Raw genomic sequence first — 94,100 nt, forward strand, 5'->3', positions numbered from 1 at the left:
TGGGAGATTTCTAGAGGTGCCATTTCATCTAATGAGCTCTTACTTTCAAGAGCAAAGTCACTAGGCTACCAAATTAATTTGCCCTATATTTGCCTTTTAGCAAAGCCAGAACAGTTAAATGAATCCTTTAAGGCAATGACACACCTCTCCATAACATTTGACCACTGGATGCATGAATGCATCAGACATATGGAAGAAGAAGCAGAAAGCATTGCTAAATCTATGGCACTAAAATCTATGGTGACATATCAAAGGGAAGAATTAATTATATTCTTAGAAGTGAATCATCAGGACGTCGTCGAACAAGCAAAGACATATATTTCGAAATTGCTAAGTCGATTCCAATTTCTCTATCCGTCTCTCACAATTACATGGGGCATTGCCAAACAATATGGGTATTCAAGTTTTGCTACAAGTTACCAAGAAGCGAAAAGAGCACTTGAAATTGGCAGAAAACGCAATGGACCAAATACGATTTCTGTTTATGCAGATACAAAGGTAGATCGAGTAATGGAGAGTTTACTTAAAAATGAAGAATTAATCGAGATAGCCAAGACGATACTTGATTCACTTTTACGCTACGCACGTGAAAGACAAATAGATCTCCTTCATACATTTACGACTTACCATCGTAACCGAGGGAATGTGAGCCAGACAGCTCGTGAATTAAATTTACATCGACAATCACTACTCTATCGTTTACGAAAAATTGAAGCATTAACAAATTGTTCATTAGAGGATGCAGATGACTTATTCTTATTAGACTTAAGTATCCGATTGTGGCTTAACGGTATGGATATAAAAGAAACCGAGTTTAGATCCTAGATCTTTCTCGGTTTTACATTTTGTTCATCTTTTTATTATAAACCATACTCTCGCTTACATTCTTTTAACTTCTCAATACACTCTTGTGCCCATTCGGAGCCCTCTTCTTGTAATGCTACCATTTGTGCTTCTACTGCTTTTTGAAGTGATAGCTTATACTGTGGTATAGGCTCAGTGTAAGTTTTTATTGATGATAAAGGAACCCACGTTTTTTCAAATTCAGCTAATGCTTTACGTTGATGAAAATAGGCAACATTAACCATTTTAGGGTTATGAAGGTCTCCTTGCATAGGATGTTTTAAAACCGCAACTACTTTCACAAGAACACGTCCATTTTCTTCTTGCTTGTCAAGAAGCTCAGCTATATAAACCCCCGTTTTATAAAACGCACGTACATATTGAGTCTCTTCCACTATTTTTCCTCCTTACATTCCACCAATACCTAGTCCAAACATCAGTAGTAAATAGATAATAATCATGAGAAAACCAATACAAAAGCTCCAAATAGCCTGCTTTCTTTTTTGATGCAAGATACAGTATATACCAAATCCACCGAACAAACCTGTTAAGATAAAAAATATAAATACCATAATGATAATCATTATTTCCTGTTGCATCGACTCACCCTATAATCCTGGCACTAACCACGTAAAGATTTGCCACATAAATTCGGAAATAGGGACAAAGTACCGCTCTGAGATGACCCCCATTGAACTGGTTTCTGAAAATCCATCAATGACAATAAAAGTAAAGGTAATTAAAATGGCGATAATTGTTACAGCCAATATGAAAGCCAATAGCAATGCATAGCCTAGGATAACTCGTATCGTCCATTTAAGCCATTCTGGACGTCTTTTTGCTTCGATATGTGAATCCAATCAAATCCCCCCACAAACTATTAAACTTACTTTTATCCTACCAAAAAAACCGAAGAATTAAAGAGAGATTTGCGAAAAAATCATGAACTTCGTTATTTTAAATTCAATTTAATCAAAATCGCTTCAACGGGAACTCCATCAGACGTTGAAACGTCACTGAAATCAAAATCTTGCAAGTTTATTATCTGATTTTGGTTGTTTTGATGTATCATATTCTTTTGGCCAGTAACCTCATGTTCGACCTTTTCACTTTTCTCTTCTACACGTTTTTTTTCATTTTGTAACTCAAACGCTATTGTACTAGCTTCAACATATTGTAACGAAGGTATTTCTTTCTCTTTGGAAGATGGAAACTGTAAGATGACAAGACCCCAAACCGTTACAAACATAGAAATAGCCAGAAATAACACGAATAATTGTTTAATCATGTTCTAGCCCACTTTATCATTTAATACGAATATAATACCATACTCCCAACCCATTGTCTGTTAGGAAAAATGAAGAAACTCCAAACTTTAAAGCAGTTAGGTTACAAGGATACCATGCTTAATTCATCCAATAATGAGCACTTACAAAAAAAAGTAACCGTGTTTATTCTATACACGGTTACTACTATTCCATCTTGGAGGCATATCTTTCCCCCAATGAATATTTCCTATAGTGTGGTGCTTTTCATGTGAATCTAAATACGTGTGATAATGAAAATTAAATGTGTAGCCTTGTTTCGGTGGCTGATCTCGACGTACATGGAAACGAAAAATATCTTCTCCACTTTCTTCGTTATAAAGATGGAAAATTTTCTCTCCAAGTCCAGCTGAAGGTGTATTTGAGATTCTCACCTGTTCCCAATCACTATCAGATAATGTACTAGTCGTTTCACGAAGTACAGTATCTAGCCGAGGTAAGATACTAGTCTCAAAAGACGAACTTATTTTCTCCGTAATCACAGTTCCAAACTTCAACAGACTTTGTTCAGATGCTTGCTTAATAATAAAGTTATTCAGCAGATCAGCAGATGCAACATTACGATGAATATATTGTTCAGCATTAGCTGGCAATACTGTAGCATATAAATCATAGCTTTCTTCATTAACTTGATATATTAGTGGTTTCTCATTACTTTCACCTTGAGTCTTCTGTGGTTCTTCGGCTTGAACGTCTCGAACAAAGTCAATCGTAGGGACAAACAATCCAAAAGTCAGAAGTGCGGATGAAATGACGAGGCCACGCTTCATATGTCGAAGCATTTTCATACGCCCTTTCATAGTTTCAATTTTCTATTAACTCTATTCTCTCATGAAATCTATGAAAACGCCATTACAATCCTATTACAAGCTTATGAAATACTATGGTAAATTAGATGCTCCCATTAAATAACGATCGCATTCTCTTGCTGCTTCTCGTCCTTCGTGTATCGCCCAAACAACTAAGCTTTGTCCACGACGATTGTCTCCTGCAGCAAAAACACCAGGAACACTTGTCATATATTTCCCATATTCAGCATCAATCGTTGAACGAGATGTTGTTTGCAGAGACAACTCTTCGATAATACGCTTTTCTGGCCCAGTAAAACCAACAGCTAGTAAAACAAGATCTGCAGGCCATACTTTTTCTGTTCCAGGAATTGGAGTACGAATTTTTCTACCTTTTTCATCAATTGTTGTTTCGACTCCAATAGTATGAATCTCTTTTACATTTCCGCTTTCGTCACCAACAAATTTTGTTGTGCTCACTTGATAACTTCGAGGGTCTGTACCGTAGACTGCTTTTGCTTCTTTTTGACCATCTTCCACTTGATGAATTATTGGGAATAATGGCCACGGATTCTTGTCCCCACGCTCATCAGGCTTTTGACGGTTAATGTCAAATTGAGTAATTGACTTTGCACCGTGACGCACTGATGTCGTAATACAGTCAACTCCTGTATCTCCACCACCAATAACGATAACATTTTTGCCTTTTGCAGAAATGTATTTTCCATCTTCAAGGTTGGAGTTCAGTAAGCTTTTTGTATTCGCTGTTAAGAAGTCCATCGCATAATGAATTCCTTTTAAGTTACGTCCCTCTACCTCCACGTCGCGTGGTTTAGTTGCTCCAGTACATAAAAGAACTGAATCAAAATCATTATTTAATTCAGCAGCTGATACATCTTTGCCAATCTCTACATTGGTCTTAAACGTAATCCCTTCTTCTTCTAAAATACTCACACGGCGCTCAACGATATGATTAGCAAGCTTCACATCAGGAATTCCGTACGTTAGAAGTCCACCAATGCGATCTTCACGTTCAAACACAGTAACAGAATGACCAGCTTTGTTTAATTGCGCAGCTGCTGAGAGTCCAGCTGGACCTGATCCTACTATTGCTACCTTTTTGCCCGTTCGTTTTGAAGGAGGTTGAGGTACAATCCATCCTTCTTGGAATCCTCGTTCAACGATGTGATATTCAATACTTTTAATTGATACAGCATCATCACTAATCGCTACTGTACAAGAACCCTCACAAGGCGCTGGACAAACTCTTCCAGTAAATTCAGGGAAGTTATTTGTTTTATGCAGTCTTTCTAGAGCTTCTTTCCATTTGCCACGATACACTAAATCGTTCCACTCTGGAATTAAGTTATAAACAGGACATCCAATCTCACCAGATCCGTCCATTGTCGTACCTGTTTGGCAAAAGGGCACTCCACAATCCATACAGCGTGCACCCTGTTGACGTAAAGTAGGTTCCGACATTAAATTTTGAAATTCCTTCCAACTTTTCGTACGTTCAAATGGATCTCGCTTTGTTGGGTTTTCTCTCTTGTATTCAATAAATCCAGTTGGCTTCCCCATCGCAATCACTCCAATCTCTCTTCTATCTCTCTGCAATCTTAGAAGAAAGATGACCTCAAAATAACATTCTGATCTTAGGCAATATCCAAACTCAATTTGGCTTTGACCTTAAGATCAGAACTTCTTACTTGAGTCACCTTTACTTTACTTATTTTCCACTCACTCTAGACTTATCGCTTTTGTTTGCATCAAATGCAACCATAACAGCATCTATATCAGTTAGTCCTTCTTGTTTCACACGATCAATAGCCTCAAGCATTCTCTTGTAATCTTTCGGAATGATTTTTACAAATTTCGGTAAAAACTCACCCCAATTTGAAAGGATCTCTTCGGCTAGAGTGCTCTTTGTATATGAATAATGATTATTTAATAACGTACGTAGTAGTTCCATATCTGCTTTTTCAATTACAGGTTCTAAATGAACCATTTCTTTGTTGCATTTTGAGTCAAACGTTCCATCTTTATCAAGTACAAATGCAATACCGCCTGACATTCCTGCTGCAAAGTTTTTCCCAACAGACCCTAAGTTCACAACTACTCCACCAGTCATATACTCAAGACCATGGTCCCCAACACCTTCAACAACAACACTTAGACCTGAATTACGAACAGCAAAACGTTCGCCAGCAATCCCGTTGATGTATGCTTCACCGCTAGTGGCACCATAAAAAGAAGTATTTCCAATTAGTATATTCTCTTCTGCTTTAAAAGACGATACTGTCGGAGGATAAACAATGACTTTTCCACCAGATAGTCCTTTTCCTGTGTAGTCATTCGCATCACCTTCAAGGCGCAATGTCATCCCTTTTGGCACAAATGCACCAAAACTTTGACCAGCTGAACCTTTGAAATCAAATGTGATCGTATCTTCAGGTAAGCCTTCTGCACCGTAACGTTTACTTATTTCACTACCAACAATGGTTCCAACAACACGGTCAACGTTTTTAATCGGGAAACTAGCATGTACTTTCTCCCCATTTTCAATTGCTGGCTTACTAGCAGCTAGCAATTCTCTGCTATCAAGGGATAACTCAAGCTGATGATCCTGGCTCTTAGTACAGTAATTGCTTTCATGATCTTCAGGCTTAGGTTGATAAAGCAGATTTGATAAATCAATGTGCTTAGCCTTCGAGTTATCTACATTTTTATTAGCCTCTAGCAAGTCTGTACGTCCAATCAAATCATCGAGTTTACGGAAGCCAAGTTCTGCCATAAGCTCACGAATTTCCTCAGCGATAAAGCGCATGAAGTTTTCAACGTGCTCCACCTGCCCCATATACTTTTTACGAAGTTCAGGATTTTGAGTAGCAATCCCAACAGGACAAGTATCTAGATGACATACACGCATGACGATACAGCCTAGTACAACTAATGGTGCGGTTGAGAATGCAAACTCTTCTGCCCCTAGCAAAGCAGCTACAACAACATCACGACCTGTCATTAATTTTCCGTCAGTTTCAAGTGTTACACGATTACGAAGGTTGTTAAGCAATAATGTTTGATGCGTTTCAGCTAATCCAATTTCCCAAGGAAGCCCTGTATGCTTAATACTTGTTCTTGCAGCAGCTCCTGTACCACCATCATACCCACTAATGATAATTCCGTCAGCACGCCCCTTTGCAACGCCTGCAGCGATTGTTCCAACTCCTGTACCAGCAACAAGCTTTACGCTGACCTTCGCTGTAGGATTCGCATTTTTCAGATCATGAATTAATTCAGCTAAATCCTCAATTGAATAAATATCATGATGTGGAGGTGGTGAAATAAGTCCAACACCAGGTGTTGATCCTCGAACTTCTGCAACCCATGGGTACACCTTATTCCCTGGCAATTGTCCACCTTCACCTGGCTTAGCTCCTTGGGCAACTTTAATTTGGATCTCGTCTGCATTAACTAAATAATGGCTTGTTACACCAAATCTCCCCGAAGCTACTTGTTTAATAGCACTGCGACGTAAATCTCCATTTTCATCAGGAGTAAAACGATTAGGATCTTCTCCACCTTCACCTGTATTGCTTTTCCCACCAATACGGTTCATCGCAATTGCTAATGTTTCATGCGCTTCGCTAGAAATCGAACCAAATGACATTGCACCAGTTCGGAACCGTTTAAAGATTTGTTCAGCTGGTTCCACTTCGTCTATTGAAATAGACGTACGACCTTCTTTAAACGCAAGTAGACCACGTAACGTTGTTTGTTCTTTAGTCTGCTCATTTATCGCATTTGAGTACTTCTTGAACAAATCATAATTATCATTTCTACATGCATTTTGAAGCATGTGAATTGTGTGAGGATTGTATTGATGAGGCTCTCCGTTGCGACGCCATTGTAGGTCATCACCTGGATCTAACGCCTTGTCTACACCTTCTTGCTCAGAATAAGCTCTGCTATGGCGAGTGCGAACTTCTTCTTCAATAATCTCTAGATTCACTCCACCAATTCTCGTCGTTGTCCAAGTAAAATAATGCTCGACAACAGAGTCATGAATTCCAACAGCTTCAAAAATCTGTGCACCACGATAACTTTGAATTGTCGAAATACCCATTTTTGATAAAACTTTCATAATTCCTTTTGTGGCTGCTTTTACATATTTATTTACTGCTTCAACATACGAAACATCCTCAAGCAAACCATCTTGGATTTGACCATCAATGGAATCAAATACAAGGTAAGGATTTACTGCTTCAGCACCATATCCAAGCAAACATGCAAAATGATGTACTTCTCTCGGTTCACCAGACTCTACGAGTAAGCTAACCTGCGTTCTCGTCCCTTTACGTATCAGGTGATGATGCAATCCTGCAACTGCAAGTAAAGCAGGAATAGCAGCTTGCGTTTCACCCATTCCACGGTCACTTAAAATGATAAGAGTATGTCCCGTCTTAATCGCAGCATCCGCGCGAGCAAAAAGTGAATCTAACGCCTGCTCAAGTTGGCTTTCTTTCTTTGAAACATCAAATAATATTGGTAGCGTAATAGATTTAAAACCTTCCATTTTATTATGGCGCAACTTCGCTAATTCTTCATTATCCAAAATCGGATAAGGAAGGTGAATATGGCGACAACTTAAAGGTTCTGGGTTTAATAAATTGCGCTCCGCTCCAATAGTCGTACCCATTGCCGTAACAACTTCTTCACGAATCGCATCAATTGCCGGATTCGTTACTTGTGCAAACAATTGTTTAAAATAGTTATATAAAAGTTGTGGTTTTTTTGATAGCACCGCAAGAGGTGAATCATACCCCATTGAGCCAACAGGATCTACTCCATCTTTCACCATTGGTTGGATCACTTTAGACAACTCTTCATACGTATAACCAAACGCGAGTTGGCGAGTTTCTAAGTTTTTAAAATCGGTGTTTACAACATGAGCTGTTTCAAGAACATCTTCTAATTGAATTAAATGATCCTTGACCCATTCTTCGTATGGGTGTTCACTTGCAATTTCGTGCTTAATTTCTTCATCAGGGATAATACGCCCTTCTACTGTATCGACCAAAAGCATTTGACCTGGGTGAAGTCTTTCTTTGTAAAGAACATTTTCAGGTTCAATGTCAAGAACCCCTACTTCAGATGACATAATAATATAATCATCTTTAGTAACATAATAACGAGAAGGTCTTAAACCGTTACGGTCTAAGCAAGCGCCAATTTGCTTGCCATCCGTGAAGGCTATTGCAGTTGGACCATCCCATGGCTCCATTAATGTACTATGAAATTGATAAAATGCTTTTTTCTCCGCACTCATTTGCTCATCATTTTGCCAAGGCTCTGGAATCATCATCATTGCTGAGTGAGCCATCGATCTGCCAGCTAAAGACAAGAATTCAATCGTATTATCAAACATTGATGAGTCAGAACCATCCTTATCAACAACCGGATGGATCTTGTCAATATCATCACCGAATGCATTTGATTCAAACATTGCCTCACGTGCGTGCATCCAGTTGACGTTTCCTTTTACTGTATTGATTTCACCATTGTGAATCATATAGCGATTCGGATGAGCTCGCTCCCAACTAGGAAATGTGTTTGTACTAAATCTTGAGTGAACAAGTGCAATCGCCGTTTCAAAGTCATGATCTGGAATATCCAAATAGAATTGGTCCACTTGCTCAGTTGTAAGCATTCCTTTATAAACAATTGTCCGACTGGATAAACTTGCAAAATAAAAGGATTCATTCTCTGGAACCATTGAAGCAAGCTCATGCTCGGCACGTTTCCGAATAACATACAACTTACGTTCAAACGCTAGTTCCGTTTCTAGGTCAGAATTTCGTTTAATAAATAATTGACGAATATATGGCATCGCTGCTTTTGCCGCATTACCAAGCATAGAATTATCAACAGGAACATTACGCCATCCTAGAAGCTCCATATTTTCTTTTTCTATAATAGCTTCTATACCTTTTTCGCAATTCTCCCTTGCTTCTTCATCCTGTGGCAGAAACAGCATCCCTACTCCGTATTCGCCTGCTTCAGGAAGAGCTACCCCATCTGCTAAACAGACTTTTTCAAAGAAACGATGAGGAATTTGCAAAAGAATTCCTGCACCATCTCCAGTATTTACTTCGTCACCTTGCCCACCGCGATGTTCTAAATTGCGCAAAATTTGAAGCGCATCTTGAACAACTTGATGCGATTTCTTCCCTTTCATATGGGCTAAAAAGCCGATACCGCAATTATCATGCTCGAATTGTGGATCATATAGGCCTTGTTTTTTCGGTAATTGTGCGTACCGCATTTGGCATCAACCCTTTCTCCAAAAAAGTAAAAATCAATCAACTCTCCCCAAAATATAATGAGCTAATATACAGGATCATATCATTTTTCTGACATTTCGGCAAATTGAAATTTGAAGTATTATGGTATGAAAGCGCTTCCTATATGGTACTTTCACAAAAAAATTCATGAAATTAATATTGACTACAAATAAAAATATTGTATATTAACAACTATTTTCTGTATAAAAATTCAAACACTAGCTAATATAAATTACTTTTTTATAAAAGTTTATTCATTTATAAGATTCCGTTGTAAAAAATGATCATAATTTCATTTTCTATTACTATTTCTTCTCAAACACTTTTAAAAATTTTCCTTATCTCCTTCTAGAGGATGATTGTATTGCATTCGAAATTCCATCATAATATTACATAGCCTGAAACTATATGACATGAAATACGTAAAAAATTTATAATCAAATGATTTTAGTAAGAGGAGGAAATAAAATGAGCGGACTTTCCAATCAATCAAAATCCGTATTAGAACAATTTAAGCAAGATGAGGATATTTCGAAGCTTTTAAATTCATTAGATACATTAGGAGAAAATGAACAACGCGAAGCCGGGGAATCGCTTGAAGCACTTAAACGCCCTGTCAAAGAAATGATGCAAGATCAGTCAAATCAACTGCCAAGCCAGCTCCATCAACTAAAAGAAACGGTAAGTCAATTGGAACCGAGTCATCTTAAGACGAATCAAACAAAAAAATGGATCAATAAATTGTTAAGACGTAATCCTATTGAGCAGTATGCACGTAAATACCAAACGGTAGAGGCTCAAGTTGACCATATTGTCGAAGGTCTTCTCTCTGGAAAAGATAAATTGCAAGAAGACACATTAATGCTTCATCAATTAAAGGAAGTTGCTAAAGAGCGAATTGCTAATTTGAATGAACAAATTGAGCTCGGTCATCATTTAAATAAAATGCTTGAAAATGAAATGACGAAAGAAGAGTGGATTGATAACCCAAATGAACTAAAAAAAGGACAGTTAAAAGTTATTTCTAGGGTGAAAAACATGTCTCAGGCAGTCATGGTCTTACAACAATCACTAGCTTCTGTTGATCTAATCGTTGAAAATAATGATAAGTTAGAAGAAGCTATCTTCAACGCCATTACCATGACTAAAAACGTTATAACTGTTTCTGCATCTATTCAATTAGCTCTATCTAACCAACAAAAAGTAATTAAAGCAGTAAAGCATGTTAATGAAGCAACTGAATCAATGCTTTTATCTAACTCTGAGCTCCTAAAACAAAACACTGAGGAAACACTAAAAACGTTAGAAGAACCTGCTATTGCGCTGGATTCATTTCGAAAAGCTTATAATAATGTTTTTGAAGCAATTGAATTAACTGAAAAATCCAATGAACGAATCGTACAATCTGGACAGGAATTTATTACTGAGTTAGACAAATTAAATAAAGAAATGAGAACTAAGTTGCTTAAATAAGTAAACCAAATTCAAAATTAGTTAGAAAGGAGGGACATAATTATGCAATGGTTAGAGAAAATGAAAAACGCATTTACCCCAGCACATAGAAAACAAGTTGAAGAACACATAATTCGAGATACAACGACGAGAAAGTTATTAGAAGATACTGAGGAACTTCTTCTTAGAATCGCAGAAAAAGCCCCTCCCTCAAATCAAAAAAAGTCAATTCGGAGAAAACAGAAAGAATGGCTAATTAAAGTGAAGGTAACTCAAACATTTATTTCCATTGTGATGATGGATCAAAAACATTCATCTTCACCAATCAAAAAACGCATAGTCATTAAGTGCTATCGAAAATACATGAAATCTAAAAATGGTGTAGGTTTATGTAAAGAAGCTACAATTAGATATATGAAAGATGGACGAGCCCACATTCGTTCCATTCGTGAGTCCCCTATGTTTCATAATCTTTTTTATCGAATACATCATCTTGACCTTGCATTCTCAGGTGAACAGGTCACTTTTGAGAAACCTTCTAAAGAGATGCTTGTTAACCAACATCATCTCCTGCAAGAAACACATACTAATGATGTCACCTATTTACTTGAAGAAGCTAGACGATATATTCAAACGGTTAAACAATTTTCAGTGGATCCAATAATTGAAAGCCGCCTAGAACGCTTGGTACAACAAGCACATAAGTTACAAGATGATTTTATGCTATTAGATTTTGAACAACGTCATATTGTCAGACGAATGTTCAAGGAGGACGTTCCTTCCATGATACATACATACTTATCTTTATCTATAAAACATCAACTAGAACATAAAGAGAATATCTATGTCACCTTATCAAAAATGGAACTAACTCTCATCTCTTATGTTGAGCAATTAGAAAAGTTGAAAGTTGAAAGAATGGATTATTTACTTCAATTACAATCTTTACGGTATGATAATAAAACGTAAATAGGCACTCAATCTTTCAAACGACAGACTTGCTAAAAGAATTCTAACCCGACTATAATGAAACTACATAATTATTACTAAGGGTTAATTCGAAAAAGCGAGGGATAATATGGATCGCAAGCAAGCACAATCACTTATAAATAAAGTCGTGAAAGTTAAAGAAGGTATTTACGGAAGTTACTTTGCTGTCTTAAAAAAAATCATTGCAGAGCCAAGAAAACCTTGGAGAGGAATCGTTCAAATACTCTCTGTAGATAAACTCCCTGTATTTGATGATAAAAAAACGCAATTACTCCCTATAAAATACCATGATGGCCAACTCGTTGAATGTGAAGGTGTGAAGCTATCAGAAGTAAGTGAGATTTACACTCCCTCATCTTTTGAAATGAGTTTGCTAGAGGCGGTACAAGATCGCTACAAGGAACTAACAGTAAACATTCAAACCATTCAAAATAAGCAAGCAGTGTTACGTCAGTTTTTATCAGAGCGTGGCTTGAACATGCAATTTAACACACAGACAAAAAATGAAAGGTCTGCTATCACCTACACCTTTCACCATGATGGAGACCAATTTATATTAATTGACGAGAATGAAAACAGACTTAACTTAGACGATTGTCCCTTTTCAATCTCTTGGGAAAATCAGCATGAGTGGATAACTGGAAAATATGAGGGGAACGGAAACTTTGTCTCAGAAAATGGCATCCGATATGTGCCAAAAGAAGGAGCAGTCTTTGTTATCGAGGATGAACAATTTGACCCCTATGTTATTTTACGTAATGAGCTTGAACCAGCAGCATTATCTTCTCTTGAGAAAAGTTTAGAACGCTATAAAATTACTCATAACGATTTAGTTAAGTGTCATAACTCACTCCTTTTACAACTATTAGGATCAAACGAAAAAAAATCTTTTCATGGAGTAAATTTCCTTACCTATAAAGGACCAGATGGAATAGTTCTCGTACAACATCATTATGAAAGAACGCTTCAAAACTATAATAATGATAAAATTTATGATCGATTTGAATTCACAACTGATCAAGGGAAGCGCTCTATTTCAACTTATACGAACGCCTACTCCTTATAGTTTGTTTCGGTGTAATAGCTTCCCTCCTCTAATGAAAAAGGATGTCGCATAAAGGTCCTACTCTCCTTTTGCAACATCCTATTCTGTCATGATCCTTCTGTTGTTGTATCTGATCGCGCTGAATACCAATCAAGCATCTTATCTGCTTCTTTTTTTTCAATGTCTAACACTGTAAACGTTTTTCCAATAACGCTCGATAAAATGGAAAAACGAAAATTTGCTAACATTTTTCGTCTTTGTAAAATAGATGATCTTATTTCAGCTGATTGAATCTTTTTCTTTTTAGAAATAACGAGGATTTGACTTATTTTACGATAACGCAACCATAAATGTGTGTGATCAAAGCCTGACCCTGCATCACGATATTGTAAAAAGCCAAACAACAAACAAACGACTACAGCGATAAACCCGTAATAACCATATGGACTAATTATCGTTCCAATTAATAAAGTAGCAATTAGAGGTATAACTGATAAACGAATAAAGAAACGAAATACTGATCTCTTTGGTACAGGTTTAATCTCGTAACGGCGAGCATAATCAGGTATGAGGTTTTCAAAAGCATCAATCATCTCTTGTTCGTTTGCTATTGGTAGCAACACGGTTGAAAGTTGTTCATCATTTGTTCCCCCACCAGCACTTTCGACATATACAGCTCCATATCCAAAAGGCTGACGAAAAATATTTCGAACGATTCTAATAGCCGTTACTTTGTTCGAATGAATTGTCAGTTGCCTTTTTTCTAATAATCCTCTTGAGATGACCAATTCGTTATCAAATTTCTCAATGGTAAAACCGCCATACTTTATAAGGGTGCCAAAAAATGATATACACCAGGAAACAAATACAATGACTACAATGAACGTAGCTGCAAGCATGATTCCAGTACTCGCAAAAAAACGAAATACTTGGTCATAGATCGTTTCAGGCAAAAACTGCTCAATTTGGCTAAATAACGCAGCTACAGCAGATATCGTTAGGCCAAGGCCACTTGAAGTTAAGGCAGCAATCATCAAGTGATTTGTCTTTAATCTCCATGTATAATCAGCTTCATGTTTATGTAGGTTTTCTCCTACTTGTTCTGATTGATTGTGGCCATAGTTTCTATTTGTTAATTCAGAAGAAATTTCTTCAGCTTCTTCTCTGCTGATCGCAATGAGATTTACTTCTGGCTCCGCTCCTCCTCCTGCTGTCTCAATTTTAAGTTTAACAAGTCCGAATAAACGTTGAAACAGTCCAGCTGTTATATCAATACTTTGCACTCGTTGCTGTTGAATATAACGTTTCTTTTTCACAAAAATTCCTCTTTGAATGTAAAGCTCTCCTGCATTAATCCGGTACCTAAATGTTAACCAATTTGCAATCCCACTAATAAAAATAAAGAGTAAGATAGCAAGCCAAATATACTCAAATCGAAAAAAACCAATTGATTCACTTGAACTACCTAAAAAGAAACTCACGATAAAAGGAATCAAAAAACTCCTTAATGCACTTACAAACGAGACAAAAATAGCTGCGACATGTAGTCGCTTTAAATTACTCATCTTCAACTACCGCAGCAAGCTCGGCAATACGATCTCGCAATTCATCTGCTATTTCTATCGTCAATGAAGGAATCTGATGTACTGTTGCTGCTGTTGAAATAGATACTGCAGCTAATTTGTATTTTCGTAGTAGCGGCCCTTGTTCAGTATCTACGTGCTGAACACGTGACATTGGAATGAGTGTACGTTTTCTGATAAAGAAACCTCGTTGCAAATCAATTTCATCTGCTAAGACATCATAGCGCCATCGCTTCCATCGTAACGGTGGGATTATCACTACAGTTAAAACTACATAAATGATATAGCCGCTTAGTAAGATCCATAAGATCCATAACGGTACTGAAAAAAAGTAAATAATAATGCCATATGCAATTGGTACAAGTGCTACAAAAAGACTTTCTAAAAACGCTCGTAGTCGCCAAACAGGTAAGGCTTTTTCTGATAAAAACTGAGATGGTTCGAGGCGCAAAATTTTCCCCCCTCATATAAATAAAATTACTCGCTTTCTTCATCGTCTGACACGTACACAATCTCTACACCAAGATCCTTAAATACTTGAATAAGTGCATGATTTAAATCACGGTCATAAAGTAAACCAATCGATTCAACTATTTCCAATTCTTCAAGTTGACCGGCTTCTGCATCTTCAATCAATTCAATGATATCATCCATCTTACGTTTTTTTATCTCATCTAGAACTTCTTCTTTCGTCATCATGGCACCCCTATTCCTTCGTTTTACGAGATTCGGTCATTTGTTTCCAAACAGATCCTTTTGCTACTTCGCCACCTTCAATACGCTCAAGAGCCATTTTCACTTGCAAAGCAACTTCAAATTCCGGGTCGTTCTCCGCTTGTTTTAATGGATCAATTGCCCTTTCATCCCCCACTTCATATAAAAACATTGCAGCACGCCAACGAACCAATTTATTTTTATCTTTTAAAGCTTCGATCATAGCTGGAATTGCATCCTCATTTCCAAGATCGGATAAACAATCTCCTGCTGTACGCCTAACGGTGACAGAGCTATCTTTTAGCGCCTTATATAAAGAAGGTAATACTTCTTTTGTTTCAATCATTCCAAAGTAAACCGTTGCTAAGCGCCTAATGGATGCCTTCTCGTCATTTAGCGCTTTTTCTAAGACAGGGATATCTTTCTCTTTTGGATCCATTCTCTCTAACACCGCATAGCGTTCACGCCAATCTGTTCGATCGAGCATTTCTAATGTCACATCAATGAATCGTTCACGCCATTCTACCTGGATGTCTTGAGCTCCATTTGCCATCGCTACAAGCCCTTTTAAACGCTCGTCCGAATACGCAGCCAAAAGTTCATCTGTAACTTCTTTAGCTACAACATCCAACTCACCATAACGGACTCCCTTTTCTATCCATTTTCGTTCCATTACTACATTATCATCAGGCTTTTGGGCATTTGCTATCGCCTGTGCAAAACGTTCTGGTAAGCCCTCACGTTGCTCTTGTTCACCATCTGTTACTTTAAGTTGCATCGGAATTCCTTTAAATGTTTGCACAAAGACATTTACTTCACCAAAGTGTTCGTTTCCCTTGTTGTTGTCGTCTGCTTGAGTTCCTACATCTTCCCCAAAAACCGAGCGAACTTGTGGGAGTATACTTTTCCAATCAACTTTAGGATGTCGGTCTATCGCGATAAAATCAGCAACATGATAAACTCCTTTTACTCCGTCAATATCGAACAAAGCTTGTATGTAAGTCGGTGCTTCCAACTTATTTTTTTCCGTGTAATTATTTCTCGAACTTTCACCAAGACTCTCACTTAATGTCAATTTCATCGTATTTGGACTTGGTGTCGGTTCAATTGAAGTAATATGCATTTCTTGACCCTCCAGTTTCTTTCCTTTTCTCTCCTTGATCTTATCACAGCACCAAAGCTCGTGCCAACAACACCAACTTCAAAGCAATCAAGAAAGCAATTTTGTATGATAATCCGCTTTTCATCATCAGTATTATAAATGTGAATAGCCTTTTTTTGCAGCCAATTCTATCACTTTCTTGGATATTTATTAAAAAAAATCCCTTGATTGACAATTACATGTATTTGAAACATGAAAAATATAGCTTGTCTGTTATAATAGAGAAAAAGGGAGGGGTTTTTTTTAATGAGAATAGCTTTTTTATCTGATATACACGGAAATGCTACCGCGCTAGAGGCGGTACTTGGTGATCTAAGATCTCAGCAAGTTGATAAAATTTGCTTCCTCGGCGATTTATGTTTCCGTGGTCCTGAACCAAAACGCGTTCTTGATATTGTCCGTAGCCTTGAGACAGATGTCATCAAAGGAAATGCCGATGAATGGCTAGTACGTGGAATTAAAGAAGGTGAAGTTCCAGACAGTGCTCTTTCTATCATGCAACAAGAACGCGATTGGACTCTGCAGCGATTAAACGAGGACGATTTGACGTATTTAAAAAATTTACCTACTGAGCTGGTTTTGGAGGATGGACTAGATTCCATTGTACATGCATTTCATGCAACACCAACAAGTTTGTTTGATGTTGTTCTACCCGATCAGACAAAAGAAATTGAAAACAATCTTATGCAACGAGATGACGCTGACCTTTACGTTTATGGGCATATCCATCAGCCATTCATTCGATCACTTCATGGAAAAAATGTTGTAAATACTGGAAGTGTTGGAATGCCATTTGACGGGCACCCACTTGCGTCTTACGTAATAGCCGAAATTGAAGAAGGCAGACATCGCCTCCATTTAAATCGTGTACCATATAACAGAGAGCACGTAGTTGAAATTTACAAGCAAGGTGGGTATCCAAATATTGAAACAATGGGAAGAGTCATTTTTTACGGTGTTAGACCTTAATAATGAGTACTTATTAAAAAAGCAACACCTTTCATAATATCCATAATGGTTGCCTTATCATGATACATGAAGGCAACTTCTTTTTTTTCGTTCAAAAGAACTGTCGTTGGAACTCCCATACACTGATAGAGATCATATACCATTGTTCCCTCATCTCTTAACACAGGAAAAGTATATTCGTTTTCTCTCAGAAATGAAGCTACATTTACTCCAGGATCACGACCTGTTACATGTATCATAACCATCTCCATATTTTGAGTGTCCATTGACTGATACAATGTATGTTTTGCATGTAGATCTCTTTTTGAATCCGGACACCAAGATGTCCAAAAAGTTAACATTGTCACTTTCTTTGAGGCATCAGCTAGTGACCAACTATGCTCTGAGTTTAAAATGGGTAATGAGAAGTAAGGTGCTTGTTTCATTTGTATCCATCCTTTTATATAAAAATAATGGTGACTCAATAATAGATTGAGTCACCTTTGAAACAATTATTTAGAGCAATGTTCATTATAAGCAAGTGCTAAATTACGAATAATGTCCTCCGGCGCAGCACCTTCAATCTGCTCTCTCGGGATAAAATGCACAACTTCACTTCCTCTTAATAAAGCCATTGATGGTGAAGATGGCGGAATTTCCGAAAAATATGAACGCATTTGAGCTGTTGCTTCCTTATCTTGTCCGGCAAAAACAGTAACAAGATGATCAGGTGTATGATCATGCTGAAGCGACGTCACAGCTGCTGGGCGCGCTAAGCCTGCTGCACAACCACAAACAGAGTTAATGACAACTAAAGTCGTCCCCTCCGCTTGCTTCATATATTGATCTACCTCTTGCGATGTTGTTAATTCTTTAAAACCGTTTTCTGTTAACTCTGCCCTCATCGGCATAACGACTTGACGCATGTATTCTTCATAAGCCATTGACATTTCTTTCTTATCCCCTTTCTGTATTTGATTGTTTCCTCAAAATCCAGGTAGCTGCATAAGGCTTCACGATGTCGTGAACATAGGCAATTGATTGAAATGCATATATCCTTTCTACTCCTAACCCTTTTTGAAACAATAGTAAACACGGTACGCTTTTGATTTTCCATTTTTGTGCAAAGGCTGGTGAATGGTTAATATTTAATGAGAATATAGGCAATGTTTCAAACGTTTTTTCTACAACTCCTACCATTCTTTCTGCCAACTTACAGGTCCCGCATAGTGGTGTATAAACAAAGACGATCGTTAATGGATCACGGGCACCTAGCATCTCATCCAGTTTGCTACTTGAAATCTCCTCCATATTTTCCCTCATTTCATCATTTATTATTTTAACAGAAAATAATAAATGATGCATAAGATAACACTTAATGTAATTCACATTTGCAAACAAAAGCGAGCATCGCCGATGCTCGCTTTTGTATTAGCGTCTAAGAATGAAATGATTTTTCAATTGATTTACTTGAATTTGAGTGCGATACAATTGATCACGCTGTTCAGGAGTTGCTGCATGCATTAACGCATCAAGCTCCATACTTAATTCTTCTAAATGAGTTTGAGCTTGAATGTACTTCTCCGGCTCTTCAGGTTGAACTCGTTGTGAGTTGTCAAATGTCTGCTGACATTGTTCAAGTGTTGTTTCTGCTTTTTCAAGAAAGTGCTCAAGATTCGTGCGCTCTGTCATGATCATTCCTCCTGTAGTTTATGAATTCCTGATCTTACTTTGCGCAACTAATTCAAGCGTTATTCACTAACTTGTACACCATGAAATCATAAGCAATCATTGAACTTGAAAAAATCAATTGTGCCTCTTCTTCTAGCGCCTTCTCCTCTCCTGCATAACGCGAGCTAATATGAGTTAGAATCAAATTACCAACATGAGCTTTTTTGGCAAGCAAGGCAATATCTGCAATAGTAGAGTGTCCAAATTGATCAGCGTGAGTTTTTTTATCTGATAAAAATGTCCCTTCGTGTATAAGCAAATTAGCGGATTTAGCAAAATCAATCATTTTTTCTAATGGCCGAGTATCACCCCCAATGATAACAACCCTTCCTTTTTTATCTTCATTCACGAAGTCTGATCCATGAATGATGCGTCCGTCAGCTAGTGTAATTTGTTCTTTTTGTTTGATTTTCTGATAAATAGGTCCCGGTTCTATCCCCAAACCTTTTAGCTTTTCCACGTTTAACGATCCAGGCTGATTCGATTCAGTTAGTTTGAATGCAAAGCTTGGCATGACATGATCGAGTGATAAGCATTCAATCGTAATCGATTCATCACTATATACCTCTCCTTCTTGAATATCGACAAAATGAAGATCATAGGAAAGATAGGATTGTGATATTTTTAATGAGGTCTCGACATATTCTTTAACTCCAATTGGGCCATAAATAGTTAGCGTTGTTTTAGCTCCTTGAGCTGAACGGGAGCACAATAATCCTGGGAGACCAAACAAATGGTCTCCATGAAGATGGCTGATAAAAATCCGATCAATTTTAGTTAATGTAATAGGACTTTGTAAAATTTGGTGCTGTGTAGCTTCCCCGCAATCAAATAACCACTGAGTGCTCTTTTTCTGAAGGAACCGAACGACTAACCCACTAACATTTCGACTTGTAGAGGGAACTCCCGAACCTGTACCTAAAAAATGAAATTCCATGACGTCACCTATTCTTTTTATAACTCTATTTCGCTAAAGCGTCGGCAAATGCTTTTGCATATGGAGGCAAATCAGGAGGTCTACGGCTAGATATTATATGACCATCTACCACAACAGCTTGATCAATCCATATTGCACCTGCATTTTCCATGTCATCTCGAATGCCTGGTGTGCTGGTAACCTGTCTTCCTTCAAGAATTTTTGCAGAAATTAAAACCCAGCCTGCATGACAAATTTGTCCAATCGGCTTTTCGTTTTTGTCCATTTCTTTCACAATGTTCAAAACTTCTTCATAACGGCGTAATTTATCAGGCGCCCATCCACCCGGTACGAGAATTCCGTCATAATCTTCAGCTTTGACATCTTCATATGCATATTGTGATGTAGCTGGCACCCCATATTTCCCTATATAGGTTTTTCCTTTTTTATTTCCAATTAAATGAACTGTTGCCCCTTCTTCTCTTAGACGCATGACTGGATACCAAAGTTCCAAGTCTTCAAACTCCTCGTCTACAATTGCCATTACTTTTTTCGTTTGTAACCTCATCCCTAATCACTCCTTTACTTATAGTATAGCATGACTAATTGATCAGGAAAAATAAGACGAAATAAGAGAAGCAGACAAAGGTTGTCTGCTTCTCTTTAGTGTTTGAATGTAAAAGTTTGTTCAAAAAGGAAACCCCTTTTTTGAACATGCTCTTTAAGATTCGTTTGCAGAATGAGAGTGAACCTCTTCAAACTGATATTGTTTCTCAGGGACTTTAATTGGCGATTTTTTGTAACGCCCTATAATCGTACTAGCAATGAGGATGACAAAAACAGATAAGAGTGCATTTGCCCAACCAACTAAAAGGCCAGCAAAGACAATAATCAATAAATCACATACAAAAATCGACATACCTCGATTAATCTTCCACTTTTGATCAAGATAAAGAGCTAAAATATGAATCCCGCCAAGTGATGAACCGTTATTAAGTACTAGCGTCACTCCGAATCCAATACAAAGCCCTGCCAAAATCGTTGCGAGCCACAAAGGTACAGAAAAAAAAGGAATAAAATCTAAACCATCACGAACAAACGATATTCCTATAATTGACATGAAACTTGAAATCGTAAACCATTTTCCTAGCTTTTTAAATGACATCCAGAAAAACGGTAAGTTCACTAAGAAAAACAGCACACCCCACGACCACGTACTGACAAACGTTAATATAGTCGCAAGTCCTGCTGTTCCTCCAAAAGTAAGATCATGTACTGCTAGAAACTTTAGTCCAAGAGATGTTAGAAACAGCCCTACCAATACTAAAAAGACCATCTTCATCCATCCAGCCAATATAACCACCTCCCTAAATTCTATTACACTATCTACCATACGAGAAAAAAGAGATTCGGTCAATGCATTCGACTGAATTTTTATTCATCAGAATTATCAGAAAAAAGTTGTTTTATCACATATTTTCAAATAACCCCTTACACTATATGCAGTTTTCTATTCACCTAAATGCATAAAAAAACAAGGGGACAAAATAAGTCTTACACTTATTTTATCCCCTCTTACTATAGTAGTAATTGATCAATAACTTGAATATGTTTTACGATCTCCATTTTTATGATTTCAGCATCATAACAACTAACACCCTTTTTGTTAAATGATACCCATCAAACTCTGTTCATTCACTATTCCCTTCTTGACTAAGCCAATACTATATAAGCAAGTGAAATAAACTTTCATCTTTATTAATTTCTTGATAATCAAACCCTTTCTTGTTTAAACGGTTGATTAGACCAGAATAATCATCAGGGCACTTCAACTCAATTCCAAGTAACACAGGTCCATTTGATTTATTATTTTTCTTTGTATATTCGAAACGAGTAATATCATCATCAGGACCAACTACTTCTTGAATAAACTCTCTTAAAGCACCAGATCGTTGTGGAAATTGAATAATAAAATAATATTGAAGCCCTTCATAAATTAGTGAACGTTCTCTCATTTCTTGCATCCGTCCAATATCATTATTTCCTCCACTAACTACACAAACGACATTTTTTCCTTTGATTTCTTCTTTATAAAAATCTAGTGCAGAAATGCTCATTGCACCAGCAGGTTCTGCCACAATGGCATTTTGGTTGTACAGCTCGAGAATTGTTGTACAAATTTTCCCTTCAGGAACAAGGACGATATCCTCTAATAAATTTTGACAAATTCCAAATGGAATTTCCCCTACTTTCTTTACAGCAGCACCATCTACAAATTTATCAATTTTTTCAAGTTCTACTACTTTCCCTTTTTCCAAAGACTCCTTCATTGCTGGTGCGCCTGCAGGTTCACAGCCAATAATTTTCGTATGAGGACTTATGCTTTTTATATAAGTTCCGACCCCACTAATGAGACCTCCCCCACCAATGGACGCGAATAAATAATCAATATTCTCGTCAATGTCATTCATAATTTCCATACCAACTGTTCCTTGCCCTGCAATAATCTTTTCTTGATCAAATGGATGAATAAAAGCTAGCTTATTCTCCTTAGAGTTGACCATTGCTTCGTTAAAGGAATCATCAAATGTGTCACCTGATAAAACCACGTCTACATACTCCTTGCCAAAAAACTTCACTTGATCAACTTTCTGCCGTGGAGTTGTAGAAGGCATAAAAATTCTTCCTTTAATACGTAATGTACGACAAGAATACGCAACCCCTTGTGCATGATTTCCAGCACTTGCACAAACTACGCCATTATTTAATTCTTCTCTTGAAAGACTAGAAATTTGATGAAATGCACCACGTATTTTAAAAGAACGAACTACTTGCAAATCCTCACGTTTTAAGTACACATTACAATCATAACGCTCTGATAAAACTTGATTTTTTTGCAAGGGTGTGTGTGTAACAACATCCTTTAACCGCTGATTAGCAATAATAATATCTTCAATATGTACGGTACCCATAGTCATAGTCATAGTCTAATCCTTTCACTTGAAAACTGTCTCATCATTTCATTAAGCTTATCTTATCATATCCTCCTTCATTTGCGTAACCCCTTTAGTTGGCCACCATCTGAAACTCAAAATGAATACGTTCAATTAATAAGATGTTTTGATTATTGATTATTTAAAACGTCCTATCTATAATAGAAGAGATAGAACTGGATAGTTTTCAACAAATACATATGACAGTTACTTCATCTGTTTTTTTTTATCAAGGAGGGTTGAACATGGGAAGAATCATGTCTTTACTAACAGCATGTACACTAATATTCATACTAGTGCCTACACAAGTGCTTGGCGCAGGTAATGGTGCAGAAGAGGCTGCTCACGGTGAACCATCAGGTCTGCTTTTGATGGCACTAACAATTTTGTCAATTTTGACACTAATTATCATGATCGTATTTTCATTTCGTGATAACGGGTAATTCACATGAAACGTGGACAAATTGTCCGCGTTTTTTTAATGTTTAGATTGTAGCAGGGGGGGTTACAAACATGTGGGATATATTAACAATTATCGGAACAATTGCATTTGCTCTTAGTGGTGCATTAGTTGCAATGGAAGAAGATTACGATTTAATGGGGGTTTATATTTTAGGTCTTGTCACTGCATTTGGAGGTGGCGCAGTAAGAAATCTACTCATTGGTATTCCTATTTCAGCCCTATGGGAACAAGGTTCGTTATTTATAATTGCGATAGTAGTAATGAGTATTGCGTTTGTTTTTCCATCACTTTTGGTGAATCATTGGGTGAAATTCGGACTTTTATTTGACGCTATTGGCCTCGCTGCTTTTGCAATACAAGGTGCATTGTATGCAACAGAAATGGGTCATCCACTTTCAGCTGTCATTGTTGCAGCCGCTCTCACTGGTACTGGAGGAGGTATGATACGAGACGTACTGGCTGGACGAAAGCCGCTTTTCCTTCAAAAGGAAATATATATTGTCTGGGCTATGATAGCGGGTGTAATCATTGGCCTAAATCTAATTACAAGCTCTATAGGGTTAATTGTTTTATTTTTAGCTGTCATCGTCCTTAGAATGATGTCTGTTTATTACAAATGGCAATTGCCTCGACGTCATTTAATTCCTATAACTTCAAATCAAGATATGAATCGTTAACTAGAATAAAAAAGTTAAAATGGAAAATAAATTCCCATTCGCTAAATACGGTGAATGGGAATTTATGTGCGGCATTCTTTATTTTTTTTCAAGCGTCTATTGCCCCTATCAATTGGTTTAGAACGTACTCGACTGATTTAAATGTTTCCATTTGACGTTTTCGACTTGTCTCTTTATAAAAGGATTTTATTGCTACAATTTCAAGATTTTCTTCTGTTTGCTGTAACTGACTCGGATGTAAGTGCATCGGCTTTTCTTGTTGTACAAACTTTTGTGCCAAAGGAAGCCATTCCGTTCTTATTCGATCAACCTTTTTAGCAAACGGTTTAACAACTCCGAAGAAGTCGGGTTCGTACCCTTCCTCTTTTCTTGCCTCTACATAAAATCTTTCAGCCTCTTTATTTAATGAGCTTAATTCCTTCGTCAACTCCAGTAAATGAGAACGTGTTCTTTCATCCATTTTTGCACCTCCGTTCCCATCTTAGCAAATTGGCTGAGAAGTTAAAAGGAAAAGAGTTGCATCAACGAACGCCATTTTTTCGACTTGACATTCCCACCTACGACCATTGGCAAATCATTTTCTTCTGATACTGAATGTTGATGTTGAACTTTCCTTTCCATCTTTATCAGTCGCTCTTCAAGACTTTTAATCAAACTCATCATATCGTCTAATTCTGTACGATGCTTTAATAATTGATAACTCACTACGTCATCTGCTTTTTGAGAAAGTTTTCGATCAAGTTCTTGGACTCGGTTCATCACTTCTTCTAGTTTTTCCTCATATACCGCTGATTGGACCATCGTTTGTGTATTCTTTTCCTGTTGCATATTCGGTTCATACCCGGTTAGTTGAATGTCTCTCATTCTTTTCCCCTGCTGTAGTTGATCCTGAACCTCTTTCATGACATTTACATGTTCAGTGGTGAATAAATAATGTCCATGCTCATTCGTTTCACACACCAAACCAAAGTACTTTGCCCACCGTTGCACTGTTGTCGGATTCACACCTAACTGTTCAGATACTTCTTTTGTTTTCATCGTCATTTCCATTAGACGTACCTCCCATTTTAATCTTGTTACAACGAATTCGGCTTCAATAACAAAGATCCCTCCACCCTTGACAAAACTAGAATCTATTCGTCAAAGAAAGTGAAAAAAGTCTAGTTTATGTAATTCATCATTCAAATTTTGACAGAACTTGTTATCTTTTGTTTGAACGCGACGTGAATGTCGAATGCAGTGAACTCACATACTACGTAATGTATGTAAGAAGAAAGGAGGAGGCTCCCTTGACTAAAGAACAACGCAAACAAAACAGTCAGCATAACCCTGCAGACAAAACAAACGAGCAAAGAAAAGAAGGGTACACAGGTGACAAGAAGCTTGGTGGACCAAACCGTCCTGCCGAGTAAACAGCGCTAAATATTTCTACTATTGGTTAGCCCAAACTACATAATTGTAGTAGTTTGGGCATGTCCATTCATTTGAATTATTTTCTTCCAACAGACAGGTCTTTAACTTTTTGCAATACATATAATTCAGCCCACTTCCGCTGAAGCCATTTCGTTCTTTCCGTTGGCCTTAAAGTTGGAAGAGTGGAAAAAAATTGCTCAGTTTCACTCTCTTGTAACGACCAATCTTTTTTGTTGTACCAATGATGAGTAATCACTGGGTATTGCTCTCTTAAACGCGGACTCGTATTGCCTGTGGACCAACCCATATATTGTTCATAATCTCTTCTAGAACCTGTTGGAACAGTACAAATCGAAAACTTATATATCTCCTCATGAATAATAGGATGAAACAAAAGCGATGAAAGTTGCCTTCCCAACCAAATTCGAGCTTTCACATGTTTGAAATTTCGAACATAAAGTCCATACACTCTCCCCATGGTTGTAGGAAATATGACGTAACTCATATGTGCATGTTCTTCTAAAAAATAGATAATTGAAGAGAAAACATTTTCTTTGTATAGTGGCTGTTTCATAACTACTTCCTCAATCGTATATTGTTCATTTACAATTAACGCTGTACACAGCCTCTCTTCATTTCTGCTCTTCCAAAAGTACTTCCATTCTGTTTGCATAAATTTCGATACACCTAAATAATCAAGCAACTCAAATTGAGGCTCTTTCTTTGTTTTTGCATATTCATACCATAACAATTGAGGATACACATCTTGAAATATCGTCCAATTAGCTCTTTCATATGTATGAAATAGTAAATCTCGATACTTCTGTGTTAACAATTGTTGAAACCATTTGCTTTCAAGGTCCGTCATATTCCAGCCGGCATTTCTAGAAACTAACCCTGCTAGTAATGACCACCTTATTTCTGGATTTTGTTGATAAAATCGTTCATACATTATGGTACGTGAAACATTATCAATGTTTGCTTTTTCTACTTTTCTTCTTATTTGTTTCATTTTCCAATGCATATTCAAATAATTCTCCTAGTTCGTTATTTCTACAAAATTTACCTATCTGTTACTTGACTAATTATGGTAAGATTATGTGATGGAATCTATCTTTACTGTCTCTAGTTCTGACAGATTTCATGCATGCATATGATTTTGTTTGGAAAGGTTTGTGAAAAAATGGCGATACGTTACCCAAACGGACGGCGCTTTAATCAGCAAAAGTCTCAAAATAAAAAATTACCAAGTAAAGAGCTAACGTATAGCAACCGTGGAATGACATTAGAAGAAGATTTAAACGAAACAAATCAATTCTATCTCGAACAATCAATAGCTGTGATTCATAAGAAACCAACACCAGTACAAATTGTTCAAGTTGATTATCCAAAACGTAGTGCAGCAGTAATTAAAGAAGCTTATTTTAAGCAAGCATCAACAACAGATTACAATGGAGTTTACAAAGGACGTTATCTTGATTTTGAGGCGAAAGAAACGAAAAATAAAACTTCTTTCCCATTACAAAATTTTCATGATCATCAAATTGAGCATATGAAACAAGTTAGAAACCAAAATGGAATTGCTTTTGTTATTCTACGTTTTTCATTAACAGATGAAGTGTACTTGCTCGATGCAAAGCATTTAATTGAGTTTTATGACCAAAAGGAATCATCAAGAAAATCGATTCGAAAGTTGGATATTGAAAATTTCGGATTTCTGATTAAAATAGGATATCATCCACGTATTGATTATTTACGAATTATTGATTCTGTTTATTTTCAGAAAGAGTCATAATGGATGAAGAAAGGAAGAAATGCGATGTCAAATGAAATGGACAATTCAAGACAAGGGCGTCGTCAAGCCCGTAAACAATCAAGCAAAAAAACAAAATCTCCTAAAAAAGGATTATGGAAAAAAATCTTGCTCACATTAGTTGCGTTAGGAGCAATCGTAATGATAGCAGGTGGAATTACAATATTTGCAATGATTCAAGGTGCTCCGCCACTTGATGAAGACAAGCTGATGCTTACACAAGGTTCACAATTCTTTGACCAAGAAGACATTTTTGTTTCACAGTTAGACTCCGCCGAGCGTCGAGTTAATGTAAGCATACAAGATGTACCTCAAGTCGTTGAAGATGCTTTTATAGCGGTAGAGGATATTCGTTTTCGAGACCACTTTGGAATTGATGTTCGCAGATTATTTGGAGCTGTTCGCGCGAATATTACCGAGGGTTTTGGTGCAGAGGGAGCTAGTACTATTACGCAGCAGCTCGTTAAGAATTTATTTCTGAATGAACAAAAACAATTAACAAGAAAAGTTCAAGAACAATATTTGGCGATCCAGTTAGAGCAAAACTATTCTAAGGATCAAATACTTGAAATGTATTTAAACCAGATTTATCTTGGTTCTGGCGTATATGGTGTTGAACTTGCGTCTCAAACGTACTTCAACAAATCAGTTAAAGACTTATCACTTGCTGATGCTGCGCTCCTTGCCGGAATTCCGCGTCGACCGAGCTTTTATGATCCAACAAAAAACCCTGAAGCCGCTGAAAGTAGACGTAATCTCGTCTTATCACTAATGGAGCAACATGGGAAAATAACTAGTGAGGAAGCAGCCGAAGCGATGGCCATTCCTCTTGAGGATCAATTGGTATTAACCGAGCGTGAATCCTATAAATATGAAGCCTTCTACAACCAAGTTCTTGCTGAACTCGAAGAAATGGAAGGAATCACAATTAATGATATTTACAATGCTGGTTTAAAAATTTATACAACGCTAGATGTTGATGCTCAAGAACATGTCGAACAAGTTTTGCAAACAGATAACTTTGTTGAAGTCTATCCTGAGAACAAGGACTTTACAGCGGCTGTTACCCTTCTTGATACGAAAACAGGACAAATTAAAGCTCTAGGAAGCGGTCGTGAAGATACAGGACATCAACGAGGTTATAATCTTGCTACCGATGAACGCAGGCAGCCAGGCTCGACAATCAAACCGATTCTTGATTATGGACCGGCAATTGAATATTTACAGTGGTCAACAGCTAAGCAAATTGTTGATGAACCACACACTTACTCAGACGTTGCAAGAACACCGATTCAAAACTTTGATCGTCAATACCAAGGATCAATGACGATGAGAAGAGCATTAGCTCTATCACGTAATGTAACTGCCGTCAAAGCACTACAAGAGGTCGGTGTGGAACGTGCACAAACTTTTGCCGAAGGAATTGGAATCCCTTTTGAGTTGGCTGAAAATGAAACCCAAATAACTGAAGCCTATGGTCTTGGTGGATTTTATACAGGTGTAACAACAAAAGAACTTGCGGGTGCCTATGCTGCTTTCGGGAATAATGGTACATATACTGAACCGTATACTGTTCGAAAAGTAGAATTCCCAGATGGTCGTATTATTAATTTGGAGCCAGAATCAGAGGTAGCTATGAACGATTATACAGCCTACATGATTACTGACATGTTAAAAACAGCTGTAACCGATGGTACCGGTGGTGTTGCTAATATCCCTGGCCTTCCGATGGCTGGGAAAACAGGGACAACAAACTTCCCTCAAGAGATTCGCCAATCTCGTGGGTACCCAGAAGGAGCGGTTCCAGATATTTGGTTCTCAGGTTATACAACAAACTATACACTTTCTGTATGGACAGGTTTTAACCGTCAAGCTGAAGACATCAGTAATAACTACTTCCCTAGTGGATCGAATCAACGTCAGGCAGCTCAACAGATTTTTAAAGCAATTATGCAAGAAATATCCGCTGACATTGAAACGGAAGATTTCACAATGCCAAGTTCAGTCGTGCGACTAGGTGTCGAGCGTTCAACTGGCTTATTACCGAGTGATTTTACACCACAGAGTGAAATCATCTATGAGTTATTCGTACGGGGGAATGAACCAACACGAGTTTCTGAACAATTTAACAAATTAGACGCTCCTACAAATTTAATGGCAAGCTATGAAGAAGGAACAAACCAAATTATTGTTTCTTGGAATTATTCAGATGAACTTGCAGATCAAGTTACATTCGAAATTCAAATAGCAATTGATGGGGGCAGTCCACAAACACTCGATAGACAAAAAGAGATGCAATACATCTTTGCAACGCCAAAGCCTGGATCTAGTTATGTCTTTACCGTTACTGCCATCTCCGATGAAGACTCTAATTTACGAAGTGACCCCGCTTCAGTTGAAGTGAAAATTGAAGAAGAAGAAGAAGAAGAAGAAGAAGAAGAAGAAGAAGAAGAAGAGGAAGTCGAAGAAGAGATTGAAGAAGAAATTGAAGAAGAAGAAACGACAATTCCAGATCCTCTTGATGAACTTCCTCTTGATGAACTTGAGGATGAAGCTGAAAACGAAGCTGAAGAACAACCAACAGTAGAAGATGATAATGATGACCAATCGACAAACGTAGAAGAAACAGAAAATGAGTAAGACACACAGAAGACCCGCAAACCATTGTTGCGGGTCTTCTCTTCTTATTTAATTCTTTTAAATGTTTCTAATTCTTGCTTAAGCGATTGAAGATGTTTCGGGTCTGTTAATGAATCAAACCTTGCTATTTCACGGTATAATCCTTGACTGAGTACATCTTTTGAATAGACAACAAGTTGTTCAAAAATTGTTGTTAAACGTTCCTCTGTTTTTTGTTCAATCTCACGTAATAGCTTACTTACTTGTTTTGAACTGTCGTTTATAATATCTTCTTTTAACGTTTTCAACTTTCCTTGTTCAAAAAAGTTTCTTAGAGATTGAAAATAAGTCATATATTGCTCGATATCGAGCTGAATCAATCGCTCAGAAATGTCTGGCGTAACACTGACCTTCTCTATTTCATGTGAAAAAGAAAAGGCTGGAAACATTAATCGAACCTCTTGGACTGTTTCATTCATCCAATTTTCGATTGCCTTATATAAAGCCAACTCAATTCGAACAAAGGTTGCTTCTAGTTCTTGTTTAATAAAATGCTCTCCCTCACTTCTCCATTCTTTCAATGCAGTAAGAAGAGCTTGCTGTTGCATACGTTTATTTGAACCAACAATCGTCGTTACATTAATGGATTCAGAGAATTGATCACCTAATACATACCTTGCTCGTTCACGTAGATAAAGGAAAAGTTGTGAAACCTCTTGTTTACTTGTTGAATAAGCGGTTAGTGGCGTAAGATTTTGAATTTGTTTCTCCCAGTGAGCAATAGAAGTAACAAGTTGTTCTCTCTTCTCTTCTTTCCCTGATTCTTCAATTGTTGCGTACTCTAAACCCTTCTCTAATACGGATTGATAACGCATCACTTCTTCTTTAACCAAATCATAACTTAAGCGTTTCAATTCTGTAATCGTATTTTGGTAAAACGCTTTTTCAAAATGATCGAAAAGCTCGTCACCAGACCGACTATTTCGTTTTCCTTCTAGACCTTTTTTACTTGAAAGAGGATAAAGCCTTGGATTTTTCACACCATTTGTCACTAGCTGATCATGCACGTGTTTTTTAACACCATTTAATTCAAATGGACTACTCGCTAGATCAGCTGCATTTAATACAAAGTATAATTTATCACTTCGAAATCCTTCGTTAACTTTTGCCATCTGTTGTAAAAATTGTTGATCAGCCTTGGAAAATGCGTGATTGTAATACGTTAAATAAAAAATGGCATCGGAATCTCGTAACTGTTTAAAAGCGACATTTGTATGTCTTCCATGAATCGAATTCACACCTGGTGTATCGACTAGGATGATGCCTTTTTCAGTTAATGGACAGTCATAGTAAAGTGTAACAGAATCAATTAAGCAAGCATTGTGTTCATTAGCAACAAATGGTTGAAGGTCTGCCAACTCTACTTGAAAAGAAGTGCCCAATTCAAATTTCTCTTCTAACAGACTTTTTTTAAGTGTCGCAATATAAGCTTGATATGTTTTTTGCCAGCTAGTGGTGGCATCTAAACTTTCTTTCCAACTAGCAATGGTATCTAACGTCACTTCGCTATCTAATTGTTCAGCGACAGATTGAATTTCCATAGCTAATTGTTCTCTTGTCTTTACATTTACTACAGCTGTCTTTGATCGGTGGCCATCTTCAGATTTCTTAACGATATTTATTGTTGCTGTCGTTGGATGAGGAGAAACCGGTAATATTGTCTCTCCAAGCAAGGCATTAGCAAAACTCGATTTTCCTGCACTGAACGCTCCAAACAATGAAATTGTAAAAGTTTGATCTTGAAAGCGGTGTAGACGTTCTTGCAATACAGTCCGCTCGTATTCCATTCTTTCTTCAGTGCTAAATGGCCTAAGAGCAGCTAAAACGTCATTTATCCACTTATTAGATTGCTCCTCGTTGAAATCGTTGTGTTGAATATAGTCTTCTTGTTCCCACTTTGTCTCAATAACCGACTCTTCTGGCAATGTGACTGAAGACAATAACGATGTAGCTGTAAAAGCGGGAGTTTCTTTATCCATCGTTTCAATTATAACTCTCTCAAATGCACCTGTATCTTCAAATCGTTTTACTTTTTCTTGATGCCCTTCAATTACTTTATTATAGGAATCTTCAATTTTGTTTAACTGCATGACAAAAGAATCAATTTCATGCAATTGCTCTAACTCTTTTTCAATTTCATTTCGGCTTTTCTCCCAATGGGTTTCCATCCCCTTTGTCATTAGAGCGATAACAGACGCTGATTTTTGACGAAGTTCTTTCACAATCGCTATCGTCCGGTCCTTCGTAAATGTATACACATATTCACGATTTTTTGGACCTGTTTGAACAGCATTTTCAAAAAAGCTTGCATCAATGGTCGCGTGAAGATGTTCAATCGCTCGTTCTACCTCTTCACGATTGGTAAGTAATGTAAAATTATAAGTTTGAAACAAGCGGTGCAGATGAAACTCTAATTGACTTTTTACCTTGTCTTCCGTTTCCTCTAATAAGCTCTTTAATCTTACTTTTTGTTCTTCCTCCGTTTTCTTTTTCGAAAATAGAAATCCTACTTTAAAACCTGGCTGAATACTCTCAATCCAGTTTCTAACAAGCTCTGTCGTTGTATATGGAAAAATCGTAATATCTTTTACGAGTTTTTGCCACTTGTTCTCGAAATCTTCTTCAAAGTATTTTTTTGCATGGAATATTTGATCGTAACTTATTGCTAATGTTTGACGCTTATCTAGTTGCTTAAGCGTAAAACCTTCTTGCTTCATACGTTCTTTCACTTGATCCAAATCTTCCTCTTTATCTTCTTCAAGTCGAGATAAAATGCTTAAATAATATCCCTGTTGTAACCGCTGTTTCGCATAAGGTACTAACGTCTCACCATAATACAACAACGTTTTCATGTCTTTTTCAAACTGAACAAGCTGGTTTAAATGATGGTCCCTTGCTTTCATACTCGTATAGCACAGTTTGATAATGTTAATTCCCCATGTTTGAAATGTATCGCGAACTGATTGATCAAACGATTGAAAAGAAAGCTCATTTTCATCATGTTTGTCAATTTGATTAATAACTAAATAAAGAGGTTTCAACTCATCTGACAGTTGTTTTAAAAATGATAAATTCGTTTCAGATTGAACATGATTGTAATCCATTACGTAGACAATAAAATCAGTTGTATAAAGTGCTTCTAAGGTGACCGACTGATGAGTCGGATCAGTCGAATCAACCCCTGGTGTATCGTAAATGATGCTTGAGTCTCCTAAAAACGGAAGAGGTGCTTGAATCGTTAAAGAAGTTATTCCTCCTCCATCCATCCCCCATTCTCTTACTCGTTGCCAAGGAATCTCGCCTTGCCATTCTTTTTTGTCACCATTTGTTTGATTAACGGTTAATCCAAGGTTCCCATTTTTTATTCCAATTATATTTGCACTCGTTGGGATTGGGCTTGTTGGTAACATTTCTGAACCAAGCAGATGATTTAAAATGGTTGACTTCCCAGCTGAAAAATGCCCACAAAACGAAACTTGAAAAGATGGACTCGTTTCTTTTTCCTCAAGAAGCTGATAGCGTTCACGCTCTTTTTCGGTAACTTCTGTTATTTGTCCCACAGTTATCTCACTTAATGTCTTGCTCATATTTGACCACCTACTTTATAAAATCTCTATGTATTCTGAAAAAAACGACAAAAACGACGATTTTGGTATATCATTTTCTCTTTTCTATTACTTTTACTTTTGCATACAATTTTCTTAGCTCAGAAAACAAGGCTTTTAGTTGTACAAATGTATGATAACGATTTGGTTCTAATAGTAAATAATTCAGTCTCTCACTACAATTAACAGGCTTATAAGTGAGGCCACTCACTTGATGGTGAAAATTGTCAACTCCATTAACAGGCCTCTCATTTAACCAAAATAACGAATCAATAAAGACAGCAATCATCGTTCTCATCATTTCTTTGGCAGCTTGAGGGTTTCTTTGCTCATAACATTTAGCAAGCTCTCCTTCTTCCTCAGACCACCACTGAAACAACATGGGAAGAAATTCATGTTTTTGTTCCCATGGTCGAACATTCCCAGTTATATCATAATAGAAAGGAAGAGCTTGACATATGCCTTTAAATGATGTTACCGATTGTGGTAACTCAATCGTTGATTTTTCGTAAAAAGGCGTAACTTGAAACTCTTTTGGAATCTTTATGTTCATATTTTCTTTTGCACCTTCATTCGCTTCTGTCCTTCACGACATCGATCTAGTAAAGGACAGATACCACATTGAGGTGACTGAGCTTTACAATGATACCGTCCAAAGAAAATAAGTTGATGGTGAGAATCAGACCAGCGGTTTTCAGGAATTTTCTTCATTAATGTTTCTTCTACTTCACGTACATTATCTTTCCATCGACATATTGCAAGTCGTTTAGATACTCGCTCAACATGTGTATCTACAGCAATAGCCGGTACGCCAAATGCAACGGAAGTAACAACATTTGCCGTTTTACGGCCCACTCCCGCTAGCTTCACTAGTTCATCACGTTCTTTCGGCACTTCACCATTGTATTCTTCGAGTAAAGCTTGGGCCAACTTCTTAATGTTCTTTGCTTTGCTTCTAAATAGTCCAATTGAGCGAATGTCCTGCTCTAACTCCTCTAGTGGAACTCGAACATAGTCCTCTGGCCGTTTATACTTTGAAAACAATCGTGGTGTCACTTTATTTACAAGTGCATCTGTACATTGAGCTGAAAGGACAACCGCAATTAGTAATTCAAATGAATTGGAATGTGTTAGCTCACATTCTGCATCAGGATACATATTGGCAATCACATCCAGCGCTTCTATTGTTTGTTTCTTTGATAACATAAATCTTTTCTCTCCCTTAAAACTTTACGACTGATCAAGCCAACTAAAGGTTGGATATGAATCAACCTTAATGTTTTTCTGTTCTTGTCTTGGTTGTTGGTTATTATATTTGCGAAACTTTTCTCCATGTGCACGAGCCTGTTCCACTGTCCGAACACTATTCCGTTTCCATTCAAAAAGAATTCGATCAATATAGCGAAAGTTTAATTTTCCTGAAACAACAGCTTCTCTCAAAGCTGCAGTAATCAACTCAGCTGAGTGCTGATCCTGATCAATCCACATCGATAAGGTTTCTGCTTCTATCGGAGATAAAGGTCTACAGAATTCTTCTTCAAAACGCTTATATAACAATCCTTCTTGATTCTGTTTTAGTTGTTCTTGCTTCTCTATTTGTTCCCCTTTAATCAATTGCATTAAGCGAATCCACAATGGGTCAAGTGTAAAAAATTCAAATAATATCCCTTGTTCGTCCCACTTTTTATCTAATGTTAGAAATCCATTACGTATTAAACGTCCTAACAACTCTGCGCATTCATTCATTGATAACGTCATTCTTTCACTAAGTAGTTCAGGAGTAGGAAACCCATCCCCTTCATCAATGAATGATTGAACTTGTAATAACGCGATCAGTTCATTTTCCTTAAGACCTAATTCTTTATAATGTTTTAGCAGTAATGTTGGAACGGATAGTTGTCTTTGGTTAGCCCATTTTAGTAGTAGTTTCTGATCCATTTTTCAAACACCTCTATCCTAATTATAACATGAGCGCTGATTTTTTCGCTCATGTTCTTCACTGTATTGATAAAAAGAGCTAAGTCAGCTGCTATGTCTTGACCCAAAAAAATTAAGGTCTGACCCCTAGTGTTTATTTTATGATTTTTTAGCGATGCTAAAACCATAAAATAATTGCTAACTAGATGGGGTCAGACCCTTTTTAAATTCCATTTTATATAAAAACTCCCTACTACTGCTTACGGATAAAGACGGTTTAACAGTCTAGGGAATGGAATCGTTTCACGAACATGCTCAACTCCTGAAATCCATGCAACAGTTCGCTCAAGTCCTAAACCGAAGCCGGAATGAGGAACCGATCCATATTTACGCAAGTCAAGATACCAAGCATATGCATCAAGTGATAACTGATGCTCTTCTAGGTTTTTCTTCAATAAATCATAATCATGAATACGCTGTGACCCACCGATTATTTCACCATACCCTTCTGGAGCAATTAAATCTGCACAAAGCACAACATCATCACGATTATCAGCTGGTTGCATATAGAAAGGTTTAAGCGCTGTTGGATAATGTGTGATAAAAACTGGTTTCTCGAAATGCTCTGCAATTGCCGTTTCATGAGGAGCTCCAAAATCATCGCCCCAAATAATATCATCGAATCCTTTTTCTTGTAAGAACTCTATTGCTTTGTCATACGTAATTCGTGGGAAAGGTGCTTGAATTGCCTTTAGCTTCGAAATATCTCGACCAAGAGTTTTTAGCTCTAATCCACAATTTGCTAACACCGATTGAACAACGGATGATACGTATTGTTCCTGAATCTCAAGATTTTCATCAAACTCAACAAAGGCCATTTCAGGTTCAATCATCCAGAACTCAATCAAATGACGGCGAGTTTTTGATTTTTCAGCTCGAAAAGTCGGGCCAAATGAGAATACGCGCCCCATCGCCATCGCAGCTGCTTCCATATAAAGCTGACCACTTTGAGAGAGGTAGGCGTCTTCATCAAAATATTTTGTCGCAAAAAGCTCTGATGTACCTTCTGGAGCACTCCCCGTTAAGATTGGCGGATCAATCTTAACAAAATCATTATTATTAAAAAATTCGTAAGTTGAACGAATAATCTCATTTCTTATTTTCATTACAGCATGTTGACGTTTTGAACGTAGCCATAAATGGCGATTATCCATTAAAAATTCAGTTCCATGCTCTTTTGGTGTAATTGGGTAATCTGTAGCTTCATGTAACACTTTTATATTCGTAACTGTTAATTCATATCCAGAAGGAGCTCGATCATCGGCACGTACAATTCCAGTAATATATAATGAACTTTCTTGTGTAAGATTTTTCGATTGTTGAAAAACCGTTTCCTCTACTTCCGCTTTTACGACAACCCCTTGTATAAAACCTGTTCCATCACGTAATTGTAGAAAAGCAATTTTCCCACTTGAGCGCTTACTAGCAAGCCAAGCACCAATTGTGACCTCTTGTCCTACAAATTGTCCAACTTTTGCAATTGTTGTTTTCACTATTTATACCTCCATACCTACTATGTATAACATTCTACATTATACCCTTGTATAATTTTTCAAGTCAACGTTCATTGTTGAAAATGAACATTCTCTGTTATTTAGTGGCACCATTAATAAAAATCAAAACCAAAAGTGTTATTTAAATATATCTATTCAACTACGGTTATGCCAAAAACCCTATAAAAAGAGGCTACGAATGCTGATTCGTTGCCTCTTTTTGATTATTTTGTATGATTACGAACAAAACGCTCAATTCTAGTTAACGCTTCTTCTAAAGCGTCAAAAGATGTTGCATAAGATAAACGAACATTGTCAGGTGCACCAAAACCTGACCCTGGTACTAATGCCACCTTTTCTTCTTCTAAAATTGCCTCAACCCATGAATCGACATCGGCAAAGCCATTTAATTTAACCGCTTCACTCACATTTGGAAACAAGTAGAAAGCCCCTTTTGGTTTCACGCAAGATACACCTGGTATAGCCACAAGCTTTTCAAATACTCCATTTAAGCGTTCTTCAAAAGCTTGTCTCATTGTTTCAACAGATCCGTCATCCTTTGTATAAGCAGCAATGGTTCCATACTGTGCATTTGTTGTTGGGTTGGAAGTACTATGACTAGCAAGATTGGTCATCGCTTTAATGACAGCCTGATTCCCCGCTGCATAGCCTATTCTCCAACCGGTCATAGAGTGTGACTTTGACACTCCATTTACAACGATTGTTTGCTCTTTTAATTCCTTAGAAAGCTCAGCAACGGATGTGTGTGATGCCCCGTCATAAACGAGCTTCTCATAGATTTCATCTGATACAATTAACACTTCATGTTTTACGCAAACGTCTCCAAGCTCACGGAGCTCTTCGTCTGAATACATGGATCCTGTTGGATTACTTGGTGAATTAAGAATAAATGCTTTCGTTTTTGGAGTAATTGCCTGCTCCAATTGCTCAGCTGTTACTTTGAAATCATTGCTTTCTAAGCCTTCAATATAAACGGGTACTCCATCTGCAAGCTTAACTTGCTCTGGATAACTAACCCAGTAAGGTGTTGGAATAATCACTTCATCACCTTCGTCTAAAATAGCTTGAAACAAAGTGTAAAGCACATGCTTCGCCCCTGAGCCAACAAGGATTTCAGCTGGTGTATATGTAAGTTGTTGATCACGCTCGAATTTACCAATAATAGCTTCTTTTAATTTAGGCAATCCTGCAGAAGGTGTGTATTTCGTATGTCCTTCTTCCATAGAACGCACAGCAGCATCAATTATGTACTGTGGCGTATTAAAATCTGGCTCTCCAGCTCCAAGTCCAATGACATCATGCCCTTGTTCCTTCAGCTCTTTTGCTTTTGCTGTAATAGCAAGTGTAGAAGATGGTGTTAATGTGGAAACTCTTTTTGCTAATTTCATTTGTGATGTCCCTCCCATGTAATATATATACACTATAGTTCGTCTAAAGCGATCATTCAAGTATCAATTCTTTAATCTGTCCTAAGAACATACCTTTTCATAAATATTCCGTCTTCAAAAGTAACATAGTAGTATCCTTTTCTGTTTTCATTATTTACATAAACGATTTCATAAATAGGCAAGCCTCTTTCAAACCCTAACTTGACAGATTGAATTCGTTTAATCTCATCCTGTTTTTTTACAATCGCAACAGCTTCGTCCACTGAAATCCCCTCGTTAACTTTAGCCATTTGATGAGAGTCAAACTCTTCAGATACCCAAATAATTACTTCTTCATCGTCAACTGACGTTCCTTCAAATACATAATATGCATCTGTACCATGATAGTAAGAAATATCAGATACACTTTGTAATAACGATTGACCTAACACGTAACGCTCCGCCTGCTCATAATTGTGTTTTAGCGGTTCTCTTATTGTTTGATACCCATAAACACTCATCCCTGCAATTGTTACGAATAAAATGATAATGATTACTAAGATCCAGTTCTTCATGAGGGATTCCCAACTCTCATTATGTATGATAGATAGTAAAAACCATCGTATCCTGGTCTTTCTCATCTAGTGCAATGCCAAATAGTAAATCCTTTTCTTTTAACGTTCTATTCAGGGCATCAACAATTTTATATGTATCTGGTGCCTTTTTCACTTTTGTTGTTGATAAAACAACCTTTTTTTGTTCCATTATTTCTCCTCCATTGATTTAAGTTATTCCTTGATGTACAAGTTTTTCTAAACATAGTGATTTTAAATATGGTGATACTATAAATACGCCGATGAAAGGAGGCGTACAAGTGTCAATCCATGATACTACTGCAAACAGATATCAAAAAGAAAAAGAAGATGTAGCATTATTACGTCGGGACGGGCTGAAGTGGCATCAAGTTTTTCCAGTTTCAATCCGTCAGACACTGTTTCCCTCAATTTTTCAGAAAGATCGTAAGTAATAGTAAGATGCGTATATACATGATACGTCATATACGTAAAGCAATTCAACAAAAAACAAACTTCCTACTCACACCTCAATCATGTTCTGCACGATGCCCCGTGCAGAACATTTTATCATTTCCTACTAAAAATAGTATACCATCAGCAAACATTCCATCAACAACTTCCCACCTAATCTTTAAAGTGAACTGTGACAATTTCATAATCAAATTTGTTCACTTTAACGATCACTGAGCCATTCTGTTTTGTCTGGTAAGTATCTATCCACGTTTCTTGTAATCGCTCGAGTAGCTGAGCGCTCACGTCCCCGTTTTTCTTGGAGAAAAGAATGGCAACTTGCGGGTCAATTTCATTTAAAAAGCGTTGTGTAGTGCCTTCATCAGTTCCAAATTCAGCTACCTTTAAAATAGAAACAGGCGATAATCCTTTTTTTATCCACTGATACTCAAGTTTCTCACTTGCATCTGAGGCGAAAAAGAATTGGTGACTATCATGTATTGTAATAATAAAGGTCAGCATTGGCATGATCGCTGATTCATCAGGCAATATCTTTACAGACACATGGCTTGCTAACTCTTTTATTTCTGACTCTTCCCATCCAATAATATCCACATTATATTTTTGGTATTGGGAGATCGCTTGATCAAGGCCTTGTTCGGGGACAACAATGGTTTTCGTTTGTAATTGCGAGAGAACTTCTTCTACGTTTCCACTATATTCTTTTTCGAACCGCGGTAAAATAATTGTATCAACAGTTGAAACGTTCAATTTTTTTAAGCGCAAAAACAAAGCATCTGCTGAATCTTTGGACCCTGTACCAATTAACATGGATCCCTCATTCGGCAATTCGAGGTAGGTTGCTTCACCATTGGGAAGATCTAAGAAAACAAATCCAACATCATCTTCTTCAAGTTGTAAATCTAATTCAACCTCTGCTTCTGTGTCACTCGAGTTCACCACCAATCGGATATCCATTCCTAATGTAACACTCATTACAATTAAGCATACAAGTCCAATAAGAACTTTACGCATATCGTCTGTTCCCTCCAGAAAATATAATCGGTTTGTTACACTAACAACAATTTCAATATCGTATTATCCGTCATAAGGGATCGTATAGAGATTCTTACATATACTCTTTAAATTGTTCCAGTAACTCTTCCAACTTCCCTTCATGAACAGGTACGTCAGGTAAAGACCTTATAAATTGTTTGCCGTACCGAGTAGTTGAGATTCGTCTATCTAAAATAAACACGCTTCCGCGATCATTTGTCGTTCTGATAAGTCTTCCAAAACCTTGCTTAAATCGAATAATGGCTTGTGGTAAAGAAATTTCCATAAACGGATTTCGTTTGTCTTCCTTAGCTTTCTCATACTGAGCTTGAAGCAAAGGCTGATCAGGAGGGGAAAATGGAAGTCTTACAATGATTAGCATGCGCAACTCATCTCCAGGTAGGTCAATCCCTTCCCAAAAGCTACTCGTACCAAATAAAATGGCTTGGCTGCTTTGTTTAAACATTTTCATCAGCTTTGCCCTACTGCCACTTGTAACACCTTGAGCAATTAATTGAAACGAACTAAATTCATTAAAATCCTTCACATGATAATAAACTTGCTTTAACATTTCATAAGAGGTAAAGAGAACTAGCATTTTCCCACTTGAAACTTCCATCATTCTCCATAATTTTATAGATACTTCCTCTGCGAATTCTTTATCAGATACTTCATTTATCGCCGGTATATCCGTTGGTAGGAGTAGTTTAACTTGGTCCATATAAGTAAAGGGGGATGGAATCATGCACGACTCCACTCCAAAATCAGTTAACCCTAATCGCTTTTCTTGATAACGAAACGTCCCATTCACTGACAAAGTTGCAGACGTCATCACTACACTTTTTTTCTTTGCAAAAAATTGATCTGCAAGTAAATCAGATACATCAATCGGCTTACTAAATAAATAGGTTGCATTTCTTGCCCCTCTTGGTTCTATTTCAATCCAATAGACGACATTTGGATCAAACTCAAGCAACATCTCATATAATATTTGTTCTTCCTCATATAACGATTCAACAACACTTTCAACATCTGCGATAAATCCACGATCTTTATAGGTCATATCTTCCTTTTTATCAGAGAATGGCTCAAGCCACCCGCGAAGTAACCCAATTGAATCCTTTGATTGCATATGAACACGCATGGCACATTCAAGAATTGCTTGCCATATTGAACCTTCCTCAGTATAACTCTCATAGCGATAACGAACCCGGCCAACGTCAGTTGAACTTGTTTGCTTATGCAAAACATATCCATGAAGCATACGGAACAGCTCATCTAACTCTTCTTTAAGCGTTAATAAACGCTCAAGCACTGCACTGACGCCTTTAGGCACAGTTAGTTGATAATTAGTAACAAGTTGATGAAGTCGCCCAAGCATTCCGTCTTCCTGACTAACACCTAATCGTTGAAATAAATAAGAAAAAGTGACAAAATCTGTTTTAGCACCTAAATGATCACTTGCGGTCTCTTCTAAGTGATGCGCTTCATCAATGACTGCATGTGTATAAGCTGGCAAAAGTCGCTGTTCATGAACGAGATCCGTACAAAGGAGAGAATGGTTGGTAATAATTAAATCGGCATGTTGAGCTCTTTTCCTAGCTCTGTGATAAAAGCAACGTGAGAACCAAGGACTATAACGACCTAAATCCGAAGCTGAATCACTCTGTACTTCATACCAAAAACCTTTACCTCCTGAAGGAAGATTCAACTCTTCTACATCGCCATGTTCTGTCTCGGTAACCCAAATGAGTAACAAAGCTTTTGTTAATAGAACATCATAAGAATCATCTTGAATGTTCACTAATGACTGTTCAAATTTACGTAAACAAAGATAATGACTTCTTCCTTTTAAAAGGGCTGCCTTTACTTTAAATGGTAGCATTTGATCAAGTAATGGCAAATCCCTTGATAACAGCTGGTCTTGAAGTGGAATTGTCTGTGTACTAATAACTACTGGCTTTTGTTGTGAATGTGCATAAAAAGCAGCTGGAAGTAAATAAGCAAGTGATTTACCTGTTCCAGTTCCCGCTTCAATGAACTTATGAACATTCTGATGGAACGCTTTATCCACTTCTCTCATCATTTGTTGCTGACCTTGCCTTAGTTCATATTCAGAGAATGCATTCTCCATCTTTCCTTCTTTTGCAAATAGCTTTTCTGCATATTCAGTAAACGTAACAGCTTTAGATGGAGTTTCTATTTCATCTGTTACTTTTTTTATGGCGATCTGGCGAAAACAATCATAATGCTCGGCGTCCCGATTACCAAAAGCAAGTTTATCTTGTATAAACTCTTCTAGTATTGGCTCTAAATCACTTTTAAATTTCCTTGATAAAGGAACCAATTGTTGAAGAGTCAGGATTGGTAAAGTTTTAAGTTTATGTAATAAAGTCATAAAAAGTGTTGCAGTTACTTCCGCATCACTGTCAGCTTGATGTGGACGATCATGTGAATACCCCAATTGCTCTGCTAATTGCCCAAGCTTATAACTCTCCTGTTGTGGTAACAATATTCTTGAAAGTTCTACTGTATCAAATACTGGAAGAGAAGGTAATGTGTAACCTTCTTCCTCAATTTGTTTTCTTAAAAAATTCAAATCAAAATCAACATTATGTGCAACAAAAGTGCTTCCTTTAAACAATGGCAATAGTTCTGGGATAACCTCATGAAAAGACGGAGCATTTGCTACAATTTCATCTGAAATGCCTGTTAACTCCTCTATAAATGGAGGAATTGATTGACTAGGATTGACAAAAGTAGCAAATGTTTCTACTATTTCTTCTTTCTCAATTACAACTGCTCCGATCTGAATAATCCGATCACCCCTCATAACCGAATGCCCCGTTGTCTCAACATCAACCACTATATAACGCTCTTTCATACTTCCACCTCAATCACTCAAAAAACCCTAATTCAACTCGTTGTCCATTCACTTACCTCTGGCCAACTTTGACGAAGCCAATTGAGTGAAAAACAGACATTAGCATTGTTTGGGTCTAGGAATAATGCTTCACGAAACGCTCTATATGCATTTTCTTTGTCACCTAAAAGTGCATAGTTCCAGGCAATTCCATGCAATACGTTTACAGATTCTAGAAATTTTTCTTGTACTCGTTTATAACAATGAACGGCTACCTGATGGAATCCATGCCATTCACAAACGTAGGCTAATGACATTAGTGCTTCTTTTGAATCTAATAAATGAATACTTGTTGTCCATGAAGACCAAGCTGCATCACGATCCCCTGTCTCCCACTGACAACAACCAAAATAAAACAATGCCTCGCCGTCTTCAGGAGTTTGCTCAATGCATTTCCCAAAATACTCCTTTGCTAAATGGAATGCCTCATTAGAAAAATAGCATATACCTAAATTATACACGACATCACTTGTAGACGTAAGTTGATTTGCATTTTGAAACGAAACAATGGCATCTTCAATCCTCTGTTCCCTTGTTTGAACACAACCAAGTCCAACAAACGCGAAATGTTTTAAATAAGGCAAATAACTCACTTGAATAAGGTACAGAAATGTCTCTTTGGCTTTTTCAAGCTGTTCTGAAAAAAGCAATGCATAACCAAGATAAAGCCTTCGTAATTCATCTTGTTCACCAGTTGTCTCTTCGATTATTAATGCACGTGCCGCTTCTTCGAACATGTCTAATTGATAATAAGTTGTTCCTTTAGAGTCGTATGATATAAACTTATCCGAACTGTTAGCAAAAAGCTTAAGATCGTTAATTTTCTCGTCTAGTTCTGTCCATTTATCTAACAGCATACCAGCGGTTTCTTCTAAGTATGCTAATTGGTTAGCTTGTTCTGATTCTGATAACAATGCCCATTTTTTTTCTATTTTTTCATAAATGGTATTCCAAGATGATAACCAATCCTTCAAAAAAACCCCTCCTCTCGATGACTATACTTAAAGTGTTTATCGAAGAGGAAGGGAATATGCGAATTATAAGACGGTAGAAGCTGGCTCTTTGTCTAACATTTCAACAATTTGGTTATCTTCGTTCATAATTGCTACTTTCGGATAATGATTTTTCACTTTTTCTTCTGCTACAAGTCCATAGGAAATAACGATAATCACATCTCCTTCATGAACAAGTCTCGCTGCTGCCCCATTTAAACAAAAAACATTGCTTCCTCTAGGCCCTTTAATGACATAAGTTTCAAATCTTGCTCCATTGTTATTATTAACAATCTGAACTTTTTCATTTTCTACTATGTCAACCGCATCCATAATATCTTCATCAATTGTTATACTTCCAACATAATTCAAATTTGATTCTGTCACACGAGCACGGTGAATTTTAGCTTTCATCATCGTACGATACATATTTTTTCTCCCCCTTACACTTCAACAATGTAATTATCAATTAAACGTGCATTTTTATAGTAATAGGCTACGGCTAGGATGGCTTTCCCTTGAATTTCCTCTGTAGTTTCTAGACTTGGATAACGTAAAACATCAATATAATCCAGTTTCCCAGAGCCCTCTTGTAGTCGTTCGGTTAATATTTTTAAAATTTTCGTTCTCGCACGCTCTCCGGATTGGATAAGGTCAGCCCCATATGTTAACGTTTCATATAACAATGGCGCTTCTAACCTTTCTTCCTCAGTTAAATATACATTCCGCGAACTTTTGGCTAAGCCATCCTCTTCTCGGATCGTCGGACAAGCGGTAATGATCACAGGTATATTAAAAGCCTCAACCATATTAATAATAACTGCTAATTGTTGAGCATCCTTTTGACCGAAAAAAGCTTCGTCAGGTTGGATGATTTGAAGCAGCTTCATTACAACGGTCGCAACTCCATCAAAATGTCCAGGTCGACTAGCCCCACAAAGTACATCCACTCCTTTGGTCACATGAATGGTCATTGGCATCTTTTCTGGATACATTTCTGTTACACTAGGGTAAAAAATCAAGTCCGTTCCTTCTTCTTTCGCCAGTTGTTCATCTCTCTTCAAGTCTCTTGGATAACGGTCTAAGTCTTCATTTGGACCAAATTGTAATGGGTTTACAAATATACTTACGATAACTATATCATGTTTTTTTCGAGCGGATTTGATCAAGCTTACATGTCCTTCATGTAGATATCCCATAGTGGGAACAAAGCCTACCGATTGCCCCGCTGTTCTCGCTTTAGTAATTTCTTGTCGAACTTCCTCTATGGTCTCGATTATTTTCACGACTTGACGCCTCCATATAATTGCATTAGCGCCTCATCACTCATTGTAAAAGAGTGTTCTTTTGCTGGAAATTGCCCCTGTTTCACTTCATGTACATATGTCTTTAGAGCTTTTTGGATCACAGGAGAGACACTTGTATAGCTTTTAACAAATTTTGGTACATGTACATTCCCATATCCTATTACATCATGATAAACAAGTACCTGACCATCTGTATCAACCCCTGCCCCAATCCCAATAATTGGAATGTCACATGCTGCCGATAGCATTGCCCCCACTTGTTCAGGAACACATTCTACGACTATTGCAAAGGCTCCAGCACTCTCTAATGCTTTTGCATCCTCTAGTAATTCTTTTGCAGATGTAGCATCTTTTCCTTGGACTCGATACCCACCGAGCACCCCTACAGACTGAGGAGTTAAACCTAAGTGACCCATAACTGGAACTCCTGCTGTCGTAAGTTTTCTAACCGTTTCAATAACATCTTTGGCGCCTTCTAGTTTGACCGCATTAGCTCCACCTTCTTGCAGCAATCGCCTTGCATGATGAAACGTATCGTCAAGACTTGAATGATACGTTAAAAATGGCATATCTGCTACGATAAACGTATTTTGTGCTCCTCTACGCGCCGCTTTCGTATGAAGGATCATATCATCCATTGTTACAGGGACTGTCGAATCATAGCCAAGGACAACCATACCCAGAGAATCACCAACGAGAATCATATCAATTCCAGCTTCTTCAACAAGTCGTGCACCCGGAGCATCATAGGCTGTCATCATTGTGATTTTTTCTTTTACCTCTTTCATCTTCATAAAACTAGCTGTTGTTTTCATTATATTCCTCCTTTTTAGAGGAGGGCCTCATAACTGTCAGATCAAAAAAATCTGACCCCATCAAAACACAAGTATTTTGTGCCTTGTTAACTAGGGGTCAGACTATTGTAACCAACGAGTGGTATACGAATAATTGACGTCAAACTTATGAACCCCTCTGTCCTAGTCCTAAATGGATCAAGGCAGATCCGATATTTAAATGATAAATCGGTGCAGTTCCAACATGGATACCGCCCATTCCCCAAAAGTATAACAATTTTCTTTATCATTGGGAAGCATTTTCAATATCAGCAGAATAAATCTGATGGAGTGTTCCTTGTTCATCTTCTAAAAGCAAAACACCTTCATTCGTAATTCCTTTTGCAAAACCATATAGAACCTCACGCATAGTTCTTGCATAAATATATTTTCCTACACTAATTGAATACGTCTCCCAAAGAGTTTTAATTGCTTCAAATCCATTAGTGAGATAATGTTCATATAATGTCTCAAACTCATTTACGACCGCAGCTACAATAAGAGCGCGCTCAAAAGGCTTTCCACCTTCAATTGCCAATGAAGTAGCCAAACCTTGAATTTCTGGATCAAGGTCTTTCAATTGTTGGTTTACATTGATTCCTATCCCGATAATAATGGAATGAACCCGGTCCGGATCCGCTTGCATTTCTGTTAAAATTCCAACAAGCTTTTTGCCATTAATTAAAACATCATTAGGCCATTTAATTTCGCAATTTATTCCTGTTTGATTTTTCAATGCCCGTACAACTGCTACTGCAGTCAACAATGTAAGCTGGGGTGTTTTTTGTGGGGAAAGATCTGGCCGAAGTATCAAACTCATGGAAATACTTGTTCCTTGTTTTGAATGCCAATTTCGTCCAAGTCGACCTTTTCCTTTTGTCTGCTCATTCGCAAGCACAATGTGACCTTCTCTAGCTCCTTCTTGTGCTAATTTATGTGCAACAATCTGTGTTGACTCGGTAGTATCAAGATACGTCATCTCTTTTCCCAAACGCATCGTCTTTAAGGCAACACCCACTTCATGTGAATGGATTCCATCTCCTTTTTTGATAAGTCGATACCCTTTTCTAGGCGCAGATTCAAGTTCATAGCCATTTTTTCTAAGTTCATCAATATGCTTCCAAATCGCCGTTCTTGAACAACCCAACTGCTGACTAATCATTTCTCCTGATACAAATTGATCCGGATGCTCTGCAAATATTTTCAGAAGACTTTCCTTCACAGCTCATCACTCCTTTTTTCTAAAGCTTGTAATATAGCATGTTTATCATTTCTACAATGCCTTGTTACGACGAGATGTTCAGCTAGCGAAAGAACTTCTTTCAGCCAAGGACCTTGTTCTTTTTTAAAAAAACGCAACACATCCCGACCACTCACTGCAAGCTCTGATCGATTATGGATCGGTAGTGCTTCCCACATCAAATTTAATTCTTGAAATGGTATTATCTTCTCTTTTAATAGTGAGCGTATTTTTTCAACATCTAACGCAACTTGAATGGATGCTTGGTACAGTTCTAATGACGTCCATTCATTTTTTTTTCTATTTTTATAATAGGACAGTCTTGAACTTACACCTCGTAAGCGTTCCTTTGATAGCAGTAATTGCTTTAATGGTGTTTCATCGTTAGCACCTATACATAAACAATGAATCGCCCAACAGATCGTTTCAGATTCATTCTTTAATGCTCCCACATTTGTGAATTGCTCTAACAAATCCTTGTTTAGCAAAAGATCCGGAAGCTCTTCGTACATTCCTGTTTCAACTAGTAAATTAATGGCTGAATTTCGATGATCGCCCTTTAGTAATTTAATCCATTCTTTCGTTATACGCTCGATTGCTACCTTTTTCAGAAAATGTTTTTTTCGAACGAGCGTGTCCCTAAGTTCGACATCTACTTCAAATCCTAACTCACTTACAAACCGAGCCACTCGTAACATTCGTAATGGATCCTCACTCATTCGCTCTTGTGGATCAATCGATCTTAGTACTTTAGCGTAAATATCTTTTTCTCCATTCACTAAATCAATTATTTCCCCTTCATCATCCAAGGCCAAACTATTAATAGTTAAATCTCGACGCTTTAGATCCTCTGTAAGTGTCTCACCCCTAATGGTTGTTACTTCAAAATGTAGTTGATTTAAGCGGACAATAATGGTTTCGTGTTGATTGTTCATCATGAATGTCTTCAAAAATATTGTAGCTACTTCATCCGGCGTAGCCGATGTGACGATATCAACATCAGCTATCTCTCTATTTAGAAGTAAATCCCGGACTGCACCACCAACTATGTAAGACTCAAAACCATTTTTTTTAAGCGTATGTAAAACTTCTTTAGCTTCCTGCCATGAGTTTGACACAACTCTTCCTCATTTCTATTCTTGCATAACTTGATGATACAATTTTTCATACTGGGAGACAATTAATTTTGAATGAAAGACGGACTGTACTCGTTCCATTCCGCGTTTGGAAAATGCTTCATGACATGCATCATCCATTAAAAGTCCAATGGCTTTACGAGCTACACACTCTACATCTCCAACATCACATAAGTAACCTGTCACTCCATCTACAACAACTTCTGGTACACCTCCTGCATGTGTGCCGATCACCGGAACACCACAAGCCATAGCCTCTAATGCAACAAGTCCAAAACTCTCTTTTTCACTTAATAGAAGCATGAGATCACTCATCGAAAGTAACTCAGCAATATGCTTTTGGTTACCTAAAAATAAAACGTTTTCCTCAATTTCTAAGTCCTTAACTAACTGCCTAGCTGTTGCTAATTCAGGACCATTTCCTATTAATAAAAGCTTAGATTTTACTTTTTTTGTAATACTCGCAAAACTTCGAACAACATCAGAAATTCTTTTAACTGGACGGAAATTCGAGATATGAATTATGATCCGTTCATCTTTAGCAATGTGGTAATGTTGTTTTAACTCTTCTACTTCTTGTTTCATGTACACACGTTCATCTATAAAATTATAAACCGTCGAAATGGATTTGTCGGTCGGTACTAGCTCGCGAGTTTGTGTTACTAAATCATTAGAAACAGCTGTAACAAGGTCTGATTGTTCAATCCCAAACTTTATAATATCTTTTAAGGATCTATCATAGCCTAGGACAGTAATATCCGTTCCGTGAAGCGTTGTAATAATCTTTAAATCTTGCTTGAGCATCTGTTTAGCTAAGATCGCACAAATCGCATGTGGTACAGCATAATGAACATGAATGAGATCTAGTTTTTGACGCTTGGCAACCTCCGCCATTTTACTAGCAAGTGTTAAATCATAGGGTGGATACTGAAAAACGGAATATTGATTTACCTCGACTTCATGATAATAAATATTAGGATAAACACGGTCGAGGCGAAACGGCACACTTGATGTAATAAAATGAACTTCATGACCTCGCTCAGCAAGCAATTTCCCAAGCTCTGTTGCAATCACACCGGACCCTCCAACAGTAGGGTAACAGCTGATTCCAATTTTCAATTTCATCTGTTACTCTCCCCTCCTGCAAACAAGTTTGAAACGATTATTGGTTTCATCGTTTTAAACCCTTCTGCATATGTCACTCCTACTTCTTTCCCAAATAAGCGTTCTCTTGAATCGACGACAGTTATGTAATCATTTGTTAACGGGGTGTCAATCGAATCAGAGGTTTTCACAAACTGACTTTCATAGGCCAAGAGCGCCTGTTTCTTTTTCTCAATAAAATGAGTGACATCAATGACAAAATCAGGGTGTTCATACCCATTAATAAAATAAAAATGCAACGCATCTGGACGGAAAGCATGTAAATCATCAGCACATTGATAGCGCTTTATACCAGCATTAAAGCATGCCTCCTTAACAATATCAGTACATGCACCATGATCCGGGTGACGATCTATAGGAAAAGGAGCAAACACAACGGCTGGTTTATACGTTCTAATTATTGAAACGACTTCAGCAAGTTGCTCTTTTGTAATCACCTTCAATCCTCTATCTGGAAGGGTTAACTGAATACGTGTCGTAAGTCCTAAGATCTCTCCAGCTCGCTTAGCCTCTTTTTGTCTTAATTCTACTGTCCCATTGGAAGATAACTCAGCTTTTGTTAAATCACAAATTCCTACACGATATCCGGCCTCTACATATTTGGCTAATGTGGCACCCATCCCGATTTCAACATCATCGGGATGGGCGCCAAATGCAAGAATATCCAACTTAACCATTGTGATCATCCTTATCAGCTTCACGCCAAGAAAAATCGCCACGTTCTAATCCTTTTATCAATACTTCAGCTGTTCCAATATTTGTAGCAAGTGGAACATGTCGGACGTCACAAAGACGAATGAGAGCAGTGACATCAGGCTCATGCGGTTGTGCCGTCAATGGATCACGGAAAAATAAGATTAAGTCAAATTTATTTTCAGCAACGAGTGCTCCAATTTGTTGGTCTCCCCCTAGAGGTCCTGATTTAAATCTAGTCACCATTAAATTCGTTGCTTCCATTACACGTGTGCCTGTCGTTCCTGTTCCATACAACTTGTGTTTTTCTAAAATGGTCTCATATGCAATAGCAAATTGAACCATTTCATCTTTTTTCTTGTCATGGGCAATCAGAGCGATTCTCATCCGGTTTTTTCTCTCCTTTTTTCCGCGAAGGTATATTTATAGAGGCAGACCTAGCTCAGTGTCTAGCCCTAGCTTTTTATCTTTTTATTCGATAATATGTTCTAAACCATAGATTAACGTATCAATTCGAAGGACAGACTCAACAGCAAGTTTCACTCCGGGCATAAAGGAGGTTCTGTTAATAGAGTCATGGCGAATTGTTAGTGTTTGACCTACTCCCCCAAATATTACTTCTTGATGAGCAACTAGACCTGGGAGACGAACACTATGAATTCTCATACCTTCAAAATCAGCTCCACGAGCACCTTTCAATTCTTCTGTTTCATTTGGATGCCCTTGTGATTTGGCAGCTCGCACTTCTGAAATAAGCTGTGCTGTTTTAACCGCAGTTCCAGACGGAGCATCTAACTTACGATCATGATGACGTTCAATTATCTCTACATCTGCTAGATATTTGGCAGCCATTTGTGAGAATTTCATCATTAAAATTGCGCCAATCGCAAAATTTGGTGCAATAATTGCTCCAAGACTTTTTTCTTCTGCTATTGTTCGAAGTTCCTCTATATCTTCTTCTGTAAATCCTGTTGTACCTACAACAGGGCGAACGCCCTTGGCAAAAGCTGCTTCCATATGCTTCTTCCCAAATGCCGGTGCCGTTAAATCAATTAAGACATCCACTTCTAGCTCTTCAAAACATTTATGTATATCCGTATAGACCCTAGCCTCAATCCCATGAAATCCGTCGATCTCACTCAGATTCATGCCATCATTTTTTGAATCTACTACAGCAACAAGATCAAATTCATTTGTTTCTGTAACCATTTTTACCGCTTCTTTCCCCATATTCCCACGAGGTCCAGCAACAACTATTTTCACTCTATTCATTCGATACACCTTCTTCTTCTATTCTTGTCCATCGATCCTTGTCTCTAGAATTGAATTTCTCCATAACAAGATCAAATGCTTCATCTAAATCAATTTGTAACGAATTCGCAAAACAAATCAATACAAATAGGATGTCTCCCATCTCTTGCTCCATTGTTCGATCTTCTTCATTTGTTTTTTTAGGTTTTTCTCCATAGAAATGATTAACCTCACGAGCTAATTCACCTACTTCTTCACTCATTCTTGCAAGCATTGCTAATGGACTGAAATAGCCTTCTTTAAACTGTCCTATATATTGATTTACTTCATCTTGCATTTGTTTCATTGATTTCTCACTCACTGTGTTCACCTCACATCCCTACCATACCAATGTTAGCGAAATGTTCGCATTTTGACAAACTTAAACTACGTTTGCCGTTATATTTCACTTTTTATATAATAGGGCATGTTCAAAAAGTGCTAACGACGCTTCAAGTGGTTAAAATAATAATCGATCCCTTCCTTTATCTACGAAATTAACTGACATGTTATTCAATTACACACTACTTGTATTTTATCATAAGGAGGACTATATGGCTTATAAGGTTCGCTTCAAAAATGTACTTTTTATTTTGCTTGGCTCTGCTATTCTTTCTTTTGGACTTGTGTACTTTAATATGGAGAACAACTTAGCAGATGGTGGATTCACTGGAATTACGCTTATTCTTTACTTTATGTTTTTAATTAATCCTGCTATTTCAAACCTTCTATTAAACATCCCTCTCTTTTTTATCGGATGGAAAATATTAGGAAAATCCACATTTATTTATACCATTATCGGAACAATCGGAGTATCTATTTTTCTCGAGATCTTTCAACGTTATCCATTCATCAGCATCCCTCTTCATGACGACATGACGCTTGCTGCATTATTTGCTGGTGTTTTTATCGGTGTTGGGCTAGGAATTGTTTTCAGGTACGGAGGTACAACAGGCGGAGTAGATATTATTGCAAAACTCGGATTTAAATATCTTGGTTGGAGTATGGGAAAGACCATGTTTATGTTTGATGCCCTTGTCATTGCAACATCACTTATTTATTTAAACTATCGAGAAGCAATGTATACACTGCTTGCTGTTTTTATTGCTGCTAAAGTAATAGACTTCATTCAGCAAGGTGCGTATTCAGCAAAAGCTTCTCATATTATCTCAGATAAAGTACCTGAAATAGCAGATACGATTATGAAAGAGATGGATAGAGGAGCGACCATTTTAAAAGGAAAAGGGAGTTTTTCCGGAACAGATAAAGAGGTCCTCTATTGCGTTGTTGGTCGAAATGAACTTATTCGCTTAAAGACATTAGTAGAACGTATTGACCCCCATGCTTTTGTAACAGTAAACGACGTTCAAGATGTAATAGGAGAGGGTTTCACGCTGGATGAGAATAAAAAGCCTCTACAACTGTAAGTGCCAATTTAATACAAGGTGTGCACCTTTGATCATTGTCATTGATTTTTTCTAGTTCAAAAGAAAATAAGCTTGGAGCCTTTTGCTCCAAGCTTATTAGTCATCATTATTCATCCCAAGATACATAAAAATAAATCGAGCAAGCTCAAGTAAAGCAACAAGTGCACCAGCAACATATGTTAATGCTGCAGCATTTAAGACCTTACGCGTGTCACGCTCTTCATCATTGCGAATAACACCAGTTGAAACAATTTGCTCCATCGCACGGCTACTTGCATTAAATTCAACCGGTAGCGTAACTACCTGGAACAAAACAGCAGCCGCCATCGCAAAGATACCAAGTAAAATGAAACCTGAAGCTTGCATCAGTATTCCAGCTAAAATTAAAAAGAACGAAACGTTTGAACCAAAGCTAGCAACTGGAACTAGTGAATGACGAATACGCAAAAATGCATAGTCCTCCGCATCTTGCATTGCGTGACCAACCTCATGCGCCGCAACAGCAGCACCAGCAACAGAAGTTCCATAATAATTATCTGTTGATAAACGGACTACTTTTGAACGTGGATCATAGTGGTCTGTCAATGTACCACGTGTCTCTTCGACTTGAACGTCATGCAAGCCATTATCATTGAGAATCTTTCTAGCAACTTGTGCTCCTGTCATACCTGATGAAGCATGGACTTGAGAATACTTTTTGTACGCGCCCTTCACTCTCATCTGTGCCCAAATTGGAATGATCAGAAGAAGAATAAAATAAACGATAAAACCCATCGAATGTACCACCTCTGTTGTTAGATCTTACATATTATTTTAAATTGAACATCAAACAAAGTCAAACAAAAACACTATGTTTACAGTGGTTTCAACGATTTCTCACAATTTTGTCACATTACTCTTTCCCTCGAACCTTTTGTTTTTCAGCCTTGTATTTTTTATAACCTACATAGGATAAAGACATCGTGATCATCCCACCAATCGTAAACATAACCCACCACAGAGAAGGATCAGCACTATCTTCTTTTCCTCTACTATAAAGATATGTCCATTCCGTTTCCATTACTTCAAGATGAGGGACCACCTTATCTTTATCTATAATCTCAGATCTCATTCTTTCTAGGTACGTAATTTGAGAATCAATTTTTTGAAGATGCTGCGGCTCAATATCAATTAATAAAGCTGGTCTAATCATGTCGTAATGACGTAAAAATTCATTAAATCGGTGCTGGTAGCCTTGGGAATCTCCAGCAACCATTGCCACTTTCATATTAGACAAAGCATTCATTACTGACTCTTCTGTGTGTAACCACAGTGGATGATGTTCACTAGACAAGGCATCAACTGCAAGGCGAAAAGCAGTTACGTTATAAATTCGTTGATCAAGTGGCATATCTAGAGCAGTAACAGCCTCGACCGCATGTTCAAATGATCCAGTTACCGTTCGTAATGAGCTCATTGTGATTTTCTCTTCCTGAAAATCAACTTCTAAAAACATAACAGAAAAATAATCCAACAATTGCTTAGCTTCTTCAAATTTTTCTTGTTTAACTAACTGAAGGATTTGGTCGGATGTGTGATTTAATTCTTTCCATGTATGTAGCGATTCCGTGTCATTTGCTTGAATGCTCAATGGAAAGCTAAAAACGATTACGGCCACCATTACCATAACTATTTGACGCATGTTTGTCCCTCCTTCTTCTCATAACATCTTATGAACAGATGGACAAGAGTAGACCAAGAAAGAGAGACAAACCATTATTGAATTTCTAACTTTAATCGATTCTTCCGCACACTTAGCAAATAAACAGTGAAAACTGAAAAGACACTTAACCAAAAAGTAAAATAACCAATCATATCAATATCACTCATGAGCCTTCCGGAAACCCATGGATGCATCATAAAAACATAATCAATTATATCATTATGAAAAGTCCATATAGCAGCTATTACTAAATGCCCTCTATTTATCCTGAAATAAGGGGCATATAAAATCGCTTGGAATGCCATACCTGCGTGCGAGAATATAAGCATATAATTTTTCCAATTTAGTGAATCCCCTGCCCACCCCGCAGCAACATTCATTACAACCGCCCAGATTCCGTATTTTATCAACGTAACAGCCGCTAACGCTTCAATTAATGGCCAATTTCGTTTCATTAAAAAGGCAATCAAGACGAACACGAAAAACAGACTCGCAGTCGGACTATCAGGAACAAATAGGATAAAACGTGTTGGAGTTTGAGCCAATTGACCCATATACCAAATATACCCATACAAAGTTCCTGGAATATTGATAAGCAATAATAAAATAATCATCCACTTAGTTCCAAACAGAGAAAGCATACGACTCATCATTATCGTTCCTACCTTTTTATGTAATGTTTAGTGATAAGAAAAAAGCTGACTATAACAGTCAGCTTTTCTTTTACTCTTCTTCAGGTTGGCCGTGAGCGGCAATATACTCAGCAAGAATTTCAAGCTCTTCGTCTGAGCCATCAAATAAGTCAGCAGGCATTGCACCTTGACCATTGATAATTACGTTCATTACCTCTTCAGCATTTTTTTCTGTATCAAGTAATGAAGGACCACCAGCTCCACCTGTCATTGTATCACCGTGACATCCAATACATGAGGCTTGAGCGGAATAAATTTCATACCCTTGCGCCTCCGTATTAATGTCTCCTTCTTCAACAATTGCACCTTGTTCAGCAGCTGCTTCCCAATCATGTTGATCAACTGATTCCCAAGTTAGGTAGAAAACTGAAATAAATCCAAGCATCATCATGCTTGTTGCAATCGGACGTCTTAGTGGACGACGCTCTTTTCCAGTATCTAACCACGGAGCTAACAAGAGTGCTCCAAAAGCAAGTCCAGGCATAACGATTGTACCAATGACATTAAAGTCACCAGAAGCATATTGATATTTTAATAACTGATACAAAAATAAAAAGTACCAATCTGGTAATGGAATATATCCAGCGTCAGTAGGATCAGCCATTCGCTCAAGCGGTGCCGGATGAGCAACCGTAATGAGGAGGTAACCCATTAAAAATACCGCACCAACCATCCACTCTTTTAAGAGGAAGTTCGGCCAGAACGCTTCTGTCTTACCTGGATATTCCGAGTAGTCTTTTGGAATGTTAGGTTTTCGATTGTTTGCCTTGACACGAGAGTCACCGACAAACTTCATCCCTTTACCACGTTCCATCTCGTTCCCTCCTTTTTCATTTGTTTGCTAAAAAGTCATTTAGAGTTCATTTTACAACGGTCCAGAAATACCTTGTTTACGGATCATGTAGAAGTGAGCCGCCAGCAAGCCAAGTAATGCAGCTGGTAAGAAGAATACATGGATCGCAAAGAAACGAGCTAGAGTCGCTGCACCGATAATCTCTCCACCAGCAAGCAACGTCTTCGTAAATCCACCAACAATCGGTACACTTTCAGCAATTTGAAGTACAACCGCTGTTGCGAAGTATGCCTTCATATCCCAAGGTAATAAGTAACCCGTTACTCCTAATGCAAGCATAACAAAGAAAATAAGGACACCAACTACCCAGTTTAATTCACGAGGCTTCTTGTAGGACCCTGTAAAGAAGACACGCAAAGTGTGCAAAAACATCATAACAATAACTAAACTTGCGCCCCAATGGTGCATACCACGTACGATTACACCGAAAGCGACTTCATTTTGTAAGTATGCTACTGATTGATAAGCGTTGACAATATCTGGTACGTAATACATTGTCAAGAACATGCCCGATAAGATCTGAATCACTGTAATAAAGAATGTTAGTCCTCCAAAACAGTAAACGAACGCAGAGAAGTGGTGAGCCGGATTTACATGCTCTGGTACTTCGTGATCGGCAATATCGCGCCACATTGGCGTAATATCGAGACGCTCATCAACGTAGTCGTAAATTTTTTGAAGCATCAATTACGCCCCTCCTTATGTTCGCTGATTAATTTGACCTAAGTAAACTTTTCCATCTTCCACTACGACATCATAAACGTCTAATGGACGTTGTGGAGGTGTTCCTGGAATGTTAATACCGGAACTATCAAACATTCCAAAATGGCATGGACAGAAGAATCGATCTGGATGATCTTCTTGCGTACCATACGCAACCGTACAACCTAGATGTGTACATGTCGGTGATAAAGCCGTAACTGTATTATCACGAATAAAGATGTACGCTTCACGAGTCACTTCTGATTCGTACCATACATCGACTTGTTCAAATGAGAATCTGAACTTTTGCGGCTCTTCCGTTAATTCCGCCACTTCACATACATATCTTAGGTCTGATTCCGCCCCAGCCTTAAGAGCAGGATCTAGCGCAAATCGAGCCATTGGCATTAGCATACCTGCAGCCATAAAGCCACCAACACCTGTAAGTGTGTACGTTAAAAATTGTCGACGTGAAACTCTGTGGTCTTTTTCACTCACTCGTTTTCCCCCCTTACACTATAAGGTAAACCCAAAAATGGGCATAAAATAAACACTTTATTATACTAGGACATACCCATGATAATATAACACGAATGAATAAGCAACAATTTCCGCATTCTGGCACAAATTCGGCATATTTCATAGGTGATCTGTTAAATAGATCATTGACTATAATACCAGATTCAGACTTGTAATCAAAATTTGCACAAAAAAAAACTGAAAAACCTACATTATTAAATGTAACATCAATGATTCTTAATTATCATAAGAAAAAAGCCTCCTCAAGTATGAGAACTTGAAAGAAGCTCTTGGGCTCCAATTAGGCCTGTTTTACTTGTAACTTAACCCATTTATCTACTTTGCCATTTATTTGTCATTATTGGGATCAACTGTTTCAATTGATCAGCAATAACGTCACGTTTATAACTTGCCTCCATGTGTTCAAGCGGAATAGTAGGTAGCCAGAGTAACATTCCGTTTACTTGGTCCTCGACAGATTTCCACTCACCGTCAGACGTTAAATAAACAATGTGAGAGATACCACCATCTCGTAATTCATCTTCCCAACTTCGAATGCGGTTCATTCGACTAGTAGAATCCTCTGTTCTCAAATATGTAAAAGGTGGAAACTGAACAACTCTTCCATGAAATTGCTTTTCCACTTCTAACACAATAATTGAAATAAATTCACCCATTGCTACTGTTGACTTTACATCTTTTTGCCACGCTAACGGAATTAGTGGAATAAGAGCCGTGTCAACATATTCCTTTGCTTGTAAATACGTATCCATTTCACTAGCTTGCCATTTCATATGTATATCTTCTCCCAACACAACCTTAAGTTAATCTTACAGCGAATGAACGAAAAATTACAACTATAGAGGATGACCCCTTTTTGACAAACTACTAGTCAAGAAATAGCTTCACTAAAAAGCAGACTTCCCCTTACTCATTGTCAGACAAGTTACTTTTCACTTAATTGTTGTAATTGTTTGACCAATTGATCAAACAGCTCTTTATTTTGTTTATCTAGTGCATTGTCAATTTCATTTAACAGCCGTTCTCTCTTAAACGTGTTAAGAGAACGATCCAAAATCGCTTCTGTTTCTTTTTGAAAAGCAACCGTAAGCTCAATATTTTCTGGGATATGAGGATTTTCTTCCAGTACAACTAAGTATGGTGGAAACTGCCTTGCCCCAGTAAAGTGTAATTCAATGTAAATATCTTCGGTTTGGTTTAAACGAATATCATGAAAGGCTTTTTCTGCATCTGTTGTAATGTGCTTTTCTTTATGAAAGGAGAATGGAATGCTATCCACCCCTTTAGCTGAAATAATTAGCGCTTTCGGAGTATGAGCTGCCTGTTCAACAAAATGAACTCGTTCCATAAGCTCATCATCACTCATTAAATAGTTCAATAACCAAGCACATTCCCGGCGCTTTAATTCAAACTGTTGCAAAAAATTCTTAAGAAACTCTTTCTTATCTACAACTGGAATGATGTTGCCCACGCCTCACCCCTCCTTAAGATTTTTCTTATTTCATGGCTATTCATTGAATAGATTGTATAATGATACTATTCTCTATTATTTATTGATTTCCCTTTTTTTAAAATCAATTTAAATTTTGAAGTACCTCAATTATATCAGCCCTTTCTGGATATAATTTTAAGACTTTGGAAAATTTCTGTCTTGCTTCATCACGCAATCCATATTCAAGTAAAAAGTATCCGTATTCTTCTAAGAAGTCAACGTCTTCAGCATATGTTTTTTCAATTTCTTTGTATCGTTCAAATGCCTTATCATAGTCATCTTCCTCTTTTACAGCAGTCGCCTCATACCACGTATACATAGTATCTTCTTCACCATAGTCACGCATATGTTCCATTAACTCTTTTAACTCTTCAAATGATTGTGTATGCTTAAAATATGCTGCTAGCGTGTGGACAGCTTCAACATTTGATGGATTTAAAGCAATAACTTTCCTTAGGAACTCCTCCCCCTCTGTTGGCATTTGCCGTTTGAAGCTTAGCTTGCCTGCATGAACGTATAATGATTCATTATATTCATCTACCTTCATCCCTTTCTGCAAGGTTTCGATGGCATCATCTAACCGACCTTCAGCTTCATATGCTTTAGCTAAGTACGTATACAAACTTGAGTAATCAGGGTCTAATGTTAATAGTGACTCAAGTTGTTCAATTGCAAGGATCATGTCACCTGTTTGATAAGCTGTAAATCCATATCCAAATAGGGCATTTGGTTCTAAATTCTCCTTAAGCCCTTCTCTATAAAATTCAAGAGCGTCTTCAAATTGACCACTAGCACTATAAGCTTCTGCTAATAATAACTTTAAATGAACATTAGGAATAGATTCACCAGAATGAACTGCTTTCTTTAAATGTGGAATACTTTTTATATAATCTCCTCGCTCTAAATAAAATTCCCCAAGCCCATATGAAATAATCACTTCATTAGGTGCTTTTTCCTGAGCCAATATCAACTTTTGTTCAGCCACTTCGTCAAGTGATTGCATTTGATATAAATCCGCAAGAAGTACTTGGGCCTGCACGAATGCTGGATCATCTTCATTAATTTCTAATAATAGTTCAATTGCCTCATCTTCTTTGTCCATATCAATTAATAGTTCTGCGGCAAAAGAATACAAACTACCTTCATCGGGGTATAATAAAAGCAACTCATCTACTATATTTTTTGCTTTTTCAATATGTCCTAATTCTTGGTAAATTTCAGCAATATCAAACTTAACTTGATGATCTGCTCTTTTTTCTAGTCGAGCTAATTCACTTAACCCTTGTTCTACATTGCCTGTTTCAATGTCTTGTATTGCTTTTTCAATTGCATTCATTCCATACTCCTCCATTATCTATAGAAACCGTCTCGTCATCTTCTTCGACACTTCTCCATCATACCCTTCTAAAACAAGAAGAAACCATCATCCCATTGAATGACGGCAATTTGCACGTAATTTCGAGTTACATATAACTCTTCTGCTGAATTTCGTCTTCTCCAACATGTGACATAGACAAAAATCTTGCAGGTCTTTTCACTTCAATTAAGCGTCCAAAACCTGGCTTTAATGTAATTGCATCATTTGATTTTATAATTTCTCCTTTTACAACGACTACAATAGGATCTTTCTCATCATAAACAATCCATCCTTTTGTTGCAACTTTTTCCTTCAATGAATAAATTTCATGATTTTGATCTTGATGGAAAATTAGATAGTCAGCATCGCTTCCAGCAAGCAAGGTTCCCTTTTCCGGAAATAACCCAACCTTTTGTAAAAAAGGCTTTATCCATCGAACAAGCGGTTCAATTGGTGCAGTAGTATGAATCCGATAGTTATTACAATATGCCATCCACTCTCTTAGTAGTGCGACTTCAAACCTTGCAGAGGTAGAAGAAATCACAGGAATAAGTACGGTTGGATATGTTAAAAGGGTTTGTGAGATATGAGTCCACGGCAGGCTCTTCAATTCGTTAAACGATTGAATTTCGATTCTCAGAAAAGGTATCTTTAGATTTTGACACATCCGGATAACGCTAGGACGTACCATTGCTAGTGGAAGCGTTATCCCAATTACAAAATCCAACGTACTACTTGCCATGGAGTGCTTGGCACGTTTAAACACCGCTTCAATTTCTCGTTCATACTGAACACGAGGTGCTACTGCTACACTCGTACAACCTTTTTTAATTAATAAGCTTTGCCTTTCTTGAAATTGTTGGAAGTCGTTGCATGTCAACAACTTGTCGTCATACATAATTCTTCCGTTTGTCATAATGGTACCAGTCATCGTTACACGTTGTTTATTCCATTTGTCAAAAGTACTAGTGACATAGTTAATTTTCCCATCCTTAATTAAATAGGATCGTAGCGTGTTGATCTCTTCATCAATTTTTGTCGCTTTGTCTAATAAATACATCACCATTCCTCCTACTTCTGTAATAAAGATAGACCGCTCTTAAATAATCTTTACGCTTAATGTATAGCCCCACAAGAAGTAACTCACGCCTTTGATAGATGTTGTACTTATTAGACAAGCTATGAAATAAAAATCAAAAAGAGAACAGTACTTTCTATTTTTGATTTAATTTCAGAATCTTTCCTTTTTTCTATTGACTTCAAACAATAAGTGTATATAATAATAAATAAGCGTATGGTTTCTCTCCACTCCTATCCATACAACTTTTTAGCTTTTTGCTAAACCTTCATTTGTAAACGCTTACGTTTACAAATGAAGGATTTTTTTATTTCGGTTGTACGTTTGTAAGATCGGAAAAAACTTCCCACTACTTTCATTTCAATGATAAAGAGACTAAAATTATGAATTTTAGTCTCTTCTGCAGTTACTGATTTTGTTGTAACGACTTTATATGTTCAAAAAAGCTAGGATAGGAGACCGCTATCGCATCACTTCGGTCAATTGATACATCGCCATCAGTTATTAATCCCGCAATAGCCATCGCCATTCCAATTCGATGATCGCCAAAACTGCTTACAGCTGAGCCTTTTAAGGATTTACGCCCTTCTATTATCATGCCATCATCTGTTGCAGTGATTGTTGCACCAAGCTTTTTTAGCTCACTGACGACTGTATCTATTCGGTTCGTTTCCTTCACTTTTAATTCTTCAGCATCACGGATAACCGTTTTTCCTTCAGCTTGTGTAGCTAACACTGCGATAATTGGGATCTCATCAATAAGCCTTGGAATTAAGTCGCCTCCAATTTCAATTCCTTTTAACATTGATGTAGAAATCGTGATATCTGCAAGTGGTTCACCACCAGCTAATCTTTCATTATGGATCGACATAGTTGCCCCCATGTTTTCTAGCACATCAATGATTCCAGAACGAGTTGGGTTTAATCCTACTCCTTCTAACGTAATTTCGCTATCTGGTACGATTGCAGCAGCAACTAAGAAAAAGGCTGCAGATGAAATATCCCCAGGTACAACAATATGTTGTGCTGTTAGTGATTGTCCTCCTTCAACAGAAACGGTTAAACCTTCACGCCTAACAGTAACTCCATATGCCTCAAGCATTCTTTCAGTATGGTCACGAGATAAAGCAGGTTCGGATACAGACGTCACACCAGAACTTTGTAAACCCGCAAGCAAAATAGCCGACTTCACTTGTGCACTCGCGACTTTAGATTGGTAAGCGATCCCTTGCGTTTGCCCTCCTCGAATCGAGAGTGGCGTGTAATTGCCATTTTCTCTCCCATCTATGATTGATCCCATTTCACGTAATGGATTTGTCACACGAGCCATCGGGCGCTTAGCAATTGAATCATCACCAATAACAACTGAATGAAACGGTCTTGTTGCTAAAATCCCAAGCATAAGACGAGTCGTTGTTCCAGAGTTCCCTACATCTAAAATCTCACGAGGCTCCGTCAGACCTTCCCATCCTCTCCCCTCAATTGTCACCTTTTCACCTTGTTGTTCAATCGAAACTCCTAACTTCCGAAAACAAGCAATCGTACTTAAGCAATCTTCACCTGGCAAAAATCCTTCGACAGTTGTTGTTCCTTCGGCAATAGCTCCAAACATAACAGCTCGGTGCGAAATTGATTTATCACCTGGTATTTGTATCGTGCCTTTTAATCCATTTGAATGTGTAACAATAGCAGTGTTCATTTTATCCCTCCTGCAAGATTGAATTAAATAGTGACCGTATGTGTCTTTTTCCTTTTGAATAAGATCGATAGTGCTCGACCTTATTCCTGTCCGGTAGTAAAGAGAAAGCCATTTAAGGGAATAGTCATCTCTCATTAATAGGAGCGACTACTCTCTTTGGTTCGTTATTAAAAAGAGAACCCCTTTTTAATAATTCTCTATAAAATATATGTATCATACAAATGTATTTGTAAATGCAATTGTGCTCGCTCTCGATCTTCCTCAGAGCGAAAGCTTAATCTTAAAACCCCCATTATATCTTCACGAGTTTCCAATATCCGTATATTTGTTAAACTGATTTGATGTTGAGCTAAAATTCCTGTTACATCTGAAATGACACCGGGATGGTCAGGTACATCAACAAATAAATCGTAAAATGAAGGAATAGCTCCTTTTTTCCGAACAGGTAGACCATCTCTGAAATCTTTTGCATCTTGAAAGTATGTATAGATAGCTTCAGCACTTTCTTCTTCAATTAATGCTTTAACAGAAGCCATTTCCATTGTCCATGAATCCAGCAATTGCAATAAACTCTCCTTATTATGCAAAAGAATATCTCTCCACATAGTTGGACTTGCAGACGCTATTCGAGTAATGTCTCTAAACCCGCCAGCTGCTAACCTAGAAACAAGAGGGTCTTCATCTTCTATTTTGGCAATTTGATGCACAAGACTTGCTGCAATTACATGTGGAAAATGACTAATAGCCCCAGCTAACCGATCATGCTGACTAGGCGACAATTCAATAAATGTAGCTTTCGTTCCCTTTAGCCAATTTTGAAGCTGAATAATAACCCGTACATCCGTTCCTTCAATAGGAGTTAAAATGTAAAAAGCATTTTCAAATAAATGTGATCTTGCTGCTTCTACTCCGCTTTTATGTGAACCTGCCATCGGGTGCCCGCCAATAAAAGTAACACCTTTTTCAGCTAAACAAGAAGCTTGCTCAACGATTCGTTTTTTCGTGCTGCCTACATCTGTCACAATTGCCCCAGCTTTCAAATCAAACTGAGAGATGTCTTGTACGAGTTGTTCTGTTTTTAAAACAGGAGTCGCAAATATTATTAAATCTGCCCCAATAACACCTTCTTTTATCGATGATACTGCCTCATCAATTACTTTTAAAGACAATGCCATTTTCAGCTGTTCATCTGAAATATCGAAGCCCCGAATATGGACATTATGCTCCTTTTTAATTGCTAGGGCTATTGAACCACCTATTAAACCGAGACCTACGATAAAAACCGTTCGCTTCATGCTGTTCTCCTTTTCACCCTACTCTTAACAAAAAACGCCCTTAACCATCATGAAAGACGATTGTTTTTTTAGGAAGACATAGTTCCCGCCAGATACATTAGATTATGTGCGCTCATTTTTATTTCCCTGCTTTTTCACTCAAGGACAGGGCTCAGGCGGAAACGTTAGTTTTTTCACTTCCCAACCATTTCTCTCCATCCTAGAATAATTGATGGAGAAACTCTCTTTTTGCTTTTTCTTACAATATTCAGGTTATTGTTATTGTTCTACTGCTTTTGAAACTAGCAGCTCTTCTAAAACAGAGAATAACTCTTGATTCTCTTCATCAGTACCTACCGTGATTCGCACACACGTTGGGAATCCAAGAGCTTCACCTGACCTGACAATGAACCCTTTCTTTAGTAAGTAATCAAAAACCTCGTCGCCAGAACGATTAAAATCAATTAAAATAAAATTCGTTTGTGAAGGATAATATTTCAACTTATGTGTTTGACAGAACTTTTCAAATTGTTTCAATGCAGCTGTATTCTTTTTGACACATGAAGAAATAAATTTATCATCTTCTAAAGATGCTACTGCTGCGACATGAGCAAATGTCGTATTATTAAACGGCGGACGAACTGGATCAAGTAATGAAATTAGCGCAGGATTGGCAACCCCATATCCGACACGTAATGCAGCTAGTCCATACGCTTTTGAGAATGTACGTAAAATCATTAAATTCTCATACTTCTCTAGTAAGGGCAGCGTTTCAGGATAATCACTTGCCGTTACATATTCGAAATAAGCTTCATCAGACACAACAAGAACATGCGATGGAACGCGTTCTAAAAAGCTCGTAAATGCTTCTTGACTAACATATGTACCTGAGGGATTGTTAGGATTACACACCCAAATAATACGTGTGTTCTCATCGATTGCTTTTAACATCGCATCTAGATCATGAACCCCCTCCACACACGGGACTTCTCGAACCTCAGCTCCTTCAATTGTCGCATTTAATTTGTATTGTGAGAATGTAGGATCTGCTGTTACCGTATTCGTTTCTGGTGAAAGGAAAGCACGGCACAAAAATTGAATGACTTCATCAGACCCATTTCCAAATATTAGTTGGTTTTGCTCTACGCCGATTTTCGTTGCCACTTTCTCTCTAATAACGGCAGCATAACCATCGGGATAAATTGCAGTTTGAGAGGCCGCCTCACTAATAGCTTTTGCCGCTAGTGGCGATGCTCCGTACGGATTTTCATTTGAAGCTAGCTTTACAACCTTCGTTAATCCAAGCTCTTTTTTCACTTCTTCAATTGGTTTGCCTGGTTTATATGAAGGCAAGCCTTGTAATTGTGGTTTTGCTTGCATGTTTAGCACCTCATCTAATAAAATAATATCCTGCCTCTTATTATGTTACGACGAAATGAGCGAGGAGACAAACGTTTTTATGTTACGAAGTGCAATTGGTCTTGTTTCCTTCTCTTTTAACGCTTCTTCTTGCTCTCCTATTACTGTAACAAGCGCACTTCCTACAACGACCCCATCAGCATGTTTTTGCATCGCTCTTACTTGCTCGCCAGATGATATCCCAAACCCGACTGCCGTTGGAATGTTGCTTGCTTCACGGACTGTTTTTAGAAAATCATATACTCTTGGATCAAGTTCATTTCGAACTCCCGTTACACCTAAAGACGAGACACAATACAAGAAGCCTTTAGCACGCTGGGCTATCTTAATCATACGTTGTTTTGATGTTGGGGCAACAAGTGAGATAAAAGCTAAGTCATTTTGCTCACAAAGTTGATCTAAATGTTCGCTTTCCTCAAATGGAAGATCTGGAACTAACAATCCATCAATTCCTAGCTCGGCTGCTTCATTTACGAATCGTTCTTCACCATACTGCAATAAAGGGTTAAAATACGTAAAAATAATGACCGGAATCGTCAGCCCCCGTTTTCTCATTTCAGGGACAAGTTGTAATGCCTTTTCTAAAGACATCCCACCCTGTAAGGCACGTTTAGATGCCGCTTGAATCGTTGGGCCATCAGCAAGTGGATCGGAATAGGGAATGCCTAATTCTAAAATGCTAGCGCCTGCTTCCTCTAAAGTTACCGCAATTTCAATTGTCGCTTCTGCTGTAGGGTCACCTGCTGTAATAAATGGAATAAACAAAGGTTTATCCGACTTCGTTGCTACTTCCATTCGCTTATTCGCCATCTGTCTCACCCCTAAAACGTTTCATTAATGTATGAACATCCTTATCCCCTCTACCAGATAAACAAACAAGTATCGTATCATCTGGTGTTAATTCTTTTGCTCTCTCAAACGCTTTAGCTAATGCATGCGCTGATTCAATTGCTGGGATGATACCTTCTTGTTCAGATAATAGCTTTAATGCATCTAACGCTTGTTGATCTGTAACGGCTTCATATTTAACTCGTCCGTTACTCGCTAAGTATGCATGTTCAGGTCCAACTCCAGGATAATCAAGACCCGCAGAGATAGAATACGGCTCTGTTATTTGTCCTGCTTCATCTTGCAGTAAATAGGTTAACGAACCGTGAATTACTCCTTTTCGACCATGAGTGATCGTTGCAGCGTGCTCGTTTGTATCAACGCCTAACCCAGCTGCCTCAACCCCAATTAAGGTAATATCATCTTCTAAAAAAGGGTAAAACATTCCAATAGCATTACTACCACCACCAACACAAGCAATAATTTCCGTTGGCAATTTTTGTTCGCGCTCTAAAAACTGTTTTTTGGATTCATCGCCGATAATTCTTTGGAAATTTCGTACCATCTTCGGATATGGATGAGGACCAACAACAGAACCAATCAAATAAAACGTATCTTCAGCATTAGCAACCCAATAACGAATCGCTTCATTAGTTGCATCTTTTAATGTCTTACTACCCGAAGTAGCAGGAATAACTTCTGCTCCAAGCAATTCCATACGAAAGACATTTAGAGCTTGTCGTTCCATATCCTCTGCACCCATGAAAACTTTACATTCAAGTCCAAATCTTGCTGCAATTGTCGCGGAAGCAACCCCGTGCTGCCCTGCACCTGTTTCAGCAACAATTTTCGTTTTCCCCATTTTCTTTGCAAGTAGCGCTTGTCCCATTGCGTTATTTAGTTTATGGGCCCCTGTATGCAAAAGATCCTCTCGCTTTAAATAAATCTTAGCACCACCAAGTGACTTTGAAATATTTTCGGCATAGGATAATGCTGTTGGTCTTCCTGCATATTCTTGTAAGTGAGTAAGATATTCATTAGCAAAGGTTTCATCAGCAGTTGCTTCATCCAACGACTCTTCTAATTCTTCTATAACACTCATTAACGTCTCAGGAACGTATTTTCCGCCAAATTCACCAAAGCGACCTCGTTTATCTGGATGTGTTGTTTTCATGTTGGTTCATCCTTTCTTCTAGTTGCTTAATTAGCTTTCTAGACTTGATGCCATTTTCTTCTATGCCACTAGAAACATCAATGCCGTCTGGTCCATAATCTAGTACTTTATCAATATTATCCGGTCGAATACCTCCAGCAATAAAAACGGGGACACCTTGCTTTTTCCCTTCGTCTAAATAATAAGGTATATAACTCCAATCAAATGAGGTGCCTGTGCCCCCCCATTGATTTCCTACCTTACAATCTACGATATAGCCAGCTACTAACCCTTCATATGTTAGCATGAGTTGCAATGCGTCCTTTGAATGATGGATCACTTTCCAAACGGGCAAAGACGTTATTTTTTTTATTTCGGCAATTTGCTCTGGCTTTTCATTTCCATGACATTGGATTATATCTATAGGAAGCTCATTAATTGTTGATTGAATTGATTTGGCATCTTCATTCACAAATAGAGCAACAATCTTCTTATTATTAGTTTTTTTTTGTGCCTTCATCCAATCTCTCACTTGTTCTCCATTGACTTGTCTTTTGCTTTTTGCAAAGACAAAGCCAATGTAATCAGCATTGCTTGAGGTAGAGACATTCGTGTCATGTAACGAATGATTTCCACATAATTTAAGAAGAGGTTGCAACAGACTCTCCTCCAAACAATGCTGCAATTCCTGCCTCAGGTGATGACGCGCGCATTAACGATTCGCCAACAAGCACACCTGCAGCTCCCACTTTTTTGACCCGGTCAAGGTCAGATGTATGATGGATTCCGCTCTCACTAACAAACAAACTTCCTTCAGGAATTAGCTTAGCCATCTCCTCCGTTTGCGTTAATGTTGTCTCAAATGTTTTCAAATTCCGATTATTAACACCTATTATTTTAGGTGTAAATGTAGTAAGAAGCTCTACTAGCTCTTCTTTAGCATGAACTTCGACTAAACATTCTAGACCTAAACTATAAGCATACTCATAAAGTTCTTTTAATTGATCAATTGGAACCGTTCCAACGATTAGCAGCATCGCATCAGCTCCAATACGAACCGTTTCATCGATTTGTTTCTTATCAATAATAAAATCTTTTCTCATTACTGGCAGGGAAACTTCTTTTTTAATAGCAGACAAATAATCACGATGTCCTTGAAAATACATTTCATCTGTTAAAACAGAGATTGCATCCGCTCCACCTTCTTGATAACCTTTGGCAATGGAAATTGGTTCAAACTGCTCACATATGATACCTTTTGAAGGAGAAGCTTTCTTGACTTCGGCAATAAGTCCGATTGACCTGTTTGGTTCTTTTAATGCTTCGTAGAGCGAGAAAGTTGGAACGATTACTTGCTCAGAAAGCATTAAATTGGCTATTTCCAGACGTTTTGTTTCCAATATTTTCTCAAGCATGATGTTGTTTCTCCTTTTGCAGATATTGATAATGATTGTATACGGCGCCCGAATAAATTGCATTTTTTACACTTGCAACCCCTTCATGAATCGATTCTACTCGTTTCGCTACATAAAGGGCTGCTGCTGTGTTGAATATGACAATTCCAAGTGCTGATTCATTCGCTTCACCCTTAAGTACTTGTTGAATAACCTTTGCACTCTCAACAGGGTTTTTCACTTGTATATCTTGTAATACTCCTCGTTTAAGTCCAACATCTTCAGGAGCTATCGTGTAAATTTGCTGACTTTCGCCATTTACCTCAATAACTTTTGATTCAGTTGTAATCGATAATTCATCAAGTCCTTCTCCACCAGTAACAAACAATGCTCTTGATGTATTTAGTCGAATTAAGGTTTCTGCCATTTTTTTTGCGAATTCATGATTGTACACACCAATTAACTGATGCTTAGCACCTGCAGGGTTCGTTAATGGGCCTAGCAAGTTAAAAATAGTCCTAAAACCAATTTCTTTTCTAGGAACAACTGCATGTTTCATCGATTGATGATAAAGTGGTGCAAACAAAAACGAAAGGTTCGAATCTAGTAACGATTGTCTTGCTTCTTCTTTTGTGTATTGTGTTGGTATATTCAGTGCCTCTAATACATCTGCACTCCCGCTTTTAGACGATACTGCACGATTGCCATGCTTGGCTACTGGCACACCCATTCCAGATAAAACAATGGCTGTTGCGGTTGATACATTGAACGTTTGAAGGTCATCTCCACCTGTACCGCATGTATCAACAACGGGAATATCATCTGTTGGAATTCGGATGGAGTGAGCGCGCATTGAACGTGCAAAACCTGTCATTTCATCAACCGTCTCGCCTCTAAATCGCATGACCGTCAGGAGACTGGCAATTTGACTGGGTGTCGCTTGTCCGCTCATAATTTCATTCATCGTTTGTTCTGCTTGAGTTTCAGTCATATATTGACCTTCCATACACGTACGAAGAATTGTTTTAAACATGAGTTGTCTCCTCCCTTTTTCCAAACATTTTTTCAGCTAATTGTGCAGCCCGGATTAACGCTTTTGCCTTATTTTGTGTTTCTTCATATTCTTTCTCTGGAATAGAATCAGCGACAATCCCGGCTCCGGCCTGAATGTAGGCTTTCCCATTTTCAATAATCATCGTTCGAATCGCGATACATGAGTCAATGTTCCCATCATAGCCAAGGTAGCCAATGGCACCTGCGTACACACCTCTTTTTGTCGGCTCTAATTCTTGCAAAATTTCCATTGCGCGAATTTTTGGAGCTCCAGAAACCGTCCCTGCTGGAAAAGATGCCATCAGAGCTTCTAATGGCTTTGTTCCTGCTCGAAGTCTACCAGTTACTTTTGAGACAATGTGCATTACATGAGAGAACTTCTCAATAGATAGTAAAGTCGGTGTTTCCACTGATCCATATTCAGCTATGCGACCTACGTCATTGCGTGCTAGGTCAACAAGCATATAATGTTCTGCTCGTTCCTTTTCATCAGCAAGTAAATCTTTAGCTAATATCACGTCCTCTTGTTCATCTTTTCCACGTTTTCTAGTTCCCGCTATTGGATGAATTTCAACATGACCATCCTGAACTTGAACAAGTCTTTCAGGAGAACTTCCGACTACTTCTATTTGATCAAATTTTAAATAGAATAAATATGGAGACGGATTAACCATCCGAAGGACTCGATATACTTCTAGTGCAGAGGCAGAAACCTCCATCTCAAATCTCTGCGATAGAACCGTTTGAAACACATCACCCGCTCGAATATATTCTTTTATTTTTTCAACATCATCAAGGAATGCTTCTTTTTTGTAATTCGACGTTACATGTTCAAAAGATACCTCTTGATCCGTCTTCGGAACATTTTTTAACATGAGTCCATTTATCGGTTGTTCTAGCAACGAATGAATTCGCTTGATTTCTGCTCTTGCTTCATGATACGTATTCACAAGTGACTCTTCTTCATTTGGTCTTGCATGGACTAAAACCGATAGCTCTTTGTTTACATGATCATAAGCAATTAACGTTTGACAAAATAAAAATTGATAATGTGGTAGCTTTTGTTCTGTTTCAGTTTGAAGAGTCGGCTCAATCGTTTCAATTGCGTCATAGCTCATATAACCAACCGCTCCACCTCGAAATGGAATCGGAATATCTAACGGCTGAACATGTAAAAATCTCATTGTTGCATCAAAAGCTTGTTGGAACGTCTTCTCTTCAATGACTTTTTCACGACTTTTGGAATACGTTTTATACGTACCATTTTCTTCGACTAACTCAAACATTGGGTTTAATCCAATGAATGAATATCTAGACCACGAAGATTGCTCATCCTTACTCTCAAGCAAGAATGAAACTTGTTCACCTAATTGATGGACGATTTGGACTGGGGTTAAACCATCTGCAAAAAAACGTTGAAAAACAGGAATTGTTTTATACGTTTCGGCTGTTTTTTGAAATTCTAAAAAGGTTGGGGTTATCATAACAATCACTCCTAAGTTTGGAATGAATGAAATGAGTGGGAGGGGGAATCGTATATGAAATGAATCAACGTTTAATTACGTTAGATTGCTTCTTTACGATGATATAAAAAACCCCCTAAACATAAACGTTTAGGAGGTATATAGATAGACGTATCCCTCAACTAAACTCAGCTCTCCTCAACTCAATCTCATTCTCTACTAGACTCAATATTCGTACTATTTTCATTATAATTACTAAACTAGGCTCGAAGAAAACATTTTCTTCATCTCATCTGCCATCAGTTTACCTTGTTCTTATTCATTCGTCAAGGTTAAATCTGGTCTAAGTTTAGTAGCTTCCCGTAAGTACACATGGGTAATTTCGTCTTGTTCGACATCTGTATTTACCGTCATTAATACACGTATACAAAATGGCAGACTATTTGGCACTGGAATTTCAACAGCACAAACTACAGGAACATAGGACCAATCAGCAAACTCTCTTAGTACTTTAGCCGGAAAAGCCGCTGTTATATCCTGTGTCACTGTAAAAAGTACTTGTGCAACATTTTTGGGGTTAATGTCATTTTTTAAAATTAACTCTTGAACCAATTCCTTAGTTGCGATTGAAATCTCAGCGTCTGTATTATTCTCAATTGTTATCGCACCACGAATCCCTCTAACCAACATCATCTACCTCCATCTGTTCAGCTATCAACTGTTCAATCATTGAAGGTGGAATCTCTAACATTGTTGCTTTTTCCATTCCTTGTAAAAGCACCATACGTATAGAGCCAGCCTCCGCTTTTTTATCTGATTGCATTTTCCCTATTAACTTATTTACATTTAACTTGTTAGGAATCGTTGTTTTATAGCCGAGACGTTGAAACCAATTCTCATGTTGTTTTACATGTAAATCTATTTCAAACATCGTTTCGCTTAATTTCAAAGCGAATATCATTCCAATAGCAACTGCTTCACCATGTGTAATGGCTCCATACCCTAATTCAGATTCAATGGCATGACCTAAGGTATGACCAAAATTTAGATAAGCTCTGACTCCAGATTCTCTTTCATCTTCAGCCACAATATTTGCTTTAACAGCAAGGGATCTTTCTAAAAGATTAATCACTTGCTCAACGGGAAGTTGATCAAACGACTTCACCTCACCTTGTAGCCATTGCAAGAAATCCTGATTGCGAATAAATCCATGCTTAATTACTTCCGCAAAACCTGAACGCCATTCTCTTTCAGGTAATGAATATAGAGTTTCCGGATCGTAGAATACGGCATCTGGTTGGTGAAAACTCCCTACCATATTTTTCCCTAGAGCGTGGTTGATTGCTACTTTCCCTCCAACACTACTATCATGGGCAAGAAGAGTTGTCGGCACTTGGACAAAGCGGATTCCTCGCATATAGGTCGAAGCAACAAAACCAGCCAAATCACCAACTACTCCACCACCTAGAGCAACAATGACTGATTTACGATCAAGACCACATTCAAGAGCTTTCGTCATAACTTGTTCATAGGTAGCAAATGATTTTGAAGATTCACCACTTGGAATAACTTCAGTGTAGATAGGAAGCTTATTTTGAAAGCTCCCTACTACATCATTTAAATAAAGAGGCGCAACAACTGAATCTGTAATAACAAAAATGGAAGAAAATGCCTCAGTCACTATCTCTTCTAATAATTGTCCTACTTTATGGCGTATACGAGCTTCTATGTATACATTGTACGACTTTGATTTCGCTTCAATCGGAACTAACTTCATTAAAACTTCCTCGCTTCATCCTGATGCCGTTGTACATTTTGTTGAATGGTCTCAATTTGGTCATGACCAAACGTTTCAAGTAGGGCATTCGCTACTTCCCATGCTACAACTGCTTCTGCTACTACAGATGCTGCAGGAACCGCACAACTATCAGACCGTTCAATGCTTGCCTCAAATGGTTCTTTAGTTTCAATATCAACACTTTGTAGAGGTTTGTATAGAGTAGGAATGGGTTTCATCACTCCCCGAACGACAATCGGCATTCCTGTTGTCATTCCCCCTTCAAATCCCCCTAACCGATTTGTTTTTCGGCTATAGCCTTTTTCTTCGTCCCAAATAATTTCATCATGGACTTGGCTCCCTGGCAAGCTAGCTGCTTCAAAACCAATCCCAATTTCCACTCCTTTAAATGCATTAATGCTCATCACTGCTGCTGCTAATTTGGCATCGAGCTTTCGGTCATAATGAACATGACTACCAAGGCCAATTGGGACATTCTCAATGACTACTTCAACGATTCCACCTATTGAGTCACCATCTTTTTTGGCAGCATCAATCGCTTCGATCATTTTGACGCTAGCTTCGTCATCTAAGCAACGCACTTGTGAAGCCTCTGATCGTGCTTGCAATTCTTCAACTGAATCATATGATACATTTTCTGCTTTGACGCCACCTATTTCAAGGACATGTCCACCTACGCTAATTCCGAATGTTTGGAGGATCTTTTTGGCAACAGCACCGGCAGCCACTCTAACTGTCGTTTCTCTTGCTGAAGAGCGCTCAAGTACATTCCGCATGTCGCGATGTCCATATTTTATAGCTCCGTTTAAATCAGCATGTCCTGGACGTGGACGGGTTAATTTCCGCTTCACTTCTTTTTCTTCTTCCTCACCAATCGGTTCTGCACCCATAATTTTCGTCCAATGGGTCCAATCTTTATTTTCTACAACGAGAGCAATAGGTGCACCAGTTGTACGGCCATGACGAACGCCGCTTAAAATTTGGACTTGATCCTTTTCAATTTGCATTCTTCTCCCACGACCATATCCACCTTGGCGACGTGCTAAATCACGATTAATATCTTCAGCTAACAACTCTAGTTGAGCTGGCACCCCTTCAATAATCGTCGTTAATTGCGGGCCATGTGACTCACCAGCTGTTAAATATCTCATCTCGACTCCTCCAATTCCAACAACCTTTTCTCTTTAACGCTTTTATGCGTTAAATTATAACATGAATATCATCACTTTGTCTCAAATAATTTAGACAATTTCGTTATTATCTAGACATTTTACCAGTTTAACCTTTATCCGTCTAAGGAAAAATTTCATCGAGTTTAATAAAAAGGATGTGATTTTCTCTTTTAACAGACACTAACTAATAAGTGAAGGCATTTAAACACCTTTTCATATATTTATCTATTCTATATTTTTTTATAGAAAAATGCATCCTCAGTTTTCAAGCTCGTACATTTTCGCGTTAAATATTTGTTTTGCAATTTTTACAAACAATCCCCCTCCCAGGGCGGAGCGCTCGACTAAACTTAAGGTTCAATTCAATCGCTAACCTCAAACTATGTTACCGATTAATCATATGACGAATATGTCCAAATTTCCATTAGAATTCGCAATCCTAAGGAGCCTCTTCTACTCTTTGAAAAAACAACAAATGATACTGCCCTTAACAATTAAAGACATCCTTCAAGGTTCTTATTTGAAGCCTACATTTATGTCTTTTAGTTAAAAAGAAAAAGCCCGCCCTAAACGGACGAACCTTTAAACGCTTACATTAAATCCACTTACTAACCGTTTTCTCATATTCATTTAGCTCATTTTCATTAAAGAAAATCGAAATCTCTCTTTCTGCACTTGCAGGAGAATCAGAACCATGAATGACATTCATAGAAACTTGTACACCATAATCTCCCCGGATTGTTCCAGGACCGGCTTCTGCAGGATTGGTTGTTCCCATCATCGTACGAGCAGTTGAGATTACATTTACACCTTCCCAAACCATTGCAAATACAGGACCTGACGTAATAAATTTGACTAAATCGCCAAAGAAAGGACGCTCTTTATGTTCAGCATAGTGAGTTTCTGCTGTTTCTTTTGAAAGAGTCATTAACTTTGCACCAACTAACGTAAAGCCCTTCTTTTCAAAACGTGATACAACTTCGCCAATTAAATTACGTTGTACTCCATCGGGCTTAATCATTAAATATGTACGTTCCATGAACAGATCGCTCCTATCAAATTATGTAGTAGAACCTCTATTAGTATAGCAAATATTCAAAACTGTAACAATATCAGTTGAGAATTATTTACTAGAAAACGCTAACATTACCATAAACGGACTAAATAAATCTATTCAGGTAAGAAAACAAAGTTCTCGCCTTACTTCTCCAACCAAAAAGTGATTCAGCTCGATATCTTCCATTTTTACCCACTTCTCCATCTTATTCACGCCAAATAGCTGATGAGAAACGATATTCCATTTCATCACCAGCTATGAATTTTGCATAATTTTTAATTTAAAATTTACGTTTGCCTATGTAGGTAGCAATCTCTCGTAAATAAGTCTTCTCTTTTGTATCAGGTAGTCTTTCAAGTGCTTCATAAGCTTTTTTCAAATATTGATCACTTATCTCTATCGAGTACTCAATCCCCCCAGACTGTTTTACTGCATTTAGAATAGAGGAAATATCAATATTCTCTGGATAGTTAGTCGCTAGCATATCCTTTACAAGTTTCTTAATTTCAACGTCGTGATGCATAGCATAAAGTGCAGGCAACGTAACATTCCCTTGGCGTAAATCACCACCTGCGGGCTTTCCTAACTGCTTCTCAGTCCCGACAAAATCAAGTACATCATCTGTTATTTGAAAAGACATTCCCACATTATAACCAAATTGATACAGACCTCTTTGAATTTGTTGATCAGCCTTTGCCGCTAACGCCCCTAACTGACAACTAACTGCAATTAACAATGCCGTTTTGCGTTTAATTCTTCGTAAGTACACTCGGAAATTTTGACCCCAGTTGTATTGATCACGGATTTGCTCAATTTCTCCAAGGCACATTTCTAACATGGCATTCGATAATATTTGATGAATTTTCGGATCAGAGAAAAACGTTGACGTCTCTACTGCTTTTCCAAATATAAAGTCCCCTGTATACATCGCGACTCTGTTATCCCACTTTGATTTAATTGTTTTTTGCCCACGACGTAAATCTGCATCATCGATTACATCATCATGAACCAATGAAGCCATATGAATCAATTCTAATGGAACAGCAATATGTTTTAAATCTTCAATGTTATACTGTCCAAATTTAGCGGCCAATAATACGAATACAGGACGAATTCTCTTCCCACCAGCTTTTAGTAATTGAGTCGCTGCTTCCTGCAGGATATCATTTTTGGCTTGCACTGTTGTTTCAAGCTCTTTTTCAATAATAGTAATATCAGATTGAAATTGCATATAAATTTCTGCTAGTTTCATGTCGTCCACCTTAATTCATTACGACGATTCCCTATCGTCGTCAGCCTATTGTCTTATTTTCTTCTACTTAATAGTAACATCCGTATTCCAAATGTTTAACGTTTTAATAGGTTCAGCTATATAGTTCATTTTATAGAGCACTTCAAAGAAATAAGATAGTCCCCGTTGTTCTTGTGGTCCAAAATCATTACAAAGTTTCAAAAAGTACTTATCCCAAAATGATTTATTGCCTCCATATGTTTTCACTATATCGGCAATCATTGGTTGGTAATTTTCAGATTCACTTCGCAATTTACTTTCTAGGAACGATCGATATATATAGCCGACAAGGCTTGTATGATCACGAAGAGTTTCATTACGGACAGCAAATACAGCAAACGTCATTGGCAATCCTGTTTGATCATACCAGATGTCTCCTAAATCGTAATTATAAAGAGAATCACTATTTTCCCGTTTAGCTACGATCGCGTCGTCCCCAATTAATAAACACGCATCATGTTCTAATAACATAGTTCCAATATCGGGCTTCATCATAGTATATGAAATGGATAAGGAATAAAAATGTTCCAAGATAATTTTCAAAAGATGAACAGAAGATGCCGAGCTTAACGTTAATGCAACTTTTTTTCCGTCTAGTTCCTGTAGAGGTACTTTTGAAAATAAATAGATAGAGCCAACCGCTCCATAGGATGTGACTGATAAATTCGGCATTAACGTAAATGCATTTGCATTTTCAGCATACGCAAACGAAGATATACCACCAATGTCAATTCTTCCTGATGCCATCTCTTGATTCAGCTGAGCGGGAACTTGTGGGATAAATTGACAGTTGCGTTTCTTTAACGCGTCCCGGTCGAGGTGGTAAAAGAAAGGTAAAATATTCGTATATGAAATTTCACCTATTACAACACTCATCGTTTATCCCCCCACCTTGTAAACAAATCATGTTTAACACCTAGACTGTCTAACGCTTTACCAACTAGAAAATTAATGAGCTCATCCATGTTCTTCGGTAAGTGATAGAAACCTGGCATCGCCGGAAGAACTTTCGCTCCAACTTTTGAAACCTTAAGCATATTTTCTAAATGAAGTTGGTTAAGTGGGGTTTCCCTAGGAACTAAAATGAGGTTTCGCCCCTCTTTTAACATAACATCCGCTGTTCGTTCAAGGAGATTTCCAGAAGCACCGTTTGCAATACCAGAAAGGGTTCCCATTGAACAAGGGATAATAATCATTCCATCATTTTGGTATGAACCGCTTGCAATGGGCGCTCCGTAATCATGAAGATCATGAGTGTGTAGTTGCCCATCGTAGCCACTAAATAATTCCTCGATAACAGAATCACGGTTGGAGGTCGCTAGTAACAATTCTTCTTTAAATACCCTCCAAGCTGCCTCTGTCAACACTAAATGAACTTTGTAAGATCGTTTTAGTAGTTCTTGAACAAGACGAACACCATATACCGCTCCACTTGCTCCTGTTATCCCCACAGTGAATATTCCTTTAGCTTCTAACGTCATATTAGTATATCTCCAATCGCAAAAATGAACAAAACAAGACTAAGAATTCCGTTCATTGTAAAAAAAGCTACATCCAACTTCGAAAGGTCATTCTCTGAAACAAGTGAGTGTTCATAAACCATAATCCCACCTGCTATTACGACCCCAATGAAATAAATCCATCCTAATGGAGTAAAGAAAAACAATCCAACAAAAGATAAGAAACTGATTACATGCAGAAAACGAGCAATCTTCAAAGCTCGTCCAATACCAAATTGACTCGGAATTGAGTACAATTCATTTTCTCTATCATAATCAGCGTCTTGCGTGGCATAGATCACATCAAACCCAGCTGTCCAAAAGGCAACTGCCAAAAATAATAGCAAAGCTTCCCAAGTTAATGTTCCAGTAGCGCCTACCCAACCACCAAGTGGTGCAAGTCCAATTGTTACTCCTAATATAAGATGACATGTCCATGTAAACCTTTTTGTATATGAATAAATAACTAAAAAGAAAACTGCGATAGGTAATAGATAGACTGCTAATATGTTTAGTTGAAAGGCTGCATAAAAAAGAAGTGCAAATGAAATTAATATAAATAAGAGCACTTCAATTTTTGACACTAATCCTGCTGGAATCGCTCGGTTGGCCGTTCTTGGATTGCGTTTATCGATTTGTTCATCAATTACCCTATTAAGTGACATGGCTGCACTTCTCGCACCGATCATTGCTATCGTAATCCAAAGCCATTCCGACCATGCAGGCCACTCGTTATTCACAATAAAAGCACCAAGCATTGCGCCAAAATAGGCAAACGGAAGTGCAAAAACGGTATGTTCAAATTTGATCATTTCTAAGATGATTTTTATCTTTCTAATCACGTGTATCTGCTCCAATTCTACTTGCTACTTGATTTTTTGCCTAGATGCATAGCTGCAACTCCACCCGAATACGGCTTCACTTCGACATCAACAAAACCAGCTTCACGAAACATGTCAGCTAGTTTATCACGATTTGGAAACGACATTGTTGATTCTTGTAACCAAGAATACTCGTCATAACTCTTCGCAAACATTTTTCCAAATACCGGCATTACTTGACGGAAATAAAAGAAATATAACTGCTTAAATACCGGAATCGTAGGTTGTGATGTTTCAAGACAAACCGTCATTCCTCCAGGCTTTGTCACACGATACATTTCCTTTAGAACTTGCATATAATCAGGTACATTTCGCAGTCCAAATCCTATAGTCACAAAGTCAAAGCAATTATCTTCGTAAGGGAGCTCCATTGCGTTTCCATGGACAAGGTTTACTTGCTTTAGGTTTCGTTTCTCTACTTTTTCTTTTCCAACTTTAAGCATATTTTGGCTAAAGTCTAATCCCTCAACATGACCATTTGAGCCCACTTCTTCACCCAAAGCAATCGCCCAATCTGCCGTTCCACAACAAACATCAAGTGCATGATTTCCTTTTTGAACATTCATTCTTTTCATCGTATCCTTGCGCCATGCCTTATGACGCTGAAAGCTAATTACAGAGTTCATTACATCATACTTTTTATAAATTGATTCAAATACTTGATGAACGCGCTCTTCTTTCGTATGTGTCATCTAGTTCACCCTTCTTCTGAAACGATCTCTTGAAATTCTGCCTTACCTAGTAGTCCATCAATATGATCAATAATAAAACTCTCAAACGTAGGCAATGACCGACAACTCAAAATAAGCCGATCTTTCACATCTTCAACTTTTCTATCTATACATTGAAGAGTCTCTTCTCCACTCCTAGATTCTCTAAGAATAGACTCAATTATAGGACTTTCTGAACCTTTTTCCCAGTTTACCTTTTCCGATAAGAGTCTTTTGAGATAAAAGAAGTCCTTTATTACATCTTTCCAGTTAGCTTGTTCAAAAAAGTCAGCCATATTTTGCATTAGCACAGACTCAATTTGTGAAATATTCAATTGAACCTCTTCATAAGTAAAGTCATCTGCATCATATAGATTCATTTTGTATTCATTGATTTCTTGGATCGATTTGCTAAATACCCTGATCATAGGTACATGTTTTTTCTCTGCAAGCAAATAGTAGTAAAGACCAACGTAATAGTCCCCTGCTAGTACGGTCAACTGCCTATTTTTACGTAAACTATCAGAAGTAATTGGTTGAAGGGAGACTTCATCATGAACATCAAGAGCAGCTTGAAGTAATAATGCTGAAATCGTAAACATTTTCGCCTCAGAATTGGATAGTCGTTTATATAACATCGCATATAAAAAACGAACCTTATCATCATCTATAACTGGTTCTGGTATGTACGATTGCAAATATAGATGTTTTGTTAGGCTATAAAAATTCATTTTGATTTCTTTTACTTTATCATCGAACTGACTCATGCTCACCATAAAAAATCCCCCAAATTCCGTCCTTCATTGTTGTCATATTCAAATTTCCATTCCTCTAATTATACAATTATCCTCTACTAGTACTAAAACACAGAGTTAACAAACTCAAGTGATTATTCCTCTGTATCCATCGTACCATGACTCGTTTGAATGATTGCTTTTCCCCTAATTTTCACAGCTGAAGTATGTTCTGTAAATTGAGCAATCATGACCTCACCTTTATCAAGTTTTTCAGAGTGGTGAAAGCGAGTATCAGAACCACGTGTAAGACCAATCACATTCACACCATTTTCCTTTGCCTTTATAACAAAAAACTCATTTTGATTACTCATCTCAACTCTCCTGTTCCTAAAGTTACCCCTATATGCATTCTACTTTTACTATCTTAACACGAATTGAAAAATTTCGCTTTAGAAGCTCTATAAATAAGTCATGAAAATTACTACTCAAATCTTAGCATAAAAAATTAGAGCAAAGCAAAAAGAACCCCATCTTGGGGCTCTTTTCTTCATATAATAGAAATGTCATCATTATAGGATAATGGCAATAAGCCCACCAGAACCTTCGTTAATGATTCTCTCTAACGTCTCCTTTAATTTATATCGAGCATTTTCTGGCATAAGCGATAGTTTAGCTGAAATACCTTCGCGTACAATTGAATTAAGTGACCTTCCAAAAATGTCAGAATTCCAAATCGATAACGGGTTTTCTTCAAAATCTTGCATTAAATAGCGAACAAGCTCTTCACTCTGCTTTTCTGTACCAATTATTGGTGCAAACTCCGATTCTACATCTACTTTAATCATATGAATAGATGGAGCAACAGCTTTTAATCGTACACCAAAGCGTGACCCTTGACGAATAATTTCTGGTTCATCTAAGCTCATGTCAGACAAAGCAGGTGCTGCGATGCCGTAACCAGTTTGTTTGACCATTCGAAGTGCATCAGATACTTGATCATACTCTGCTTTAGCATGAGCAAAATCTTGCATCAATTGTAGTAGATGATCCTTCCCTCTTATTTCGACACCAACGACTTCTTTTAATACTTGATCATATAAATTATCCGGAGCGTATAAATCAATTTCAGCTATCCCATGCCCCATTTCAATTCCCGCTAAACGTGCGTCGTCAATGAATTCATATTCTGTGAATTGTCCAACAACGCGATCGACATCGCGAAGACGCTTAATATCTTTAACTGTCTCACGAACAGATTCTTCATAACTTTGACGGAGCCAATGATCTTCTCGTAATACCATAACCCAGCTTGGAAGATTAACATTCACTTCATGAACCGGAAATTCAAACAATACTTCACGAAGAACATTGTTAATATCTTGGTCTGTCATACTCTCAATACTCATTGCTAAAACCGGAATATCGTATTCGTCCGCCAATTGCCTGCGCAGTTGATCAGTGTCTGGGTGATGAGGTCGCACACTATTAACAATCATAATAAATGGTTTTCCAACTTCTTTTAATTCCTCAACAACACGCGCTTCTGATTCTAGATAATCGTTACGAGGAATTTCACCAATTGAACCATCCGTTGTTACGACCACACCTAAAGTTGAATGTTCTTGAATGACTTTACGCGTTCCAATTTCTGCTGCCTCTTGAAATGGAATTGGCTCCTCATACCAAGGTGTATTAATCATCCTAGGTCCATGCTCATCCTCATAACCTTTTGCTCCAGGAACAGCATACCCAACACAATCAACTAGCCGAATATTAACATCAAGTCCATCATCAACATGAATTGAAATCGCTTGGTTTGGAACAAATTTCGGCTCCGTTGTCATAATTGTCTTACCCGCCGCACTTTGAGGCAATTCATCTTGTGCTCGTGCTTTTTCTGACTCATTTTCAATATTCGGGAGAACGACTAATTCCATAAATTTCTTAATGAATGTCGATTTCCCTGTGCGTACTGCACCTACCACTCCGAGATAAATATCGCCGCCAGTTCGTTCAGCGATATCTTTGAAAATATCTACCTTTTCCACGTGATCCCCTCCCGATCGAGTAAAAATTTGAGAAACCCTTCTTTCCGTAAACCTTGGACACTATCATATCTATGATGTTGTCCATAGTTTATGACAACTGTTCTCGAAAGTAAGAAGATTCTCGTTTTTGGGCTACCGAGAAGGGGAAAACAAAAAACGCCCCTTCCTCTGATATGTATATCAAAAGATAAGGGGCATTAGACCAATTTTATTCATCTGCTCTATTATTTTTTTCTTAGCTCCATAGCATAAATGGGTTCTTGATTATCATCAAGAACATATGGAACACTTCGTAAAGGCACAAATGGAGAATTTTCATATAAAAGAGAGCGGATGTCTTCTCCTTCTGCAAATTGATGGTCATACTCATTAAGCATCATATTTAGATCAATACGATAATCAATTATAATCTCTCCATCATTGGTTAATAGTAAAGGTAGTAACGTATCGTGGTAAGGGCTTCTAACATGAGGAGCTTCCTTATAGTTAAGAGCCTCATGATCTAGTATGAAAAGTCCAACATCAATCATTTCCTTAATTGGTGCATATTGATGTTTTCTCATATAATCATTTAGACGTTGCTGCAACTGTCCGACCTCTCTCTGTGAAGTTAAATCAATCACCTTTACTTCAGGGTCCTCTTCAACATTCACTAGTACATATTGAAATACTCCACCGTTTTCAAAGGCTGTACCCGGTGGTTGCTGCAAGTACCTTGGGCTTAACTGATTAAAATCAATCACATAACGTTGGTAAAGTGAGGTTGTTTCATCAAACGTTCGAATTGGTAAAACACCTGTATCTGTTTGGAATTGCCGAACAGCAAGTTGAACAGATTGAAGTTGATCTGGATAAGCTATTCGATTTTCAGCCCGTTGATCATCAGGAAATAAACATCCACTTAATAGAAGTAGACTCATCGAAAGCCCTACTATAATCGCTTGTCTCATTGCCTGCCGACTCCTTTCTTATTACATAGTAGCGGTTGGTCCACCTAGTACGATAAGAAAGACAATACAACCGGATACAATCAAACAAACAAAAGAAAAGACCAATACTAACTTTTGCACCCAGCCTTTTAACTTTTCTCGACTAAATATTGCACTCCCTGCAGACACAAACATTAATGCAAGAGCAAAAAATGAAATCCACATATTCATCATCGCTTGTGACACGATCTATCAACCTCCAAAAATACGATTTCCAAACAACATTATAGCATAGCCTGTCCAAAAAGTCGGTGTCGCAAACAAAACAAATATAACAGTATAACGAACCTTAGATCAAAATCTAATTAACCTATATTCATGAAAGTGATTACGACCTTTCTCCCATGAAAAAAAGTTGAAGAAGTGGGGGCACACTTCTTCAACTTGACGAAACCCTTCGCCTTAAAGCACAGCCCTATAGTAATGTTCGTTCTTTACAAGTATATGCTAAAACCATAGATTTGCTTATGGTTTTAGCCTACACCCACGTTTATTTTTTGTTGAACATTTTTGCAAGTGAAGCAAAATCAGTTGGCATGTTATTATTTGTAATTGCTTCGACAATCTGGTCTTCTTTTTCTTTGGAGACTGGTTTATTAGCAAGCTTTGCTACTTGTGCAATTAGCTGTCTAACTGCCGCTTCATCTTTAAGATTTGTATTACTAACTGAATTTGCTAATTTAAATAATTCATCTGGTTTTACATTTGCCTTTTTTTGAATTTGGTCCATGAAAGATGAGTCATTTTTTTGAGACATGGTACGCCCTCCCTCATTCGTAATATCACGATATCATATGCGTGAACCCGAAGAAGGTGCGAATTTTCCCTATTACTGCTACTTCCTTATCTCAAAAAATCAACATCTAGTTGCTCAACTTCATGTTTTTTTACTCGACCCATTAATCGTTCTGTTGCTTCTTTTGGATGAAGCCCTTCAAATAATACTGCATTTAAAGCCGAGGTTATTGGCATATCTACTTCTACCTTTTGGGCTAATTCATGGGCTGCCTTTGTCGTGCGAATCCCTTCCACTACCATGCCCATTGATTGCAACACTTCATCTAAAGATTTTCCTTCACCAATCATGTATCCAGCTCGAAAGTTTCTTGAATGCACACTTGTACAAGTTACAATTAAATCCCCTAACCCTGAAAGTCCAGCAAACGTAAGTGGATTGGCGCCTAGCCTCACACCAATCCGAGCAATTTCTGCAAGTCCACGCGTCATAATTGCCGCTTTCGTATTATCGCCCATACCAAGTCCGTTAGTTAAACCACAAACAAGAGCAATACTATTTTTTAAGGCGCCTCCAATTTCAACCCCCACAAGATCCGGATTCGTATAAACACGGAAATGTTGGTTAATGAATAAATCCTGTGCTAACTCAGAAGCTTCGTTATTATTTGAAGATACAGCTACAGTCGTAGGTTGTCTAAGGCTTACTTCTTCAGCATGACTCGGACCTGATAACACAACAACGTCACGTAGCATGTGTGAACCACTAAATTCTTCCTCAATCATTTCCGAAATACGTTTATGAGTTCCTGGCTCTATTCCTTTACTTGCATGGATAATCGTAGCAGGAACTTTCATAACTTTTTTCAATTCTTTTACTGTTTCTCTGATTGCCTTCGTTGGAACAACTAAAAGAATAACCTCAACTCCATCAAGCGCCTTTGCTAATTGGTTATGTCCAATAATTCGTTCTGATAATACGATATTCGGTAAATATTTTGAATTTGTATGGTGCTTATTTATCTCTTCAATTTGATCAGGCCTTCTTGCCCACAGTCTAACCTCGTGTTCATTATCAGCTAAAACCATGGCTAAAGCGGTTCCCCAACTTCCTGCACCAATAACAGCAACTTTTGTCAAACCACTCACTCCTTGTCTACTTATGATTTCTGTCCGATTTTGCTCTCACTTCGTGCGAGCAAGCGTTGAATATTGGTTCGATGCCTCCAAATGGAAAGTAGTGCAACTACAAGCGCTAAATAGGCATAAACTACTGGATAAGCAAAATAATCTAAAAAAATGAAAGAAATAATTGGTGTTAAAATTGCAAATAATATTGACCCTAACGAGACATACCTTGTGAGTATAATGCTAATAATTGCTACAACTCCAGCATATAAAGCTGGTAATAAAAGTAGAGTTGCTAATACACCTATAGTGGTAGCAACTCCTTTCCCACCACGAAATCCATAATAAACCGGCCAATTATGACCTATAATCGCCGCAAATCCAGCTAACGCAGGAAAAAGCCCTGTCTCATCAGGTGCCACCATAGCTCCAATCCATACAGCAATGACCCCTTTTAAAACATCTAGGGCTAATACCGATAATGCAGGACCAAGGCCCAGCACCCGTAAAGTGTTTGTCGCCCCCGCATTGCCACTTCCATGTTGACGTATATCCACTTTTTTTATTTTCTTTGCAATAATATAGCTAAAACTTATTGATCCTAAGAGGTATCCAATTAAAACAGTAAAAATGAGTGCAATAACCATCATACTTTCCCCACCTCATACTCTCTCCTTCTATACCTGCTTTTGTCCAAAGCGTACAAACGTACGATATGAAAAAAGGATTTCATATCGTAACAAGTATGCCAGTGACAACTGATCCTTTGATCGCGTTATACATTTTTCTTTCTAGCAAAAATTTTAATTGGCGTCCCCTCAAAATCAAATGTTGCACGAAGTCGATTTTCTAAAAATCTCTCATATGAGAAATGCATCAATTCCGGTTCATTTACAAAGAAGACAAAGGTCGGCGGCTCTACAGCAACCTGTGTTACATAGTTGATCTTTAATCTCTTGCCCTTATCAGTAGGTGTTGGATTCATCGCAACTGCATCCATAATCATATCGTTAAGAACATTAGTAGCAACGCGCAAATGATGATTTTCAGATACTCTCTTAACCATTGGAAGGACTTGGTGCAAACGTTGTTTTGTTTTTGCCGAAACAAACAAAATAGGAGCGTACGTTAAAAATAATAGTTCTTCACGTAACTTTTGTTCAAAGTTCTTCATCGTCTTATCATCTTTTTCAACAGCATCCCACTTATTTACAACAAGAATGACCGCACGACCTGCTTCATGCGCATAACCAGCGATTTTCTTATCTTGCTCAATAAGCCCTTCTTCTGCGTTTATGACCACAAGGACAACGTTTGACCGTTCAATTGCTTTCAGCGATCGCAGAACACTATATTTTTCAGTCGCTTCATATACTTTTCCTCGTTTTCGCATACCCGCTGTATCAATAAGAACATAATCTTGTTCATCACGTGTGAATGGAGTATCGATTGCATCACGTGTTGTTCCTGGAATATTACTAACAATCACACGTTCTTCTCCGAGCATTGCATTAACGATTGAAGATTTCCCAACATTCGGTCGTCCAATTAGTGAAATTCGAATTGTTTCCTCATCATACGGGTCTTCTTCTTCATTTGGGAAATAATTGATCACTTGATCAAGTAAATCCCCAAGTCCTAATCCATGTGATCCAGAAATTGGATAAGGTGTATCCATCCCTAGAGAATAAAATTCATAAAGCTCTTCATGCATGTCCGGATTGTCAATTTTATTGACACCAAGAACAACGGGCTTGTCTGACCGAAATAATATTTTCGCTACTTCTTGATCTGCACTTGTAATGCCTTCACGACCGTTAACGATAAAAATAATGACGTCCGCTTCTTTAATGGCGAGTTCAGCTTGAGCACGCATTTGAATAAGCAACGGTTCATCACCTAATTCAATTCCACCTGTATCAATTAAATTAAATTCGCGGTTTAACCATTCACCTTTACTATAAATACGATCACGAGTTACTCCTGGCATATCTTCGACAATCGCAACCCGTTCTCCTACTATTCGATTGAAAATTGTAGACTTCCCAACATTAGGACGTCCGACTATCGCTACAACAGGCTTTGTCATAACGTCACAACCTTTCTGTTTACTTAGTGTGTTAAATAAGGATGATGCAATGGCTAAAAACCCTGCAGAGCTTACACTCATTGCTTGAGATCTTAGTAAAGAGGTCGAACAACCTTTTTAACAAGCTCTATTATGTAAAATCAACCAGTTTTATTGCAACTTTTTCATTCTACTTGATTTCAACATACTTGTCGACTTCTACTTTCACGAACTTTGTTTTAATAAACCAGACTTTTGTTCTTTGATTACCAATTTCCCTAATAGTGAAGAGAGCTGCATAAATGACCAAACAACACCAAATAACCCCCCTACTATTGCGAGAATATCAAAAAAATACAAGTTCCCAATTGATCTTCCCATATGAAGATGATGTTGACTAACAAGACCTGTCAACAATTCACCTTGAATCAGACCTGAAATAGCAAGTAATAAACGATGATAGAACGTTGTAGCAAGCAAAAATGCAATAATAGCTGTCAGACATCCTATCATCCAGCGACTATCAATAAGTTCTACAACAGGATCAAAAATAAGCATCATCCCAAAACCAGCATAAGCAGCACCTATCGTAATTGAGGCGATAAATGAATGAAATATTTTTAATTTTTTCTCCTTACTTATTTTGAAAAATAAATAAATTGAAAACAAAAGATAAGCAATATGGAATGACGTATTTGCAAGAACAAGTGTCGTTGGCAATAATATTAACAATGATAAAATAGCAAATGCACTCCAAAATCTCTTCTTAGACTTAGGCCAAAAGAAACTAATCACGACCCAAAGTCCCCAACCAAACCAATAAATAAAGATACCTTCCATTCTTACACCTCCTTCCTCTTAAGTATCGACGAAGATAGGTTGTTCTAACCATACAAATACATAGAAATACGGCTATGTGACACAATATAAAAGGTAATTTAGTTAGGATGGAAGGAGGGGAATTATGGGGAGAGATCGTCAGGAAAAAAAATTAAAAAAATCAGGTCGAGTCGAATCTGATCGTGATCAAAGTTTAGATTATCCAGGGGCAGCAAAAATGCAAAGCCCTGAACAAGCAAGAAAACAGCAACGTCCTTAATAAAGGTAATGACTTCTCTGAAAAAATGAGTATGAAACCTTTCGAATCCATATGTTTTCATCAACTTTGTACAAATATCAAAGAGGTAGCTTTTACCTCTTTGATTCTCGCCTACTAATTGAAGAAACATCGAATCCACGTTGAGTGGCCCAATGATATGTATCTCCGCAGATTACTAATGGTTTCTGTCGTAAATCTTGAAGATTTAATGCTTGCAAAGCTGTTAAAATGTAACGAAAGTCCTCTTCTAACTGCAATACCTCATCTATTAGTGCTTCTTGACCTTTATCAATTAATATTCGCAAAAAATTACCAGCAAATCCTCCCGCTGATGCACCTAAGGCTATAGACTTTGCTAAATCTAGCGCATTCTGTAATCCTCCTGAAGCAAATACATGAATGTTCGCATTTGCATAAAGAGCTTCTAAAAGAGAAGACGTTGTCGTTATTCCCCAATTATCAAAAAAGTCAAGTCGACGTTGTCTACGCTCATTTTCTACTTTAGAAAAGTTCGTTCCACCAAAGCCACCAACATCAACCGCAAATACACCAACAGAGGCTAATGTTTCTACCGTTTCTTTACTCATTCCAAACCCAACTTCTTTTACGATAACAGGTACTTCAATTCTATCTACAATTTTCTCAATTCGACTTACCATATGCGTAAAATCACGATCTCCCTCAGGCATTACTAGTTCTTGAATTACATTTACATGTATTTGTAGGGCATTCGCTTCAAGCATGTCAACTGCTTGCTTTGCTTGTTCCACAGTTGCCTCACTTCCAAGATTAGCAAAAATAACTCCCTTTGGGTTTGTTTTTCTTACGACTTGAAAGCTCTGACATTGCTTCTCTTCTCTTAGCGCAGCCATTTGAGAACCAACAGCCATTCCTATACCTGTTTGCGCAGCAACTTCAGCAAGTTGTTCGTTGATTAGCCTTGTTTTCTCTCCTCCACCACCTGTCATCGCATTGATAAAAATCGGCGAACTTAAAGTAAGTTCGCCGATTTGCGATGAGAGATTAATGTGTTCTAGATTTACTTCTGGAAGGCTGTTGTGAACAAACATAATGTCTTCAAATCCATGCGTTAAATCTTGTCCCGTGGACAGTGCATGCTGAATATGATCTAGCTTCCTAGTAGCTCTACTCACCCATAATCACCCTACATCTTTATTTTTTATATTTCTTTAATTGGTCACCAATCATGTCCCCAAGAGAAAAACCACCAGGTTCTGCTTCTCTTGTTGCTTCATACTCTTGATAATCTGCATCACTCGTTTCCTCGTCTTCTAGTAAATCGCGAATACTTAAAGAGATTCGTTTCTCAACAACATTCACATCGAGTACTTTGACCTCAACCTTTTCCCCTTCTGATAAAACTTCAGATGGAGTCCCAATATGACGGTTAGCAATTTGCGAAATATGAACTAGTCCTTCAACACCTGGTGCAAGCTCGATAAAAGCACCAAATGAAACAAGACGTCTAACCGTGCCTTCTAATACATCCCCAGATTTAACTTTTCCAGAGAAGCTTTCCCAAGGCCCTGGTAATGTTTCTTTTATAGACAGAGATATTCGTTCGCTATCTTGATCGACAGAGAGAATTTTCACTTGAACAGAATCACCTTCATTCACAACGTCTGATGGCTTTTCTACGCGATGATGAGCTAGTTGAGAAATATGGACTAACCCATCAACTCCACCAACATCAACAAACGCGCCAAAATCTGTTAATCGTTGAACACGTCCTTCAACAACATCCCCGGCTTTTAACGTTTGTAAAATGTTCCGCTTTTGTTCTTCTAGTTCTTCATCTAAAACAGCTCTTTGCGATAAAATCAACTTGTTGTTTTCCTTGTCAATTTCAGCTATCTTTAATCGTAATGTGCGACCTTTATAATCTGTAAAATCTTCAACAAAATGACGTTCGACTAAAGAAGCTGGGATAAATCCTCTAACTCCTACATCAACAACGAGCCCACCCTTTACAACATCAGCAACTTCTACTTCAAGAATTTGACCCGCTTCATAAGCTTGTTGAAGCTCGTCCCATGCTTTCTCTGCTTGCACCGCACGCTTTGAAAGGATGAGCTCATCGTCCTCAATTTTTAGAACTTTTAAATCGAGCTCATCGTCAACTGAAAGAACATCACTTACCTTTTCCACATGCAAACTTGACAATTCACTAATTGGAACGATGCCATCAACTTTAAAGCCCACATCGACAAACGCTTGTTTATCTTCGACTTTCGTCACTTTACCCGATACAACATCCCCTTCGGCAAAGGACTTCATTTCTGTCACTTCGTTGTTCATTTCTTCGACCATTGACTTTTGCCTCCTTCAATCCCCGCAGTCTAGTAGCGGTACCTCACTATTATTTTAACTATCTTTCACGACTAGCGAAAGAAAATTTATTCATGGCATTATAGAGTGTTTTTCAATTAATTGTCTAATTTCACTCATAATTAATTCTGTTGCTTCTTCTGCAGATGCTTTTTGCTCTCTTAATTCACTGAAATCGATTGCCTCTCCGTAAACTAATTTTAACGGCCTAAAACTCTTATAAGGACCAATAATAGCACAAGGAATTACTGTTGAATCTGTTCGAAGAGCAAAGAAACCGGCTCCAGACAACCCTTTTCCTACCTTGCCATCCTTACTTCTTGTACCTTCTGGAAACAACCCGATCATATGCCCTTCTTTTAATAACTTCATAGCAGTACGGATCGCTTGTTTATCACTCATCCCTCTTCGTACGGGAAAAGCACCTAATTTTGGTAATAAACCTTTTAGAATAGGCATTTCAAACAATTCTTGTTTCGCCATATAATGTAATTGCCGATTTATGTATGCACCTAATAATGGCGGATCGAAATTGTGAATATGATTGCAACAAAGAATTGTTGCTCCGTCTTTAGGTATGTTCTCTTTTCCTACTACTTCGACTTTATAAGATGTTGAAAGAAACATCCTGCTGACACTTTGTCCAAATTGATAAATCCCCATGTTACCTTGCCCTCTCTTTTGCCAGTTCAATTATTAATTCTGCTACTTCAGGAATAGTAAGTGCCGTTGAATCTATTTCTACCGCATCATCAGCTTTTTTCAACGGGGCAAATGCTCGAGTTGAATCTAACTTATCTCGATGGGCAATTTCTTTTTTTATTTGGTCAAAGTTTGATAAAATTCCTTTTCCTTGATGCTCTTCATAGCGACGCCTCGCTCTCTCCTCAACAGAAGCCGTTAAGAAAATCTTCACCTTGGCATCTGGTAATACATATGTTCCAATATCCCTGCCATCAAGTACTGCATGCCCATTCTCCGCTAATTTCCGTTGACGATCAACCATTTCGATCCTCACTGCTTCATGGCTTGAAACCAACGAAACGTTAGATGTAACGTTCTTTGTACGAATGGCGGCGGTAACATCTTCATTATTAACGAAAACTCGTACACCACTCTCTTCGTGTTGAAGTTGAATTCTCAAATCTTTTAGTAGTTCTATAAGTTGTGAGCCTTCTTCAAGATTTAGACCAACTCGCATAGCTACAAAAGTTAGTGCACGATACATAGCTCCAGTATCAATGTAAAGATAGGAAAGCTTTTCTGCCACTATTTTTGCAACCGTACTTTTCCCTGCTCCAGCAGGGCCATCAATAGCAATATTCATCTTTTTGTTCATCTACTAATACACCTCATATACGATCCGAACAATTGAAAGTGTTTTCACTACGGATTACCCTAATTGTTCTCTTTTTCATCTTATCATACTCTGACATTTCTAGTCTAACGAAAGGTTGCGAATTATCAGTATTAATTATACTTACATGAGTACTCCACTAACCTTTTTTCAAACTTAACCAAATCCATGTTGTTCGTAGTACTCCCTAAATACATTTCTTCACTACTTTTTTTACTTAGAAATTGACACCGTCATATTTTCTTCTTACAACTACTTGTCTTTCAAAACAATATCGTATGATTTTCTGTTGGTCTCGCTCTTCAATTTCAATAAATTGCAAAGAAGCTCTTTCCCTACTATTCGGCCTTGGCTTCCATACTCGAACGATTTTACATTTAGCTTGTACATATATAATTTCACCTACCTGCATATGTAATACAAGCCAAATGTTCACGCTACCTTCAGTTGGTATACTTTGACCACTCGGAACAATAACAGCACAGCCTCCCCCACTTAAATCCAAAGTAACGGTTGTAAAAGGAGGAAATTCATTATGTATTGGATGTATGGCTGCATCGACAATTGTTTCTACACGGACATAATTACGACGTTGTATTCGGACGTAATTTTCTTTTCCTGGATTTTTTAAAAGTAGAACAGGTATATGACCCTTTTTTCTTCCAATGATTTCCGTATCGAATGCATATACCGCTTTATCCTCAGCGATAAACCAAGCTCGAAATTCTGTACCATCAAAAAAGAAACTCGGTTTTTCCGTTTCTTCATTTATCGGATAATCAATTACATACATTGATTGAGTTTGATCTACTAATCGACATTTAAATCTCAACGTTTTCTCAAGCTCTTTTTTTTCGTGTAGTTCTAAAAAGATAGTAGATCCAGCTTTAATCAAATTTTCTCCTCCTTTTTATAGATATAACAAATGACTTCATTCCTTTTATTATTACATGAAAAATCAAAAAGAAGAAGCTTCTTTAAACTGGCACCTATGTCAAGGACACAATAAAAAAAGAGATTAAGCAACTAGAAGATGATTCCTATATTGAATAGGG

Annotated in this window: 99 protein-coding genes (1 of these 99 only partly in view); 13 read left to right on the plus strand and 86 right to left on the minus strand. The window is 37.7% G+C overall.

All coding sequences use genetic code 11. The features are described 5' to 3' along the window. Positions 1-825: the 3' portion of a PucR family transcriptional regulator gene (locus SLH51_RS02715; RefSeq protein WP_335958921.1), read on the plus strand. Its footprint begins 870 nt before the window's first position; the window shows 825 of its 1,695 coding nt (coding positions 871-1,695); the start codon falls outside the window, past its left edge; the stop codon is at positions 823-825. Between the two features lie 35 nt (positions 826-860). Here SLH51_RS02715 and kapB read toward each other — a convergent pair whose 3' ends face one another. From kapB to gltB, 7 genes are all read right to left on the minus strand, one after another. Beyond that, complete coding sequence (kapB, locus tag SLH51_RS02720) at positions 861-1,238, minus strand: kinase-associated lipoprotein KapB (RefSeq protein WP_335958922.1); 378 nt, start codon at positions 1,236-1,238, stop codon at positions 861-863. 12 nt (positions 1,239-1,250) lie between these two features. Continuing rightward, positions 1,251-1,442, minus strand: a complete 192-nt coding sequence (locus SLH51_RS02725; protein ID WP_335958923.1) for a hypothetical protein — start codon at positions 1,440-1,442, stop codon at positions 1,251-1,253. 9 nt (positions 1,443-1,451) lie between these two features. Further along, positions 1,452-1,703, minus strand: coding sequence for a hypothetical protein (locus tag SLH51_RS02730; protein ID WP_335958925.1), 252 nt, complete (start codon positions 1,701-1,703; stop codon positions 1,452-1,454). A gap of 92 nt (positions 1,704-1,795) precedes the next feature. Beyond that, positions 1,796-2,131, minus strand: a complete 336-nt coding sequence (locus SLH51_RS02735; protein ID WP_335958927.1) for a hypothetical protein — start codon at positions 2,129-2,131, stop codon at positions 1,796-1,798. A gap of 168 nt (positions 2,132-2,299) precedes the next feature. Beyond that, complete coding sequence (locus SLH51_RS02740; protein ID WP_335958928.1) at positions 2,300-2,950, minus strand: YpjP family protein; 651 nt, start codon at positions 2,948-2,950, stop codon at positions 2,300-2,302. Between the two features lie 99 nt (positions 2,951-3,049). Next, positions 3,050-4,537, minus strand: a complete 1,488-nt coding sequence (locus SLH51_RS02745) for a glutamate synthase subunit beta (protein ID WP_335958930.1) — start codon at positions 4,535-4,537, stop codon at positions 3,050-3,052. Positions 4,538-4,685: 148 nt separating this feature from the next. Then, positions 4,686-9,281 carry a glutamate synthase large subunit gene (gene gltB / locus SLH51_RS02750; RefSeq protein WP_335958931.1) on the minus strand — a complete coding sequence of 1,532 codons (4,596 nt, stop codon included), beginning with the start codon at positions 9,279-9,281 and terminating at the stop codon, positions 4,686-4,688. A 487-nt stretch (positions 9,282-9,768) separates the two neighbouring features. On the opposite strand from gltB, the gene SLH51_RS02755 reads away from it, so the two are divergent. From SLH51_RS02755 to SLH51_RS02765, 3 genes are all read left to right on the plus strand, one after another. Then, positions 9,769-10,773: a toxic anion resistance protein gene (locus SLH51_RS02755; RefSeq protein WP_335958933.1), complete on the plus strand. Its 1,005-nt coding sequence runs from the start codon at positions 9,769-9,771 to the stop codon at positions 10,771-10,773. Positions 10,774-10,815: 42 nt separating this feature from the next. Then, entirely contained in the window at positions 10,816-11,721 is a 906-nt protein-coding gene (locus SLH51_RS02760; protein ID WP_335958934.1) for a hypothetical protein, read from the plus strand. Between the two features lie 109 nt (positions 11,722-11,830). After that, entirely contained in the window at positions 11,831-12,808 is a 978-nt protein-coding gene (locus SLH51_RS02765; protein ID WP_335958936.1) for a DUF2777 family protein, read from the plus strand. 86 nt (positions 12,809-12,894) lie between these two features. On the opposite strand, the gene SLH51_RS02770 is transcribed toward SLH51_RS02765, so the two are convergent. The 4 genes from SLH51_RS02770 to SLH51_RS02785 are packed head-to-tail and all read right to left on the minus strand — an operon-like array spanning position 12,895 to position 16,207. Then, positions 12,895-14,352 carry a PH domain-containing protein gene (locus tag SLH51_RS02770; protein WP_335958937.1) on the minus strand — a complete coding sequence of 486 codons (1,458 nt, stop codon included), beginning with the start codon at positions 14,350-14,352 and terminating at the stop codon, positions 12,895-12,897. Continuing rightward, positions 14,345-14,821 carry a PH domain-containing protein gene (locus tag SLH51_RS02775; RefSeq protein ID WP_335958938.1) on the minus strand — a complete coding sequence of 159 codons (477 nt, stop codon included), beginning with the start codon at positions 14,819-14,821 and terminating at the stop codon, positions 14,345-14,347. The genes SLH51_RS02770 and SLH51_RS02775 overlap by 8 nt, the downstream gene beginning before the upstream one ends. Positions 14,822-14,847: 26 nt before the next feature. After that, positions 14,848-15,069, minus strand: coding sequence for a hypothetical protein (locus tag SLH51_RS02780; protein ID WP_335958939.1), 222 nt, complete (start codon positions 15,067-15,069; stop codon positions 14,848-14,850). A gap of 7 nt (positions 15,070-15,076) precedes the next feature. Next, positions 15,077-16,207, minus strand: a complete 1,131-nt coding sequence (locus SLH51_RS02785; RefSeq protein WP_335958940.1) for a conserved virulence factor C family protein — start codon at positions 16,205-16,207, stop codon at positions 15,077-15,079. Between the two features lie 285 nt (positions 16,208-16,492). Between SLH51_RS02785 and SLH51_RS02790 the strand changes: the two genes are divergently transcribed. Continuing rightward, complete coding sequence (locus SLH51_RS02790) at positions 16,493-17,215, plus strand: metallophosphoesterase family protein (RefSeq protein WP_335958941.1); 723 nt, start codon at positions 16,493-16,495, stop codon at positions 17,213-17,215. On the opposite strand, the gene SLH51_RS02795 is transcribed toward SLH51_RS02790, so the two are convergent. From SLH51_RS02795 to ilvA, 8 genes are all read right to left on the minus strand, one after another. Next, positions 17,212-17,640, minus strand: coding sequence for a TlpA disulfide reductase family protein (locus tag SLH51_RS02795; protein ID WP_335958943.1), 429 nt, complete (start codon positions 17,638-17,640; stop codon positions 17,212-17,214). The two genes, SLH51_RS02790 and SLH51_RS02795, sit on opposite strands and share 4 nt — an antisense overlap. A gap of 66 nt (positions 17,641-17,706) precedes the next feature. Then, positions 17,707-18,144, minus strand: a complete 438-nt coding sequence (locus tag SLH51_RS02800) for a BrxA/BrxB family bacilliredoxin (protein ID WP_335958945.1) — start codon at positions 18,142-18,144, stop codon at positions 17,707-17,709. A gap of 7 nt (positions 18,145-18,151) precedes the next feature. Continuing rightward, positions 18,152-18,505, minus strand: coding sequence for a thioredoxin family protein (locus SLH51_RS02805; protein WP_335958947.1), 354 nt, complete (start codon positions 18,503-18,505; stop codon positions 18,152-18,154). A 120-nt stretch (positions 18,506-18,625) separates the two neighbouring features. Beyond that, a complete protein-coding gene (locus tag SLH51_RS02810) occupies positions 18,626-18,886 on the minus strand; it encodes a DUF2524 family protein (RefSeq protein WP_335958948.1) in 261 nt (86 codons plus the stop codon). Between the two features lie 52 nt (positions 18,887-18,938). Continuing rightward, positions 18,939-19,862, minus strand: coding sequence for a ribonuclease Z (gene rnz / locus SLH51_RS02815; RefSeq protein ID WP_335958949.1), 924 nt, complete (start codon positions 19,860-19,862; stop codon positions 18,939-18,941). A 25-nt stretch (positions 19,863-19,887) separates the two neighbouring features. Continuing rightward, positions 19,888-20,409 (minus strand): type 1 glutamine amidotransferase domain-containing protein, encoded by a 522-nt coding sequence (locus tag SLH51_RS02820; protein WP_335958950.1) that lies wholly within the window; start codon positions 20,407-20,409, stop codon positions 19,888-19,890. Positions 20,410-20,562: 153 nt separating this feature from the next. Continuing rightward, positions 20,563-21,195 (minus strand): YitT family protein, encoded by a 633-nt coding sequence (locus SLH51_RS02825; protein WP_335958951.1) that lies wholly within the window; start codon positions 21,193-21,195, stop codon positions 20,563-20,565. A gap of 370 nt (positions 21,196-21,565) precedes the next feature. Continuing rightward, complete coding sequence (gene ilvA / locus SLH51_RS02830; protein ID WP_335959061.1) at positions 21,566-22,813, minus strand: threonine ammonia-lyase IlvA; 1,248 nt, start codon at positions 22,811-22,813, stop codon at positions 21,566-21,568. 266 nt (positions 22,814-23,079) lie between these two features. On the opposite strand from ilvA, the gene SLH51_RS02835 reads away from it, so the two are divergent. Both SLH51_RS02835 and SLH51_RS02840 read left to right on the plus strand, forming a co-directional pair. Beyond that, positions 23,080-23,277 (plus strand): cytochrome c oxidase subunit II, encoded by a 198-nt coding sequence (locus SLH51_RS02835; RefSeq protein WP_335958952.1) that lies wholly within the window; start codon positions 23,080-23,082, stop codon positions 23,275-23,277. A 70-nt stretch (positions 23,278-23,347) separates the two neighbouring features. Then, on the plus strand, positions 23,348-23,974 hold the full coding sequence (locus SLH51_RS02840; protein WP_335958953.1) for a trimeric intracellular cation channel family protein: 627 nt from the start codon (positions 23,348-23,350) through the stop codon (positions 23,972-23,974). Positions 23,975-24,062: 88 nt separating this feature from the next. Here SLH51_RS02840 and SLH51_RS02845 read toward each other — a convergent pair whose 3' ends face one another. Then, a complete protein-coding gene (locus tag SLH51_RS02845) occupies positions 24,063-24,434 on the minus strand; it encodes a YppE family protein (RefSeq protein WP_335958954.1) in 372 nt (123 codons plus the stop codon). A 41-nt stretch (positions 24,435-24,475) separates the two neighbouring features. After that, complete coding sequence (gene racA / locus SLH51_RS02850) at positions 24,476-25,024, minus strand: chromosome-anchoring protein RacA (protein WP_335958955.1); 549 nt, start codon at positions 25,022-25,024, stop codon at positions 24,476-24,478. Between the two features lie 239 nt (positions 25,025-25,263). Here racA and SLH51_RS02855 point away from each other — a divergent pair, with 239 nt between their 5' ends. Then, complete coding sequence (locus SLH51_RS02855) at positions 25,264-25,386, plus strand: hypothetical protein (RefSeq protein WP_335958957.1); 123 nt, start codon at positions 25,264-25,266, stop codon at positions 25,384-25,386. A gap of 77 nt (positions 25,387-25,463) precedes the next feature. Here the strand turns inward: SLH51_RS02855 and SLH51_RS02860 are convergent, their stop codons facing one another. Beyond that, positions 25,464-26,411, minus strand: a complete 948-nt coding sequence (locus SLH51_RS02860) for a DUF2515 family protein (protein WP_335958958.1) — start codon at positions 26,409-26,411, stop codon at positions 25,464-25,466. Positions 26,412-26,570: 159 nt separating this feature from the next. On the opposite strand from SLH51_RS02860, the gene recU reads away from it, so the two are divergent. Further along, positions 26,571-27,182, plus strand: coding sequence for a Holliday junction resolvase RecU (recU, locus tag SLH51_RS02865; RefSeq protein WP_335958960.1), 612 nt, complete (start codon positions 26,571-26,573; stop codon positions 27,180-27,182). Between the two features lie 3 nt (positions 27,183-27,185). After that, the gene (locus tag SLH51_RS02870) at positions 27,186-29,840 is read left to right on the plus strand and encodes a PBP1A family penicillin-binding protein (protein WP_335958962.1); all 2,655 of its coding nucleotides are present in this window, start codon (positions 27,186-27,188) and stop codon (positions 29,838-29,840) included. Between the two features lie 44 nt (positions 29,841-29,884). Here the strand turns inward: SLH51_RS02870 and SLH51_RS02875 are convergent, their stop codons facing one another. From SLH51_RS02875 to SLH51_RS02910, 8 genes are all read right to left on the minus strand, one after another. Next, a complete protein-coding gene (locus SLH51_RS02875; protein WP_335958963.1) occupies positions 29,885-33,466 on the minus strand; it encodes a dynamin family protein in 3,582 nt (1,193 codons plus the stop codon). A 70-nt stretch (positions 33,467-33,536) separates the two neighbouring features. Next, the gene (locus SLH51_RS02880) at positions 33,537-34,037 is read right to left on the minus strand and encodes a YpoC family protein (RefSeq protein ID WP_335958964.1); all 501 of its coding nucleotides are present in this window, start codon (positions 34,035-34,037) and stop codon (positions 33,537-33,539) included. Further along, entirely contained in the window at positions 34,034-34,690 is a 657-nt protein-coding gene (gene nth, locus SLH51_RS02885; protein ID WP_335958965.1) for an endonuclease III, read from the minus strand. The genes SLH51_RS02880 and nth overlap by 4 nt, the downstream gene beginning before the upstream one ends. 24 nt (positions 34,691-34,714) lie before the next feature. Then, a complete protein-coding gene (locus tag SLH51_RS02890; RefSeq protein ID WP_335958966.1) occupies positions 34,715-35,422 on the minus strand; it encodes a DnaD domain-containing protein in 708 nt (235 codons plus the stop codon). A 239-nt stretch (positions 35,423-35,661) separates the two neighbouring features. Further along, on the minus strand, positions 35,662-36,954 hold the full coding sequence (gene asnS / locus SLH51_RS02895; RefSeq protein WP_335958967.1) for an asparagine--tRNA ligase: 1,293 nt from the start codon (positions 36,952-36,954) through the stop codon (positions 35,662-35,664). Positions 36,955-37,178: 224 nt separating this feature from the next. After that, positions 37,179-38,363, minus strand: coding sequence for a pyridoxal phosphate-dependent aminotransferase (locus SLH51_RS02900; RefSeq protein ID WP_335958969.1), 1,185 nt, complete (start codon positions 38,361-38,363; stop codon positions 37,179-37,181). 71 nt (positions 38,364-38,434) lie between these two features. Further along, on the minus strand, positions 38,435-38,917 hold the full coding sequence (locus tag SLH51_RS02905) for a cell wall elongation regulator TseB-like domain-containing protein (RefSeq protein WP_335958970.1): 483 nt from the start codon (positions 38,915-38,917) through the stop codon (positions 38,435-38,437). 19 nt (positions 38,918-38,936) lie between these two features. Then, entirely contained in the window at positions 38,937-39,107 is a 171-nt protein-coding gene (locus SLH51_RS02910) for a DUF4264 family protein (protein WP_335958971.1), read from the minus strand. Between the two features lie 109 nt (positions 39,108-39,216). Between SLH51_RS02910 and SLH51_RS02915 the strand changes: the two genes are divergently transcribed. Beyond that, entirely contained in the window at positions 39,217-39,369 is a 153-nt protein-coding gene (locus tag SLH51_RS02915; RefSeq protein ID WP_335958972.1) for a hypothetical protein, read from the plus strand. Positions 39,370-39,541: 172 nt separating this feature from the next. Here SLH51_RS02915 and SLH51_RS02920 read toward each other — a convergent pair whose 3' ends face one another. The 13 genes from SLH51_RS02920 to SLH51_RS02980 all read right to left on the minus strand — a co-directional run bounded on the left by SLH51_RS02920 (position 39,542) and on the right by SLH51_RS02980 (position 52,308). Next, positions 39,542-40,402 (minus strand): ComEC/Rec2 family competence protein, encoded by an 861-nt coding sequence (locus tag SLH51_RS02920; protein ID WP_335958973.1) that lies wholly within the window; start codon positions 40,400-40,402, stop codon positions 39,542-39,544. A 94-nt stretch (positions 40,403-40,496) separates the two neighbouring features. After that, positions 40,497-43,307, minus strand: a complete 2,811-nt coding sequence (gene dinG, locus SLH51_RS02925; RefSeq protein WP_335958974.1) for an ATP-dependent DNA helicase DinG — start codon at positions 43,305-43,307, stop codon at positions 40,497-40,499. A 32-nt stretch (positions 43,308-43,339) separates the two neighbouring features. Further along, positions 43,340-44,320, minus strand: coding sequence for a tetratricopeptide repeat protein (locus SLH51_RS02930; RefSeq protein WP_335958975.1), 981 nt, complete (start codon positions 44,318-44,320; stop codon positions 43,340-43,342). Positions 44,321-44,383: 63 nt separating this feature from the next. After that, positions 44,384-44,767, minus strand: a complete 384-nt coding sequence (panD, locus tag SLH51_RS02935; protein WP_335958976.1) for an aspartate 1-decarboxylase — start codon at positions 44,765-44,767, stop codon at positions 44,384-44,386. 14 nt (positions 44,768-44,781) lie between these two features. After that, positions 44,782-45,624: a pantoate--beta-alanine ligase gene (panC, locus tag SLH51_RS02940; RefSeq protein WP_335958977.1), complete on the minus strand. Its 843-nt coding sequence runs from the start codon at positions 45,622-45,624 to the stop codon at positions 44,782-44,784. After that, on the minus strand, positions 45,621-46,460 hold the full coding sequence (gene panB, locus SLH51_RS02945) for a 3-methyl-2-oxobutanoate hydroxymethyltransferase (protein ID WP_335958980.1): 840 nt from the start codon (positions 46,458-46,460) through the stop codon (positions 45,621-45,623). The genes panC and panB overlap by 4 nt, the downstream gene beginning before the upstream one ends. A gap of 265 nt (positions 46,461-46,725) precedes the next feature. After that, positions 46,726-47,700, minus strand: a complete 975-nt coding sequence (locus SLH51_RS02950; RefSeq protein ID WP_335958981.1) for a biotin--[acetyl-CoA-carboxylase] ligase — start codon at positions 47,698-47,700, stop codon at positions 46,726-46,728. Continuing rightward, positions 47,697-48,836, minus strand: a complete 1,140-nt coding sequence (locus SLH51_RS02955) for a CCA tRNA nucleotidyltransferase (RefSeq protein ID WP_335958983.1) — start codon at positions 48,834-48,836, stop codon at positions 47,697-47,699. Before SLH51_RS02955 ends, SLH51_RS02950 begins: the two co-directional genes overlap by 4 nt. A gap of 15 nt (positions 48,837-48,851) precedes the next feature. Further along, a complete protein-coding gene (gene bshA / locus SLH51_RS02960; RefSeq protein WP_335958984.1) occupies positions 48,852-49,979 on the minus strand; it encodes an N-acetyl-alpha-D-glucosaminyl L-malate synthase BshA in 1,128 nt (375 codons plus the stop codon). Further along, the gene (gene bshB1 / locus SLH51_RS02965) at positions 49,976-50,695 is read right to left on the minus strand and encodes a bacillithiol biosynthesis deacetylase BshB1 (protein ID WP_335958985.1); all 720 of its coding nucleotides are present in this window, start codon (positions 50,693-50,695) and stop codon (positions 49,976-49,978) included. Before bshB1 ends, bshA begins: the two co-directional genes overlap by 4 nt. Next, the gene (locus tag SLH51_RS02970) at positions 50,688-51,098 is read right to left on the minus strand and encodes a methylglyoxal synthase (protein ID WP_335958986.1); all 411 of its coding nucleotides are present in this window, start codon (positions 51,096-51,098) and stop codon (positions 50,688-50,690) included. Before SLH51_RS02970 ends, bshB1 begins: the two co-directional genes overlap by 8 nt. An 84-nt stretch (positions 51,099-51,182) precedes the next feature. After that, positions 51,183-51,983 (minus strand): 4-hydroxy-tetrahydrodipicolinate reductase, encoded by an 801-nt coding sequence (gene dapB / locus SLH51_RS02975; protein ID WP_335958987.1) that lies wholly within the window; start codon positions 51,981-51,983, stop codon positions 51,183-51,185. Continuing rightward, the gene (locus tag SLH51_RS02980; protein WP_335959062.1) at positions 51,976-52,308 is read right to left on the minus strand and encodes a nucleotide pyrophosphohydrolase; all 333 of its coding nucleotides are present in this window, start codon (positions 52,306-52,308) and stop codon (positions 51,976-51,978) included. Before SLH51_RS02980 ends, dapB begins: the two co-directional genes overlap by 8 nt. A gap of 247 nt (positions 52,309-52,555) precedes the next feature. Here SLH51_RS02980 and SLH51_RS02985 point away from each other — a divergent pair, with 247 nt between their 5' ends. Then, positions 52,556-53,428, plus strand: coding sequence for a YitT family protein (locus SLH51_RS02985; protein WP_335958988.1), 873 nt, complete (start codon positions 52,556-52,558; stop codon positions 53,426-53,428). A 96-nt stretch (positions 53,429-53,524) separates the two neighbouring features. Here the strand turns inward: SLH51_RS02985 and SLH51_RS02990 are convergent, their stop codons facing one another. The 38 genes from SLH51_RS02990 to SLH51_RS03175 form a co-directional block, all read right to left on the minus strand. Beyond that, entirely contained in the window at positions 53,525-54,202 is a 678-nt protein-coding gene (locus SLH51_RS02990; protein WP_335958989.1) for a zinc metallopeptidase, read from the minus strand. Positions 54,203-54,320: 118 nt separating this feature from the next. Beyond that, a complete protein-coding gene (gene ypjB / locus SLH51_RS02995; RefSeq protein ID WP_335958991.1) occupies positions 54,321-55,109 on the minus strand; it encodes a sporulation protein YpjB in 789 nt (262 codons plus the stop codon). 74 nt (positions 55,110-55,183) lie between these two features. Further along, positions 55,184-55,780 carry a lipoprotein heptaprenylglyceryl N-acetyltransferase LhaT gene (gene lhaT / locus SLH51_RS03000; RefSeq protein ID WP_472779949.1) on the minus strand — a complete coding sequence of 199 codons (597 nt, stop codon included), beginning with the start codon at positions 55,778-55,780 and terminating at the stop codon, positions 55,184-55,186. A 73-nt stretch (positions 55,781-55,853) separates the two neighbouring features. Continuing rightward, positions 55,854-56,636 (minus strand): menaquinol-cytochrome c reductase cytochrome b/c subunit, encoded by a 783-nt coding sequence (locus SLH51_RS03005; RefSeq protein WP_335958995.1) that lies wholly within the window; start codon positions 56,634-56,636, stop codon positions 55,854-55,856. Between the two features lie 51 nt (positions 56,637-56,687). Further along, positions 56,688-57,359: a menaquinol-cytochrome c reductase cytochrome b subunit gene (qcrB, locus tag SLH51_RS03010; RefSeq protein WP_034628475.1), complete on the minus strand. Its 672-nt coding sequence runs from the start codon at positions 57,357-57,359 to the stop codon at positions 56,688-56,690. A 15-nt stretch (positions 57,360-57,374) separates the two neighbouring features. Next, complete coding sequence (locus SLH51_RS03015) at positions 57,375-57,875, minus strand: ubiquinol-cytochrome c reductase iron-sulfur subunit (protein ID WP_335958997.1); 501 nt, start codon at positions 57,873-57,875, stop codon at positions 57,375-57,377. A gap of 353 nt (positions 57,876-58,228) precedes the next feature. Further along, positions 58,229-58,690 (minus strand): YpiF family protein, encoded by a 462-nt coding sequence (locus tag SLH51_RS03020; RefSeq protein WP_335958998.1) that lies wholly within the window; start codon positions 58,688-58,690, stop codon positions 58,229-58,231. A gap of 152 nt (positions 58,691-58,842) precedes the next feature. Beyond that, positions 58,843-59,388: a ReoY family proteolytic degradation factor gene (locus tag SLH51_RS03025; RefSeq protein WP_335959000.1), complete on the minus strand. Its 546-nt coding sequence runs from the start codon at positions 59,386-59,388 to the stop codon at positions 58,843-58,845. A gap of 103 nt (positions 59,389-59,491) precedes the next feature. Further along, positions 59,492-60,745, minus strand: coding sequence for a tetratricopeptide repeat protein (locus tag SLH51_RS03030; protein ID WP_335959002.1), 1,254 nt, complete (start codon positions 60,743-60,745; stop codon positions 59,492-59,494). A 127-nt stretch (positions 60,746-60,872) separates the two neighbouring features. Next, complete coding sequence (locus SLH51_RS03035) at positions 60,873-61,826, minus strand: hypothetical protein (protein ID WP_335959003.1); 954 nt, start codon at positions 61,824-61,826, stop codon at positions 60,873-60,875. A 424-nt stretch (positions 61,827-62,250) separates the two neighbouring features. Beyond that, positions 62,251-63,543: a 3-phosphoshikimate 1-carboxyvinyltransferase gene (gene aroA / locus SLH51_RS03040; RefSeq protein WP_335959005.1), complete on the minus strand. Its 1,293-nt coding sequence runs from the start codon at positions 63,541-63,543 to the stop codon at positions 62,251-62,253. A 197-nt stretch (positions 63,544-63,740) separates the two neighbouring features. Then, positions 63,741-64,838 (minus strand): prephenate dehydrogenase, encoded by a 1,098-nt coding sequence (locus SLH51_RS03045; RefSeq protein WP_335959006.1) that lies wholly within the window; start codon positions 64,836-64,838, stop codon positions 63,741-63,743. 258 nt (positions 64,839-65,096) lie between these two features. Then, the gene (gene hisC, locus SLH51_RS03050) at positions 65,097-66,197 is read right to left on the minus strand and encodes a histidinol-phosphate transaminase (protein ID WP_335959008.1); all 1,101 of its coding nucleotides are present in this window, start codon (positions 66,195-66,197) and stop codon (positions 65,097-65,099) included. 45 nt (positions 66,198-66,242) lie between these two features. After that, the gene (trpA, locus tag SLH51_RS03055) at positions 66,243-67,046 is read right to left on the minus strand and encodes a tryptophan synthase subunit alpha (RefSeq protein ID WP_335959010.1); all 804 of its coding nucleotides are present in this window, start codon (positions 67,044-67,046) and stop codon (positions 66,243-66,245) included. After that, the gene (gene trpB / locus SLH51_RS03060; RefSeq protein ID WP_335959011.1) at positions 67,036-68,238 is read right to left on the minus strand and encodes a tryptophan synthase subunit beta; all 1,203 of its coding nucleotides are present in this window, start codon (positions 68,236-68,238) and stop codon (positions 67,036-67,038) included. The genes trpA and trpB overlap by 11 nt, the downstream gene beginning before the upstream one ends. Beyond that, on the minus strand, positions 68,216-68,875 hold the full coding sequence (locus SLH51_RS03065) for a phosphoribosylanthranilate isomerase (RefSeq protein ID WP_335959012.1): 660 nt from the start codon (positions 68,873-68,875) through the stop codon (positions 68,216-68,218). The genes trpB and SLH51_RS03065 overlap by 23 nt, the downstream gene beginning before the upstream one ends. Further along, positions 68,859-69,632 carry an indole-3-glycerol phosphate synthase TrpC gene (gene trpC / locus SLH51_RS03070; RefSeq protein WP_335959013.1) on the minus strand — a complete coding sequence of 258 codons (774 nt, stop codon included), beginning with the start codon at positions 69,630-69,632 and terminating at the stop codon, positions 68,859-68,861. The genes SLH51_RS03065 and trpC overlap by 17 nt, the downstream gene beginning before the upstream one ends. Beyond that, on the minus strand, positions 69,625-70,644 hold the full coding sequence (gene trpD / locus SLH51_RS03075) for an anthranilate phosphoribosyltransferase (RefSeq protein WP_335959014.1): 1,020 nt from the start codon (positions 70,642-70,644) through the stop codon (positions 69,625-69,627). Before trpD ends, trpC begins: the two co-directional genes overlap by 8 nt. Continuing rightward, positions 70,637-72,148 (minus strand): anthranilate synthase component I, encoded by a 1,512-nt coding sequence (gene trpE, locus SLH51_RS03080; RefSeq protein WP_335959016.1) that lies wholly within the window; start codon positions 72,146-72,148, stop codon positions 70,637-70,639. The genes trpD and trpE overlap by 8 nt, the downstream gene beginning before the upstream one ends. Before the next feature lie 294 nt (positions 72,149-72,442). Further along, the gene (aroH, locus tag SLH51_RS03085) at positions 72,443-72,814 is read right to left on the minus strand and encodes a chorismate mutase (RefSeq protein ID WP_335959064.1); all 372 of its coding nucleotides are present in this window, start codon (positions 72,812-72,814) and stop codon (positions 72,443-72,445) included. Continuing rightward, complete coding sequence (aroB, locus tag SLH51_RS03090) at positions 72,807-73,904, minus strand: 3-dehydroquinate synthase (RefSeq protein WP_335959018.1); 1,098 nt, start codon at positions 73,902-73,904, stop codon at positions 72,807-72,809. The genes aroH and aroB overlap by 8 nt, the downstream gene beginning before the upstream one ends. Further along, a complete protein-coding gene (gene aroC, locus SLH51_RS03095; RefSeq protein ID WP_335959019.1) occupies positions 73,904-75,076 on the minus strand; it encodes a chorismate synthase in 1,173 nt (390 codons plus the stop codon). The genes aroB and aroC overlap by 1 nt, the downstream gene beginning before the upstream one ends. A 616-nt stretch (positions 75,077-75,692) precedes the next feature. Continuing rightward, on the minus strand, positions 75,693-76,136 hold the full coding sequence (gene ndk, locus SLH51_RS03100; protein WP_335959021.1) for a nucleoside-diphosphate kinase: 444 nt from the start codon (positions 76,134-76,136) through the stop codon (positions 75,693-75,695). Positions 76,137-76,434: 298 nt separating this feature from the next. Next, a complete protein-coding gene (gene hepT, locus SLH51_RS03105; protein WP_335959023.1) occupies positions 76,435-77,406 on the minus strand; it encodes a heptaprenyl diphosphate synthase component II in 972 nt (323 codons plus the stop codon). Positions 77,407-77,469: 63 nt separating this feature from the next. After that, entirely contained in the window at positions 77,470-78,321 is an 852-nt protein-coding gene (locus SLH51_RS03110; RefSeq protein WP_335959025.1) for a menaquinone biosynthesis protein, read from the minus strand. Beyond that, the gene (locus SLH51_RS03115; protein ID WP_335959027.1) at positions 78,318-78,926 is read right to left on the minus strand and encodes a UbiX family flavin prenyltransferase; all 609 of its coding nucleotides are present in this window, start codon (positions 78,924-78,926) and stop codon (positions 78,318-78,320) included. Before SLH51_RS03115 ends, SLH51_RS03110 begins: the two co-directional genes overlap by 4 nt. Then, entirely contained in the window at positions 78,923-79,786 is an 864-nt protein-coding gene (locus SLH51_RS03120; RefSeq protein WP_335959028.1) for a UbiA-like polyprenyltransferase, read from the minus strand. The genes SLH51_RS03115 and SLH51_RS03120 overlap by 4 nt, the downstream gene beginning before the upstream one ends. Positions 79,787-79,803: 17 nt before the next feature. Continuing rightward, positions 79,804-80,517, minus strand: a complete 714-nt coding sequence (menG, locus tag SLH51_RS03125) for a demethylmenaquinone methyltransferase (RefSeq protein WP_335959029.1) — start codon at positions 80,515-80,517, stop codon at positions 79,804-79,806. Positions 80,518-80,522: 5 nt separating this feature from the next. Then, entirely contained in the window at positions 80,523-81,311 is a 789-nt protein-coding gene (locus tag SLH51_RS03130) for a heptaprenyl diphosphate synthase component 1 (RefSeq protein WP_335959030.1), read from the minus strand. 113 nt (positions 81,312-81,424) lie between these two features. Continuing rightward, positions 81,425-81,643: a trp RNA-binding attenuation protein MtrB gene (gene mtrB / locus SLH51_RS03135; protein WP_227936182.1), complete on the minus strand. Its 219-nt coding sequence runs from the start codon at positions 81,641-81,643 to the stop codon at positions 81,425-81,427. Between the two features lie 198 nt (positions 81,644-81,841). Beyond that, positions 81,842-83,320 (minus strand): stage IV sporulation protein A, encoded by a 1,479-nt coding sequence (gene spoIVA / locus SLH51_RS03140; RefSeq protein ID WP_335959031.1) that lies wholly within the window; start codon positions 83,318-83,320, stop codon positions 81,842-81,844. 224 nt (positions 83,321-83,544) lie between these two features. Continuing rightward, a complete protein-coding gene (locus SLH51_RS03145) occupies positions 83,545-84,270 on the minus strand; it encodes a hypothetical protein (protein ID WP_335959033.1) in 726 nt (241 codons plus the stop codon). 21 nt (positions 84,271-84,291) lie between these two features. Then, positions 84,292-84,495 (minus strand): DUF2768 domain-containing protein, encoded by a 204-nt coding sequence (locus SLH51_RS03150; protein WP_335959034.1) that lies wholly within the window; start codon positions 84,493-84,495, stop codon positions 84,292-84,294. A 304-nt stretch (positions 84,496-84,799) separates the two neighbouring features. Next, a complete protein-coding gene (locus tag SLH51_RS03155; protein ID WP_335959036.1) occupies positions 84,800-85,066 on the minus strand; it encodes a stage VI sporulation protein F in 267 nt (88 codons plus the stop codon). Between the two features lie 86 nt (positions 85,067-85,152). Next, on the minus strand, positions 85,153-86,184 hold the full coding sequence (locus tag SLH51_RS03160) for an NAD(P)H-dependent glycerol-3-phosphate dehydrogenase (RefSeq protein WP_335959038.1): 1,032 nt from the start codon (positions 86,182-86,184) through the stop codon (positions 85,153-85,155). A gap of 20 nt (positions 86,185-86,204) precedes the next feature. Next, positions 86,205-86,819: a glycerol-3-phosphate 1-O-acyltransferase PlsY gene (plsY, locus tag SLH51_RS03165; RefSeq protein ID WP_335959065.1), complete on the minus strand. Its 615-nt coding sequence runs from the start codon at positions 86,817-86,819 to the stop codon at positions 86,205-86,207. A 128-nt stretch (positions 86,820-86,947) separates the two neighbouring features. Further along, positions 86,948-88,261, minus strand: a complete 1,314-nt coding sequence (gene der / locus SLH51_RS03170; RefSeq protein WP_335959039.1) for a ribosome biogenesis GTPase Der — start codon at positions 88,259-88,261, stop codon at positions 86,948-86,950. 204 nt (positions 88,262-88,465) lie between these two features. After that, positions 88,466-89,080 (minus strand): YphA family membrane protein, encoded by a 615-nt coding sequence (locus SLH51_RS03175; protein WP_335959040.1) that lies wholly within the window; start codon positions 89,078-89,080, stop codon positions 88,466-88,468. Positions 89,081-89,204: 124 nt separating this feature from the next. Here SLH51_RS03175 and SLH51_RS03180 point away from each other — a divergent pair, with 124 nt between their 5' ends. Further along, positions 89,205-89,339: a YpzI family protein gene (locus tag SLH51_RS03180; protein ID WP_335959041.1), complete on the plus strand. Its 135-nt coding sequence runs from the start codon at positions 89,205-89,207 to the stop codon at positions 89,337-89,339. Positions 89,340-89,431: 92 nt separating this feature from the next. Here the strand turns inward: SLH51_RS03180 and fni are convergent, their stop codons facing one another. From fni to SLH51_RS03205, 5 genes are all read right to left on the minus strand, one after another. Continuing rightward, complete coding sequence (fni, locus tag SLH51_RS03185; protein ID WP_335959042.1) at positions 89,432-90,493, minus strand: type 2 isopentenyl-diphosphate Delta-isomerase; 1,062 nt, start codon at positions 90,491-90,493, stop codon at positions 89,432-89,434. A gap of 19 nt (positions 90,494-90,512) precedes the next feature. Continuing rightward, positions 90,513-91,670, minus strand: a complete 1,158-nt coding sequence (gene rpsA / locus SLH51_RS03190; RefSeq protein WP_335959044.1) for a 30S ribosomal protein S1 — start codon at positions 91,668-91,670, stop codon at positions 90,513-90,515. 90 nt (positions 91,671-91,760) lie between these two features. Next, positions 91,761-92,351 (minus strand): lysophospholipid acyltransferase family protein, encoded by a 591-nt coding sequence (locus SLH51_RS03195; RefSeq protein ID WP_335959045.1) that lies wholly within the window; start codon positions 92,349-92,351, stop codon positions 91,761-91,763. A 1-nt stretch (position 92,352) separates the two neighbouring features. Further along, positions 92,353-93,027 (minus strand): (d)CMP kinase, encoded by a 675-nt coding sequence (gene cmk / locus SLH51_RS03200; RefSeq protein ID WP_335959047.1) that lies wholly within the window; start codon positions 93,025-93,027, stop codon positions 92,353-92,355. A gap of 235 nt (positions 93,028-93,262) precedes the next feature. Beyond that, positions 93,263-93,940 carry a flagellar brake protein gene (locus SLH51_RS03205; RefSeq protein WP_335959048.1) on the minus strand — a complete coding sequence of 226 codons (678 nt, stop codon included), beginning with the start codon at positions 93,938-93,940 and terminating at the stop codon, positions 93,263-93,265. Between the last annotated feature and the right edge of the window lie 160 nt (positions 93,941-94,100).

Source organism: Halalkalibacter kiskunsagensis, assembly GCF_037027555.1.
Classification (GTDB): Bacteria; Bacillota; Bacilli; order Bacillales; family Bacillaceae_D; genus Halalkalibacter; species Halalkalibacter kiskunsagensis.

Coding starts and splice junctions, on each gene's coding strand:
- SLH51_RS02725 (WP_335958923.1), bottom strand. CDS start 1,442: ATGCAACAGGAAATAATGATTATCATTATGGTATTTATATTTTTTATC.
- SLH51_RS02735 (WP_335958927.1), bottom strand. CDS start 2,131: ATGATTAAACAATTATTCGTGTTATTTCTGGCTATTTCTATGTTTGTA.
- SLH51_RS02740 (WP_335958928.1), bottom strand. CDS start 2,950: ATGCTTCGACATATGAAGCGTGGCCTCGTCATTTCATCCGCACTTCTG.
- SLH51_RS02745 (WP_335958930.1), bottom strand. CDS start 4,537: ATGGGGAAGCCAACTGGATTTATTGAATACAAGAGAGAAAACCCAACA.
- gltB (WP_335958931.1), bottom strand. CDS start 9,281: ATGCGGTACGCACAATTACCGAAAAAACAAGGCCTATATGATCCACAA.
- SLH51_RS02755 (WP_335958933.1), top strand. CDS start 9,769: ATGAGCGGACTTTCCAATCAATCAAAATCCGTATTAGAACAATTTAAG.
- SLH51_RS02760 (WP_335958934.1), top strand. CDS start 10,816: ATGCAATGGTTAGAGAAAATGAAAAACGCATTTACCCCAGCACATAGA.
- SLH51_RS02765 (WP_335958936.1), top strand. CDS start 11,831: ATGGATCGCAAGCAAGCACAATCACTTATAAATAAAGTCGTGAAAGTT.
- SLH51_RS02770 (WP_335958937.1), bottom strand. CDS start 14,352: ATGAGTAATTTAAAGCGACTACATGTCGCAGCTATTTTTGTCTCGTTT.
- SLH51_RS02780 (WP_335958939.1), bottom strand. CDS start 15,069: ATGATGACGAAAGAAGAAGTTCTAGATGAGATAAAAAAACGTAAGATG.
- SLH51_RS02785 (WP_335958940.1), bottom strand. CDS start 16,207: ATGCATATTACTTCAATTGAACCGACACCAAGTCCAAATACGATGAAA.
- SLH51_RS02790 (WP_335958941.1), top strand. CDS start 16,493: ATGAGAATAGCTTTTTTATCTGATATACACGGAAATGCTACCGCGCTA.
- SLH51_RS02795 (WP_335958943.1), bottom strand. CDS start 17,640: ATGAAACAAGCACCTTACTTCTCATTACCCATTTTAAACTCAGAGCAT.
- SLH51_RS02800 (WP_335958945.1), bottom strand. CDS start 18,144: ATGTCAATGGCTTATGAAGAATACATGCGTCAAGTCGTTATGCCGATG.
- SLH51_RS02805 (WP_335958947.1), bottom strand. CDS start 18,505: ATGGAGGAGATTTCAAGTAGCAAACTGGATGAGATGCTAGGTGCCCGT.
- SLH51_RS02810 (WP_335958948.1), bottom strand. CDS start 18,886: ATGACAGAGCGCACGAATCTTGAGCACTTTCTTGAAAAAGCAGAAACA.
- rnz (WP_335958949.1), bottom strand. CDS start 19,862: ATGGAATTTCATTTTTTAGGTACAGGTTCGGGAGTTCCCTCTACAAGT.
- SLH51_RS02820 (WP_335958950.1), bottom strand. CDS start 20,409: ATGAGGTTACAAACGAAAAAAGTAATGGCAATTGTAGACGAGGAGTTT.
- ilvA (WP_335959061.1), bottom strand. CDS start 22,813: ATGGGTACCGTACATATTGAAGATATTATTATTGCTAATCAGCGGTTA.
- SLH51_RS02835 (WP_335958952.1), top strand. CDS start 23,080: ATGGGAAGAATCATGTCTTTACTAACAGCATGTACACTAATATTCATA.
- SLH51_RS02840 (WP_335958953.1), top strand. CDS start 23,348: ATGTGGGATATATTAACAATTATCGGAACAATTGCATTTGCTCTTAGT.
- SLH51_RS02845 (WP_335958954.1), bottom strand. CDS start 24,434: ATGGATGAAAGAACACGTTCTCATTTACTGGAGTTGACGAAGGAATTA.
- racA (WP_335958955.1), bottom strand. CDS start 25,024: ATGGAAATGACGATGAAAACAAAAGAAGTATCTGAACAGTTAGGTGTG.
- SLH51_RS02860 (WP_335958958.1), bottom strand. CDS start 26,411: ATGCATTGGAAAATGAAACAAATAAGAAGAAAAGTAGAAAAAGCAAAC.
- recU (WP_335958960.1), top strand. CDS start 26,571: ATGGCGATACGTTACCCAAACGGACGGCGCTTTAATCAGCAAAAGTCT.
- SLH51_RS02870 (WP_335958962.1), top strand. CDS start 27,186: ATGAAGAAAGGAAGAAATGCGATGTCAAATGAAATGGACAATTCAAGA.
- SLH51_RS02875 (WP_335958963.1), bottom strand. CDS start 33,466: ATGAGCAAGACATTAAGTGAGATAACTGTGGGACAAATAACAGAAGTT.
- SLH51_RS02880 (WP_335958964.1), bottom strand. CDS start 34,037: ATGAACATAAAGATTCCAAAAGAGTTTCAAGTTACGCCTTTTTACGAA.
- nth (WP_335958965.1), bottom strand. CDS start 34,690: ATGTTATCAAAGAAACAAACAATAGAAGCGCTGGATGTGATTGCCAAT.
- SLH51_RS02890 (WP_335958966.1), bottom strand. CDS start 35,422: ATGGATCAGAAACTACTACTAAAATGGGCTAACCAAAGACAACTATCC.
- SLH51_RS02900 (WP_335958969.1), bottom strand. CDS start 38,363: ATGAAATTAGCAAAAAGAGTTTCCACATTAACACCATCTTCTACACTT.
- SLH51_RS02905 (WP_335958970.1), bottom strand. CDS start 38,917: ATGAAGAACTGGATCTTAGTAATCATTATCATTTTATTCGTAACAATT.
- SLH51_RS02910 (WP_335958971.1), bottom strand. CDS start 39,107: ATGGAACAAAAAAAGGTTGTTTTATCAACAACAAAAGTGAAAAAGGCA.
- SLH51_RS02920 (WP_335958973.1), bottom strand. CDS start 40,402: ATGCGTAAAGTTCTTATTGGACTTGTATGCTTAATTGTAATGAGTGTT.
- dinG (WP_335958974.1), bottom strand. CDS start 43,307: ATGAAAGAGCGTTATATAGTGGTTGATGTTGAGACAACGGGGCATTCG.
- panD (WP_335958976.1), bottom strand. CDS start 44,767: ATGTATCGTACGATGATGAAAGCTAAAATTCACCGTGCTCGTGTGACA.
- panB (WP_335958980.1), bottom strand. CDS start 46,460: ATGAAAACAACAGCTAGTTTTATGAAGATGAAAGAGGTAAAAGAAAAA.
- bshA (WP_335958984.1), bottom strand. CDS start 49,979: ATGAAATTGAAAATTGGAATCAGCTGTTACCCTACTGTTGGAGGGTCC.
- bshB1 (WP_335958985.1), bottom strand. CDS start 50,695: ATGGTTAAGTTGGATATTCTTGCATTTGGCGCCCATCCCGATGATGTT.
- SLH51_RS02970 (WP_335958986.1), bottom strand. CDS start 51,098: ATGAGAATCGCTCTGATTGCCCATGACAAGAAAAAAGATGAAATGGTT.
- dapB (WP_335958987.1), bottom strand. CDS start 51,983: ATGAATAGAGTGAAAATAGTTGTTGCTGGACCTCGTGGGAATATGGGG.
- SLH51_RS02980 (WP_335959062.1), bottom strand. CDS start 52,308: ATGAAACAAATGCAAGATGAAGTAAATCAATATATAGGACAGTTTAAA.
- SLH51_RS02985 (WP_335958988.1), top strand. CDS start 52,556: ATGGCTTATAAGGTTCGCTTCAAAAATGTACTTTTTATTTTGCTTGGC.
- SLH51_RS02990 (WP_335958989.1), bottom strand. CDS start 54,202: ATGGGTTTTATCGTTTATTTTATTCTTCTTCTGATCATTCCAATTTGG.
- ypjB (WP_335958991.1), bottom strand. CDS start 55,109: ATGCGTCAAATAGTTATGGTAATGGTGGCCGTAATCGTTTTTAGCTTT.
- lhaT (WP_472779949.1), bottom strand. CDS start 55,780: ATGAGTCGTATGCTTTCTCTGTTTGGAACTAAGTGGATGATTATTTTA.
- SLH51_RS03005 (WP_335958995.1), bottom strand. CDS start 56,636: ATGGAACGTGGTAAAGGGATGAAGTTTGTCGGTGACTCTCGTGTCAAG.
- qcrB (WP_034628475.1), bottom strand. CDS start 57,359: ATGCTTCAAAAAATTTACGACTACGTTGATGAGCGTCTCGATATTACG.
- SLH51_RS03020 (WP_335958998.1), bottom strand. CDS start 58,690: ATGAAATGGCAAGCTAGTGAAATGGATACGTATTTACAAGCAAAGGAA.
- SLH51_RS03030 (WP_335959002.1), bottom strand. CDS start 60,745: ATGAATGCAATTGAAAAAGCAATACAAGACATTGAAACAGGCAATGTA.
- SLH51_RS03035 (WP_335959003.1), bottom strand. CDS start 61,826: ATGTATTTATTAGACAAAGCGACAAAAATTGATGAAGAGATCAACACG.
- aroA (WP_335959005.1), bottom strand. CDS start 63,543: ATGAACACTGCTATTGTTACACATTCAAATGGATTAAAAGGCACGATA.
- SLH51_RS03045 (WP_335959006.1), bottom strand. CDS start 64,838: ATGAAGCGAACGGTTTTTATCGTAGGTCTCGGTTTAATAGGTGGTTCA.
- hisC (WP_335959008.1), bottom strand. CDS start 66,197: ATGCAAGCAAAACCACAATTACAAGGCTTGCCTTCATATAAACCAGGC.
- trpA (WP_335959010.1), bottom strand. CDS start 67,046: ATGGCGAATAAGCGAATGGAAGTAGCAACGAAGTCGGATAAACCTTTG.
- trpB (WP_335959011.1), bottom strand. CDS start 68,238: ATGAAAACAACACATCCAGATAAACGAGGTCGCTTTGGTGAATTTGGC.
- trpC (WP_335959013.1), bottom strand. CDS start 69,632: ATGCTTGAGAAAATATTGGAAACAAAACGTCTGGAAATAGCCAATTTA.
- trpD (WP_335959014.1), bottom strand. CDS start 70,644: ATGTTTAAAACAATTCTTCGTACGTGTATGGAAGGTCAATATATGACT.
- trpE (WP_335959016.1), bottom strand. CDS start 72,148: ATGATAACCCCAACCTTTTTAGAATTTCAAAAAACAGCCGAAACGTAT.
- aroB (WP_335959018.1), bottom strand. CDS start 73,904: ATGAAGTTAGTTCCGATTGAAGCGAAATCAAAGTCGTACAATGTATAC.
- aroC (WP_335959019.1), bottom strand. CDS start 75,076: ATGAGATATTTAACAGCTGGTGAGTCACATGGCCCGCAATTAACGACG.
- ndk (WP_335959021.1), bottom strand. CDS start 76,136: ATGGAACGTACATATTTAATGATTAAGCCCGATGGAGTACAACGTAAT.
- hepT (WP_335959023.1), bottom strand. CDS start 77,406: ATGAAACTAGCAGAAATTTATATGCAATTTCAATCTGATATTACTATT.
- SLH51_RS03110 (WP_335959025.1), bottom strand. CDS start 78,321: ATGAGTGTTGTAATAGGTGAAATTTCATATACGAATATTTTACCTTTC.
- SLH51_RS03115 (WP_335959027.1), bottom strand. CDS start 78,926: ATGACGTTAGAAGCTAAAGGAATATTCACTGTGGGGATAACAGGAGCA.
- menG (WP_335959029.1), bottom strand. CDS start 80,517: ATGACACATACGAAAGAAGAGCGCGTTCATCAAGTATTTGAATCAATT.
- SLH51_RS03130 (WP_335959030.1), bottom strand. CDS start 81,311: ATGGTGAGCATGAGTCAGTTCGATGATAAAGTAAAAGAAATCAAAATG.
- mtrB (WP_227936182.1), bottom strand. CDS start 81,643: ATGAGTAATCAAAATGAGTTTTTTGTTATAAAGGCAAAGGAAAATGGT.
- SLH51_RS03145 (WP_335959033.1), bottom strand. CDS start 84,270: ATGAGACAAGCGATTATAGTAGGGCTTTCGATGAGTCTACTTCTATTA.
- SLH51_RS03155 (WP_335959036.1), bottom strand. CDS start 85,066: ATGTCTCAAAAAAATGACTCATCTTTCATGGACCAAATTCAAAAAAAG.
- plsY (WP_335959065.1), bottom strand. CDS start 86,819: ATGGTTATTGCACTCATTTTTACTGTTTTAATTGGATACCTCTTAGGA.
- der (WP_335959039.1), bottom strand. CDS start 88,261: ATGACAAAGCCTGTTGTAGCGATAGTCGGACGTCCTAATGTTGGGAAG.
- SLH51_RS03175 (WP_335959040.1), bottom strand. CDS start 89,080: ATGGAAGGTATCTTTATTTATTGGTTTGGTTGGGGACTTTGGGTCGTG.
- SLH51_RS03180 (WP_335959041.1), top strand. CDS start 89,205: ATGGGGAGAGATCGTCAGGAAAAAAAATTAAAAAAATCAGGTCGAGTC.
- rpsA (WP_335959044.1), bottom strand. CDS start 91,670: ATGGTCGAAGAAATGAACAACGAAGTGACAGAAATGAAGTCCTTTGCC.
- SLH51_RS03195 (WP_335959045.1), bottom strand. CDS start 92,351: ATGGGGATTTATCAATTTGGACAAAGTGTCAGCAGGATGTTTCTTTCA.
- cmk (WP_335959047.1), bottom strand. CDS start 93,027: ATGAACAAAAAGATGAATATTGCTATTGATGGCCCTGCTGGAGCAGGG.